Genomic DNA, 113374 nt, shown 5'->3' with positions numbered 1-113374 from the left:
CGCTGGCCACCACCGATGACGAGAGCAAGCACATCATCCTGTCCTTCCTTTATAAGGCCGATCCGGAATACGGCAGCGGCGTGACCAAAGTGGCCAAGGGCGACCTGAGCCGGGTCAAGGCACTGGCGGCAAAACTCACCGACTGATTGTCGCGGCCATGCCATGCGGGGCCTGAATCGGGCCCCGTTCTGTTCAAGGAGACGGCGTATGCGTATTTATCTGTTATTGCTGCTCGGCAGCCTGTCCTGGTCGGCGCTGGCCGGACAGAGTCCCGAGGCGGTCAAGGCGCAGTTGCAGGATTATCTGTTCGATGCCGCCCGGCGCGGCGACGTACCGATGCTCGAGACGTTTATCGAGGCCGGTTATCCCCTCGACACCCGCGACAGCAAGGGCTACACCGCGTTGATCCTCGCGGCCTATCACGGCCAGGCGCCGGCGGTGGAGCGCTTGCTTGCTGCCGGAGCCGATGCCTGCGCCCAGGATCAACGCGGCAACACGGCGCTGATGGGGGCGATCTTCAAAGGCGAGGTGCAGATTGCCCGACGTTTGATGGCCACCGATTGCAGCCCTGACCAGCGCAACGGCGCGGGGCAGACCGCTGCCATGTATGCAGGTTTGTTCAAGCGCCTGGAGCTGCTTGACGCGCTGAAAGCCAAAGGTGCCGACCTCAATGCCGAAGATCCGCTGGGCAACAGCGCCGCACGTCTGGCCAGCGGCGAAATCCGCAGCGCTGCGCCGCGCTGATCGGCGATGGCTGCGTTATCATCGCGGTTTTTGCCGGGGGATCGAGATGGCCAAGGCCAAGCGCATGTACGGTTGCACCGAGTGTGGCGCAACCTTTCCCAAGTGGGCCGGCCAGTGCGGTGAGTGCGGTGCCTGGAACACCCTGACCGAAACCATGATCGAAAGCGGCGGCGCCACGGCACCCACCGGGCGCACTGGTTGGGCCGGGCAGCAGGCGCAGATCAAGACGCTGGCCGAAGTCAGCATCGAAGAAATTCCACGTTTTTCCACCGCTTCCGGTGAACTGGATCGTGTCCTTGGCGGCGGTCTGGTCGATGGTTCGGTGGTGTTGATCGGCGGTGACCCGGGGATCGGCAAGTCGACCATCCTGCTACAGACCTTGTGCAACCTCGCCAAGAGCATGCCGGCGCTGTACGTCACCGGCGAAGAATCCCAGCAGCAAGTGGCGATGCGCGCGCGTCGTCTCGGCCTGCCCCAGGATCAGTTGCGGGTGATGACCGAAACCTGCATCGAAACCATCATTGCCACCGCCCGCCAGGAAAAACCCAAGGTGATGGTGATCGACTCGATCCAGACGATCTTCACCGAGCAGCTGCAATCGGCGCCGGGCGGCGTGTCCCAGGTGCGTGAGAGTGCGGCGCTGCTGGTGCGCTACGCCAAGCAGAGCGGCACGGCGATTTTCCTCGTCGGCCACGTCACCAAGGAGGGCGCGCTGGCCGGTCCCCGCGTGTTGGAGCACATGGTCGACACTGTGCTGTATTTCGAGGGCGAGTCCGATGGCCGGCTGCGCTTGTTGCGTGCGGTGAAAAACCGTTTCGGTGCGGTCAACGAACTGGGCGTGTTCGGCATGACCGACAAAGGCCTGAAAGAAGTCTCCAACCCGTCGGCGATTTTTCTCACCCGCGCCCAGGAAGAAGTCCCGGGCAGCGTGGTCATGGCGACGTGGGAGGGCACCCGACCAATGCTGGTCGAAGTGCAGGCACTGGTCGATGACAGCCATCTGGCCAATCCGCGGCGGGTGACACTGGGGCTGGATCAGAACCGTTTGGCGATGCTGCTCGCGGTATTGCACCGTCATGGCGGCATTCCGACCCATGATCAGGATGTGTTTCTCAACGTGGTCGGTGGCGTCAAGGTGCTGGAAACCGCGTCCGATCTGGCATTGATGGCGGCGGTGATGTCGAGCTTGCGCAACCGGCCGTTGCCGCATGATTTGCTGGTGTTTGGCGAAGTCGGCCTGTCCGGCGAAGTGCGCCCGGTGCCGAGCGGGCAGGAGCGCTTGAAGGAAGCGGCCAAGCATGGTTTCAAGCGCGCCATCGTGCCCAAGGGCAACGCCCCGAAGGAAGCGCCGGCGGGGTTGCAGATCATCGCAGTAACGCGCCTCGAACAAGCCCTCGATGCATTGTTTGAGTGAACACCGAAGCTGTGAGAGCGAGCCTTTGTGGCGAGGGGATTTATCCCCGTTGGGGCGCGTAGCGGCCCTGAAAAAACGGGTCTGCTGCGCAGCCCAACGGGGATGAATCCCCTCGCCACAGGCTTCATTTCAAATCGGGATTGGGGCGCCGCTAGATCTCGATCAGGGCCGCTAACTCCCGCTCCAGCTCGGCCTCATCCGCCAGGTTCAGCTCGATCAACCGTCGCAGCTGCTGGATAGATTCGAGGCTGATATGTTTGCAGACAAAGCCCAGATGGCCTTTCTCTTCGTGAGTCAGGTGCACTTCCATCTCGATATCGACGTCTTTGCTCAACTGGATATCGACAAAAAAATCCTCCTGCTTATCGCCCAGCCAAGGCTCCGGTCTCTCGACCAATAACCCTTTGAGCGACAGGTCGATCAGCTTCACCTGCCAGATGTACTCGCCCTGCCTCAGCTCGGTTTTGGCATCGAACTCGATACGTTTAAAGCGGCGACGATTGTCTGGGTGCTCGCTCATGGCGCAATCCTCCGAAGGTTCGCTGACTATAGACCCGCATTGTTCAAGCGTGCCAGCGCAGGCGGGCCGAATAGACCAATGTCGGGGTATGGCCTTTGGCGCCGTAAGCGCTAAACTCGGGGTGGCTGTCTTTCTTGTCCACCCTGGCTGGAATAAAAAAATGAAAAATAATAATAGCCTGCTACGCCACTTACCCTGGCTAGTGCTGGCAATCGTAGGAGCGTGCGCCCTGGGCGTAGTGGCATTGCGCCGAGGCGAGGCGATCAACGCCTTGTGGATTGTGGTCGCTGCCGTGGCCATTTATCTGGTTGCGTACCGTTACTACAGCCTGTTCATCGCCAACCATGTGATGCAACTGGATCCGCGTCGGGCCACCCCCGCCGTGCTCAACAACGATGGTCTGGACTATGTGCCGACCAACAAACACATTCTTTTCGGTCACCACTTCGCGGCCATCGCTGGCGCGGGGCCACTGGTCGGCCCGGTATTGGCAGCGCAGATGGGCTATCTGCCCGGCACGCTCTGGCTGATTGCCGGTGTGGTGCTGGCGGGCGCGGTGCAGGACTTCATGGTCCTGTTCATGTCGACCCGACGCAACGGCCGTTCCCTGGGCGACATGGTGCGTGAAGAAATGGGCCGGATTCCCGGTACCATCGCGCTGTTCGGCTGCTTCCTGATCATGATCATCATCCTCGCGGTGCTGGCGCTGATCGTCGTCAAGGCGTTGGCCGAGAGTCCGTGGGGCATCTTCACCGTGATGGCGACCATCCCGATCGCGATGTTCATGGGCATTTACATGCGCTACATCCGCCCGGGCCGCATCGGCGAGATCTCCGTGGTCGGCGTGTTACTGCTGCTGGGTTCGATCTGGCTGGGTGGGCAGATTGCCGCCGATCCGGTATGGGCCAAGGCGTTCACCTTCACCGGCGTGCAGATTACCTGGATGCTGGTCGGTTACGGTTTTGTCGCTGCGTCGCTGCCGGTCTGGCTGATTCTGGCGCCGCGTGACTACCTCTCCACGTTCCTGAAGATCGGCACCATTGTTGCGCTGGCGATCGGCATTCTGGTGACCATGCCCGAGCTGAAAATGCCGGCGCTGACGCAGTTCGTTGACGGCACCGGCCCGGTGTGGAAGGGCGGTCTGTTCCCGTTCCTGTTCATCACCATTGCCTGCGGTGCGGTATCGGGCTTCCACGCGCTGATCTCGTCGGGCACCACGCCGAAGCTGCTGGATAACGAAACCAACGCCCGCTACATCGGTTACGGCGGCATGCTGATGGAATCGTTCGTGGCGATCATGGCCATGGTTGCCGCTTCGGTGATCGAGCCAGGCGTGTACTTCGCCATGAACAGCCCGGCAGCCGTGGTCGGCAGTGACGTGGTATCGGTCGCGCAAGTGGTCACCAGTTGGGGCTTCGCGATTACGCCGGATGCGCTGCAAGCGGTGGCCAATGACATCGGTGAAACCACCATTCTGGCTCGCGCCGGTGGTGCGCCGACCCTGGCGGTGGGTATTGCGCAGATCTTGCACAGTGTCCTGCCGGGTGAAAACACCATGGCGTTCTGGTACCACTTCGCGATCCTGTTCGAAGCGCTGTTCATCCTCACCGCAGTCGACGCCGGCACCCGTGCCGGGCGTTTCATGCTCCAGGATCTGCTTGGCTCCTTCGTACCGGCGCTCAAGCGTACCGAATCCTGGACTGCCAACCTGATCGCCACTGCCGGTTGTGTCGCGATGTGGGGCTGGTTGCTGTATCAGGGCGTGATCGATCCACTGGGCGGCATCAACACCCTGTGGCCATTGTTCGGCATCTCCAACCAGATGCTCGCCGGTATTGCGCTGATGCTCGGCACTGTGGTCCTGATCAAGATGAAGCGCCAGCGCTACATTTGGGTCACGCTGCTGCCGGCCACTTGGCTGCTGATCTGCACCACAACGGCAGGCTTCATCAAACTGTTCGACGCCAACCCGGCGATCGGCTTCCTGTCCCTGGCGAAAAAGTACAGCGATGCGCTGGCCAACGGTCAGGTGCTGGCACCGGCAAAAAGTGTTGAGCAGATGCAGCACGTGATCTTCAACGCCTATACCAACGCAACGCTCACGACGCTGTTCCTGTTCGTGGTCTTCAGCATCCTGTTCTATGCGCTCAAGGTTGGCATCGCCGCCTGGGGCAAAAAAGAGCGCACGGATAAAGAATCGCCATTCCAGGCGCTGCCGGATGCGTAACCAGAGGATTGCACCATGTTCAATGACCTGAGTCGCCTCGGTAAATACCTCGGTCAGGCCGCGCGCCTGATGGTCGGCATGCCCGACTACGACACCTACGTCGAGCATATGCAAACCAAACACCCGGACAAACCGGTGATGAGCTACGAGATGTTCTTTCGCGAACGTCAGGAAGCCCGTTACGGTGGCAAGGGTGGGCCCAAGTGCTGTTGAACTGACAACCTTGGGTTGATGCAATCCCCCTGTGGGAGCGGGCTTGCTCGCGAAAGCGGTGTGTCATCGAGCATTGATGTCGACTGACACGACCCCTTCGCGAGCAAGCCCGCTCCCACATTTGTTTTTGTGTTGTCCATTCATTTTGTGAAGGAGAAAGCATTTGTCCTCTCCCATACCGGTCACGGTACTCAGCGGCTTCCTTGGCGCCGGCAAGACCACGTTGCTGCGTCATCTGCTCAAAGCCGAGCACGGCCTGAAAATCGCCGTGATCGAAAACGAATTCAGCGATGCCGGTATCGACACTCAATTGCTGGGTGACGAGCCGGTGCAAGTCATGACACTGGCCAACGGCTGTGTCTGCTGCACCATTCACACTGATCTGACCAAGGCGCTGTATTTACTGCTCGAGCGCCTGGACAGCGGCGAGATCGCTTTCGACCGACTGGTGATCGAGTGCACCGGTCTTGCCGATCCGGCGCCCGTGGCGCAGACGTTTTTCATCGACGAAGAACTGCGCGAGCGTTACCTGCTCGACGGCATCATCACCCTGGTGGATGCCGCCCACGCCGACGTGCACCTGACCCAGACCATCGCCCAGGCGCAGATCGGTTTTGCCGACCGTCTGCTGGTGAGCAAGACCGATCTGGTCGACGCAGCGACGTTCGACGCATTGAGCGAGCGGCTGACGCGGATCAACCGCCGCGCGCCGATTCGTGTGGTCGAGCATGGCAACATTGATCTGGCCGAATTGCTTGATGTGCGCGGCTTTAATCTGAATGCCGATCTTGGCGGTGGATTGAGTCTGCGTCCGGTGGGCAAGGCCCCGTCCATCGACCGCATTTCCAGTGTGGTGCTGCGCACCGATCAGGCGCTGGATATCGATCAGCTCAGCGAGTTCATGAATGAACTGCTGGAAGAACACGGCAAACAATTGCTGCGTTACAAAGGCGTGCTGAACATTGCCGGTGAGGATCGGCGCCTGGTGTTCCAGGGCGTGTTGAAACTCTATGGTTTCGACTGGGACAGCGAATGGGCCGAGGGTGAGGCGCGGGAAAGCGTGATCGTGTTTATTGCCGATGAGCTGCCGGAAGAGAAGATTCGGGCGGGGTTTGCCAGGGTTGCTTCTGCCTGATGGTTTTTCTGAGCCTGTAAATGAAGCTATCGCGAGCAGGCTCACTCCTACAGAGGAACGCATTCCAAATTGTAGGAGTGAGCCTGCTCGCGATAGCCATCTAACCTACAACACATGGCTCAAGGTCTGAACCGAGCAGCGTCTGCTCAAGATGATCCAGATGCCGATTAATCAATGAATCGGCTTTGGCCGCATCGCCACGTTCAATGGCTTCGACAAGCGCCACATGCTCCTGCCACGCGCCGCAGCTATGCGTCTGGCCCGCACTTCGCGCAATCGCCAATGACGTAACAGGTACAAGGCTGCCAAGAAAATTCGCCAACGGCACATTCCCCGCCATTCGCGCCAACCGCAGGTGAAACTCGCCTGATAAACGAATCGCCGCCCCCCGCCGGTCCTGCTCGACGGCGCGCTTCTCGCGTTCGACCGACGTGCGCAAGCATTTCAAATCATCTACCCGCGGACGCTGACACGCCAACCGTATCAACGTGATCTCAGCCAGCCGCCGCGCATGCAGGGTCTGCCTGATCAATTCTCGATCAGGCGCCGCCACGCGCGGTCGATGATTGGCCCGCAGCACCACGATCTGCTCATGGGCCAGTTGCGTCAGCACTCGCCGGACATCGGCACGACTGGAATTAAACATGTCCTTCAGGCTGTCCTCGGTAAAACGGCTGTCGGTATCGATACGCTGCTCGAGAATCGCGTCGAACAGTCGCGGGTAAAGGTCCTCCACCGGCATCCCCAGGCGCGACAAGGGCAGGGCAGTCGAGTGCGGGTGCGGCGCGGAAGCGAAACTGTTCATGGCCGGTCTCCAAAGGGTCAGTGGGTCAAGTTGTCATCCGGGATATTCAGTTCGATGCCCATGCGCCGACCCTCACGCAGAATGTGCCGACGCATTTCGGCGCTGGCCTGGGCGCTGTTCTTGCTGCGAATCGCGCGGACCACGGCTTCGTTTTCCTCCAGCCGCTCGGCCAGATGTTCCGGTGAATTGCGCAGCACTTCGGCGCTCTGCTTGAGGGCGTTGCTGGTCTGCTGCACCACGCTCTGGAAAATCGGATTCGAGGTCAGTGCGAACAGCTCTTCGTGGAAGGCGATGTAGGCGCTGACCCCGGCTTCGCTGTCGCCGGCCTCGAGGGCTTCGCGCATGTCCATCAGGGTCAGGCGCAACTGGCCAACTTCCTTGCTGCTGATCGATTGCGCGACCAGCCCGACAATGAACGGCTCCAGGGTGTAGCGCAGTTGCAGCACGTCTTCGAGGCTCGCGCCGGCGACTGCGCTGTCGTGGCTCTGGCTGTCGATCAGTTGCGCGTCGAGGACGACCACGCCTTTGCCCGGCATCGAGCGCACCAGGCCGAGGGTTTCCAGAACAATCACCGCCTCGCGCAGGCTGGGCCGGCTGATGCCCAATTGTTCGGCCAGTTCGCGCTGGCCCGGCAGCATATCGCCGGAGCGCCATTGCCCGCGGGCCAGGGCGGCGCGCAGTTTTTCCACCACTGAGTTGACGACGGTTGATGAAGTAATCACGTATTTGCTCCATTCGCCGTGCCTGCGGATTGGCAGGCACGGCACTTATTCAAAATTCTTTGGCCGCCGCCTGGGCGACGGTTTTTCTCGGTTGAAAGTTATAGCCTTGCTCGCCATTGAGCACCTTGTTCGCCCGTTGCACATCGATGTCCTTTTCCCAGCGGGCGATGGCCACGGTGGCCACGCAGTTGCCGATCAGGTTGGTCAGCGCGCGGCCGATGCCCATGAACCAGTCCACCGCTAGCACCAACACCAGGCCGACCACGGGAATGGCCGGGATTGCCGTCAGGGTCGCCGCGAGAATCACCAGCGCCGAACCGGGGATGCCGTGGGCGCCTTTGGAGGTAATCAGCGAGACCAGCAAAATCGTCAGCAGATCGGTCATGGCCAGCGGTGTGCCGGTAGCATTGGCGATGAAGACGATGGCGAGGGTCAGGTAAATCGAAAAACCGTCGAGGTTGAACGAGTACCCGGTCGGAATCACCAGCCCTACCGTCGAACTGCCGATGCCCAAGTGTTCGAGCTTGCGCATGATCTGCGGCAGCACTGCATCAGAGGAGGCGGTGCCCATGACGATCAGCAATTCTTCGCGCAGGTACTTGAGCAGCGGCCACATGCGCAGCCCGGAGACGCGCATCACCAGGCCGAGAATCAGCGCGACGAAGGCGATGCAGGTCAGGTAGAACAAGCCGACCAGACTGCCCAGATGCTGCAGCGAATCGAGGCCATATTTGCTGGTGGTGAAAGCGATGGCGCCGAACACGCCGATCGGCGCCAAACGTACGATCATGCCCATGATGCGGAAGATCACATGGCTCAGTTCGTTGATCAGCCGCGAGATCCCGGAAGCCGCTTCGCCAACCAGATTCAACGCACTGCCGAACAGTACCGAGAACAGCAGCACTTGCAGGATGTTGTTGTCAGCGAAGGCGCCGATCACCGAGGTCGGGATCAGGTCCATCAAGAATTGCGTGGTGCTGTGCATGTGCTGGCCGCGCTCGGCGAGGTCGCCCATGTCGGCGGTGGAGAGTTGCTCCAGATGAATATTCGCGCCGCTGCCGATACCGGTGCTGAAGGCGAACACCAGGCCGATAATCAGCGCGAGGGTGGTCAGCACTTCGAAATAAATGACTGATTTGAGGCCAATGCGCCCGACCTTCTTCAGATCGCCTGCGCCGCTGATGCCGCTGACCACCACGCAGAACACGATCAGGCCGATGAGCATCTTGATCAGTTTGATGAAACCGTCGCCGAGCGGCTTGAGCTGGGCCGAGTATTCAGGAAGGGTCAGCCCGCAGACGATGCCGAGCATCAGTCCGAGAACCACTTGGAGGAAGATTGAACGCGAGCACCATCTGAGCATGGGAGGAATCCTGGGTCGGTGTCCTGGCTGCCGCACGCTTGGCGCATCGGATTCAGGACTTAATTATTGTGGTCTTACCGGTATGTCCAGTGCAGGCGCAGTCTAGGCTTGGGTTTTTCCTGATTACAAGAGGGAAAGGTGAAATTGGCATGGCCGGTCTTACCGGTGGTCCAAAAACAATCTTTTGGTCTTTTGATCTTTCATTTAGCCGAAAAAAAACCGGCCAATCACTTGGCCGGTTTTTCATGCTGGGGGTTTAACGTTGCGATTTACGCGCCGTATACCGGCAGTTTCTTGCAGATGGCTTTGACTTTCTCACGAACGGCGTCGATCACCGCTTCGTTGGAGAGGTCTGCCAGAATGTCGCAGATCCAGCCGGCCAGCTCTTTGCACTCAGCCTCTTTGAAGCCGCGAGTGGTCACAGCCGGGGTGCCGAAGCGCAGGCCGGAGGTGACGAACGGCGAGCGTGGATCGTTAGGCACGGAGTTCTTGTTCACGGTGATGAACGCTTTGCCCAAAGCGGCGTCGGCGTCTTTACCGGAGATTTCCTGCTTGATCAGCGACAGCAGGAACAGGTGGTTTTCGGTACCGCCGGAAACCACGTCGAAACCGCGCTCGATGAACACGCCGGCCATGGCCTTGGCATTCTTCACCACTTGTTGCTGGTAAACCTTGAACTCAGGCTGCAGCGCTTCCTTGAAGCAGATCGCTTTGGCGGCGATCACGTGCTCCAGCGGGCCGCCCTGGGCGCCCGGGAATACTGCGGAGTTGAGCTTCTTCTCGATCTCGGCATTGGCGCGAGCCAGGATCAGACCGCCACGCGGACCGCGCAGGGTCTTGTGCGTGGTGGTGGTCACGACGTCAGCGAACGGCACCGGGTTCGGGTAGACGCCAGCGGCGACCAGACCGGCCACGTGGGCCATGTCGACGAACAGGTAGGCGCCGACCTTGTCAGCGATTTCGCGGAAGCGCGGGAAATCGAGAATCTGCGAGTAGGCAGAGAAACCGGCCACGATCATTTTCGGCTTGTGTTCTACCGCCAGGCGCTCGACTTCGTCGTAGTCGATCAGGCCGTTGGCGTCGATACCGTACTGGATGGCGTTGTACAGCTTGCCCGACGAGGAAACGCTGGCACCGTGGGTCAGGTGACCGCCGTGGGCCAGGCTCATGCCCAGAATGGTGTCGCCGGCCGACAGCAGGGCCAGGTACACAGCGGCGTTGGCTTGCGAACCAGCATGCGGTTGAACGTTGGCGTAATCGGCGCCGAACAGCTCCTTGGCACGGTCGATCGCCAGTTGCTCAACCACGTCGACGTACTCGCAACCGCCGTAGTAGCGCTTGCCCGGGTAGCCTTCGGCGTACTTGTTGGTCAGAACCGAACCTTGAGCCTCCATCACCGCTGGGCTGGTGTAGTTTTCCGAAGCGATCAGCTCGATGTGTTCTTCCTGGCGCTGAGCTTCTTGCTCCATGGCGGCAAAAAGATCGGCGTCGTACTTGGCAATAGTCAAATCACGGCTGAACATGGCGGTCCTCAAGGATCGGGGGCAGAAAAGGGGGGCATTCTAACCCAACGGGTTTTGGATGGCATATGAAACGACATCATGTCGCAGACAAGTGGCGTTCATGACAGATGTGCGGTGCTTTTGCCGGCCCCTTCGCGAGCAGGCTCGCTCCCACAGTGGGAGTGGATTTGATCGTTCCCACGCTCTGCGTGGGAATGCAGCCCGTGACGCTCCGCGTCACTTGCCGAAGCGGACGCAGAGCGTCCAGTGAGGCATTCCCACGCGGAGCGTGGGAACGATCAATACCGACCTGAGCCGCCCGAAGCGGCTCTGGTCAGTCGAACATGAAGAGGGCGTCGTTACTGAACTGCGCCTCAAACCGCCCGGCCGGCATCGGCCGCCCGAACAGATACCCCTGAACCTCATCACAACCATGCTCACGCAGGAAGTCCAGTTGCTCATGGGTTTCCACACCCTCGGCGATCACCGCCAGGTTCAGGCTGTGGGCCATGGCGATGATCGCCCGGGCGATTTGCGCGTCTTGCTCGCCGGATGGCAGGCCATCGACGAAAGTCCGGTCAATCTTCAGCACGTCGATCGGGAACTGCTTAAGATAGTTGAGCGACGAGTAACCCGTGCCAAAGTCATCGACCGCAATGCTCAGGCCGAGATTTTTCAGTCCGGCAAGAATCTGCATCGCCTCGCTGACTTCGCGCATCAGGATGCTTTCGGTCAGTTCAAGCTCCAGGCAGGCCGGCGGCAGGCCGGTTTCGCGCAGGATCGTGGCGATCCGTGTGCCCAACTGACCGTCGGAGAACTGCCGTGCGGAAATATTCACCGACACCTTCGGCACGCGCACGCGGTTCTGATGCCAGGTTTTCAGTTGCCGGCAGGCCTCGCTGATCACCCAGTCGCCCACGTCGACCACCAGACCGAGTTCTTCCAGCACCGGAATGAAGTCGCCCGGCGGCACCAGCCCGCGCCGCGGGTGCCGCCAGCGCAACAGCGCCTCGGCGCCGGTCAGGCGTTTGCCGTCGCCGCTGAACTGCGGCTGGTAATACAGGACGAATTCGTTCTGCTCCAGGGCATGGCGCAAATCGCTTTCCAGCTCCAGGCGCTCCAGCGCACTGGCGTTCATGTCGGCCTGATAAAACTGGAAGTTGTTCTTGCCGCGCTCCTTGGCGTGGTACATCGCAGTATCGGCGTTCTTCATCAACTGGCTGAGTTCGTTGCCGTCCTGCGGACTGAGGGCGATGCCGATACTGGCGGTGACAAAAAACTCGCGGCCTTCGAGTACAAACGGCCGCACCAGGCTGCCGAGGATTTGCTCGGCGACGTGAATGGCCCGGTTCAGGGCCAGTTCGCGGCTTGAACGGTGTTGCAGCAGCAGGGTGAACTCATCGCCGCCCATGCGCGCCACAGTGTCGTCTTCGCCGACGCAGGCCAGCAGGCGCGTGGCCATGTCCTTGAGCATGCGATCGCCGGCGGCGTGGCCGAGGGAGTCGTTGATCGGTTTGAACCGGTCGAGATCGAGGAACATCAGCACCACCCACGACTTCTGCCGTTCGGCCGCTTGCAGCGCGGTGTGCAGGCGATCCTGGAACAGCGTGCGATTGGGCAGATGGGTCAGGGCGTCGTAGTAGGCGAGGCGGTGAATGCGCTGTTCGCTGGCCTTGCGTTCGCTGATGTCGCTGAAGAAACACACGTAACTGGCCAGGTCGCCCTCGTCGTCGAGCACCGCAGTAATCCCGACCCACGCCGGGTAGTGCTCGCCGTTACGGCGCTTCATCCAGACTTCGCCTTCCCAGGTGCTGTGCTCGTGCAGTTGCTTGAGCACGTAGCGCAGGTGCGCGTCCTGCTGTTCGTCGACGGTGAGCATGTTCGGCAGTTGATCGAGCACTTCGCTGACGGCATAGCCGCTGACCCGGCTGAAGGCTTCGTTGGCCTGGACGATGTAGCCGGCCGGGTCGGTGATCAGGATCGCCGAGGTTGAATGCTCGAAAACCGTGGCGGCCATGCGCAGGTCTTTTTCCGCGCGGCGCTGCTGGCTGATATCACGGCCGACGCCCAATACGCCTTCGAACGCGCCGTGTTCGTCCCACACCAGCACCAGGCGCAGTTCGATCGGGATCTTGCGGCCGTCGGCACGCAGGCAGTCGAACAGGAACAATTGCGTCTGTACCTGACTGCGCAGCAGGGCCAGTTGCTCGGGCTTGTCCAGCGCTTTGCTGACGCGGTCCATCAGGCTGTAGATGCCGTTCAGTTGCCCCGGGTTGGCGATGGTCGATTGCCAGCCGTTCTGGAAAATCCATTCGGCGTTGTAACCCAGCACCGCCTGCACCGACGGACTGACATAGTTCAGCGAGAGCTTGCTGTCGGTGGAAAAAATCACATCGCTGATGCTTTCGGCGAGCATGCGGTAGCGCTGCTCGCTGTCGCGCAGCGATTCACTGGCTTCAATCTGTTCGGTGATGTCCTTGGCCACGCCGATGATCCGCGTGACCTGATCGTGCTTGTCACGGGCCAGCGCCTGTTCGCGAATGTCGAAGCGCCGCCACTTGCCGTCGCGATGGCGGAAACGCAACTGGCATTGCAGCAACTGGCTGTAACCGGCGTGGCGCTGCATTTGCCGTGAGCGATGGTAGTAGTCGGCGTCTTCCGGATGCAGAAGGATTTCCCAGAAATACTCGCCCATCTGATGCAGTTCGCTGCGGTTGTAGCCGAGGGTCTGGCCGAGGTGGTGGTTGCTGAAAATCATCCGCTGGCTGATCACGTCCTGCACATACAGATGATCGGGCACGGTGCGCACCACGTCCGACCAGAAACCTTCGCGTTCCAGCAGGGACAATTCGATCAGCTTGCGGCTGGTGATGTCGTTGATGCTCAGGATGACCGCTTTATAGTCGTGTTGCTCCTGCGGCAAGCGCAGCACCATCCACAGGTGTTGGTCGCGACCGTTGGGGTGCGGCAGCTTGGTTTCCAGTTCCAGTTGTTTCTGCTGGAGCAGTACGGCATCGAGTATCTGATTGCCGATCGCACAGTGCGCGTGTGGCTGACCGTCGATCAGCAACTGCCAGGCCTGGTCGCAGGAATGGACGTCGAGCAGTTGCAGCGCCACCTGATTGACCTCGGTGACGCGCAACTCCTGCAGCAGTTGTTGGCGCTGGCGGGGCTGGTCGAGCCAGGCCTTGAGCTGATCGCCGGTCTGGATCTGCGCCTTGTCAAAAAACTGCTTGAGTCCGGACAGGTCGAGGACGCACAGGGCGACGCCGGTGCCTTCGAAAATATCCTGATAACGCCGCCGGCCTTCATGCAACTGACGCTGCCGACGGCGCATGTTCAGCAGCGCAATCACCGGCAGCATTGAGAATGCCAGGCCCAGCAGGCATTTGCCGATGAACGCCGGCAGCAATTCTTCGAGCACACGCTGGCGGTCGAACAGCCCACGCAGTTGCCAGTCGCTGCTGCTCAGCGGCACGGTCAGGACGGTGTTGGCCAGATCGTCCGGGGTCAAAACCCCGGGCCTGGCCGAAGGCTGGGCGTCGTCGCGGCTGATGATTTGCTGGTTGATGCGGTTTTCCACCAGCCACAACGGACGCAGGCCGGTTTCGCCCTGTTGGGTCAGTGAGTCGAAGAACGTCGGCGTCAACCGCAACGCCCAGTAGCCGCGCGTGCTGCCGCTGGCTTGGCGCAGTAGCAGATGCACCACCGAGCCGTCGCTGGCGTTGCTGAAGTAGTGCGCCTGGGCGCGGCTGCGGCGCACCAGTTCGGCGAGGTAGTCGGCGTCGGGGCTGTCAGCAGCGCTGTCGCTGATGATTTTTCCTGACGGACTGAGCAAGGCCATGCTGCGCAGGTCCGGCAGCGATTGCTGCAGCTTGCGCAGCAACACCTGCTGTTCGTCGGTTGTCTGCGGTTGCTCGACGATCGGTAGCAGATTGAGTGCGATCTGCGCGTTCAACGCCATGTTCAGACTGACCTGGGCGGCCAGGTCGGCGGTGTAATCGATGGTGTACTGGCGCTGGTTCTTCTGGGTTTCGCGCAGTTGGTCGAGCAGTTGCCAGAACAATAATGCCAGCAACAGCAACACCAAAGTCGCCAGCGCCCCCTTCAATGTCCCGCGCAGGGGCGAGCCGGGCGCCGGTTGGGCGCTGCTCACAGAGGCGGGCGGACTGACATTGGACAAGCTGTGATCCTGCGGATTGGCTGGACTGGCGCGACGTGCACTATAAGCCGGACGCCCAAAGGGCGGCTAGCATGCCTTGAGTCGTGGCGAAGTGCCAGCCCTGCGCGGCTGGACTGCCTTTCATCATTAAGGTAGCTTTGCCGGTTACGCGGGAGCGTTCCAGCTCCTAGACTCAGACTTTTTCCGCGCGCACGCATTGATAACCATCACGTGAACGACGCGCATGGTCTGGCCAGGCATCGCCTGTGCTGCAATCATTCATCTGTCACTGACCCAAGGTTCTCCATGGCTCAATACGTCTTCACCATGCATCGGCTGGGCAAAGTTGTTCCGCCGAAGCGGGAAATCCTGAAAAACATTTCGCTGTCTTTTTTCCCCGGCGCCAAGATCGGCGTACTCGGCCTCAACGGTTCGGGTAAATCCACGCTGCTGAAAATCATGGCCGGCGTCGACACCGAGTTCGAAGGCGAAGCCCGTCCGATGCCGGACCTGAACATCGGTTACCTGCCGCAAGAGCCACAACTGGACCCGGCCAAGACCGTGCGTGAAGTGGTCGAGGAAGCGGTCAGCGTGATCAAGGATGCGCAAGCGCGTCTGGACGAGGTCTACGCGGCCTACGCCGACCCGGATGCCGACTTCGACAAGCTCGCCGCCGAACAGGCCAAGCTTGAAGCGATCCTTCAGGCCAGCGACGGCCACAACCTTGAGCGCCAACTGGAAGTCGCCGCCGATGCGCTGCGTCTGCCGGCGTGGGACGCCAAGGTCGAGTACCTGTCCGGTGGTGAAAAGCGCCGTGTCGCCCTGTGCCGTCTGCTGCTGTCCGCCCCGGACATGCTGCTGCTCGACGAACCGACCAACCACCTGGATGCCGATTCCGTGGCGTGGCTGGAGCATTTCCTCCACGACTTCCCGGGCACTGTGGTTGCGATCACGCACGACCGCTACTTCCTCGACAACGTCGCCGGCTGGATCCTGGAACTTGACCGCGGCGCGGGCATTCCTTACGAGGGCAACTATTCGGGCTGGCTCGAAGCCAAGTCCGATCGTCTGGCCCAGGAATCCAAGCAGCAGTCGGCCCACGAAAAGGCTATGAAAGAAGAACTGGAGTGGGTGCGCAAAGGCGCCAAGGCTCGTCAGTCGAAATCCAAGGCCCGTCTGCAACGCTTCGAAGAAATGCAATCGCAGGAATTCCAGAAGCGCAGCGAGACCAACGAGATCTACATCCCGGCCGGCCCACGTCTGGGCGATAAGGTCATCGAGTTCAAGAACGTCACCAAGGGCTATGGCGATCGCGTGCTGATCGACAACCTGTCGTTCTCCATGCCCAAGGGCGCCATCGTCGGCGTGATCGGCGGTAACGGTGCCGGTAAGTCGACGCTGTTCCGCATGCTGATGGGCAAGGAAACGCCGGATTCGGGCAGCATCGAAATCGGCGAAACCGTGCAACTGGCCTGCGTCGACCAGAGCCGCGAAGACCTCGACGGCAGCAAGACCGTGTTCCAGCAGATCTCCGACGGCTCCGACCAGATCCGCATCGGCAACTACGAAATCCCGTCGCGCACCTACGTCGGTCGCTTCAACTTCAAGGGCGGCGACCAGCAGAAGTTCGTCAAGGACCTCTCCGGTGGTGAGCGCGGGCGTCTGCACCTGGCGCTGACGCTGAAGGAGGGCGGTAACGTCCTGCTGCTCGACGAACCGTCCAACGACCTCGACGTGGAAACCCTGCGTTCGCTGGAAGAAGCCCTGCTGGACTTCCCGGGCGCGGCCATTGTGATCTCCCACGATCGGTGGTTCCTGGACCGTGTCGCCACGCACATCCTGGCGTACGAGGACGACTCGCAAGCGGTGTTCTTCGAAGGCAACTACACCGAGTACGAAGCCGACCGCAAAAAGCGCCTCGGCGAAGCGGCTGCCCAGCCACACCGGGTACGTCACAAGAAACTGGCCTGATATCGGGCTGGTTGCAGAAAGAGCGGAGCCTTCGGGCTCCGTTTTTTTTTGCGTTTTTTCAGCTGAACCGTGGTGGGGCTATCGCGAGCAGGCTCACTCCTACAGGGGGAACGCATTCCCAATTGTAGGAGTGAGCCTGCTCGCGATAGCGGTATCCCTGATAGTGCGAAATCAGAATTGGGTATCCCTGTTCCGGTGCAAAATTCCCCAAAAACGCCGCTGATTTATATCCTGTGCACCATTTAATTTCATAACTGCGACATTTTGCTCTATTCCTGTGCGCAATGCGTTTGTTACAGTCCGGCTCAATCTCCTCCAACGACAACAAATTTGCCGAGACTTTTTGCCCATGATCGAATCCGTCGAATCCTTCCTTGCGCGCCTGAAAAAACGCGACCCGGATCAACCCGAATTTCACCAGGCCGTCGAAGAAGTGCTGCGCAGTCTCTGGCCGTTTCTCGAAGCCCATCCGCATTACTTGACGTCGGGTATTCTGGAGCGCATCTGCGAGCCGGAGCGTGCGGTGGTGTTTCGCGTGTCGTGGGTCGACGATCAGGGCAAGGTCCAGGTCAATCGCGGTTTCCGTATCCAGATGAACAGCGCCATCGGCCCGTACAAGGGCGGCTTGCGCTTTCATCCATCGGTGAACATGGGCGTGCTGAAATTCCTCGCCTTCGAACAGACTTTCAAGAACTCTCTGACTTCGCTGCCCATGGGCGGCGGCAAGGGCGGGTCGGACTTCGATCCGAAGGGCAAGAGTGACGCCGAGGTCATGCGTTTCTGTCAGGCGTTCATGAGCGAGTTGTATCGCCACATCGGCGCTGACGTTGACGTACCGGCCGGCGATATTGGCGTCGGTGCGCGGGAGATCGGTTTCCTGTTCGGCCAGTACAAACGCCTGAGCAATCAGTTCACCAGTGTACTGACGGGCAAAGGCATGACCTATGGCGGCAGCCTGATCCGTCCGGAAGCCACCGGTTTTGGCTGCGTGTATTTCGCTGAGGAAATGCTCAAGCGGCGCGGGCTGAGCGTAGAGGGCAAGCGCGTGGCCATTTCCGGTTCCGGCAACGTCGCGCAATACGCGGCGCGCAAGGTCATGGACCTGGGCGGCAAGGTGATTTCCCTGTCCGACTCTGAAGGTACGTTGTATTGCGAGGCCGGATTGACCGAAGAGCAGTGGCGGGCGCTGCTGGAATTGAAGAACGTCAAACGCGGGCGCATCAGCGAACTGGCGAATGCCCATGGCCTGGAGTTCCGCGCCGCACAGCATCCCTGGTCGCTGCCGTGCGACATCGCGTTGCCATGCGCCACGCAGAACGAACTCGACGCCGACGCCGCCCGCACATTGCTGCGCAACGGCTGCGTCTGTGTGGCCGAAGGCGCGAACATGCCGACTACGCTTGCGGCGGTGGATATCTTTATCGAGGCCGGGATTTTGTTTGCGCCGGGCAAGGCTTCCAATGCGGGCGGCGTCGCGGTGAGCGGTCTGGAGATGTCGCAAAACGCCATGCGTCTGCTGTGGACGGCGGGCGAGGTGGATAGCAAGCTGCACGCGATCATGCAGTCGATCCACCACGCCTGCGTGCATTACGGCGAAGAAAACGGCCACGTCAATTACGTCAAGGGCGCGAACATCGCCGGTTTCGTCAAAGTCGCCGATGCGATGCTGGCCCAGGGCGTGGTTTAAGCCGGTTCAATGCGGATCACTTCAATCAGTTGATCGCCGGCAGGACGCTGCCACAACACTTCATCGTTGCGCCGGGCGCCGAGCAAGGCCCGGCCCAGCGGTGAGGCCCAGTTGATCAGGCCGTGACTGGCGTCGGCCTGATCTTCACCGACCAGTTGCACACGATGTTCAGTGTCGTGTTCGTCGGCATAAGTCACCCGGCTGCCGATCTGCACCTTGTCGGTCGAGGTCGCGGCAAGTGCCACTTGGGCACTGCTCAGGCGCTGAGTGAAGTAGCGCAGATCCCGTTGCAAATCCGCCAGCCGCTGTTTGTCGGCCTGTTCGCCCCTGGCGGTTTGCTCGGCGTGCAAGGTTTGCAGCTCGGCGACTTTCGCCTGCAATTGCGCCAGCCCTTGTGGGGTGACGTAATTGGGCTGCGTGCTGACCTGACGCTCGACGGGCTGATCGGCTTGTGCGGCGGCGTTATCTTCGTTAACAAAAGCGCGGCTCATGGTGTCCTCCTCTATGAGCTTTGGGCCATGCTCGCAGGTATTTGGTTTCACCGGATGTCTGCCAGCGACCTAGGGCGAGCGATAAGCCCGCCCGGCGTCCTGGTCTTTCTGCTGCTGCCAGGCGCGCTCGCGCTCGTCCCAATGCGCGTTGCGATATTGCTCGCGATCGCGGTTTTCGAGCATCGCCTGACACTGGCGAAAACCGTCGCTCCAGCCTTCGGCGTACTGCTTGTCCTTGAGATAGCGCGGCACGTTCTTGCGAAATTCGCCGCTGATTGAACCGGCCGCCTGGCGGCCACTGATGCAGCCGTCATCGAAGCCGTCGGCGAAGGCGGGTGGATAACCCTTAGCGATCAGATCTTCATGAGTGGTCTGGCAACCGCCCAGCGCCAGCAAAACGCTCAACAAACCCACGCACCGCCACATCGCATTCTCCCGCGCCGGTTTTTGGCTGATAAGGGAAGTCTAGAAGGGGATTGGTCGGGCGCTGGTGAAAGGCATGTCAGTAATTTGTTGAACAGCACAAATCCCCTGTAGGAGTGAGCCTGCTCGCGATAGCGGTATTTCAGTCGCTACATCATTGACTGGTGGATTGCTATCGCGAGCAGGCTCACTCCTACAGGGGCATGCTCGGAATCAATAGTGATACCACTTCACTTCCAGCATGACTTCAGTCTCAGGGCTGGCGAGCTGGCTGAATTCGCGCTGTGCACTCAAGCGCAATCCTAGGTTGCGCGACAGTTCCCACTGCTGATTCAGGCTCAGGCTGCGGCGCACTTCACCGTTGAAAAAATAATCGCCCTTGGCTTCCAGGCTCAAGTTGCCCAGCGGGTTTTTCCACAACACGCCCGTGTTGAAACCGCCCGCCGGGGAGACGAATTCGGCGAAGTCATTGTTGTGTTCCACCCGCACCGTGCCGAGGGCAAACCCGAGTACGTCTTCGCCTAACTGCCATGTACCGCCGCCACCACCGTTGACGTGGCTGACCAGCGTTTCGTCATCATGCTTGCCCGGCACCCGCTCAAGACCGCCGGTGACTTGCCACGACCACGGCTGCAGCAGCTCGTTACGCGGTGTCAGCGAACGAATCGTCGCCAGATCCAGTTGTTGCAACTGCCAGTCGTTGCCTTCGTACTGGCGCAGTTTCAACTGCAGGATTTCAATCTGCGCACCGAGGGGGAAACTTTCGGCGTTGTCGTTGAGGTCGTGATAGGCCATGCGCAAGCCGTACTCGCCAAACGCGCGATCGCCGCGAGTACCGAGGCCTGCCTGCCAAGTGCGGGATTCATGGCCGTCTTCGGGCAGACCCGGCTGCGGGATGTCCAGCTCTGGTGCCGGATTTTTGTTGATCGCGCGCAACAGTTCGAAACTGCGCTGCGCTCGTTGCGGGTCGCGTTCCTGGCCGTTGGCGCGGTAACGCTCAAGGCGATAGGCGGCATCGACGATCAACGCCTGACGATCACGGGGCAGCGCTTTGAACGTCGCCTCCTGCAAGACTTGTTGATCGGCGCTGACTTTCAGCACCCATTGTTGTTCGTCGTCGCTCAACGGCTCGGCGCGACTGAGCAATTCACGCTCGCGAGACGGCCGGTATTCGATGTGCTCGACCAGTCCGGCCTCTTTCACCGCTTTGACGGTGTCGGTGGGGATCGCGGTCAGCGGGAACTGTTCGGTCAGGCGCAGGCTCGGCCGCGCCACTTGCAGCAGTTCGAGCAAGCGATACGAGCAGTTTTCATCGAAGAAGAAATAATCGAACTGAATCTGCTTCAACTCCCACACATGCTCGACCATGCGGGCGGTTTCTTCCTGGGTCAGGTTGAGCCGGTATTCCCACAGGTCGCGGTTTTCCAGGCTGCGGTACTCGGAGAGTTTTTCCTGATAGGGCACCAGCGCGAACAGCCCGGGGTAGCCGCCCATCAGGCCTTTCCAGGCATAGAGAATGCTGTTGTCGGAGCCTTCGATATAGGCGCCGAAGTTGATTGCGTAACTGAGCAGCGAAGTCTTGTCGGCTTGCACGTCGGCCTGATCGATGCGCAGCAGGGTATGGCCGAACATCGACGAAGGGCTGTTGAGATACGCCGCCGGGAAAATCATCACTGCGCTGTGCGGCGAGACGTCCTTGAACCATTTCTTGTACTCGACGCAGGCCGGCGTCGGCAGATCGGTCAGGTTGAGCTGCGCCTTCAGCCAGCGCGTACGCGCCGGGTAAACGCATTGTGCGTGTTGCTCGCCGAGGCTGGCCGGGGCGTACAACGCCTGCACGGTGGCGGCGAGTTCGCGCTCGGGATGCTCGTTGCCATCGGGCGCCAGAAAGAACTTTTTATCGCTGACATAGCTGCGCCAGCCGCCGAGCTTGGCGGTTTCGTAATGACCGAGGGAAATCCAGAAGCGGTCGTTGGCCAGTTGCTGCAAACGTTGAGGATCGATGTGAGGCGCGGCGGACAGCGGGGCGCAGACACAGAGCGCCAGCCAGGCAAGGCGTTTGAGCATAAGTGGCAACTTATCGAAAGAAAATAAAACCCGGATCGGGGGTAATCACTGCACCCTGTGGCGAGGGGATTTATCCCCGCTGGGCTGCGAAGCGGCCCCATAAGCTGTGTCCCCAATGCATCAGATACACCGCATGCACAGGTTTTACGACTGCTTCGCAGCCGAACGGGGATAAATCCCCTCGCCACAGACCGCATTCAAAATAAAAACCCGCTTCCCGAAAGAAGCGGGTGGGGTCGAGCTTAAGCCTGAGTTGCGTACTTGGCCAGACGTGGGTCTGCCTTGAGTACCGCCAGGGTGTTGGTATGCACGTCTTCAGCGGTCACGTCAGCTTTGCTGAAGATCTGCTGGAAGTGCTGGTGAGTCACTTGCGCAAAGTGCGCGCGATCTTCCGGTGCTACGCCCAGTACCACGGCATAAGTCGTCAGCGCTTCGCCGTTGCCTTTGGCCATGTCTTCGGACAGCTCGTTCATCATGCCATTCATGGCGAACCAGGATTTGCCGCCATAAGTCAGCGACGCGTTGGTCGAGCAACCGTTGGTGCCGGAAGTCATACCGAACGTGGCGTTACCGGAAGTGCCGTTGGTGGTAGAAGCAAGGAAGTGCGCCGGGGTACCACGCTGACCTTCGAACAGCATGTTGCCCCAACCGCAATCCGGGCCGCCCGGGGCTTGCGCCATTGCGTTGATGGATACAGCGGTGAAGAGAGTACCGAGAAGAATCCGTTTCATAGCTTTGTTCTCTTTATGTGCATACCAATGGACAGGGTTCTGGCCCTTTTGACGCGGTCTGCGACAGCGCCAAAAGTGTCAGGGGGCCGGTATTAGTTCCAGCCGCGCAGTTTGGAGTTTAGGCACGTTCCAGCGGTTCCGTGATTTTTTACAAAATATTTGGAATAAACCCCGGTTTCAAGGGGCGCGTCGCAGGCCCGTCCACTTGTCTATGCTTTGTTGGTGGCGCGCCTTGCCAGTGGGGCACGGGCAGCGCCAGAATGCCGCTACTTGCCCCGCCTGATTGTTAAGGAAGCCCGATGCCTGATCCTGTTGCTGCCAGCCTGCGTCTTGCGCCCGAAGCGCTGACTCGTCCGTTTTCCGCTGAACAGTTCAGCTTCACTACCACCAATGATCTGGAGCCCTTTCGCGGTGTTCTCGGCCAGGAACGTGCGGTCGAAGCCTTGCAGTTCGGTGTGGCCATGCCACGCCCCGGTTACAACGTGTTCGTCATGGGCGAGCCCGGCACCGGGCGCTTCTCGTTCGTCAAACGCTACCTGAAGGCCGAAGGCAAGCGCCTGCAGACCCCGGCAGACTGGGTCTACGTGAACAATTTCGATGAGCCGCGCGAACCGCGCGCACTGGAGTTGCCGTCCGGCAGCGCCGCCTCGTTCATCGGCGACATCAACGGTCTTATCGACAACCTGCTGGCGACTTTTCCGGCGGTCTTCGAGCATCCGTCCTACCAGCAGAAGAAAAGCGCCATCGACCGCGCCTTCAACCAGCGCTACGACAAGGCCCTCGACATCATCGAGCGCCTGGCCCTGGAAAAAGACGTCGCCCTGTACCGCGACAGCAGCAACATCGCCTTCACGCCGATGCTTGAAGGCAAAGCGCTGGACGAAGCCGAGTTCGCCCAGTTGCCGGAAGCCGAGCGCGAGCGTTTTCACACTGATATTTCCGGCCTCGAAGAGCGCCTGAACGAAGAGCTTGCCAGCCTGCCGCAGTGGAAGCGTGAGTCAAACAATCAACTGCGCCAGCTCAACGAAGAAACCATCACGCTGGCCTTGCAGCCATTGCTGGCGCCGCTGTCGGAAAAATACGCTGAAAACGCTGCCGTCTGCGGGTACTTGCAGGCGATGCAGGTTTACTTGTTGAAAACCGTGGTCGAGCAACTGGTCGACGACAGCAAGACTGACGCGGTGGCGCGCAAGCTGCTGGAGGAGCAATACGCGCCAAGCCTGGTGGTCGGTCATCCGGCCAGCGGTGGCGCGCCGGTGGTGTTCGAGCCGCACCCGACTTACGAAAACCTGTTCGGCCGCATCGAGTACACCACCGACCAGGGCGCGCTTTACACCACCTATCGGCAGCTACGCCCGGGCGCACTGCATCGGGCCAACGGCGGCTTCCTGATTCTGGAAGCGGAAAAAATGCTCAGCGAGCCGTTCGTGTGGGATGCGCTCAAGCGCGCCCTGCAATCGCGCAAGCTGAAAATGGAATCGCCGCTGGGCGAGATGGGCCGTTTCGCCACCGTGACCCTCAACCCGCAGCACATTCCGTTGCAGGTCAAAGTCATCATCATCGGTGCGCGTCAGTTGTATTACACGCTGCAGGACCTCGATCCGGACTTCCAGGAAATGTTCCGCGTGCTGGTCGACTTCGACGAAGACATTCCGATGGTCGATGAAAGCCTCGAGCAGTTCGCCCAGTTGCTGAAAACCCGCACCTCGGAAGAAGGCATGGCGCCTTTGACGGCCGATGCGGTGGCGCGCCTGGCGACCTACAGCGCACGGCTGGCCGAGCATCAGGGGCGTTTGTCGGCACGCATTGGCGACCTGTTCCAATTGGTCAGCGAGGCGGATTTCATTCGTCACTTGGCCAGCGATGAAATGACCGATGCCGGCCACATTGAACGCGCGCTCAAAGCCAAGGCCACCCGTACCGGGCGCGTATCGGCGCGGATTCTCGACGACATGCTTGCCGGAATCATCCTCATCGACACCGACGGCGCGGCGGTCGGCAAGTGCAACGGGCTGACGGTGCTGGAGGTCGGCGACTCGGCATTTGGTGTGCCGGCGCGGATTTCCGCCACGGTCTACCCGGGCGGCAGCGGCATTGTCGACATCGAGCGCGAGGTCAACCTCGGCCAGCCGATCCACTCCAAAGGCGTGATGATCCTCACTGGCTACCTGGGCAGCCGTTATGCGCAGGAATTCCCGCTGGCGATTTCCGCAAGCATCGCGCTGGAGCAATCCTACGGTTACGTCGATGGCGACAGTGCGTCGCTGGGCGAGGCGTGCACGCTGATCTCGGCGCTGTCGAAAACCCCGCTCAAGCAGTGCTTCGCGATTACCGGTTCGATCAACCAGTTCGGTGAAGTGCAGGCGGTCGGCGGAGTCAACGAGAAGATCGAAGGCTTCTTCCGCCTCTGCGAAGCTCGCGGGCTGACCGGCGAGCAGGGCGCGATCATCCCGCACGCCAACGTCGCCACGCTGATGCTCGATGAAAAAGTCTTGGCGGCGGTGCGTGCCGGGCAGTTCCATGTCTACGCCGTGCGTCAGGCCGACGAGGCGCTTAGCCTGCTGGCCGGCGAACCGGCGGGCGAGCCAAACGCTGACGGCGAATTCCCGGAAGGCAGCATCAATGCACGGGTGGTCGAGCGCCTGCGCGACATTGCCGAGATGATCAGCGAAGAGGACTTGAAGGAGGCCGAGAAAGAACTGGCGCAGGAGGCGTTGGCCGAAGCCAAACCGGCTTAAACCTAAACGCGATCGAACTGTAGGAGTGAGCCTGCTCGCGATAGCGGTGTGTCAGTCAGCGAAAAAGTTGCCTGACACACCGCTATCGCGAGCAGGCTCACTCCTACATTTGTTTTGTGGTGATCTTCGGGGAAAACGCCACTACTCTGGCGTCAAACTTCACACAATGACCATTCGGCGCCTTCTGGTTCCATTTGGCGTGCGCCGGACACTTTTCTTCTATTCTCAGGTCAAGGATATCGACAGTATCACTGGATCGAGCCAGTCCTCCCGTGGGGGCTGAATACCGGCTTCACCGAGGGTCGCCGCCATGTCGCGCAACCTCTGTCTCACCCGTCAATGCCTGGGTCTGGTGACCCGGATCGAATGCGCCGTCAAGCCGCTGGCCGGCGATAACGGCCTGTGGACGCTGCTCTTCGCCGCCGGCATGGCCGGCGAACAACCTTCCGCGATCAAAGCCCAGGGCCCGTTCCATGGGCCGGTCGCTGCCGAGTCGATTCTCGACACCATCGTCGAAAGCCTGACCCTGCATGGCTACGAACTGGCCGATGATCCGCAGATCTGGAGTCTGCACCTGCAAGCTCAGTTGCGGCAGATCAATGGCGGCCGCGGGCGCAGTCTCAACGGTTAAGGGGCCGCTTCGTCCACCGGCGCCTTGTCGAGCTTGACCTCGAAACCGTATTGCACGGTGGTCAGGTCGGTGCGCTGGTAGGTTTCCACGCGGGTCGGGTGGCCATAGAAATAGTGCACGCCGAGCAACGCCGGGCCTTCTGCGCTGGCGTCGTGGCTGACCGACAGCATCTGCTTGAGATAGTGGCCGCTGTCATCCTTGACGAAGAAACGCCACTCGTTGGCCGGGAACGCTTTCAGGTCGACCACCAGCGTGTTGTCCTTGATCGCCAGGCCTTTGGGCAATGACTTGGCGTCATGGGACTGCTTTGCGATCGTGGCCAGAAACAACGGCATCGAACCCACGGCAATCGCCGGGGTTTCCGGGAACAGGTTCAGATCGTAAGTAATGGTCGCTTGCAGCGGATCGACCTGATACGCCTCGGGCGGCAGTTCGATCGGCTCGTCGAGTTTGCCGCCGCGCTTTTCAGTAAAGAATGTCACCGGGCTGACGCCGGGATTGAGTTCATCGCCAAGCAATTCGTCATTGAAGGTGCGGCGGTGGGAAAACTCGATGCGCGCCGCGCTCGGCTCTTCCACCGATTGATGGATACGCACGCCAGCCTTCAGTTGCTCTTGCGTCAGGTCCGCGCCTTTGAGCCAGTTTGCGGCCAGATCGTCGTAAACCACTACCGGCAGGTCCAACGGCTGCACGGCTTTTGCAGTGGTGTGCGGGTTGAAGGTGCGTATCGGCAGGTCCAGGGTTTTGCGCGTTACCGTCGCCGCGGAGAAATCGAGCACGCTGACTTCCAGCGTTTCGATCGGACCGTGAAAGTAAACCTTGTTGTAGCGACGCGGATGCGCTTTTTCAAAGGCTTGCTGATCGTCGCCGAGCTGTTTCTCCAGCGTATCGCTCCAGCTCTTTTGCTGTTGCAACTGCGCCAGTTGTTTGCGGTAGAACGCGACCTGCTCCGGGCTTTCGTTGATCGCACCGGCGCGTACCAGGTACTGGCCGCTGGCGTCGCGGGCCTGGACAATCAGCGGATTGATGCGCGTCTCGGCGACTTCCGGGGCCAGCGGCAGGCTGTTGCTGACTTCGACCTCGGCGTAGTTCTTTTCAAGTTTGAGCAGTTTGACGCTGAGGTTATCGTGGGTGCGAGTCTGGCCGACGTCTTTGTGCGTCAGATCGAAGCTGTACAGGCGCCGTGGCGCGATGACTTCGACCTCACCTTGCAGGCTGACCGGCTGCGGCAGGCTTTTTTTGTCCACGTTGAGGCCGTCGATGAACGGGTAGGTCACCGTCAGGTCATCGGGGTTGGTTACGTTGGAACTGGAAGGGCTGAGCTGAATGCCGGGATCGGTTTCTGACCATTCCGGCTGATAAGCGATGACGCGTTTGTTGCTCAGCGTCACCGAACGCCACTCGATGCCATGGGGGAACAGAAACCCGCCGGGGATGTTCAGGTTGAAGGGGAACACGGGCTGCAGATCGGTGAGGTAATCGGAGCTGGCGTCTTTGTGCAGCACGAACAGGCCATTGATAAACGTATCGACCAACGCCTGTGGGGTAGGGTAGTGCTTGAGCACGGCAAGGGCGTCTGCGCCGTATTCGGTGTGCGGCGCGATGTCATCGAGCTTGAGTTGGGCTCTTTCCAGCAACAGCAGCGAACCGCCGAGTTCGGTGATCGCGTCCTTGAGCTTCGGATCGCTGATGGCGTCCAGTGACTGTTCGAATGTGGCGGTTTGTTCCTCGAGCTTCGCCACGTGCTTCTCGTCGCCGGGCGAGCAGCCGCCCATCAGCAGGGCAAGGCAGATTCCGGCGGTCGTCATTGGCAATCGCACATCCATTTCCACGCGTCCTGTCCACTGTCACTGGGCTGTCGATGACTTGGACACTAGCAGAAAAACTTTGTCACACACACGCCCGCAGGTGGCGGATTTTTCGGCGGTTTCTGGCTGTCACAGGGGACTGTTATACTCGCCGCCATTTCCAGCCCCCTTGTGTGAGATTCAATGGAACGCTTTATCGAAAATGCAATGTACGCCACGCGCTGGCTGCTGGCGCCGATCTACATCGGCCTGTCCCTCGGTCTGCTGGCGCTGGCATTGAAGTTTTTCCAGGAAATCGTCCATATCCTGCCCAACGTGTTTGCGATGGCCGAATCGGAACTGATTCTGGTGCTGCTGTCGCTGATCGACATGGCGCTGGTGGGCGGTCTGCTGGTGATGGTGATGATTTCCGGCTACGAGAACTTCGTCTCGCAACTGGACATCGACGAGGGCAAAGAGAAGCTCAGCTGGCTGGGCACCATGGACTCCTCGTCGCTGAAGATGAAAGTCGCCGCCTCGATCGTGGCGATCTCCTCGATTCACCTGTTGCGCATCTTCATGGATGCCAAGAACGTCGATCCCGAGCACTTGATGTGGTACGTGATCATTCACATGACGTTTGTGATCTCGGCATTCGCCATGGGTTACCTCGACAAGGTCACCAAGCACTGATCGACAGCCGATCAAGGCTGCAAGGAAACCGCCCGTCAGTTGCGAAACAGACGGGCGGTTTCGTTTGTGGCTTGTGCTTTGAGGCGCGTCGGCCTATCCCTGTATCGGTATGATTCGCCAACGGTGTGAGGTGCGCTCATGAACCTGCAAGAGTTGATTGCGTTTGCCATCGCCGGCAAGGTCGATGAATTGAATCTGATCTCCATGGAAGGCGGGATCTATCTGCTTGAAGCGCGGATGCACGGGGTGGCATATCCGTTGAACGATCCGCTTGGGAAAACCCTCACCCTGCGTTCGGTCGAGCACGCGCGGGACATGTTGCACGCTTTTCCGGTGCTGTCCTTTAATCTGGTCCACACCTCGGTGCACGATGAAATGTGTGGCCTGGGCGGTGGCATCAATGAAAGTCTGAAAGTACCGCTGGCCTGGCGCTCGGCCCTGTAGGCACGGCCCCAAAGCCTGGGTATCTGTGCTAGTCTGCTCGCCCTTTTGGTTCCGGGCGCGCCGGGACGCGCTGTGCACGCACGGCAAGTCTTGTGGCCGTCCGCACAGCGGAGCAGTGTCATGTCCGAAGTAAATCTGTCCACCGACGAAACCCGCGTCAGCTACGGTATCGGCCGTCAGTTGGGTGACCAGCTGCGCGACAACCCGCCACCGGGCGTCAGCCTGGACGCGATTCTGGCCGGTCTGACCGACGCTTTCGCCGGCAAGGAAAGCCGTGTTGGCCAGGAAGAAATGTCCGCCAGCTTCAAGGTCATCCGCGAAATCATGCAGGCCGAAGCAGCAGCCAAGGCTGAAGCCGCGGCTGGCGAAGGTCTGGCATTCCTGGCAGAAAACGCCAAGCGTGACGGCATCACCACCCTGGCCTCCGGCCTGCAATTCGAAGTGCTGACCCAGGGCGACGGCGCCAAGCCGACCCGTGAAGATCAAGTGCGCACTCACTACCACGGCACGCTGATCGACGGCACCGTGTTCGACAGCTCCTACGAGCGCGGCCAGCCTGCAGAATTCCCGGTTGGCGGCGTGATCGCTGGCTGGACCGAAGCCCTGCAACTGATGAATGCCGGCAGCAAATGGCGTCTGTACGTGCCGAGCGAACTGGCTTACGGCGCTCAAGGCGTTGGCAGCATCCCGCCGCACAGCGTTCTGGTATTCGACGTCGAGCTGCTGGACGTTCTGTAATCCCGAGCCTGCCTTGATGGCAGGCCAATGTAGGAGTGAGCCTGCTCGCGAACGCGGTGTGTCAGTTGTTGATTGGCTATCTGACACACCGCTATCGCGAGCAGGCTCACTCCTACAGTTTTGACCGCGTTTCATATTTCGATCTTGTTGTGCAGCTCGGTGGTCGGGCGCAACGCCCGGGCATAGCAGAACAGGAACAGATTGCGCACCAGCTCCTTGAGCACCAGCGGCTCGCTGGAGTTCAGGCTGCTGACGTCCAGATCCCCCTGGTCTTGCAATTCATGCAGGGCTTCTTCTTCAAGCACCGCACAGACCTCTCCGGTTTCCCGATGAAGGATTCTGAGGTAAGGGTGTGGGCGATCCAGCCAGGCGTCGATCAAATAAGTCATGGGTCTCATCTCCTTGAAAGGTTTCAATGAGAATAATTCTTATTCATCAAATAGCAAGTGCCTATTGGCGGATCGCGATTTTTTCTGCGGGAGTCCTGTAGGAGCGTGCCTGCTCGCGAAGGGGTAAAGCAGGGATTCATTGAGGCAAAGCGGGGGAGGGCGAAGCTCCATCCCACGGCTGGCGCGGGATGGATGACGCAAGGCTCAGACTTTTCTGACGAACTCGGATTTGAGTTTCATCGGGCCGATGCCGTCGATCTTGCAGTCGATGTCGTGATCGCCGTCGCACAGGCGGATGTTCTTGACCTTGGTGCCGACCTTGACCACCAGGGACGTGCCCTTGACCTTCAGGTCCTTGATCACGGTGATGGTATCGCCGTCCTGCAGAACGTTACCGACCGAATCTTTTTTCACAGCATCATCGGACGCTACTTCGGCTTCGCCGCTGGCGGACCACTCGTGGGCGCACTCCGGGCAGACCAGTTGGCTACCGTCTTCGTAGGTGTATTCGGAATTGCATTTCGGGCAGGGTGGCAGCGTGCTCACTAAGATTCCTTGGGTATCAGGAGGGTAAAAGGGCGCACATTGTATAGGGTTTTATTGCGAGGCGGGTGATGAGGGGCTTTTGTGGCGAGGGAGCTTGCTCCCGCTGGGCTGCGAAGCAGCCCTGTTGACCGTGCGGTCGCTGCGCAACCGAGCGGGAGCAAGCTCCCTCGCCACAAAGCTCGCAATCAGTGTGTACGGGCGACCGCGAACTCGCTCAGTTCCACCAGCGCATCGCGATACTCGCTGGCTGGCAGTGCTTCGAGGCATTTGATCGCACGGGCTACGTAATCGCGAGCCAGTTGCGCGGTATATTCCAGCGAACCAGAGGCTTCGACGGCGATGCGGATACTCTCCAGATCTTCGATCCCGCCTTTCTGGATCGCCTGGCGCACCAGCGCCGCCTGTTCAGGCGTGCCCTCGCGCATGGTGTAGATCAGCGGCAGGGTCGGCTTGCCTTCGGCCAGATCGTCGCCGACGTTTTTTCCGAGAGTTTCTGCGTCACCCTTGTAGTCGAGCAGGTCGTCGACCAGTTGGAAGGCCACGCCCAGGTGATCGCCGAAGGTACGCAAGGCTTCAGCCTGTTCAGGGCTTGCCTCGCACAAGGCCGCCGCGCTGTGGGTCGAAGCCTCGAAGAGCATCGCGGTCTTGCCGCGGATGACTTCCATGTAGGTTTCTTCGGTGGTGCTGGCGTCGCGCACCTTGGACAGTTGCAACACTTCGCCCTCGGCGATGATGCGCGTGGCCTGGGAGAGAATTTTCATCACGGGCATCGAGCCCAGCTCGACCATCATTTCGAACGAGCGCGAATAAAGGAAGTCGCCGACCAGCACGCTCGGAGCGTTACCCCACATGGCGTTGGCGGTGGAGCGGCCACGGCGCATGCCGGACATGTCGACGACGTCGTCATGCAGCAGGGTCGCGGTGTGCAGGAATTCGATGGTGGCGGCCAGCAGGCGCAGATCGTCACCTTCGCGACCCAGGGCCTTGCCACACAGCAACACTAATAAAGGACGCAGGCGTTTGCCGCCAGCCGAGGTGATGTAATCGCCGATTTTCGATACCAGCGGCACTCGAGACGTCAGCTGCTTCTTGATGATGCCGTCGACGGCGCTAAAATCGTCCGCCACCGCGCGGTAGAAAGCTTGGGGTTGCATCAGCGAGAGTCGCTCCAGAAGGGTTGCGCGGCATGCTAGGACCCCCATCCGGACCTGTCAAGGCGCGATGGACGGCTACTTGCAAGCGTACGGCGGCTTGCGTACAATCGCGCACCCTGAACTTCCTGGGCAGCACCTGCCTTACGCAATTGCTAGCGGGCCATCCAGCCCCATGCAGCCATGCCAGCCAATACCTCTTCCTATAAAGAGCTGGGTGAGCAGGATTATCGGAGAAATACCATGTCTTATGCAGTAATCGTTACTGGCGGCAAGCAATACAAGGTCGCCCCAGGTGAATACCTGAAGATCGAAAAACTGGAAGTCGCTACCGGCGAATCCGTTACCTTTGATCGCGTTCTGTTGGTTGCCAATGGCGACGACGTGAATATCGGCGCTCCAGTTGTTGCTGGCGCTACCGTTGTGGCTGAAGTGATCTCCCAAGGTCGTCACGATAAAGTCCGCATCATCAAGTTCCGTCGCCGTAAGCACCACATGAAGCGTATGGGCCACCGCCAGTGGTACACCGAGATCAAAATCACCGGTATTCAGGCTTAATTACAGCCTAATTCCTCACTAGGAGAATTGAACTCATGGCACACAAAAAAGCTGGTGGTAGTACCCGTAACGGTCGCGACTCAGAAGCCAAACGCCTTGGCGTCAAGATGTATGGCGGCCAGAAAATCATTCCGGGCAACATCATCGTGCGTCAGCGCGGCACCCAATTCCACGCCGGTTACGGTGTAGGCATGGGTAAGGATCACACCCTCTTCGCGAAAATCGAAGGCGTGATCAAGTTTGAAGTAAAAGGCGCGTTCAACCGCCGTTACGTGAGCGTTGTCGCAGCCTAACTGCGAGATCGCTGGAAAAGCCCTGTCTCGCGACGGGGCTTTTTCGTTTGTGGGGTGAGTCTCTTGCAAAGCTGTTTGTATGGGCTGTCGGCGTGCGATGCAGGTCGTGTTTTGGGGTCGCTGCGCTCATTTTTGCAAGAGTCTTATGTCTTGATTGTTTTTCGGCTCGTCCGTACGGCGAGAGGCGTTGGTTATGAAGTTTGTTGATGAAGTATCGATTCGTGTAAAGGCTGGCGACGGTGGCAATGGTGCCATGAGTTTCCGCCGTGAAAAATTCATTGAAAACGGTGGCCCGAACGGCGGTGATGGCGGTGACGGCGGTTCCATCTACATGATGGCCGACGAAAACCTCAACACCTTGGTCGACTACCGTTATACCCGCCACTTCGATGCCGAGCGTGGCTCCAATGGTGGCAGCACCGACTGCACCGGCAAGAAAGGTGAAGATCTGATCTTGCGCGTGCCGGTCGGCACCACGGTGATCGACTCCGCCACTCAGGAAGTCATCGGCGACCTGACCAAGGCTGGTCAGAAACTGATGGTGGTGCAGGGCGGCTGGCACGGTCTGGGCAACACCCGTTTCAAATCCAGTACCAACCGTGCGCCGCGTCAGACCACGCCGGGCAAGCCGGGCGAGCAGCGCGATCTCAAGCTGGAAATGAAAGTGCTGGCTGACGTCGGTCTGCTGGGCTTGCCGAACGCCGGTAAAAGTACCTTTATCCGTTCGGTGTCGGCTGCCAAGCCGAAAGTCGCCGATTACCCGTTCACCACGCTGGTGCCGAACCTGGGTGTGGTCAGTGTCGATCGCTGGAAAAGCTTCGTCATTGCCGACATTCCGGGTCTGATCGAAGGCGCTTCCGACGGTGCCGGCCTGGGTATTCGCTTCCTCAAGCACTTGGCGCGTACGCGTTTGCTGCTGCACCTCGTCGACATGGCGCCGCTGGATGATTCCAGTGCTCCGGACGCGGCAGAAGTGATCGTCAACGAGCTGATCAAGTTCAGCCCGTCGCTGGCTGAGCGTGATCGCTGGCTGGTGCTGAACAAATGCGACCAGATTCTTGAAGAAGAGCACGATGCCCGGGTCAAGGAAATCGTTGATCGTCTGGAGTGGACCGGCCCGGTTTACGTGATCTCGGCCATCGCCAAGATCGGTACCGAGCGTCTGTGCCACGACATCATGCGTTACATGGAGGACCGTGCCGACCGTCTGGCCGCAGACCCTGCGTACAAGGAAGAGTTGGCCGATCTCGATCAGCGCATCGAAGACGAGGCGCGTGCGCAGTTGCAAGCGCTGGATGACAAGCGTGCCCTGCGTCGCAGCGGCGTGAAGTCGGTCCATGACATCGGCGACGATGACTGGGACGAAGAAGATGTGGATGACGAAGACGGTCCGGAAATCATTTACGTGCGTGACTGATCTGTTGCGATAAACTTGAACGCCGCTCAATCGAGCGGCGTTTTAGTATCCGGAAATCGATCGTTGGTCACCAATAACCACGATTAACGTCACGGGCAGCGCTGGGTCGCGCTGTCCTCAAGCTAAGGTTGAAGATGATGCGGAGCAAGGTGACAGGTGCGCAGCGTTGGGTCGTGAAGATCGGCAGCGCGTTGCTGACGGCTGATGGCAAAGGGCTGGATCGTGCGGCAATGGGTGTCTGGGTCGAGCAGATGGTGGCCTTGCACGAGGCGGGCGTCGAGTTGGTGCTGGTGTCCTCCGGGGCAGTGGCGGCGGGCATGAGCCGCTTGGGCTGGACCGCGCGACCCAGTGCGATGCACGAGCTCCAGGCGGCCGCCGCAATTGGTCAGATGGGGCTGGTGCAGGCGTGGGAATCGAGCTTCGCCGAGCATGGCCGGCACACCGCGCAGATTCTCCTGACCCACGACGACCTGTCCGACCGCAAGCGCTACCTGAACGCCCGCAGCACCTTGCGCGCACTGGTCGAGCTGAAAGTCATCCCGGTGATCAACGAAAACGACACCGTGGTCACCGATGAAATCCGTTTCGGCGACAACGATACCCTGGCGGCGCTGGTGGCCAACCTGGTTGAGGCGGACCTGCTGGTGATCCTCACGGATCGCGACGGCATGTTCGATGCCGATCCGCGCAACAACCCTGATGCGAAGATGATCTTTGAGGCGCGCGCCGATGATCCGACGCTGGATGCAGTGGCGGGCGGTACCGGCGGTGCGCTGGGGCGCGGCGGCATGCAGACCAAGTTGCGCGCGGCGCGACTGGCGGCACGTTCCGGGGCGCACACGATTATTGTTGGTGGGCGTCTTGAGCGAGTGCTTGACCGTCTGAAGGCCGGCGAGCGCATCGGCACCTTGCTCTCGCCTGAGCGTGGCATGCTGGCGGCGCGCAAGCAGTGGCTGGCCGGGCATCTGCAAACCCGCGGTACGCTGGTGCTGGACGATGGTGCAGTGTCGGCGCTGTCCCAGGGTAACAAGAGCTTGTTGCCGGTCGGCGTCAAGCTGGTGCAGGGCAGTTTCCGTCGTGGCGAAATGGTGGTTTGCGTGGCGCCGGACGGTCGTGAGATCGCTCGTGGCCTGGCCAACTACAGTGCGCTGGAAGCACAAAAAATCATCGGCCAGTCGTCGGATGCGATTGTCGGTTTGCTTGGTTACATGGCGGAGCCGGAGCTGGTTCACCGTGACAACCTGATTCTGGTCTAAGGAAAACTCGATGCGCGTAGCAAAAGGATTGTTGGCCTTGCTGATGGCAATGCCATTGCTGGCTTCGGCCGAGGAAATCGGCCAGGTGTCGACAGTGTTCAAGTTTGTCGGGCCGAATGACCGGATAGTGGTCGAGGCGTTCGATGATCCGAAAGTTGAAGGTGTGACCTGCTACCTGTCGCGCGCCAAGACCGGCGGTGTGAAGGGTGGGCTGGGTCTGGCTGAAGATCGTGCAGAAGCGTCGATCGCGTGCCGGCAGGTCGGCCCGATCAAATTCAAGGGCGAGCTGAAGGATGGCGATGAGGTGTTCAAGGAGCGCACCTCGCTGGTGTTCAAGACCATGCAAGTGGTGCGTTTCCTCGACAAGAAGCGCAATACGCTGGTGTACCTGGTCTACAGCGATCGCCTGATCGAGGGCAGCCCGCAGAATGCGGTCACGGCCATTCCGATCCTGCCGTGGGTGCCGGTCCAGCAATAACGCCGCAAACCAACTGTAGGAGTGAGCCTGCTCGCGATAGCGGTGTGTCAGATAGAAATCTTCATCTGAGACACCGCTATCGTCGGAACGCCGCCCGGAGCAGGCTCACTCCTACATTTTTTTGCGCGTAGCTTGTTAAATCACAGGCAATAAAAAACCGACCCTGAGGTCGGTTTTTTAATGACTACGTCGATTAAGCAGCTTCTTTCAGCGCTTTGACGTGGCCATTCAGACGGCTCTTATGACGAGCAGCCTTGTTCTTGTGGATGATGCCTTTATCGGCCATGCGGTCGATAACTGGCACAGCCAGAACGTATGCAGCTTGAGCTTTTTCAGCGTCTTTTGCGTCGATGGCCTTAACTACATTCTTGATGTAGGTACGAACCATGGAACGCAGGCTGGCGTTGTGGCTGCGACGCTTCTCAGCCTGTTTTGCACGTTTTTTGGCGGAAGGTGAGTTGGCCACCGTCGAGCTCCTCGAAAGACTTTTTAGGAAATAGCAAACAAAATAGGCCGCGAATCATGCCGATGAAGACTTGTCTTGTCAAGGGCACTTGAATCGTTCCGCTAAGTGGTAGGTATAAAGAGGCGGGATATTTATTTCCGGCGCTTGACCTGTAAACTCGCGAGCTTTGGCTCTGTGCTGCTGCGGCGCGGAGTATCGCACAAGTAGGCGCATTGTTCGCCTGCTGTTTATCGACAGGCACAAACTCTCTCAATGAATCTGCTCAAATCGTTGGCCGCCGTCAGCTCTATCACGATGCTTTCCCGGATTCTGGGCTTTGTTCGTGACACGCTGATCGCACGGACATTCGGCGCCGGGATGGCCACGGACGCCTTCTTTATTGCCTTCAAACTGCCCAATCTGCTGCGGCGGATCTTTGCCGAAGGGGCTTTTTCCCAGGCCTTCGTGCCGATTCTCGCCGAGTACAAAAGCCAGCAGGGCGAAGAGGCGACGCGCACTTTTATTGCCTATGTGTCGGGCTTGCTGACCCTGGTGCTGGCAGTGGTCACCGCGCTGGGCATGATTGCCGCGCCCTGGGTGATCTGGGCCACGGCGCCGGGTTTTACCGATACGCCAGAAAAATTCCAGCTGACTTCCGACCTGTTGCGGGTGACCTTTCCTTATATATTGCTGATTTCCCTGTCCTCGCTGGCCGGTGCGATTCTCAATACCTGGAACCGGTTTTCGGTGCCGGCCTTCGTGCCGACCCTGCTCAATGTCAGCATGATCGTGTTTTCGCTGTTCCTGACGCCGTACTTCGATCCGCCGGTCATGGCCCTCGGCTGGGCGGTATTGGTCGGCGGCCTGGCGCAATTGCTTTATCAACTGCCGCACCTGAAAAAGATCGGCATGCTGGTGTTGCCGCGGCTGAATCTGCGCGACAGCGGCGTGTGGCGGGTGATGAAGCAAATGTTGCCGGCGATTCTCGGTGTGTCGGTCAGCCAGATTTCGTTGATCATCAATACGATTTTCGCCTCGTTTCTGGTCGCCGGTTCAGTGTCGTGGATGTACTACGCCGACCGCTTGATGGAGCTGCCGTCCGGCGTATTGGGCGTGGCACTCGGCACGATTCTGCTGCCGACTCTGGCAAAAACCTACGCCAGCAAGGATCGTCACGAGTATTCGCGGATTCTCGACTGGGGCCTGCGCCTGTGCTTCGTGCTGGTGCTGCCGTGCGCATTGGCATTGGGGATTCTGGCTGAGCCGCTGACCGTTTCGCTGTTTCAGTACGGCCAGTTCAGCGGCTTTGATGCCGAAATGACCCAGCGCGCGCTGATTGCTTATTCTGCCGGCCTGCTGGGGATTATCGTGATCAAGGTGCTGGCGCCGGGCTTTTATGCGCAACAGAACATCCGTACGCCAGTGAAAATCGCAATCTTCACTCTGGTCTGCACGCAACTGTTCAACCTGGCGTTGATCGGGCCGCTGGCTCACGCTGGCCTAGCGCTGGCGATCAGTGCCGGCGCCTGCCTGAATGCCGGGCTGCTGTTCTATCAGTTGCGCAAGCAGAACATGTATCAGCCACAACCGGGCTGGGGCAAGTTCGCTTTCAAGCTGGTAGTGGCGGTGGCGGTGATGTCGGCGGTGTTGCTCGCGGGCATGCATTTCATGCCGGCCTGGGACGAGGGGCACATGCTTGAGCGATTCCTGCGCCTGGGGGCCTTGGTGGTGGCGGGTGTGGTGGCGTACTTCGGCATGTTGCTGCTGCTCGGTTTCCGCCTGCGCGACTTCAATCGCAAGGCTTTGAGCTGAGGTTTTAGCGGTTAAGGCCAGACGCCGGCTGGCAGTTTTGTCGGCTCGATCACTTTGCGTTACGGTGTTGCCTGTCGCCGACCGTCGGGTGTGGTTATAATCGACCACTTTATGAGCAAGAAGCGCGTTATGCAGCTGGTTCGAGGCCTCCACAACTTGCGCCCCCAGCATCGGGGCTGCGTCGCCACTATTGGCAACTTTGACGGTGTTCACCGTGGTCACCAGGCAATCCTGGCCCGACTGCGTGAGCGTGCGCTCGAGTTGGGCGTACCCAGCTGCGTGGTGATTTTCGAGCCGCAGCCACGGGAATTCTTTGCCCCTGACACGGCGCCGGCACGGCTGGCGCGCTTGCGTGACAAACTGCAATTGCTCGCCGCCGAAGGCGTCGACCGGGTCTTGTGCCTGGCGTTCAACCAGCGCCTGAGCAAGCTCAGCGCCAGTGAGTTCGTCGATACCATTCTGGTCGACGGTCTTGGCGTACAGCATCTGGAGGTCGGTGACGATTTCCGCTTCGGTTGCGACCGCCTCGGTGATTTCGATTTCCTGCTGCAAGCCGGGCAAATGCACGGTTTTACTGTGGAAGCTGCGCAGACCGTCGAGCTGGACGGCCTTCGCGTCAGCAGCACGCAAGTGCGCAACGCCTTGGCCGCTGCCGATTTTGCCTTGGCCGAACGCTTGCTCGGCCGTCCGTACCGGATTGCCGGTCGCGTGCTGCACGGCCAGAAGCTGGCCCGGCAACTGGGTACGCCCACTGCCAATGTTCAACTCAAGCGCCGTCGCGTACCGTTCACCGGCGTGTATCTGGTGAATGTCGACATCGACGGCAAAACCTGGCCCGGCGTCGCCAACATCGGCGTGCGGCCCACGGTACAAGGTGACGGCAAGGCCCACCTTGAGGTCCATCTTTTAGATTTTGCCGGCGATCTGTATGACCGGCGTTTGACGGTGGTTTTCCACCAAAAGCTGCGTGAAGAGCAGCGATTCGCCTCCCTGGAGGCGCTGAAAACGGCGATCAACGCGGATGTCGCCGCCGCCCGTGCACTAGCCGCACCTAGCGCCCATCGCTAATGAAGAGCCTTAAATGACCGACTATAAAGCCACGCTAAACCTTCCGGACACCGCCTTCCCAATGAAGGCCGGCCTGCCACAGCGCGAACCGCAGATCCTGCAGCGCTGGGACAGTATTGGCCTGTACGGAAAGTTGCGCGAGATTGGCAAGGATCGTCCGAAGTTCGTCCTGCACGACGGCCCTCCGTACGCCAACGGCACGATCCACATCGGTCACGCACTGAACAAGATTCTCAAGGACATGATCATCCGCTCGAAAACCCTGTCGGGTTTCGACGCGCCGTATGTGCCGGGCTGGGACTGCCACGGTCTGCCGATCGAACACAAGGTTGAAGTGACCCACGGCAAGAATCTGGGCGCGGATAAAACCCGTGAGCTGTGCCGTGCCTACGCCACCGAGCAGATCGAAGGGCAGAAGTCCGAATTTATCCGCCTCGGCGTGCTGGGCGACTTCGCCAACCCGTACAAGACCATGGATTTCAAGAACGAGGCCGGTGAAATTCGCGCCCTCGCCGAAATCGTCAAGGGCGGTTTCGTGTTCAAGGGCCTCAAGCCGGTGAACTGGTGCTTCGATTGCGGTTCGGCCCTGGCTGAAGCGGAAGTCGAATACGAGAACAAAAAGTCCTCGACCATCGACGTGGCGTTCCCGATCGCTGACGAGGCCAAACTGGCTGCCGCCTTCGGTCTGGCGTCGCTGAGCAAACCTGCTGCGATCGTGATCTGGACCACCACCCCGTGGACCATCCCGGCCAACCAGGCGCTGAACGTGCACCCGGAATTCAACTACGCCCTGGTCGATATCGGCGACAAGCTGCTGGTGCTGGCTGAAGAGCTGGTCGAAGCCTGCCTGGCGCGCTACGGCGTGCAAGGTTCGGTCATCGCCACCACCACCGGTAAAGAACTGGAGCTGATCAACTTCCGTCATCCGTTCTACGATCGTCTGTCGCCGGTATACCTGGCAGACTACGTCGAACTGGGCGCTGGCACCGGCGTGGTTCACTCCGCCCCGGCCTACGGCGTCGACGACTTCGTGACCTGCAAAAAATACGGCATGGTCAACGACGACATCCTCAACCCGGTGCAGAGCAACGGCGTGTACGTGCCGTCGCTGGAGTTCTTTGGCGGCCAGTTCATCTGGAAGGCCAACCCGGCGATCGTTGAAAAACTGACCGAAGTCGGTGCGCTGATGCACACCACCGTCATCGAACACAGCTACATGCACTGCTGGCGCCACAAAACCCCGCTGATCTACCGCGCCACCGCGCAGTGGTTCATCGGCATGGACAAAGAGCCAACCAGCGGCGATACCCTGCGCGTGCGCTCGCTCAAAGCCATCGAAGACACCAAGTTCGTTCCGGCCTGGGGCCAGGCGCGCCTGCACTCGATGATCGCCAACCGCCCGGACTGGTGCATCTCGCGTCAGCGCAACTGGGGCGTGCCGATCCCGTTCTTCCTCAACAAGGAAAGCGGTGAGCTGCACCCCCGCACTGTCGAGCTGATGGAAGAAGTCGCCAAGCGCGTTGAAGTCGAAGGCATCGAAGCCTGGTTCAAGCTCGACGCCGCCGAACTGCTGGGCGATGAAGCGCCGCAGTACGACAAGATCAGCGACACCCTCGACGTCTGGTTCGACTCGGGCACCACGCACTGGCACGTCCTGCGTGGTTCGCACCCGATGGGTCACGAGAGCGGCCCGCGCGCCGACCTGTACCTGGAAGGCTCCGACCAGCACCGTGGCTGGTTCCACTCGTCTTTGCTGACCGGTTGCGCCATCGACAACCACGCACCGTACCGCGAACTGCTGACCCACGGCTTCACCGTCGACGAGTCCGGTCGCAAGATGTCCAAGTCGTTGGGCAACGTGATCGCTCCGCAGAAAGTCAACGACACCCTGGGCGCCGACATCATGCGTCTGTGGGTTGCATCGACTGACTACTCCGGCGAAATGGCGGTGTCCGAGCAGATTCTGCAGCGCAGCGCGGATGCCTATCGGCGCATCCGTAACACCGCGCGTTTCCTGCTTTCCAACCTGACCGGTTTCAACCCGGCCACCGACCTGCTGCCGGCCGAAGACATGCTGGCGCTGGATCGCTGGGCAGTGGATCGCACACTGTTGCTGCAACGCGAACTGCAAGAGCACTACGGCGAATACCGTTTCTGGAACGTCTACTCGAAGATCCACAACTTCTGCGTGCAGGAGCTGGGTGGTTTCTATCTCGACATCATCAAGGACCGCCAGTACACCACCGGTGCCGACAGCAAGGCGCGTCGCTCGTGCCAGACCGCGCTGTTCCACATCTCTGAAGCGCTGGTGCGCTGGATCGCGCCGATCCTCGCCTTCACCGCCGACGAACTGTGGCAATACCTGCCGGGCGAGCGCAACGAGTCCGTCATGCTCAACACCTGGTACGAAGGCCTGACCGAGCTGCCGGAAGGCTTCGAGCTGGGTCGCGCCTACTGGGATCGCATCATGGAAGTGAAAGTCGCGGTCAACAAAGAGATGGAAATCCAGCGCGCGGCGAAAGCTGTCGGTGGCAACCTGCAGGCCGAAGTGACGCTATTTGCCGAAGAGGCGCTGAGCGCCGATCTGGCCAAGCTGAGCAACGAACTGCGCTTTGTATTGATCACTTCGACTGCAAGCGTTGCGCCATTTGTGCAGGCTCCGGCCGATGCGGTGGCAACCGAAGTCAGCGGTCTGAAACTGAAGATCGTCAAGTCGGCCTTCCCGAAGTGCGCCCGTTGCTGGCACTGCCGCGAAGATGTCGGCGTGAACCCGGAGCATCCGGAAATCTGCGGTCGCTGCGTCGACAACATCAGCGGCGCTGGCGAGGTTCGTCACTATGCCTGATGCCGTTGGCCGTTTCGGACGGCTGAGCTGGCTGTGGTTGAGCTTGCTGGTACTGGTCATTGACCAGGCCAGCAAGTTCTACTTCGAAGACAAGCTCGAAATGTTCCAGCAGATCGTGATTATTCCCGATTACTTCAGCTGGACCCTGGCCTACAACACCGGCGCTGCGTTCAGCTTCCTGGCTGACAGCTCCGGCTGGCAGCGCTGGCTGTTCGCTCTGATTGCGATTGTGGTCAGTGCGGTGCTGGTGGTCTGGCTCAAGCGCTTGGGGCGCAACGAAACCTGGCTGGCCGTCGCCTTGGCGTTGGTGCTGGGTGGCGCGCTGGGTAATCTGTATGACCGCATTGCCTTGGGCCATGTTGTCGACTTCATCCTGGTGCACTGGCAGAACCGCTGGTATTTCCCGGCGTTCAACTTCGCTGACAGCGCGATCACCGTTGGGGCGATCATGCTGGCACTGGACATGTTCAAACCGAAGAAAACCGAAGAGGCTGCTCATGACTGAACAGGTATCGGCTGAGCAACGCATCGGCCAGAACACGGAAGTCACTTTGCACTTTGCCTTGCGCCTGGAAAACGGCGACACCGTCGACAGCACGTTCGACAAGGCACCGGCTACCTTCAAGGTGGGCGATGGCAACCTGCTGCCGGGTTTCGAAGCGGCGCTGTTCGGTTTCAAGGCGGGCGACAAGCGTACGCTGACCGTCGAACCGGAAAACGCCTTCGGCCAGCCGAACCCGCAGAACGTTCAGATCATCCCGCGCTCGCAGTTTGTCGACATGGAGTTGTCGCCGGGTTTGCTGGTGATCTTCAATGATGCGGCCAATACTGAATTGCCGGGTGTGGTGAAAGAATTCGACGACGCACAAGTGACCATCGACTTCAACCACCCGTTGGCCGGCAAGACGCTGACCTTTGACGTGGAAATCATTTCCGTCAAAGCGATCTGAAAATGTAAGAGTGAGCCTCTGTGGCGAGGGGATTTATCCCCGCTGGGGTGCGAAGCGCCCCCAGACCAGTCAACGCGATTCTGAAATGAGCCCGTTGACGGTCTACGACTGCTACGCAGCCGAACGGGGATGAATCCCCTCGCCACAGAAGCAGACTCCTACAGTTTGTTTTCCATTGTTTTCGCGCGCAAGACACGAGGCACAGCATGCAAATCAAACTCGCCAACCCCCGTGGCTTCTGCGCCGGTGTGGACCGGGCGATCGAAATCGTCAATCGCGCTCTGGAAGTCTTCGGGCCGCCGATCTATGTGCGCCATGAAGTGGTGCACAACAAGTTCGTCGTGGAAGACCTGCGCAGCCGCGGCGCGATTTTCGTCGAAGAACTCGATCAGGTGCCGGATGACGTGATCGTTATCTTCAGCGCCCACGGTGTTTCCCAAGCCGTGCGCAACGAAGCCGCCGGTCGTGGCCTGAAAGTCTTCGATGCAACCTGCCCGCTGGTGACCAAGGTGCACATCGAAGTGGCCAAATACAGCCGCGACGGTCGCGAATGCATCCTGATCGGCCACGCCGGTCATCCGGAAGTCGAAGGCACCATGGGCCAGTACGACGCCAGCAATGGCGGCGCGATCTACCTCGTCGAAGACGAGCAAGACGTGGCCGAGTTGCAGGTGCGTAACCCGGAGAAACTCGCCTTCGTTACGCAGACGACTCTGTCGATGGACGACACCAGTCGGGTTATCGATGCGCTGCGCACGCGCTTTCCGGCCATCGGCGGTCCACGCAAGGACGACATCTGCTACGCCACGCAAAACCGTCAGGACGCGGTCAAGCAACTCGCCGACGAATGCGACGTGGTATTAGTGGTCGGCAGCCCCAACAGCTCCAATTCCAATCGTCTGCGTGAACTGGCTGAGCGCATGGCGACCCCGGCCTACCTGATCGACGGCGCCGAAGACCTGCAAAAGAGCTGGTTCGATGGCGTCGAACGCATCGGCATTACCGCCGGCGCCTCGGCTCCTGAAGTCCTGGTGCGCGGCGTAATCCAGCAATTGCAGGCCTGGGGCGCAACCGGTGCCGATGAGCTGGCCGGTCGAGAAGAGAACATCACATTCTCGATGCCGAAAGAGCTGCGCGTTCGTTCGATCTGACGTTTCTGTTTCTGTCGCAAAGCGCCTGTTCGGTCTCCTGACTGCCCAGGCGCACGCGACCGGTCGCCGCCAGCACAATCTGGCGCTGGCTGACCGGTTCGCGCGGTGAGCAGACGTGCAACGTCCCCGCCTGAAACCGCCGTCCCGGCATTAACGGTTGCCCAAGATGGCTGAACCGCACATAGCGGCTCACCCACCAGTTGCCGACAATCGGCACCTTCCCCTCACTGGCGCGCTCCACCAGCAGTGGATTGCTGCTGTCCTGCGGCCCCTTGCCGCTGATGTCCAGAATGATCCGCCAACCCTGACTCCAGTCGCCGTCGATACCATGGATCACCACGCTCTGATTGTGCGTGATCGCCAGAGTGCGTGCATGGCGGATACCTTCGATCAGCGACTGCGCCGCGTGGTCGCGCTGAGTCGCCTGCTTGAGCGCGGCGAACGCCGGGCTGACCAGCAGCAGAACAATTGCGCCAATCGCCAGTCCCATAAGCAGTTCAATCAGGCTGAAACCGTGTTGCGGCATGAAAAATCCCTCCGTGGAATGGTGTGAACGGCGCATTCCGTGCGCCGCGCAGGGCAAATCAGTCGGCGCGTGCCGAGCGAATGTTCTAGCGTGTAGAAGCAGGTATAGCCGACGGCAACGGAGGGCACCGATGGATCTTCGTACAAAAGGTTTCACGCTGGTCGAGTTGCTGATCGCCATCGCGGTGTTGTTGCTTCTCGTCACCCTGGCAGTGCCGGCCTTTACCCGAACGATTCAGAGCAGCAAGGCCGATACCGAAATGGGCGACCTGCAGCGTGCGATCAATTTTGCTCGCCTTGAAGCGATCAATCGCGGCGTGACCACGCGATTGCGCCCGACTGCGGGCGGCAGCGTCTGGGCCGGTGAGCTGGCGGTCTACGACAGTACTGGCAATCCGGCCAATGTGTTGCGGGTTGTTCCAGCGATGAGCAGCGGCGCGACTCTGACGCTAACCTCAGGAGTGACGGCGCTCGATTTCAATAATCTGGGTGGACTGGCGGCACCGTCGACGGCGGTGGTCATCGCTTACACGCTGGGCACGCAAAGCAGGACGCTGAACGTGTGTTTGAACGGACGCATTCAACTGGGTGGAAATTGCGGATGAGGGCAGGGAGCAAAAAAGCACAGGAGGGCATGACGCTGATCGAAGTGCTGGTCGCGTTGCTGATTCTGACCGTCGGGCTGTTGGGCGCGGCGGCGGTGCAACTCAATGCGCTGAAGTACACCGACAGCTCGCGCATGACCAGTCAGGCCAGTTTCATCGCCTACGACATGATGGACCGCATTCGCGCCAACTCCGGCGCCAACTACACCGTCACGCCGCCCACCTCGGGCAACCTCAGCGTAACGCGAGACCAGGATCTCTACGACTTCACCACCAATATCGCCAACTTCGGCGGTCCGACCGCGACGGGCAGCATCACCCTCAACCAGCGGGTCTACACCATTACGATTACCTGGAGCGATGCCCGTGCGGCCAACACCGCAAGTGCGCAACGCAGTTTCGTGCTGACCAGCCGGGCGACGGTCGATCCGGTGGCGACACCATGAAGCGGTCCAGTCGTGGTTTCGGCCTGATCGAGTTGCTGGTCGCATTGGCGTTGGGGCTGATCGTCGTGCTCGGAGTCGTGCAGATTTTCATCGCGGCGAAGAATACTTACGTCAGTCAGAACAGCGCCGCAGCGATGCAGGAGGACGCGCGCTTCGTTCTCAGCAAGATGATTCAGGAAATTCGCATGGTTGGCATGTTCGGCTGCCTTGGCACCATCGTCGACTCCAGTTCGGCAGGGGATTTCAATGCGGCGCAGCTCACTCCGATCAGTTGGGATAATGCCAGTCTCAAACTGACCCTGGTGACGGCCGATGTCGGCAGCGGCGGGGGGACGCCGACCTGGACGGTGATTTCCGACTGTCGCAACAGTGCGGTCGCCTACAGCGGATTGCGTAGCCCGACCACGGGGCAGATTGCTTTCCCGATCCGGCGTCTGCTTTACAGCTTTAGCAATAACCAGATTCTCATGGGCACCGGCAGCGGCAATCCGGCGCAGCAAGTGCTGGTGAACAACGTCAGCGCCTTCAACGTCACCTTCGGTCTGGCCAGTTCCGCGACGGATGTGGCGGCCTCGACCTACAGCAGCAATCCTGGCGATCCGGCGCGCATCCGCAGCGTCCGCCTGAGCCTGACCCTCACCGACCCAAACAATCGGGTGCGCAATCAAACCTTCAACGTGGTTGCCGCTTTGCGCAACCGCTTGCCGTGAGGGCGCGGCGATGAGGATTTCCTTGCACCAGCGGCGAACCCAGCGGGGCATGGTCTTGTTGGTCAGTCTGGTGTTTTTGCTGTTGCTGACCTTGATCGGACTGTCATCGATGCAAAGCGCCAACCTGCAGGAAAAAATGGCCGGCAGCGTGAGCCTGCGCAATCAATCGTTCCAGTCCGCCGAAGCGGCGTTGCGTGTCGGTGAGAGCGCAGTGCAACTGGACAGCTACGCATTGCCAGTGTGCAGTGGCACTCAGTGTTTGCCGCCGGCCGAGTCATCGGTGATCAGTGCGGCGGGGTTCAATTCGGCGTCCGGCGTAACCTGGATCGCCGCCGGTAATGGCTTTTACGGGGTGCAGAACATCGGCACGACCGTCACCGCGGTGAACGTGCCCAGTAATACCTCGGCCACCCTGTATCGAGTGACCGCGGTCGGGATTGTCGGCACTTCGCGCAGTGTGGTGGAGAGTGTCTATGCGAAGTATTGAGCGCTACAGAGCGCTGCTGTTCGGCATGCTGGCGAGCCTTTATCTGGCGGCGCCGGCCTGGGCGTTCACGCCGTCCGAATCGCCTCTGTTGAGCGCCGCGGCGGTGGCGCCGAACGTGATGCTGCTGATCGATGATTCCGGCAGCATGAACAGCATTATCTACGACACGGATTTCAATCCTGCCATCAATCGCACGCCGGCCCGGGAATGCAATGCCTTCCTCGGACTGTGCTCTGCGCTGAATGCGCCGCAGATTACCGGCGACACCGTATTCTTATCGAGCCTGCCGAACTCCGGCTGCTCGGGGGGCGCCTATGCGTTCTACAACAACAGCCCGGTGCCGTTGTGCCTGAAACTGCCAGACCCGGTAGGCAACGAGAACACCCGTTATTCCGCCGATTACATTGCCTGGATCGTCAGCCAGGCCATCGGCACCGGAACCCGTGACTTCACCACCGGTGCAATTCCCAACGATTACCGCATGAACGTCGCGCGCAACGTTTCCACCGCACTGGTCAGCAGCAACCGTACCTTGCGCATCGGCTTGTCGACGTTCAATCCCGCCAACAGCACTAACCCTGGCAATGGCGGTTTCATTGCCCGCTCAATCAGCGATTTGTCGCCCGTTTCCGGAAGCGTCACCCAGGCGCAGGCTGACACCAACTACAACGCACTGATTTCATCGATCAACGGCTTGAATGCCGTGGCCAATACGCCGCTGGCCGAGACCTATTACGAAGTCAGCCGCTACATGCGCGGCATGGCGCCTTATTACAACGGTACACCGGGCACGTACACCAGCCCGATTCAGTACCGCTGCCAGAAAAACTACGGCGTGGTGGTTACCGACGGCTTGCCGACCTACGATCGCACCTTCCCGGGCAATGACCCGCTGGGTGGCAATCGCTTGCCGAACTGGGACGGCCTCAGTAATGACGGCGATAACCTCAGCGGCGATGGTGAAAACGACACGCTGTATCTGGACGACATTGCCAAATTCGCTTTCGACATTGATATGCGTTCGACCGGTACCGATGCGGCCGGCAAAAGCTGGAACGCGGTGGACTTCCCCAGGCAGAACATGAACACCTACACCGTGGGTTTCGCGGCGGATAACGACATGTTGTCCGACGCTGCCAGCTATGGGCAGGGCAGGTACTACCAGGCCACCGACAGCACCGGGCTCAATGCGGCGTTATCGTCGGCATTGAGCGATATCACTTCCAAGGCCGGTTCCGGTGGCGCCGGCGTCGCCAGCAGCAGCAACCTGACCAGTGGCAGCAGTTTTTATCAGACCACCTACGATCCCAAGGATTGGCGCGGCACGATCAGGTCGTTCGGCTTCACCTCGACCGGCACGGTGAACACTTCAACGGCGCAGTGGACGACCGACACCACCATCGTGCCCTCCGCTACGGCGCCGACTTTCCAGTCATGGAACACCCTGAGCAATGCGCCGGTAACCCTGGCATTCGGCAACTTTTCCCCGGCCCAGCAGACCACACTGAATCAGGGCCTGCCTACCGGAATCAACGGCAATGATCTGGTGGAGTGGAGCAAGGGGACCAACAAGGCCGGGCTCAAAGTACGCAGCGTGCTGCTCGGCGACATCATCAATTCGCCTCTGGTGCTCGCGTCGCCTTCGGACAAGACCGCATCCGATCTGACGGGTGACAGCAGTTACACCAGCTACCTGAGCACCAAGGCTTCGAACATGAACACCAGTCTGGTGGTGAACGCCAACGACGGTTTCGTCAACGTGATCAATTCGGCGAACGGCACGCGCCGTTACGCTTATATGCCCTCCAGTGTGCTGCCTTCCTTGCGCCTGATCGCGGACACCAACTACGTCAACGGGGTCAGCCACAAGTTTCTGGTGGACGGTCAGGTCGGCGTGTTCGATGCGCAGGCCGGCACCACCTGGAAAACCCTGGCCATTGGCGGAACGGGGGCCGGTGGCAAAACCTTCTATGGCCTGCAACTGTTCGATGCTTCGGCGGGCAATGTCATCAGGGCATTGTGGGAAGTGAGTGCTCCGGTCACCACCAACACGGCGAACGCTTTCAATGATCTCGGTTACGCCTACGCCCGTCCGGAAGTGGCACGCTTGGCCAATGGTCGCTGGGCAACTTTCATCGCCAATGGTTACGGCAGCAATTCGGGTGTTGCAGCGTTGTATGTACTGGATGCGCTGGATGGTTCGCTGATCAGGAAAATCGTTATCGACAGCACGGAGACCGGCAATGGTCTGTCGTCCGTGGAGCTCAGGGTCAACTCTTCGAATGTGGTCCAGGCGGCGTACGGTGGAGATCTGAAAGGACGCATGTGGAAATTCGATTTGAGCGCGACGGCTCCGGAAAGCTGGGGCGTGGCGTTTGCCGGCAAACCTCTGTTCACCGCGCCGGGCGGGGCAACGCAGCCGATCACTGCGCAACCGCTGCTGGCGGATAACCCACAGGGCGGCAAACAGGTGTTCTTTGGCACCGGCAAGTTCAACGAGACTGCCGACAAGAGCAACAAGGATCTGCAGGCGTTCTATTCAATCTGGGATGCAGAGGGTGGGGCCGGACAAATCGCCGTCAGCAATTTGCAGGCACAGGCGATTACCGGTTCGTTCTCCGGCAGTTCCGGGCAATTCCTGACCACCAGCCAGAATGAAACGACGTATCCGGCAGAAAAAGGCTGGTATTTGCCGCTGGTGTACAACAACGTGCTGACCGGCGAGCGCGTGATCAACCAGGCCAGCATTGTGTTGGGGCGCATTGTTTTTACCACTGCCAGCGTCGATACCACTGACCCTTGTTCGAGCTTTGGTACCGGCAGACTGGTCGAACTCGATGCGTTCAACGGTAAGATGCTCAACTACGCCGTGATCGACACCACTGGCGACCGTTTGGTCGACAGTAATGACATGATATCCAGTGGCGTGATTTTTACCGGCGGCATTCCGACCCTTAACGTCATTTCCGCTAATGCCCAGACTAAGGAAGTGACCGACACCAGTGGCGTCATCACCACCGTTGTGGAAAAAGGTGGCGGCGGCAGCCGTCGTATCATGTGGCGACAAATCCAGTAAGCGAGAGTTTGAAGCATGCGCAGATCCAGCCGAGGTTTTACCCTGATCGAGATCATGATCGTCGTCGCGATTATCGGGATCATCCTCACCATCAGCATTCCCAGCTACAACGAATACGTGAAAAAGGGCCGTCGCGCCGAAGTGGTCTCGCTGCTTTCGGAGCAGGCGCAAACCCTCGAACGCTTCTACACCCGCAACAATGTTTACACCGGCGTCACCGGGCTGAGCACGGGCAATGATTTCTACACCATCACCCCAACGCTGACCGACCAGACCTTTGTGCTGACCGCGATACGTAAAGCCGGCTCGGCCATGGCCAGCGACAAGTGCGGGGATTTCACCCTGACCAACACCGGCGTGCGAAGCATGAACAACGCGAGCACCGGAGTGACCACCAAGGATTGCTGGGGCCGCTGACGCATTTTTTTCGGGCGCCTTTTGCGCCCGCTGTCTTTTTTACGGTTGGATCAAACATGACCAGGCAACAGCAAGTGGTGATTGTCGGCGGCGGGGTGATCGGCCTGCTGACCGCCTACAATCTCGCCTCCGAAGTGCGCAGCGTGGTGCTGCTGGATCGCTCGAACGTCGGTCGGGAATCGTCGTGGGCCGGCGGCGGCATCGTTTCGCCGTTGTACCCGTGGCGCTACAGCCCGGCAGTTACCGCACTGGCACACTGGTCGCAGGATTTTTATCCACAGTTGGGCGAACGCCTGTTTGCCGATACCGGCGTTGATCCTGAAGTGCACACCACTGGCCTGTACTGGCTGGATCTGGATGACGAAGCCGAAGCGCTTGCCTGGGCCGAACGGGAACAGCGCCCGCTGCGGGCGGTGGACATCTCGGCGGCGCACGATGCGGTGCCGGTGCTGGGTGCTGGATTCTCCCGGGCGATCTACATGGCCGATGTTGCCAACGTGCGTAATCCGCGTCTGGTGAAATCGTTGAAAGCGGCGCTGCTGGCACTGCCCAACGTGACGATTCACGAGCAGTGTGAGGTCAGCGGGTTCGTTCGCGAGCACGAGCGGATTGTCGGCGTGGAAACATCCAGCGGCATCATCACAGGTGATCAGATTGTGCTGACGGCCGGAGCGTGGAGCGGCGATTTGCTCAAGACGCTGGACTTGACGCTGCCGGTCGAGCCGGTCAAGGGCCAGATGATTCTCTATAAGTGCGCAGCGGACTTCTTGCCGAGCATGGTTCTGGCCAAGGGCCGTTATGCGATCCCCCGTCGCGACGGGCATATTCTGATCGGCAGCACGCTGGAACACGAAGGCTACGACAAGACGCCAACCGACGTGGCGCTGGCAAGCCTCAAGGCTTCGGCAATCGAGTTGTTGCCGGCGCTGGCGCAGGCCGAGGTCGTCGGGCATTGGGCCGGCTTGCGACCGGGGTCGCCGGAAGGCATCCCGTATATTGGCCGGGTGCCGGGGTTCGATAGCTTGTGGCTGAACTGCGGGCATTACCGCAACGGCCTGGTGCTGGCGCCGGCGTCGTGCCAGCTGTTTGCCGATGTGATGCTGGGGCGGGCGCCGATTATCGACCCGGCGCCTTATGCGCCTGAGGGCCGCATATAGTCAGGTAATCGGGCAGGCCGCCTTCGCGAGCAGGCTCGCTCCCACAGGGATTGTGCATTCCAATGTGGGAGCGAGCCTGCTCGCGAAGGGGCCCTTCAATCCAGGCCCAATTTCTTCAGCCGATAGCGCATCGACCTGAACGAAAGACTCAAGCGCTGCGCCGCGGCCGTGCGGTTCCAGCGTGTCTCCTCCAATGCCTGCAGGATCAGCTTGCGTTCGACGTTTTCCAGATAATCTTCCAGGTTGTCGATCTGCGTAAGGTCGGCAATCGCACCCTCCGCCGCGCAATTGCCTTCGCTCAGCCGCAAGTCCTGAGATTCGATGATACGGTTCTCGCACAGGGTATGCGCCCGTTCAAGTACGTTCTCCAGTTCCCGCACGTTCCCGGGGAAGCGGTAATTCTTCAGGCTTTCCAGCGCCTGCGGATGCAGGCTCGCGACAGGCTGGCCGGTGTCCCTGGCCAATCGCTTGAGGACATGCGCGGCCAGCACTTCAATGTCATCGCGGCGCTCGCGCAGAGAGGGTACGCGCAGTTCGATCACGTTCAATCGGTAATAAAGGTCCTGGCGAAACCGTTCGGCGCTGACCTGCGCATCAAGGTCCTTGTGCGTCGCGCTGAGGATGCGCACATCGACCACGGTTTCCTGCTGGCCGCCGATGCTGCGCACGGCCTTTTCCTGAATCGCCCGCAGCAGTTTGACCTGCATCGATAACGGCAGATCCGCCACTTCATCGAGAAACAGCGTGCCGCCATGGGCGGCCTGGAACAGCCCCGGTTTGTCCTCCACTGCACCGGTAAAACTGCCTTTGCGGTGGCCGAAAAACTCGCTTTCCATCAACTCCGAGGGAATCGCCCCGCAATTGACCGGGACAAAGGGCTGCTGGGCGCGCGGGCCCTGCTCATGAATCAGGCGTGCGACCAGTTCCTTGCCGCTGCCCGATTCACCGCTGATGTACACCGGCGCCTGGCTGCGGGCGAGTTTGTCGATCTGCTTGCGCAGGTTGCGCATGGGCAACGAGTCGCCGAGCAGGCGTCGGTCGATCGGGCTGCTCGCGCCGCCCGCCACCGGCATGCGCAGGGCCGTGGCGACCAGTTCGCGCAGGCGCGTGAGGTCGACCGGCTTGGTCAGAAAGTCGAAGGCCCCGGCCTTCAGCGCGTTGATCGCAGTCTCCAGACTGCCATAGGCGGTGATCATCGCCACCGGGAGCTGTGGATAACGTTGCTGGATGTGCTGCACCAAGTCCAGCCCCGTGCCGTCGGGCAGGCGCATGTCGGTCAGGCACAGATCGAAACGCTCACGCTGCAGCAGCGCCTGGGCCTCACCCAGGTTGCGCGCACTGAGGGTATCGAGTTTCATCCGTCCCAGTGTGATTTCCAGGAGTTCGCGGATATCCGGTTCGTCGTCGACGATAAGAATTTTTTGCCGTGGGCTCGTAGTCAACTTTGTTTCCGTCCGTGAGCAAAGGTGATGCGAAAGCAGCCGCCGTCTTGGCGTGACTGAAAGTCTAGGCGCGCCTGGTTGCTTTCGCACAGCTCACGGGACAGATAAAGCCCAAGGCCGGTGCCCTGGCTACTGGTAGTAAAGAACGGTTCGAACAGATGCGCCTGTTCGGCGAGCGGCACGCCGGGGCCGTTGTCCCGCACTTGCAGCACCGCCAACTGGCTGTCCGGGTCGATGAACAGGGTCATCCAGACCTCGGCCTGATCATGCAGCAAGGCACTGTGACGCCAGCCGTTGCGTAACAGATTGTCGAGAATCTGAGTGAGCTGGTCGGGGTCCATCAGGGTATTGAAGTCGCCGGAATCGATCCGCAAATGAATCTGCTGAAGTTCGGTCGCGTGTTCGCGGCTTTCGGCGACGAACTGTTCCAGCCATGGCTTGAGGTCCAGCCGTTGCGGTTCACTTTGCTGGCGGCGGGACAGTTGCAGGACGTTTTCGATGACTCGGTTCATGCGCTGGGAGTGGTCTTGAATGATCTGCGTCAGACGCCGATCGGCGCTGTCGAGTTCCTCGGACTCGGCCAAGAGCTGTGCGGCATGGCTGATTGCGCCCAGCGGGTTGCGGATTTCGTGGGATATCCCGGCGGTCAGTCGTCCAAGCGCGGCCAGCTTCAACTGCTGGGCCTGTTGGGCGATCTGTGCCAGGTCTTCGAGAAACACCAGAATCTGCTGGTTCGGGCGCTGATCGAGGGCGATGAAGCTCGGCTGCAGTTCGAGGCCGTTACCGGCCACCTTCAGGCTTTGCGGGCGCAGCGTCGGGTTATTCCTCCACAGCTGCAGGCGATCGACCAGGGCCGGCGCGCAGTCGTCGATCAACTGCCCCTGAAGGTGCGTATGCGCGAGCAAGGTCTGGGCGCTGTGGTTGGCCAGTTGTATGCGGCGTGCCTCGTCGAGCACAAGAATGCCGGTGCGCATGCGTTGCAGGATCAGCGCATTGAGGGCTTCCAGACCAATCACTTCGCTGGCACGTTGCTCGGCCAGTGTTTCGCTGACCTCAACGCGGCGGATCAGACCCTGTACCAATAGTGATGCCGCGAAACATAACGCACCGAGGGTGCCTGCTTGCAGGTACTCGTTGGCGCTCAACGGGTGGCTGAAACTCAGCAGGAAACTCAAACCGACAATGCCCAGGGCAGCAATGGCCGCGATCAGCAAGCCAATGCGCCGGCGCAGCAAGGTATTGCTGATCGCCACCGAGACGATCAACAAATTGCCCAGCGCACTGGCCACACCGCCTGCTGCATAGAACAGACCACCGAGCAGCAGGACGTCGACCAGCGCGAGGCTGAGCAATTGAGCCGGACGCCGGGTGTTCTCCAGAAACACCACCAGCAGGATATTGAGCACCAGGTACAACCAGCTGCCGCCGCGCAACAGTTCGTCGTTGGCAGACGTCAGCAGACGGTTGTCCATGTCGCTGGAGATCAGCAGCACCAGCGTAATGCCGATGCTCAGGCGGTAAAGATGATAAAGACGCAGCAGGCGCTGCGCCTGTTTACTGTCGGCGGGGGCGGCCTCAGCGATCACTGGCGCCTGGGCCTTGCTCGAGATGAGCCTGGCTGCAATACCACTGTGGTTGATTGCCCAGCGCGCGGTCGCGCGGCAGATGCACGCCGCAATGGGCGCAACGCACCATCGGCGCGGCGTCTTGTTCGCGCGAGGCGCGCCCGGATGGCGAAGCGGAGGCGGGCGCCTTGAATTTACGCCACAGCCAGATGGCGGCGAAGATCAGGGCAATCCAGAACAATAAACGAAGCATGATGGGCGGCTTTTCGACTGATAATCCGCCAGTTTAGCCAAGGACCCGATCAGCGCACAGCCTATTAAAGCGCGGCAATAAAAAAGGGAGATCCGCAGATCTCCCTTTTTTCGTACAGCCGGTGTGGTCAGTCGAACACGCCGAAGGTCATGTAGCTGAACCACGAGCGGTCGGTATCGGTGGATTCCGGCTCCGGCTCTTCGATCACGTCGCCGTTCTCGTCTTTAGGCTTGAGCTCGTTCGGGATCGCATCTTTCGCGTCCTGGAACTGCTTCTGCACGTCCTGGTTGGCGCGGGTTTCGCCCGGCGGCAGCGGTGGACGCGATTCGATCAGGCCCAGGGTCGCCTTGCTCAGGAACGAACGGTTGTCGGCTTCGGCAACACGCGGCACGAACTGGCCGTCCTGCAGGCTCGGGTGATCCGGGTAGTTGAGCTTCAGGGTTTCCAGGCTGGTGGCGGCCAGGTCGTCCAGATGCAGGCGCTGGTAGGCTTCGGTCATCACCGCCAGGCCGTCGCCGACCGATGGGGTTTCCTGGAAGTTTTCCACCACGTAGCGGCCGCGGTTGGCGGCGGCGACGTAGGCCTGACGGGTCAGGTAGTAATCGGCCACGTGGATTTCGTAGGCCGCCAGCAGGTTGCGCAGGTAGATCATGCGCTGCTTGGCGTCCGGCGCGTAGCGGCTGTTCGGGTAGCGGCTGGTCAGCTGGGCGAACTCGTTGTACGAGTCGCGGGCGGCGCCCGGGTCACGCTTGGTCATGTCCAGCGGCAGGAAGCGCGCCAGCAGGCCGACGTCCTGGTCGAACGAAGTCAGACCCTTGAGGTAGTACGCGTAATCCACGTTCGGATGCTGCGGATGCAAACGAATGAAACGCTCGGCGGCGGACTTTGCAGCCTCCGGCTCGGCGTTCTTGTAGTTGGCGTAGATCAACTCCAGCTGGGCCTGATCGGCGTAGCGACCGAACGGATAACGCGACTCCAGAGCCTTCAGCTTGGCTGTGGCGCTGGTGTAGCTGTTGTTGTCCAGATCAGTCTGAGCCTGCTGATACAGCTCGGCTTCGCTGAGGTTTTCGTCTACGACTTCCTTCGATGAGCAAGCAGCGGTCAATGCGAGGATGGCGATCAGCAGCAGGTGTTTCACTTGCATGGCGGCTTGCGTCCCTATGACGGCCGCTGTCTTGGGCGGGGCCGTCCTGTTATGATGAGCGCCCCGTTGAAAAGCCTCGGGGCAAAAGACGCCGTATTTAACCACAAGCGCGCAGCCGAAACCAAAGGCTGTGCCGACGCCCAGTCCGAGCATGTCCGATAAAATTGAACTTAGCGCAGAGGTGCCGTCCGAATTGGGCGGCCAACGCCTCGATCAAGTCGCCGCCCAACTCTTCGCTGAGCACTCACGCTCGCGCCTTTCCGCCTGGATCAAAGAAGGTCGCCTGACTGTGGACGGGGCGGTCATCCGCCCGCGCGACATCGTGCATGGCGGTGCCATCCTTGAGCTGACTGCCGAGCAGGAGGCCCAGGGCGAGTGGATCGCCCAGGACATCGAACTCGACATCGTCTATGAAGATGACGACATTCTGGTGATCAACAAGCCTGCGGGCCTGGTGGTGCACCCGGCTGCCGGTCACGCCGATGGCACCTTGCTCAACGCCTTGCTGCACCACGTGCCGGACATCATCAATGTCCCGCGCGCCGGTATCGTGCATCGTCTGGACAAGGACACCACCGGTCTGATGGTGGTGGCCAAGACCATTCAGGCGCAGACCAAACTGGTCGCTCAGTTGCAGAGCCGCAGCGTCAGCCGCATCTATGAGTGCATCGTGATTGGCGTGGTCACTGCCGGTGGCAAGATCAACGCGCCGATCGGTCGTCACGGCCAGCAGCGCCAGCGCATGGCGGTGATGGAGGGTGGCAAGCCTGCCGTCAGCCACTACCGCGTGCTGGAGCGCTTCCGTTCCCACACTCACGTGCGGGTCAAACTGGAAACCGGTCGCACCCACCAGATTCGCGTGCACATGGCGCACATCAACTTTCCGTTGGTCGGCGATCCGGCGTACGGCGGGCGTTTCCGCATTCCGCCGGCGGCGAACCCGACCATGGTCGAATCGCTCAAGCATTTCCCGCGTCAGGCCCTGCACGCGCGCTTCCTGGAACTCGATCACCCGACGAGCGGTGAGCGCATGAGCTGGGAATCACCGCTGCCGGAAGACTTCGTCTGGCTGCTGACCCTGCTCAAGCAGGATCGCGAGGCGTTCGTCGGATGAACTGGCTGACGCCGGACTGGCCTGCGCCGGCCAGCGTCAAAGCCTGTGTCACCACCCGTGAGGGCGGTGTCAGCGAGGCGCCGTTCGACAGCCTCAATCTGGGCGATCACGTCGATGATCGTCCGGAGGCGGTGGCCGAAAACCGTCGGCGCTTGACCGATCACTTCTCTATAAAGCCTGCCTGGTTGCAGCAAGTGCACGGGATTACCGTCGCGCATGCTGATCCGGGCATTGTTGCGACTGCTGATGCCAGTTGGACGGCAACCCCCGGTATTGCCTGCGCGGCGATGACGGCGGACTGCCTGCCGGCGTTGTTCTGTGATCGTGCGGGTACTCGCGTCGCTGCGGCCCATGCCGGTTGGCGTGGCTTGGCGGCGGGGGTGCTTGAAGCCACCCTCGATAGCCTCGATGTTGCGCCTGAAGACATTCTCGTCTGGCTCGGCCCGGCCATCGGCCCGCAGGCCTTTGAAGTTGGCGCGGAAGTGCGCGAAGTCTTCGTCAGTCAGTTGCCTGAAGCAGCCGAAGCCTTTGTACCGAGCAGCAATGCCGGCAAGTTCATGGCCGACATTTATCAGTTGGCGCGCCTGCGTCTGGCTGAGCGTGGTGTCACTGCTGTTTATGGTGGCGGTTTCTGCACCGTGACTGATCCGCGCTTCTTCTCGTATCGCCGTGCTTCGCGCACCGGTCGCTTTGCCTCCCTGATCTGGCTCACCCGCTAGACTGTCTGATCTGCATCAACCCTGCGACGCTTGAATCTTGCAGAATCGACCGCATCTATAGCGGTATCTGGCAGGTTTCTTTATTCAGGATGGTTTCTTAGGTCCGGCCTGCTCAAAAGGAAGGTGACCCATGCGTATTGACCGTTTAACCAGCAAATTACAGTTGGCCTTGTCCGACGCCCAGTCGTTGGCGGTTGGCCACGATCATCCGGCCATCGAGCCGGCGCACTTGATGCAAGCCATGCTTGAACAGCAGGGCGGTTCGATCAAGCCGCTGCTCATGCAAGTCGGCTTCGACGTCAACAGCTTGCGCAAAGAGCTGACCAAAGAGCTCGATCAATTACCGAAAATCCAGAACCCGACTGGCGACGTGAACATGTCGCAGGACCTGGCGCGCCTGCTCAATCAGGCTGACCGTCTGGCCCAGCAGAAAGGTGATCAGTTCATCTCCAGCGAACTGGTGCTGCTCGCCGCGATGGATGAGAACAGCAAGTTGGGCAAGTTGCTGCTCGGCCAGGGCGTGAGCAAGAAAGCCCTGGAAAACGCGATCAACAACCTGCGTGGCGGCGAAGCGGTGAATGACGCCAACCACGAAGAGTCGCGTCAGGCACTGGATAAATACACCGTCGACCTGACCAAGCGCGCCGAAGACGGCAAGCTTGATCCGGTGATCGGCCGTGACGACGAAATTCGTCGGACCATTCAGGTTTTGCAGCGCCGTACAAAAAACAACCCGGTGCTGATCGGTGAGCCGGGCGTGGGTAAAACCGCAATCGCCGAAGGTCTGGCCCAGCGCATCATCAACGGCGAAGTGCCGGACGGCCTCAAGGGCAAGCGCCTGCTCTCGCTGGACATGGGCGCGCTGATTGCCGGCGCCAAGTATCGCGGTGAATTCGAAGAGCGCCTCAAAGGCTTGCTCAACGAGCTGTCGAAGCAGGAAGGGCAGATCATTCTGTTCATCGACGAACTGCACACCATGGTCGGCGCCGGTAAAGGCGAAGGCTCGATGGACGCCGGTAACATGCTCAAGCCAGCCTTGGCTCGCGGTGAGCTGCACTGCGTTGGCGCGACCACGCTCAATGAGTATCGCCAATATATAGAGAAGGACGCGGCGCTCGAACGGCGTTTCCAGAAAGTTTTGGTGGACGAGCCGAGCGAAGAAGACACCATCGCGATTTTGCGCGGCCTCAAAGAACGTTACGAGGTTCACCATAAGGTGGCGATCACTGACGGCGCGATTATCGCCGCGGCCAAGCTCAGCCATCGCTATATCACTGACCGGCAGTTGCCGGACAAGGCGATCGATCTGATCGACGAGGCGGCGAGCCGCATTCGTATGGAGATCGACTCCAAGCCGGAAGTGCTCGACCGTCTGGAGCGGCGCCTGATTCAGTTGAAGGTGGAATCCCAGGCACTGAAGAAAGAAAGCGACGACGCGGCGAAGAAACGCCTGGAAAAACTCCAGGAAGAAATCGAGCGTCACGAGCGTGAATATTCCGATCTGGAGGAAATCTGGAACTCGGAAAAAGCCGAGGTACAGGGTTCTGCGCAGATTCAGCAGAAGATCGAACAGTCGCGCCAGGAACTGGAAGCCGCGCGCCGCAAAGGCGATCTGAACCGCATGGCCGAGTTGCAGTACGGGGTGATCCCGGACCTGGAGCGCAGTCTGCAAATGGTCGACCAGCACGGCAAGAGCGAAAACCAGTTGCTGCGCAGCAAGGTGACCGAAGAAGAGATCGCCGAAGTCGTGTCGAAATGGACCGGTATCCCGGTGTCGAAAATGCTCGAAGGCGAGCGCGACAAGCTGATGAAGATGGAGAGCCTGTTGCACAAACGGGTGATCGGTCAGGAAGAAGCAGTCGTCGCTGTGGCCAACGCCGTGCGGCGTTCCCGCGCCGGGTTGTCCGACCCGAATCGTCCGAGCGGTTCGTTCATGTTCCTCGGCCCGACCGGTGTCGGTAAAACCGAGCTGTGCAAGGCGCTGGCCGAGTTCCTCTTCGATACCGAAGAGGCGATGGTACGGATCGACATGTCCGAGTTCATGGAGAAACATTCCGTGGCTCGCCTGATCGGTGCGCCACCAGGCTACGTCGGCTACGAAGAGGGCGGCTATCTGACCGAAGCGGTGCGTCGCAAGCCGTACTCGGTGATCCTGATGGATGAGGTCGAGAAGGCGCACCCGGATGTGTTCAACATCCTCCTGCAAGTGCTTGAGGATGGCCGTCTGACCGACAGCCATGGTCGTACGGTGGACTTCCGCAATACGGTGATCGTCATGACGTCGAACCTGGGTTCCATGCAGATCCAGGAACTGGTCGGTGATCGTGAGGCGCAGCGTGCCGCAGTGATGGACGCGTTGACGTCGCATTTCCGTCCGGAGTTCATCAACCGGGTCGACGAAGTGGTGATTTTCGAGCCGCTGGCACGGGATCAGATCGCTGGCATCACCGAGATCCAGTTGGGCCGTCTGCGCAGTCGTCTGGCCGAGCGCGAGCTGAAGCTGGAGCTGAGTCCGGAGGCAATGGATAAGCTGATCGCCGTCGGTTACGACCCGGTGTATGGCGCACGGCCGTTGAAACGGGCGATCCAGCGCTGGATCGAAAACCCGCTGGCGCAGTTGATCCTGTCGGGTCATTTCATGCCCGGCGACACGGCCACTGGCAAGGTAGAGAACGACGAAATCGTTTTCGGCTAAGCCTCGGCGGCAATGAAACAGGGAAGGCCTCGCATTGCGAGGCCTTTTTTTCGCCAGGCTGTTGAACTCAAAGGAAAAGGCTTGTAAAGTGCGCCCCGCAGTCAGTCACCAACAGCGTTTCAGCTCACTGGGCTGGAATCTGAAATAAGTTGCAAATCATTAACTTGAAAGCAATTTAGGGGGTTGACAGAGGTGTTCCAGGTTGTAGAATAGCGCGCCTCAGACACACGAACGCAGCGATGCGAACGGGTGGCGAGATGTAACAAAGCTTCACCGTTGTAAATTGAAATATGCAGTTCCGTGATAGCTCAGTCGGTAGAGCAAATGACTGTTAATCATTGGGTCCCAGGTTCGAGTCCTGGTCACGGAGCCAATTTCAAATCGGGGTATAGCGCAGTCCGGTAGCGCGCCTGCTTTGGGAGCAGGATGTCAGGAGTTCGAATCCCCTTACCCCGACCATTTTTGGGTCGTTAGCTCAGTTGGTAGAGCAGTTGGCTTTTAACCAATTGGTCGTAGGTTCGAATCCCACACGACCCACCATTTTTGAAACCAGTTAACGCTGGGATCGAATCTTAAGATCAGAGGCCAAAAGCGCTGATCGAAGAAGGCGATCTTTGAAAGGTCGCCTTTTTTTTACCGGGGTATAGCGCAGTCCGGTAGCGCGCCTGCTTTGGGAGCAGGATGTCAGGAGTTCGAATCCCCTTACCCCGACCATATTAAAAATCCTCGTATCGAAAGATACGGGGATTTTTTTTGCCCGTCGAAAGCCGAATCCCTTCAAGTCGTCATACAACCTGCCGATAGCCCGCTAACACGAGGGGACTGCCAACGCTTCGCCCCTGAATCTGGCCAATACAAGAATAAGGGCGTTCGTCATGTTGCTTCGTCGGTTGAATATTGCTCCCCGGGCTGCCCTGGGCTTTGCCCTGATTGCGGTGTTGGTGGCCATGCTTGGGGTGTTTGCGCTGGGGCAGATGTCGAGCATTCGCGACAGTGAGGTGGCGGTGGAGAACCGCTGGTTGCCGAGCATTCGCGGTGGTGACGAGATCCGCGAGCTGATGCTGCGTATCCGCACCATTTCCCTGCGCATGGCGCTGGATCAGGATCCTGCAAACATCACCACCTATCGTGGCCAGATGGACACCCGGGACAAAGAGCTGAGCGAGAAAATCGCCGCCTACGACAAACTCGTCGATACCCCGGAGGGCCAGCAACTGTACGATCAGTTCAAGACAACCTTCGCCGCTTATCGCACCGGCATCGCCCAGTCGTTCACCCTCGCCGAGCAAGGCAAGCGGGACGAGCTGACCAGATTGCTGCTGGTCGATATGAAAACGGTGGTCGACGGTTCCGGCAAGCAACTCAACGATCTGGCTGACTTGTTTGCCCGGCAAGTGGCTGCCGAGAGCGAGAAGTCCGCCGCGCATTATCAAACCTCGCGCACCATCGTCAGCCTGTTCATTGCTTTGGCAGCGCTGGCCACGGTGGCCCTGGCGATGTTGCTGACGCGCAGTATCGTGCGCCCCCTGAGCAGCGCCGTGGAGGCTGCCGAAAGCGTGGCCAAGGGCGATCTGACCCGCCCCATCGAGGCTCATGGCAACGATGAAGTGAGCCGTTTGCTCAAAGCACTGGCGACCATGCAGCAGAACCTGCGCGAAACCCTGCAGAGCATCAGTGGCTCGGCCACGCAACTGGCCACGGCCGCTGACGAGCTGAGCGCGGTCACGGTCGACAGCACGCAAGGCCTGCAACAGCAGAACAATGAAATCGAACAGGCTGCCACGGCCGTCAACGAGATGACCGCTGCGGTGGAGGAGGTGGCGCGCAACGCCGTATCGACGTCCGATGCCACGCGTCAATCCAGTCAGTCGGCGCAGTTGGGCCAGGAACGCGTCAGCGAAACCGCCAATGCGATCAATGCGCTGGCCAGCGATGTGCAGCACACCGGTGAGTTGGTGCAGTCGCTGGCGAATCAGTCACAGGACATCGGCAAAGTGCTCGATGTGATTCGCGCCATCGCCGAACAGACCAACTTGCTGGCGCTCAACGCCGCCATCGAAGCGGCGCGCGCGGGTGAAAGCGGACGAGGTTTTGCGGTGGTGGCCGACGAGGTGCGCGCGCTGGCCTATCGCACCCAGCAATCGACACAAGAGATCGAACAGATGGTGCAGGGCATGCGCAGCGGGTCGAGCCTGGCGCTGGATTCCATGCAGGCCAGCGCATCCCGTGCGGCGAGCACGCTGGTATTGGCTGAGCGGGCGGGCGAGGCGTTGGTGACGATCACGGCTTCGGTGCACGAGATTCACGAGCGCAACCTGGTCATCGCCAGCGCCGCTGAAGAGCAGGCGCAAGTGGCTCGCGAAGTGGATCGCAATCTTGTGAACATTCGCGATCTGTCGGTGCGCTCCGCTGCCGGGGCCGATCAGACCAGTGCGTCAAGCCATGAGCTGTCGAAACTGGCCAATGCCCTGCAGGGCATGGTGCGACGCTTCCAGCTGTAATCAATGGAAAATAAAAAGCCCCGCGCGATGCGGGGCTTGGAATGAAGATCAGAGGTGGGAGCGAGCCTGCTCCCGAAGGAGTCAGGTCAGTCAACAAGAGTGTTGACTGACACACCGCTTTCGCGAGCAAGCCCGCTCCCACAGGTTTTGGCTTTAGTGCAGCTTCAGACGCGGCTCGGTGCCACGGCCGATCTTGCTGCCCAGCATCAGCATCGCCGTGCGGAACGGCCCGTACAGTGCCATCTGGTGCATACGGTACAGCGACACGTAAAACATCCGCGCCAGCCAGCCTTCGAGCATCACGCTGCCGGTCAGGTTGCCCATCAAGTTACCCACAGCGGAAAAACGCGACAACGAAATCAGCGAGCCGTAATCGGTGTACTTGTACTCCGGCAGGGTCTTGCCTTCGATGCGCAGTTTCAGCGACTTCGCCAGCAATGACGCCTGTTGGTGCGCCGCCTGAGCACGTGGCGGTACGTTACGATCGGTACCCGGTTGCGGGCAGGCCGCGCAGTCACCAAAGGCAAAAATGTTTTCGTCGCGGGTGGTCTGCAGGGTCGGCAGCACTTGCAGCTGATTGATTCGGTTGGTTTCCAGACCGTCGATGTCCTTGAGAAACCCCGGGGCACGAATACCGGCGGCCCAGACTTTCAGGCTGGCCTTGATCTCGTTGCCGTCGGCGGTGATCAGGCTGTCGGCGGTGACTTCGCTGACCGAGGCGTTGGTCATGACATTGACCCCGAGCTTCTCCAGGGTTTTGTGCACCGGTCCGCTGATGCGTTCCGGCAGCGCCGGCAGCACCCGTGGGCCGGCTTCGATCAGCGTAATGTGCATGTTTTCCGGTTTGATCCGGTCCAGACCGTAAGCCGCCAGTTCATGGGCGGCGTTGTGCAGCTCTGCGGCCAGCTCGACGCCCGTGGCGCCAGCGCCGACGATGGCCACGCTGATCTGCTCGACCACATCGGTTTGCCCGGCGTGGGCGCGCAAATAGTGATTGAGCAGTTGCTGGTGAAAGCGCTCGGCCTGTTTACGGGTATCGAGGAACAGGCAATGCTGCGCTGCACCCTGAGTGCCGAAATCGTTGGTGGTGCTGCCGACGCTGATCACCAGCGAGTCATACGGCACTTCGCGCGCGGGCACCAGTTCGACGCCGTTTTCGTCATAAGTGGCAGCGAGTTGAATTTTCTTCTGCGCGCGGTCGAGACCGCTCATGCGCCCCAGCTGGAACTCGAAGTGGTTCCATTTCGCCTGGGCAACATAGTTGAGTTCATCTTCCGAGGAGTTGAGGGAGCCGGCGGCCACTTCGTGCAGCAGCGGTTTCCAGATGTGTGTCAGGTTGGCGTCGACCAGCATCACGCTGGCTGTGCCGCGTTTGCCCAGGGTCTTACCCAGACGGGTAGCCAACTCCAGACCGCCGGCGCCGCCGCCGACAATGACAATACGATGGGACATAGGGATAACTCGCAAGGTTTTTAAAGGAAATCTGTGCAGTTGCCCGAGCGAGTGCGAAGCGACTCATAGCGTCAGGTAACTGATAAATCGGCTCAACAGGCCCAGACCAATGGTCACTGCCAGTACCAGCACCAGGAGCATCCACGGCCGGAATGGCCGGCGCTCGACACGGTGTTGGGACAGTTGCAGGTATTCTTCGACATGCTTTTGGTCTTCGGGGTTCAGGCGGCTGGTCATATTTGCCTCGTCAGGTAGACGTTGCTGAATGGGCAGAAGCTACAGCGGTTTTTAGCCGGGGTTGAACGCAGCATAGCCGCTGTCCGGGACCGGTTCGACGCGCACGTCGTCGTCGAGGCGAATGATGCCGCTCTGTAGCACTCGTGCAGTGATTCCGCCGTGCCCGCGTACGGCTTGGAAAGTGCCGGGGCCGAGGTTGTTCTGCAAGCGTGCGCAGGGCTGACACCAGCCTGTGGTTTCGAGTATCGCCTGACCGATGCGAAAGCGCCGCCCCTTTAGGCTAAACAAATTGATTCCGCTTATAACGAGGTTGCGCCGCAGATCTTCAGGTCTGATCGGTTGATCGTCGGGACGGCCCATCAATGCACGGATCACCGCCAGGTGCTCCCACTGGATCAGCGTCACTTGTCGCGCGTTGCGAATGCCGGGGCGGGCGTGGTCTCCGGTCAGTCCGGCTTCCAGGCGCGCCTCCACTGCATCGAGTTCAAGCATCGGCCCACGTGATTGGGGGCGCACGCCGATCCAGCGCACCCGGCCGGCTTGCGGCACCTCGGCGATCAGTTGCTGCAGCGGCGTCACAGGCTGATGCCTACGTCGAAGACGATGCTGCGACCGAGGTTGCTGCGCAAAAAGTCCGGGGCATCAGGGTGAGCGAACAGCACACGGGCAAACGTCGGGCCGACCAGCGACAGCGAGCGCCAGCCCTGACGCAGGTATTCGGTCGGCGGCGGGAAATGACTGTTGAGGTCCAGCACTTCGCGCTTGAGGCTGGCGAAGGCGATGATGTCCAGTTCGCCCAGGTCCATGCCGCGCTCCTTGTAGTTATGGGCTTTCTTGCGCAACGTCGGCGCCAGGCGCAAAAGAAATTCATTGGCCGGGATGCGCTTGGGCTTGGCTTCGCGGCGCACCAGTTGGCTGAGGGAGAACGCGCTGCGCCGACGCTGCAATTCGTCGCGCCATTCATCATTGAGGCGGCGGCCTTCATCGAGGACGAAAAATACTTCGAAATTGGCATCGCGAAACAGTACGTCCGGCGGCTCACCGGCCGGCGCGAATTCATCGGCGCGGTAGGGGATATTCAAGCCTTGCAGCAGGCGCTGGCAGACCCAACGCTCACGCTCCCATTTGCGGGCATTGGACAGGAACGCGTTGGCTTGCTCGGCCGCGATGGTCAGCAGGCGTAAATAATCTGAGTCATCCATAGGCCCAAGCTTAGCGTCCAAATGCGACAAGCAGAAAGCTTTGCATCGGCCCAGATATAAACGTCTTGCGATTGCGCACTTGTAGGAGCTGCCGAAGGCTGCGATCTTTCGCTTTTATAAAACAAGATTAAAAGATCGTCCGATCGCTGCCCGAGCCTTCGGCAGCTCCTACAAAGGATGTGTCGAATAGCAGGTGAAGGGTCATGATTGGAGCTGAACTGCTGTCCTCGACAAGCCTGACGTTCGGCTGGCTGATTTATCTGCCGGTGCTGCTGTGGGCGATCACGCGCGCGCCATGGGTCGAGCTGTTCAGCGACAGTCGCCGGCAGCACTTGCTGTTCGGCACGGTATTCGCGCTGTTTCTGCTGTGGCTGGTGCGCAGGGATTTCGATACCGGGGTGTCCTATCACTTCATTGGCATGACGGCGGTAACCTTGCTGCTCGATTGGCCGCTGGCGATTGTCGGCGGGCTGGTTGCGCAGATGGGGCTGGTGCTATTGGGGCGTCAGGACCTTGTAGCCCTCGGCGTCAACGGCACATTACTGATTCTGTTGCCCGTGCTGGTCACCGAGTGTGTGGCCATTCTGGTCGAGCGTGCGCAGCCACGAAACCCGTTCGTTTACATCTTTTGTTCCGGGTTCTTCGCAGCCGCTTTGTCTGGCCTGTTGTGCCTGGTCCTGAGCCTGACGCTGCTGTGGTACGACGGCCTGTTCGCCATGCCGGAATGGCTGGAGGATTTCGTCGGTTATCTGTGGCTGCTGTTGTTTCCCGAGGCCTTCATCAACGGCATGATCGTCAGTGCGCTGGTGGTGTTTTCCCCGGAATGGCTGGAGACCTTCAACCGCACGCGTTACCTCTCGGCGCCGTGGAAGGACGACGAGCCGAAGTCTTGATCCACATCAAACCGGCCACGCCGGAGAGATTTCATGCTCGCGCAAATCCCTTCAGGAGTAGTGGCATGGGCGTTTACGAATGGGCGCGGCAGGAAACCCGGCAGAATCTGGACATGGCGCTGGAAGTGGGCTTCGACCCGGGCCTGAGTTTGCGCGCCTTGCTCAGCGCGGTGGTGCAGCAGAGCAAGGCTGTGCGCAACGCCGAAGACCTCGCCGACGAGTTGCGTTTTCTGGCGGAAAACCTCGACGATGGTCAGGACTATAGCTTCATGCGGCCCTGATCGGGGTCAGTGACGCGGGTCGAAATCGCCCGAGAACAGTTCGTCTTCAGCATCCGGTGCAACCGGAATCTTGTGTTCTTCCGACGCCCAGGCGCCGAGGTCGATCAGTTTGCAGCGATGGGAGCAGAACGGACGGAATTCGCTTTTCGGGGTGAATTCGACGGGTGCGCCGCAGGTTGGGCATTCAACGGTTGGAATGTGGCTCATGCTTGGCCTCCGGATAAAGTCAGGTAAAAGTGATGCAGCCGTTCGACCTCGCTGTGCAGCCAGGCGAGGTCGCGGTCGTTGACGATCACATCGTCGGCACGGCTCACGCGGTCTTCGCGGCTCGATTGCGCCTTGAGGATCGCCTGGACCTGCTCGGCGCTGGTCTGGTCACGCTGCAAGGTGCGTTCGATCTGCAGTTGTTGCGCAGCGTCGATGACCAGGATGCGCTGGGTCATCGCGTATTGGCCGGATTCTATCAACAACGGCGACACCAGAATCGCGTAGGGCGATTGTGCCAGCGCCAGATGATGGGCGATTTCCTCGCCGATCAATGGATGCAGCAAGGCTTCGAGCCAGCGACGCTCCTCGGGCACTTCAAAGATCAGTTTGCGCAGGGCGGCGCGGTCCAGCGTACCGTCGGCCTGCAACACGCCGGAACCGAAGTGTTCGGCAATTTTCGCCAGCGCCGGGCGGCCGGGTTCGACCACCCAGCGCGCCGCATGATCGGCATCCACCACATGCACGCCGAGGTCGATGAAGTGTTGGGCTGCCGCGCTTTTGCCGCTGCCGATGCCGCCGGTCAGGCCGAGGATCCAGGGTTTTTCCACAGGGGTATTCATTTCAAACCGACAAACTGCCAATAGAAGTCGGTCATTTGACCACCCCAGAGCAAGGCAATCCAGCCGGCAATTGCCAGGTAGGGGCCGAAAGGGATCGGCGTCGAGGTCTGCGCTTTGCGCAGACGCAGCACAATCACGCCGAGCAACGCGCCCACCAGCGAGGACAGCAGAATCGTCAGCGGCAGTATCTGCCAGCCGCCCCAGGCGCCGAGCAGCGCCAGCAGCTTGAAATCGCCATGGCCGATGCCGTCCTTGCCGGTGATCAGCTTGAACAGCCAGAACACCGACCACAGCGCCATATATCCGGCCACCGCGCCCCACAGCGCATCGTGTAACGGCACAAATAACCCGAAACTGTTAACGATCAGCCCCAGCCATAACAGCGGCAGCACCAGCACATCAGGCAACAGTTGATGTTCGCTGTCGATCAGGCTCATCGCCAGCAACCCCCACGTCAGCACGATCAGCGCGCAGGCCGGCCAACCAAAACCCAGGTGCCACGCAATGAAGGCTGACAGCAGGCCGCAGGCCAGTTCGGTCAGCGGATAGCGTTTACCGATCGGTGCAGCGCAGGCCGAACAGCGCCCGCGCAAGCACAGGTAACTGAGCAGCGGAATGTTTTCCCCGGCGCGGATTCGGTGTGCACAGTGCGGGCATTGGGAGTGAGGAAGCAGCAGGTTGTAGGTCGGCAACGCTTGATCCGCGGGCAAGCCGAGCACCTCATGGGCCTGCTCGCGCCAATCGCGCTCAAGCATTTTCGGCAGGCGCCAGACCAGTACATTGAGGAAGCTGCCGACCACCAGCCCCAGCAGCAACGCGGTGCAGACAAAGGCCAGCGGATACAGGGCGAAGAGTTCGTCGAGAGGCATGTCAGACCGCTGAGCCGAGTTGGAAAATCGGCAGGTACATGGCCACCACCAGCCCGCCGACGATCACTCCCAGCACCACCATGATGAACGGCTCCATCAGGCTGGTGAGGTTGTCGACCATGTTATCCACTTCCTCTTCGTAAAACCCCGCGACTTTGTCGAGCATGTCATCGAGGGCGCCGGACTCTTCGCCGATGGCGGTCATCTGCACCGCCATGTTGGGAAACACGCCCGTGCTGCGCATCGAGAAATTCAACTGCATGCCGGTGGAGACATCCTGGCGCACGCGCAGCACGGCGCGTTTGAACACCACGTTGCCGGTGGCACCGGCCACCGAATCGAGCGCCTCCACCAGCGGTACGCCGGCGGCAAAGGTGGTCGACAGAGTGCGGGCAAAACGGGCGACGGCGGATTTATACATCAGCGTGCCCACCAGCGGCAGTTTCAGCAGTAAGGTGTCGCGGCGATCGCGCAAGGCCTGGGATTTTTTCAAGGCATGGCGCAGGCCGAAAATGGCCGCCACCAACACCAGCAGCATCGCCCACCACCATTGCTGCATGAATTCCGAAAGGCTGATCACCATCAGGGTGAAGCCCGGCAGTTCGGCGCCGAAACCAGAGAACACCGACTCGAATTGCGGCACGACCTTCACCAGTAGAATCCCGGTGACCACCGCCGCCACCAGCAACACGGCTGTCGGATAGGTCATGGCCTTCTTGATCTTCGCTTTGAGCGCTTCGCTCTTCTCCTTATACGTTGCGACGCGTTCCAACAGGGTGTCGAGGGCGCCGGACTGCTCGCCGGCGTCGACCAGGTTGCAATACAGCTCGTCGAAGTACTGCGGCTTTTTGCGCAGCGCGGTGGCAAAGCTGTTGCCCGCCGCGACTTCCTGCTTCACCTCGTCCACCAGTTTGCGCATCGCCGGGTTTTCGAAGCCCTCGCCGATGATGTCGAACGATTGCAGCAGCGGAACACCGGCCTTCATCATTGTCGCCATTTGCCGGGTAAACAGGGCAATGTCGCGAACCTTGATGCGCTGACCGAAGCTGAGCAAGGACGCCGACTTCTTGCGCACCTTGCCGGGGGAGATCCCCTGTTTGCGCAACTGCGCTTTGATCAATGCCGGGGTTTGCCCGCTCAGTTCACCTGAGACTTTGCTGCCTTTGCGATCCGTACCTTCCCAGGCGTAGACGCTGATTTTCGCTGCCTTGGCCGCCATGTTCAGTCCTTGCTGACTCGGTTGATTTCCTCAAGGCTGGTAATGCCTTGCATGGCCTTGTGCAGTCCAGAGGTGCGCAAATCGTCGAAGCCGTCGCGGCGCATCTGGCTGTCGATTTCCAGTGAATTGCCCTCGGCCATGATCAGCCGTTGCAAGTCCGGTGTGTTTTTCACCACTTCATAAATCCCCACGCGTCCCTTGTAACCGCCGTTGCAGTGATCGCAACCGACCGGCTCGTAGATCGTGAAACTGCCGATGCGTTCCTCGGGGAAGCCTTCCTTGATCAGGGTTTCGCGAGGAATGTCGATGGGCTTTTTGCAGTGGCTGCACAATTTGCGCGCCAGCCGCTGGGCGATGATCAGGCTGACCGAGGTGGCGATATTGAAGCCGGGAATACCCATGTTGTGCAGGCGCGTGAGGGTTTCTGCGGCGCTGTTGGTGTGCAGGGTCGACAGCACCAGGTGCCCGGTCTGTGCGGCCTTGATGGCGATTTCGGCGGTTTCCAGGTCGCGGATCTCGCCGACCATGATCACGTCCGGGTCCTGACGCAGGAACGAACGCAGAGCCTGGGCAAAGTCCAGGCCCTGCCGTGGATTGACGTTGACCTGGTTGATGCCTTCCATGTTGATCTCCACCGGATCTTCGGCCGTGGAGATATTGATGTCGACGGTATTGAGAATATTCAGGCCGGTGTACAGCGACACGGTTTTGCCGGAACCGGTCGGGCCGGTGACCAGAATCATCCCTTGCGGCTGCTTCAGCGCGGCCAGGTACAAGGCCTTTTGCTCGGGCTCGTAACCCAGTGCATCGATGCCCATCTGCGCGCTGGACGGGTCGAGAATCCGGATCACCACTTTTTCGCCCCACAGGGTCGGCAAGGTGTTAACGCGAAAATCGATGGATTTGCTTTTCGACAGGCGCATTTTGATCCGCCCGTCCTGGGGTTTGCGCCTTTCCGAGATGTCGAGACTGGCCATGACTTTCAGGCGCGCGGCGATGCGTCCGGCCAACTGGATCGGCGGTTTGGCCACTTCGCGCAGCATGCCGTCGGTGCGCACCCGCACTCGATAATTTTTCTCGTAGGGTTCGAAGTGCAGGTCGGAGGAGCCGCTTTTGATCGCATCCAGCAGCATCTTGTGCACGAAGCGCACGACGGGTGCATCGTCGGCGTCGAGGCCGCCGATGGCGTCCTGCTTATTGTCGTCGACGGACTCGACGTCCAGCCCGTCGAGATCGACATCGGCCATTTCTTCGAGGCCGCTGGTGTGGGTCTCGAAAAACTTGTCGATGGCATCGCTGAGCTTGTCGTCCTCGACCAGAATCGCTTCGGTGCTCAGGCCGGTGCTGAACTGGATGTCGCTGATTGCCTGCTGGTTGCTCGGATCGGAGATACCGACAAACAGTTTATTGCCGCGTCGCCACAAGGGCAGGGCGCAATGCTGGCGCACCAGTTTTTCACTGACCAGTCCTCTGGGCTGGGTTTCCTTGTCGAGGCAACCGAGGTCGAGCAGGGCCATGCCAAAATGTTCCGAAGCGATTTCGGCGATCTGCCGGCTTTTCACCAGCTTGTTGTGCACCAGATAATTGACCAGCGATACGCGATTGCGCTGCGCTTGTTGCCAGGCCTGCTGGGCGCCTGTTTCCGTGAGCAGTTCGGCCTGCACCAATTGCTTGGCCAGACCGCTCAGAGCGATGTCATTCATGGGGATTCCGCACGCTTGCCATTCATGACTTATAGCCTAGTCAAGTGACAGCGCCAAACACGGCCGGTGCAGGTGACAAAAAGTGTCAGATAGTGCGGTTGCAGGTTGTAGGAAACCGCACTGTCAAACCCTCGCGCCCAGTGGGCGGGGCCTGAAGGCGTTGGCATGGGCTGTGCTGAGGCTTGTTCAGATCATGAGATTTCGCCTCATGCCTGGAGTGTGTCTATGAAAAAACAACAAGGCTTCACATTGATCGAGCTGCTGATCGTGGTGGCGATCATCGGGATCTTGGCGACCATCGCCCTGCCGCAGTATACGAAGTACCAGGCGCGGTCGAAGGTGACGGCGGGGCTCGCGGAGATCAGTGCATTGAAAGTGCCGTTTGAGGACACGATCAACCAGGGCACCGATCCGACATTGACGCTGGTTGCAGGCAGTGCCGCGGTGACCACCTCCAATTGCGCCGTGACGGCGTCGGGTACTGCTTCGACGGGCGCTGGCACAATCGTCTGCACGATCAAAAACGCCCCCGGCCCGGTCCTCGACAAGACTATTACGCTGACTCGCTCGTCCGGCACTGGTGCTGGTGTGTGGACATGCGCTACCACCGTCGCCCCCGATTACTCGCCCAAAGGCTGCACTGCCAGCGGTACATAATCGCGGCCTGCCGACCGAATGCCCCGCGCTTGCGGGGCATTTTTTTAATTCTCACCGCTTCACAAAAGCTCTAATAATTTCAGCAGCTTATGAACTTTCCAAAAAACCGCAAGTTGCATGTGAAGAATGCCCCAGTCATGCATTTTGCATGAAAATGAAAATTGCCTGTTTTCGTAAGTTATTGTTTTTAAAGTGTTTTACCTGTTCGAAAAAGTTGGCACAGCGTTCGCAATATCTCCAGTAACCCTGCTGACAAGCGTTACAGCAGACTTCAAGTAAAAACAGGAGTTACTCGTATGAAGAAGTTCGCTATCACTGCCGCTGCTACCGCTCTGACCCTGACCATGGCTGGCGGCGCATTCGCCCAGACCACTCAGGCTACCCAGTCGCCAATGGTTCTGGCTGCCGGTGAAGTTACTCAAGCGAAAGAAGCTACTTCCGATACCTGGATCACCACCAAGGTCAAAGCTGATCTGGTCACCGAAAAAGGCATTCCTGGCACTGACATCAAGGTTGAAACCAACAAAGGCGTTGTTTCCCTGTCGTCGACCACCGCAGTAACCGAATCGCAGAAAGAAACGGCTGTGGCCATCGCCAAGAAAATCAAAGGCGTCAAAGCGGTCTCCGCTGACGGCCTGAAAGCCGAGTAAGGCAAGGCTTCTCGCCTGGACCGGGAGAAGACGCGACAGGCGGGCCGAGCAATACGTCTGTCGCAACTTTAGAGTTCATGCGAACGGTCACAGGGATGTGACCATTACAGGCCCCGGCACTTGTGTCGGGGCCTGTTCTATTTCAGGGGGCACACAAAACAATGTAGGAGTGAGCCTGCTCGCGATAGCGGTCTGTCAGTTGAATCAGTGTTGACTGACAGACCGCTATCGCGAGCAGGCTCACTCCTACAAGGGGGGATGTTCTTCAATTACCGCGTTTGCTGGTTATCTGTCGCAGGCGATTGCCTTCGAAGCGCAGGTATTGGTACATGCCGTTGTTCGGGCCGTAGGTCCATTCTTCGACCTGAAACTCTTCGCGGCGATTGGCGCTGCGCTTGTAGCCCAGAACGTCACGACTGACCGGTTCGCCACATTTTTGCAGGACCTCGCTTGAGCGGTCGCCAAGGCTGATCAACTGGCTGCCGCAGCGCAGGGTATCCGACGCTGACGCATGGCTGGCGGCACACGTCAGCGCGAGCACAGCCAGCCAGTGACGCGTTGTCATTCGGCATCCAGGTGCATTTGCGTTACCACCCGGCCATCGCTCTCGGCCTCGCCAAGATTGGCGTCGATGAAGTACACGCGGTCATCCTCAAGCTTGCCCTTGTCGACCAGGTAATCCTTGATCGTGCTGGCGCGATCCTGACCCAACTGACGCAGCAGCACGTCGCTGCCGCTCCAGAACGCGATCACGCCTTCGCGCATTTTCGCCGTACGTTCTTCCTTGCCCAGATCCTTCCATTCTGCCGGCGGCTGGGTTTTCAGGCGGGTGCGATAAATACCCTCAAGCAACGGGCCTTTCTCGCTGTCAGGCACTTGCAGCAGCGACGCCTGGGCCGGGACCTTGTCGCCACGGCGCTGGAGCATCTTGTAGTAGTTGTATTGGTATTCCCGTTCCAGGCGCTGCTCGGCGAGTAGCGGGCCGTCGCTGCTTTTCGCGGCGGTGCCTTCGATTTCCAGGCGCAGGGCCGGACGTTCCTTGAGCGCTTGCGACAGTTTCACCAGCGCCGCTTCGGCGTCTTTGCTCAAGTCGCTGGACCCCGGCGCGAAGGACACGGTGCCGAGGTCTTCGGAACCACCGCCACTGACCAGCCCGCCAATCATCTTGAATGGCGCGGCGGCGGCTTTGACGATCAGGTTGCGCAGGGTCTGCCAGACAATCGGCATCACGCTGAACTGAGGGTTATTGAGGTCGCCGGTCACCGGCAACTCGATGGAAATCTTGCCGTCGACGTCCTTGAGCAAGGCTATCGCCAGTTTCAGCGGCAGGCTGACAGCGTCCGGGCTGTCGACTTTTTCCCCAAGCTGCAATTGCTCGACCACCACTTTGTTGTCGGCTTTCAACTGGCCGTTGGTGATCAGGTAATGCAAATCGAGATTGAGCCGGCCCTTGCGGATGCGGTAACCGGCGAACTTGCCGGAGTAGGGCGTCAGGGTGGTCAGTTCGACCCGTTTGAAACTGGTGGCGATGTCGAGGCTGGCCATCGGGTCGAACGGGTTGACCGCACCCTTGATGGTCACCGGTGCATAACGATCGACCTTGCCTTTGATGTCGACGCTGGCCGGCTTCGCCTGACGACTGTCGATGGTGCCGATCTGACCGTTGAGCTGCTGCACGGCGGTGGCGAAGTTCGGTGTCAGGCTAAAGTCGGCGAAGTTGGCCGAGCCGTCGTTGATCGCAATCGCGCCGATGTGAATGCCCAGCGGTTTGTCTTTGCCGGCGGGTTTCGCGGCGGTCGTTTTTGTACCGCTGTCAGCCGGTTGCGCGATCAGCAGGTCGTCGATGTTGGTGGTGCGGTCATCGTTGATCATGAAGCGCGCATAGGGCTGGAACAGGTTGACCTTGTCGATCGACAGGCTGTCGCCGTGCTGGTAGTTCAAGCCTTCGACCACCACTTGCTGCCACTTGAGGAAGTCGCGGGTCTTGAGCGTGTCGAGGGTGTGCAACTGATCGATCTGCGCGCGGCCGGTGACGCTGAGCGCCAGCGGTTCGGTGCTTTTCAGGTTGACCTTCAGGTCACTGCCGAGCATGCCGCTGCGCAGCTCCAGACGAATAAAGGGATTGATGTAGGACTGCGCGACACGCAGGTCGATGTCCTGGGTCTTGACGTTGAGCTGCGCGTTGACCGGTGCCAGATTGACCGTGCCGTCAGCGCTGATCTTGCCTTGCTTGCCCAGCCCGCTGTCGAGTCTGAGCTTGAAAGGCGAGCCGTTGAGGCTGTCGAAATCCTGCAGGTCAACGTTCAGCGGGGTGATATCCAGCGCCACCGCAGGCTTGGCGGAACGGTCGGCCAGGTGCACGGTGTAGTTGCGCAGTTGCACGTCTTTGATCAGCACCTGCCACGGTTTGCTTGGCGCAGTCGATTCAGGCTTGGGTGAGTCGGCGGCCGCCGGCGCATCGGCCGGCTCGGCGGCGGCATTGGCAGCGGGTTTCGACGGCTGGCTGGCGAACAGCTTCTGCCAGTCGAGTTGGCCGTCGGCTTCCAGCGCGGCCCAGGTTTCCAGTTTGTTGCTACGAATTTTGCCGACCAGCACTTGCTGCTTGGCCAGATCCACGGAGGTTTCGCTGACATCGAGGCGCTCTAGCTTCGCCAGCGGCCGGCCGTCCGGTGCCTTGATGGCGAACGGTGCAATGCTCACCGCTACGTTGTTGAGCAGCAGTTCGGTCTGTTTCGACAGATTGAGTTTGTACTCGGTGCTGAGGCTGACCACGCCGTTCTCCAGCACCAGCGGCACCGCGTCGCGCACGTAAGGCCAGAACGCTTTCATCTGGCCGTCGGTGACTTTCAGTGTGCCTTCTGAGGTGAAGGGGATCAGGCTGAAGTTGCCGCTCCAGTCGATCCGCCCACCAGCGGGGCCGATCGCTACCAGAGTCATGTCGGCGCTGTCTTCGGGCAGGGTACTGAGGTTTTTCAGCTCGAAGCTGAGGTCGTCATAGAGGAATTCGATGGGCTCGCTGGGCCGCACATCTTCGAAATGCACGACGCCGCCGGCCAGCTTGATGTTGTCGATGCGCAGCGGAAACGGCTTGGCGTCGGGATCGGCGGGTGTCGGCTCACTCGGCGGGATGTTGAACAGGCCGAGCAGGTTGAGCTTGCCGTCCTTGGCGAAAAGGATTTCGCTCTTGGGCTTGTCCAGCTCGATGTCCGACAGATGCAGCGCTTTGGTCCACAGGCTGTCGAGTTGCAGGTTGGCGTAGAGACGGTCGAAGCCGACCTGTTCCTTGCCCGGTTCGCCAATCATCAGGCCCCACAGGGTGACTTCAAGGCTGAACGGGTTCAATTCGATGCGCTGCAGGTGCGCCGGCACCGTCGCGTAGTTCGCCAGTTGCTGGTTGGCCACACGCAGGGCAATGCCCGGCAGGATCAGAAACCCCAGCAGGCTGTAGAGGGCCAGGGCGGTCAACAGGGCGCCAATCGCGCGAATCAATCCTTTGGGCATGTGCGGCTTCATCTGTCTGAATCGGAGTGCCTTGGAGTATGGCACGCGATTCTGGTTCCGAAGTGCTTGATGTGGGAGAGGATTGTTCAGTTTTCTCTGTAGGAACAGATTCCCATTGTAGGAGTGAGCCTGCTCGCGATAGCGGTGTGTCAGTTACCGAAATTGTTAAATGACATACCGCTATCGCGAGCAGGCTCACTCCTACAAGGGCGCGGCGTCTTCAGGAAAGTGGCTAAAGCTGCAAGATGAGGGTTTTCAGCGGTGGCTGCTGATCCAGCGACGGGAAGTCGGCGCCCGGTGTCATTACGCTCCAGTCGCGTACCGGTCGCCCGGCTTTCTCGGCGCAACGCAGCACTTGCTCGCGCCAGTCGTCCATGCTGACTTTCGCCAGGTTGTTGCAGCAGATCAGCACGCCGTTGTCAGCGGTGGTCAGCAGGGCCGGTTTGAGCAGGCTCTGATAGTCGCGCAGCAGATCGACGGTGCCGAACGCACTTTTCGCCCAGGCCGGCGGGTCGAGCAGGACCAGATCGTATTGACGTTGTTCGAGGCGCTGATAGCTCGGCAGTTTCTGCCCGCGGCGCTGACTGATCGGCAGGCCGGCGAGCTGGCGGATCGCCGGGAAGTAATCGGACTGAATGAATTGCATCGGCGGCAGTTGCGGATTGAGTAACCCGTTTTCGCGGCCGACCGCCAGATTGCCCTCGGCGAAATCCAGGTTGCACACCTCGCGCGCACCGCCCGCCGCAGCACTGAGGCCTACGCCGCAGGTGTAGGCGAACAGGTTGAGCACGCTTTTGCCCTGGGCGTGATCCTTGACCCAGCCGCGCGTGTTGCGCAGGTCGAGGAACAGCAGCGGGTCCTGCCCGGCATGCCGCCCGCGCACCCGGTAGTTCAGGCCCCATTCGTGGCCGACCAGATCCGCCAGTGCCGCGTCATCTGCGGTGTAAACGCTGTCTTGGCGATCGATTCGCGAGTTGCCACGGGAACGGTCGTTGTAGACCAGCAAGGTGTCGAAGCCCAGCGTCTGGTTGACCATCGCATGCAGTTGCAGCAGCTCATCTCGCTCCAGCGACTGATGGAAACTCTGCACCAGCAGTTGCGGACCGTAGCGATCAATCGTCAGGCCGCCGGCACCTTCCTGGCTGCCGTGGAACAGGCGATAGCAATCGGTACCCTGGCTGTGCAGGGTCGCGAGCAGGTCCTGGCGTTGATCGAGGGCGGCGCGCAGCGCCTGATTCAAGGAAGACATGCGGGCGCCTTGCTGACGGGAATTGGGGCGCGGGAGTTTAACAGTTTGCCGGGCGATGGCGTGATGGCCTTCGCGAGCAGGCTCGCTCCCACATTGGCACTGCGGTCACTTGTTGGGAGCGAGCCTGCTCGCGAAGCTATTGATTCAAACGTTTATCAACGAGGTCTTGTACGACGCTTGGATCAGCCAGCGTCGAAGTATCGCCAAGAGTGTCGAGCTCATTGCAGGCGATCTTGCGCAGGATGCGTCGCATGATTTTGCCCGAACGGGTTTTCGGCAATGCCGGTGCCCACTGGATCAGGTCCGGTTTGGCAAAGCTGCCGATTTCCTTGCTGACATGGGCCAGCAGGTCTTTTTTCAACGCGTCATCGGCTTCGGTGCCGTTCATCGGCGTGACAAATGCATAGATGCCCTGACCTTTGACGTCATGGGGATAACCGACCACCGCGGCCTCGGCGATGCTGTCGTGCAGCACCAGCGCGCTTTCCACTTCGGCAGTGCCGATGCGGTGGCCGGAGACGTTGATCACGTCGTCAATGCGCCCGGTGATCCAGTAATCGCCATCCTCGTCACGCCGCGCGCCGTCACCGGTGAAGTAGTAGCCGGGATAAGGTTTGAAGTAAGTGTCGATCATCCGTTGCGGGTCGCCATAAACGCTGCGGATCTGCGCCGGCCAGCTCGATTTGATCGCCAGCACGCCGCTGCCGGCGCCTTTGATTTCCTTGCCCACTTCATCCAGCAACACCGGTTGCACGCCGAACATCGGTTGCGTCGCGCAGCCCGGTTTGATCCGTTGTGCGCTGACCAGCGGGCTAAGCATGATGCCGCCGGTTTCGGTCTGCCACCAAGTGTCGACGATTGGGCAGCGCTGCTCGCCGACCACGTTGAAATACCATTCCCACGCTTCCGGGTTGATGGGTTCACCGACGCTGCCGAGCAATCTGAGGCTGGCGCGCGAAGTTTCCTTCAACGGGCCGGCACCTTCACGCATCAACGCGCGCAGGGCGGTGGGCGCTGTGTAGAAGATGTTGACCTTGTGCTTGTCGATCACCTGCCAGAAACGCGCGCTGCTCGGATAGCTCGGCACGCCTTCGAACATCAGCGTGGTCGCACCGTTGGCCAGCGGCCCATAAACGATGTAACTGTGGCCGGTGACCCAGCCGACGTCGGCGGTGCACCAGAACACCTCGCCGTCGCGGTAATCGAGTACGTATTTGAAGGTCATCGCCGCCTGCAGCAAATAGCCGCCAGTGGTATGCAGCACACCTTTGGGCTTGCCGGTGCTGCCGGAGGTGTAGAGGATGAACAGCGGGTCTTCGGCGTCCATCGGCTCGGGCGGGCAATCGTCGCCGACCTCACGCACGGCCTGGTGGTACCAGAGGTCGCGGCCCTCGACCCAGTCGACTTTGCCACGGGTGCGCTCGACCACCACGACGCTGCTGACGTTCGGGCAACTTTGCAGGGCTTTATCGACGTTGCTCTTCAATGACACAACGCGGCCGCCGCGCACGCCTTCATCCGCGGTGATCACGGTGCGGCAATCGGCATCGAGGATACGGTCGCGCAGGGAGTCCGGGGAGAAGCCGCCGAACACCACTGAATGAATCGCACCGATCCGCGCGCAGGCGAGCATCGCGTAAGCGGCTTCGGGGATCATCGGCATGTAGATGCACACCCGGGCGCCTTTTTTCACGCCACGGCTTTTTAGCACGTTGGCCAGTCGGCAGACATGCTGGTGAAGTTTTCGGTAGGTGATTTGCGCCGATTCAGCCGGGTCGTCGCCTTCCCAGAGCAGGGCGGTCTGCTCGCCGCGTTGTTCCAGGTGGCGGTCGATGCAGTTATGACTGACGTTGAGCTTGCCACCGACAAACCAGGCCGCTTCACCGGTTTTCAGGTCATAGCGCTGAACGGTCTGCCATGGCGTACTCCAGTCGAGAAAACGCTTGGCCTGTTCGGCCCAGAAGGTGCTGGGGTGTTCAATCGATTCGCGGTACAGGCGCCGATACTCGTCCTGACTCAACTGCGCAGCCTGGCGCACGGCATCGGCTTTGGGGAACGTGCTGATATCGAACATGACGGTTCCTTATTCTTGTGGTGCGACAGGAATAAAGATGCGCCGATGGGCGGAAGGGTTCAAGCCGGAACAGAAATCCGATTGCGGATGTTGAATTCAGGTGTACACAAAACGACTGTGGGAGCGGGCTTGCTCGCGAATGCTGTGTCTCAGTCAACAAAGAGGCTGAATGATCCACCGCATTCGCGAGCAAGCCCGCTCCCACATTGGCAATGTGTCGCCCACAAGTTCGTGGGCAACCTATTTACATCACCCGCGATGACGCCCACGGAAGTAGTTGATCAGGCCCTGGGTCGAAGCATCGTCAGCCACGGTCTCATCGCTGCCGACCAGACGGTTGTAGACGCCTTTGCCCAGCTCCTTGCCCAGTTCCACGCCCCACTGGTCGAAGGCGTTGATGCCCCAGACCACGCTTTGCACGAACACTTTGTGTTCATACATGGCAACCAGTGCGCCGAGGCGACGCGGGCTGATGCGCTCGACCACCAGGGTGTTGCTCGGACGGTTGCCCGGGATCACCTTGTGCGGTGCAAGTTTGCGCACGTCTTCCTCGTCCATGCCCTTGTCGCGCAGTTCGGCTTCGGCTTCCGGCAGGGTCTTGCCGAGCATCAGCGCCTGGCTCTGCGACAGGCAGTTGGCGTACAACCACTGGTGGTGGTCAGAGACCGGGTTGAAGCTGACGATCGGCACGATGAAGTCGGCCGGGATCAGTTGGGTGCCCTGGTGCAGCAACTGGTGGTAGGCGTGCTGACCGTTGCAGCCGACGCCGCCCCAGATCACCGGACCGGTGTCGGTGGACACCGAGGTGCCGTCCTGACGCACGCTCTTGCCGTTGGATTCCATGTCCAGCTGTTGCAAGTGCTTGGTGATGTTACGCAGGTAGTGGTCGTACGGCAGGATCGCGTGGCTTTGCGCGCCCCAGAAGTTGCCGTACCACACGCCGAGCAGGGCCAGCAGCACCGGCATGTTCTGTTCGAACGGCGCGGTCTGGAAGTGCTGGTCCATGGTGTAGGCACCGGACAGCAGTTCCTTGAAGTTGGACATGCCGATCGCCAGGGCAATCGGCAGACCGATCGCTGACCACAGCGAGTAACGACCGCCGACCCAGTCCCACATCGGGAAAATGTTTTCTTCGCGGATGCCGAAGGCCACGGCCGCCGCGTTGTTGCTCGATACGGCGATGAAGTGACGATACAGCTCGGCTTCCGAACCACCCTGGGCCAGGTACCAGGCGCGTGCCGCCTGAGCATTCTTCAGGGTTTCAAGGGTGTTGAAGGATTTCGACGAAACGATGAACAGCGTGGTTTCGGCGCGCAGTTTCTGCGTCAGCTCGTGGAACTCACTGCCATCGATGTTCGCCAGGTAATGGCACCGCACGCCTTTCTGCGCATAGGACAGCAGCGCTTCGGAGACCAGCTCAGGGCCGAGGAACGAGCCGCCGATGCCGATGTTGACCACGTCAGTGATCGGCTTCTCGGTGTAACCACGCCACAGACCGTCGTGGATGCGGCCGACCAGATCGGTGATCTGGTTCAGCACCTTGTGCACTTCCGGCATCACGTTGACACCGTTGACCGACAACTTGTCGCCTACCGGGCGGCGCAGGGCAGTGTGCAGGGCCGGGCGACCTTCGGAAGCGTTGACGATTTCACCGTCGAACAGCGCTTTGATCGCGCCCTTGAGATCGACTTGATTGGCCAGACCCACGAGCAGGTTGCGGGTCTCGGCGTTGATCAGATTCTTCGAATAGTCGAGAAACAGTCCGCAGCTGCTGAGGGTGAACTGATTGAAACGCTGCGGATCGGCGTTGAAGGCTTCGCGCATGCTGAAATCCTGCATGGCTTGGCGGTGATCTTTCAACGCTTGCCAGGCAGGCAGAGCGGTAACGTCATGAGGAGTGCGGTAGTACGCCATCGCTGCGGTTTTCCTTTTTACTTGAACGGCCTTTTGAACACGGAACAGATCCACCACGCCGCGCTCGGCGTGGGATCAACTGTGTCGACACGATTTCTGGACACAGGGCGAATACAGTAAACCTCGCGCTGCGTTCTGTCTTGACTTTGTCTGACCAGATCCCTGTACTTTTTTAACATTCGAACAGGGATTTGGCCGACAAACGGAGAGGGACGGCTGCTGCGGTGGCTCAGGCGAGCTGAACCGGGATGGCGTTGCTGGTGTGGCTCAGTTCATTGCCCGGCGCCATGTACAGCATGCGCGGTTTGAAGTTGAGCAGTTCGGCTTCGCTGTAGTGAGCGTAGGCACAGATGATCACGCGGTCGCCGACCCTGGCCTTATGAGCGGCGGCGCCATTGACCGAAATCATCCGCGAACCTTCTTCGCCGCGAATCGCATAGGTGGTGAAGCGCTCGCCGTTGTCGACGTTATAAATCTGGATCTGCTCGTACTCACGAATGCCGGACAGGTCCAGCCACTCGCCATCGATGGCGCACGAACCTTCGTAATCGAGCACCGCATGGGTGACTTCGGCGCGGTGCAGTTTGGCCTTGAGCATGATCGCGTGCATGAGGGGTTTTCCCGGGTTGGAATCGAACGGCGGGCAGTGTGCCTGAAGGCTTGGGGGGCGGCAATATGGCTGAAACGAGTTCTCCAGAACGCCGCAAACCTTGTAGGAGTGAGCCTGCTCGCGATAGCGGTGAGTCAGTCGATGGAGCTGTGACTGACGGACCGCTATCGCGAGCAGGCTCACTCCTACAAGGGGGATTTCCGTGTGCTCAGATCGGGCTATCGAGGTTCAGATGCAGGTTGTCGATCAGCCGAGTGGTGCCGAGGAATGCCGCCACCAGAATCACCAGGTCGCGATCCTCCGCGGTCGCCGGACGCAACGTCAGGCCATGGCGAATTTCCAGGTAATCCGGACGCAGGCCTGCCGATTCCAGCAGTTGCAACTGCGCGCTGATCAGCGTCGGGTAATCGCGATCACCTTGTTTGATCGCTTCGGCAATATTGCTCAGCGTGCGATAGACCACCGGTGCGACCGCGCGCTGGTCCTCGCTGAGGAAACCGTTACGCGACGACAGTGCCAGACCGTCGGCCGCCCGCACGGTGGGCTCGCCGATGATCTGGATCGGCATGTTGAGGTCATGCACCAGCGCACGGATTACCGCCAGTTGCTGATAATCCTTCTGGCCGAAGATCGCCAGGTCCGGCTGGACCATGTTGAACAGTTTGCTGACCACCGTCGCGACCCCTTCGAAGTGCCCCGGACGGCTGGCGCCGCACAAGCCTTCGGACAGTTGCGGCACGCTGACCCGGGTTTGTCCGGCCATGCCGTCCGGGTACATCTCTTCAACGGTCGGCGCAAACAGCAGGTCGCAACCGGCTTCGAGGAGTTTTTCCTGGTCAGCCGCCAGGGTGCGCGGGTATTTGTCGAGGTCTTCGCCGGCACCGAATTGCAGCGGGTTGACGAAAATGCTCGCGACCACGAAATCGACCCGTTGCGTGGCCTTGGTGACCAGTGCGACATGGCCGCTGTGCAGGTTGCCCATGGTCGGCACAAAGCCGATGCGTTTGCCTTCGCTGCGGGCGCGGGCTACAGCGGCGCGCAGTTCGCGTACGGTTTTGACGGTGTTCATGCGGAGAATCCGTGTTCGATGCCAGGGAACGTGGTGGCTTTGACTTCGTTGACGTAGGCCTTCAGCGCGGACTGGATACTGTCCTGACCGTGCATGAAGTTCTTGACGAATTTGGGTACGCGGCCGGTGATCGACAGGCCCAGCATGTCGTGCAGCACCAGTACCTGGCCGTCGGTCGCATTACCCGCGCCGATACCGATCACCGGAATCTTCACGGCCTGGCTGATTTCTGCCGCCAGTTCACTGGGCACGCATTCGAGCAACAGCATCGCCGCGCCGGCCTGTTCCAGCGAGATCGCGTCGGCACGCATCTGCCGCGCCTGATTCTCGTTGCGGCCCTGCACCTTATAGCCACCCAGAATGTTCACCGCTTGCGGTGTCAGGCCCATGTGCGCGCAGACCGGCACGCCGCGTTCGGCCAGCAGGCGGATCGACTCGGCCAGCCACAACGCACCTTCGACCTTGACCATGTGCGCGCCGGCCTGCATCAGCATGGCGCTGTTGCTCAAGGTTTGCTCGAGGGTCGCGTTGGCCATGAACGGCAGGTCGGCCAGGATCAGGGCGTCGGTGTTGCCGCGTTTGACGCAGGCGGTGTGGTAGGCCATTTCTGCGGTGGTCACCGGCAGGGTGCTGTCGTGACCTTGCAGGACCATGCCGAGGGAGTCGCCGACCAGCAGCACTTCGACTCCGGCCTCGTTGCAGGCGTGGGCGAAAGTCGCGTCATAGCAGGTCAGCATGGTGATCTTTTCACCTTTCTGCTTGAGGCTCTGGAGCGTGGTCAGGGTGATGGCTGGCATGTAAAAAATCCTCGTTCAGGCGCTCTGGAAACTACAGCGAGTAACGCGCGTGATTCGTCATCTACTCAGGCGCACGGTCTCGTGTCGTGCTTATAAGGCCTGGATTGCGCCCGTATGTGCCGGGTTGGCGGCAGCGGGACGCCTATAGTCGTGATGAGCCAACAGGAAGTCAATTGCGTGTGTTACCGCATTGTTACGTGCCGGGTGTTACCGGCGTTACTGATGCGATTCAGCGTGGCGGCGGGGTTGGTTTGGGGGATTTTTGTCTGACAAGAACTGAAGATTGACAGGTGACCTGTGGCGAGGGGATTTATCCCCGTTGGGTCGCGAAGCGGCCCTATTTTAGTAATACAGGTTTGGTCAGATTTGGGGCTGCTTCGCAGCCCAACGGGGATAAATCCCCTCGCCACACAACCGCATTCCACAGGGGATTTGTGTCAGGGCTGTGAGAGGCGTTCCAGGCCGACGAACGGGCAGGCTGCCAGCAGGTCGGGCAGGGCGCGGCCGTCAGGCAAGCGCAAATTCTGTGGGGCGAGTTCGGCGAGGGGATAGAGCACGAACGCGCGCTCCTGCATCTGGTAATGCGGGACTTTCAACCGTGGCTCGTCGATCAGGCGATCGCCGAACAGCAGAATGTCCAAATCCAGGGTCCGCGGCCCCCAGCGCTCCAGACGCTCGCGGCCCTGATCATTTTCGATCGCCTGCAAGGCATCGAGCAGTTCAATCGGTGCGAGCGAGCTGTCGAGCGCGGCCACTGCGTTGGTATAACGCGGCTGACCGGGCAGCAGGGAATCGCTTTGATAAAAAGCGGAAACGCCGGCAAGGGTGGTTTGCGGCAATTGCCCCAGCGCCGCGACGGCGCTGCGCAATTGTTCGGCGGGGGCAGCGAGGTTGCTGCCCATGCCGATGTAGATACGCTCCATGGCTTACTCGCCCGTCGCGCTCGGCGCACCGGCGCGTTTGCGCTTGGAACCGCTGCTGCGCCGACGTTTGCGTGGCGCGCCACTGGCATCGTCACCCTTGCCGCTGAGGTCGCGGATCATGTCGCGACGCTCGCTGTCGTTGGCGTCCTGATAGTCCGTCCACCATTCGCCGAGGCCATCGGTTTCCTCGCCCGCGCTCTCGCGCAGCAGCAAGAAGTCGTAACCGGCCCGGAAACGCGGATTGTCCAGCAGCAGGTCGGCGCGTTTGCCGCTGCGGCGTGGCAGGCGCTCCTGCATGTCCCAGATCTCGCGGATCGGCATGGTGAAGCGTTTTGGAATCGCGATGCGCTGGCACTGTTCGGCGATCAGTTCGTGGGCGCCTTCCTGCATCGCCGGAATGGGCGGCATGCCACGTTCCTGCAAGCGCAACACGCGGGCCGGCAGCGCAGGCCAGAGCAGGGCGGCAAACAGGAACGCCGGGGTCACCGGTTTGTTCTGCTTGATGCGCAGATCGGTGTTGGTCAGCGCTTCGCTGATCAGCGTGTGGGTGTACTCCGGGTTGTATTCCAGCGCCTCGGCACTGGCCGGGAACAGCGGGGCGAACAGTTGCAGGTCGACCAGCATTTCAAAGGTGATCGCGCCGTGGCCGGAGAGGAACAGCTTCAGCACCTCTTCGAACAGCCGCGCCGACGGAATCTCGCGCAGCATCGGTGCCAGCTCGCGGATCGGCTGCACGGTGTGCTTTTCGATACCGAAATTGAGTTTGGCGGCAAACCGCACGGCCCGCAGCATGCGCACCGGGTCTTCCTGGTAACGCTGTTTGGGGTCGCCGATCAGACGGATCAGGTGATTGCGAATGTCGTGCACGCCGTTGGCGTAGTCAAGAATGCGCTCGCTGACCGGATCGTAATACAGGGCGTTGATGGTGAAGTCGCGGCGTTGCGCGTCTTCTTCCAGGGTGCCGTAAACGTTGTCGCGCAGGATTCGCCCGCTTTCGTTACGCGAAGACTGGTTGCTGTCTTCGTCGTCTTCGTTGACCGGGTGATTGGCGCGGAAGGTCGCGACTTCAATGATCTCGCGACCGAAATGGATATGCACCAGTTTGAAACGGCGGCCAATGATCCGCGCGTTGCGGAATTCGGCACGGACCTGCTCGGGGGTGGCGCTGGTGGCGACGTCGAAATCCTTGGGCGTGATGCCCAGCAGCATGTCACGCACGCAACCGCCGACCAGATAAGCCTGGTAACCGGCACCTTGCAGGCGTTCGACGATGTTCACCGCATAGCGGCTGAACTGCGTTTTCTGCAGCGAATGTTGGCCGCTGTTGAGCACTTCAGGGGTGCTGCGGATGTGTTGCGTACGACGCACTGGAGTTCGGAATGACTGGAACAGCTTCTTCAGCATGGGATGCACTGTTTGAAGGAATGTTCGGCCATACCAAAAGAATGACCGCATGATGGGCGCAGATTCTAGCATTTAGTCGGGGGATGGTGTAGGACACCGCAGATATGAGCTGTAAGCCGCAAGCTGCAAGGGTCGAGCGAGGGAAAGCAGGGGGGATTTCAGCGGAGGGAGAAACTACAAGGGGAGCCGAAGCTCCCCAAGAAGTAGTTGCGTGCTCTTTTTATTATTGATTCGGGCTTCTTGTTTTTGTTGAGTGCCCTCGCCACGAAGTGTTTCCTTCGTGACCCTCCCAATCGGGAGCCAAGAGCAAACGGATTGCTTTGGTCGCTGAATTGCAGTGATCTGTCGATCCAACCAGTACAGGCTCTGTCTTAGGACAGTTTTTGTTGTTCTCGGCCTGGTCGTGGGGCAAGCCCCAAATACAACGCCTCTCCAAAAGAATCAGTTAGCTGCGCCTCTCGCCGTCTTGTTTTTATTGTGCGTGAGTCGATTCGTCTTATTTTTATTGTCTTGTTCATTGCTTGTTATTGTTCTTGTACCAAACATATAGCAGGGTGCGTGCCAACTTTTGCCAAGCCCAGTAAAACAAGGGGTTAGGTCGATATAACCGTTTTGCAGGGGCGAAAAAAAGCCGGGGTTTCGTTACCGATAACCCCGGCTTCTGTTACGTGAATCGACTGCGGTAACAGTTTCTTCACAAGGTCATGCGTTACCCGCCCGCGTGTTGGGTAACGCTCAGCTCTCGCTGGCGACCCCGGTCTTGCGGCGTGGAATGCCCAGACGCTGACGACGCTCCCACAGGCATTTGCGGCTGACGCCGAGTTTGCGCGCCAGTTCGGTCTCGGTCATGTGGTCCTGATGCTCGAGGACGAAGTGCTGGAAATAGTCTTCCAGCGACAAGTCCTCAGTCGGCTCATGGCTGCTGTTGCTGGCGTTACCGCCGGTCTGTGGCGGCAGGCCGATGAACTCGTCGTCTTCCAGATCGCTCAGCTCGATGTCGATGCCCAGCAGGTCGGCGGAAATCTCCGGGCTCTCGCTGAGAATCACCGCGCGCTCGACCGCGTTCTCCAGTTCACGCACGTTACCCGGCCAGGAATAGTGCCGGATGGCCTGTTCGGCATCGGCGGCAAATTTGAGATCGGTGCGGTTGATGCGCGCGCTCTGGCGAGCGAGGAAGGCATTGGCGATCTCGTTGACGTCGGCACCGCGCTCGCGCAGCGGCGGCAGCTTCAAGGCAATCACGTGCAGGCGGTAATAAAGGTCTTCACGGAACTGGCCGATTTTCGCCAGGCTTTTCAGATCGCGGTGGGTCGCGGCGATCAGACGTACATCGACTTTCTGCGATTGCACCGAGCCGACCCGGCGAATTTCGCCTTCCTGCAAGACCCGCAGCAAGCGAGCCTGGGCTTCCAGTGGCAGTTCGCCGATTTCATCGAGGAACAACGTGCCGCCGTCGGCGGCTTCGACCAGACCGGCGCGCCCGGCGCTGGCGCCGGTGAACGCGCCTTTTTCGTGGCCGAACAGTTCGGACTCGATCAGGCTTTCCGGGATGGCCGCGCAGTTGACCGAGATCATCGGCGCCTTGGCGCGTTTCGACAGGTTGTGCAGGGCGCGGGCCACCAGTTCCTTGCCGGTGCCGGATTCGCCCTGGATCAGCACATTGGAATCGGTCGGCGCGACTTTGCGGATCTTGCTGTACAGGTCCTGCATGGGCGGGCAGGAGCCGATGATGCCGATCTCGCCGTTGCTGTTGTCGCTGGCGGCCTTGCTGCTGCCGTTGGTCGGTTTGCTGGCAACGGCTTCGCCGCCAGCCGGGGCCGATTGCCGATCGCGCAGGATCCGCGCGACGGCCTGGAGCATTTCATCGTGGTCGAAAGGCTTGGCGATGTAATCCACCGCGCCCATCTTCATCGAGTCGACCGCCGAGCGCAGGCTGGCGTAGCTGGTCATGATCAGCACCGGTGTGCCCTGGCCAAGCTTGATCAACTCGGTGCCCGGCGCACCCGGCAGGCGCAAGTCGCTGACGATCAGATCGAACGTGGGAATGGTGAAGCGTTCTTGTGCTTCCTGCACTGAACCGGCTTCGCTGACCTGGTACTGGTTACGTTCCAGCAGGCGGCGCAAGGCGGAGCGGATAATTGTTTCGTCTTCGACGATCAAAATGTGCGGCATTGATTCGATACTCTCGACGGTCTCAGTTCACAGCGGACGTCGCTTCGACATGACGCGGCAAGGTCACCCGGATACGGGTGCCGCGTTGGCTTTGTACATCAGCCGGGCTGTCGATGGTGATTTGTCCATAATGCTCTTCAACGATGGAATAGACCAGTGCAAGGCCCAGACCGGTGCCTTCGCCAGGATCCTTGGTGGTGAAGAAGGGTTCGAACAATCGGTCCATGATGTTCTTCGGAATGCCGCTGCCTTCGTCCTCGACGATCAGATCGACCGTGTGTTCGCCGGCTTCGCTCTTGACCCGCACGGCGCTGCCGGGCGGCGAGGCGTCACGGGCGTTGGAGAGCAGATTGATCAGTACCTGGGCGAGCCGTTGCGGATCGCCTTCGACCCAGTGTTCGGGGTCGCACAGGTTGTAGAACTGTACTTCGAAGTTGCGTCGGTTCAGGGCCAGCAGGCCGATGGCGTCCTGCGCGACCTGCGCCAGACAAACGGGCTCGTCACTGTGCTGATGGCTGCCGGCGTGGGCAAAACTCATCAGCGACTGGACGATGCGCGACACGCGTTTGGTCTGCTCGAGAATCTGCCCGCTGATTTCCGTCAGCTCACTGTCGTCTTCACGCTCTTCGCGCAGATTCTGCGCCAGGCAGGCGATCCCGGTAATCGGGTTGCCGATTTCATGGGCCACACCCGCCGCCAGGCGACCGATGCTGGCCAGACGTTCGGAGTGCACCAGTTTATCTTCGAGCATCTGCGTTTCAGTCAAATCCTCGACCAGCAGCACCAGGCCGCTGTTGCCCGGCGCCAGCGGCTCATCGATTGCCGCTTTGTGCAGGTTCAGCCAGCGAGTTTGGCCGTCGAGGGCCAAGTGTTGTTTGTGCAGGTGCTCGTCGGGCAGGTCGATGAAACCCTGCAGCAACTCTTTCCACGGATTGGCAATGGTGCTCAGGCGCGAGCCGACGACCCGTTGCGCGGCAATCCCGGTCAACTCTTCCATGGCCTTGTTCCACATCAGGATCTCCTGATCCTTGGCCAGCGAACACACGCCCATCGGCAGCTCTTGCAACGTCTGCCGGTGGTAACGGCGCAGCGCATCGAGTTCGGCGGCCAGACCGGTGAGACGCGAATGGTAATCCTCGAGACGGCTTTCGATGAAATGAATGTCTTCGGTGACGTAATTTTCGCCGCCAGCCTTGTACGGCAAGAAGGTTTCGACCATGTCCTGCGCCACGCTCGGCCCCATCAGGCCGGAGAGGTTGGCTTCAATGCGATCACGCAGTCGGCGCAGGGCGTAAGGCCGGCGCTCGTCGAACGGCAGGTAAAGGTCACGCAGGGCCTGTTCGACTTCTTTCTGTGCGGCTTTGGCGCCGAGCGGTTTGGCCAGTTGTGTGGCGAATTCCTGTGGCGAGGCCGCGTGCAGCTCACGACGTTGCGGGCGGCGCACGTTATCCACCGCGCAGGCTTCGGCGGCACTCGCCTCTTCCGGGCTGGCGTTGGTGAACAGCGAGATCAGGGTGAACATCAAGACGTTGGCCGCCAGCGAGGCGATGGCCGCCATGTGCCAACTGGTGTCGTCGAGCACATAAATCATGTTCAGCAGGGGAATGTAGAAACCCTGCAGATTGCCGACCAGCGGCAGCAGCATGGTCACCACCCAGACCAGAATCCCCGCCAGCAAGCCTGCGATAAAGCCGCGACGGTTGGCGGTCGGCCAGTACAGCACCGACAGCACCCCCGGCAGAAATTGCAGGGTGGCGACGAACGCGACGATGCCGAGGTTGGCCAGATCCTGTTCGGCGCCGAGCATCAGGTAGAAACCGAAACCGGCCATGATGATCGCGACGATCAGCGCCCGGCGCGTCCACTTCAGCCAGCGGTAGATATTGCCTTCGGCCGGCGGCTGGTAAAGCGGCAGCACCAGATGGTTGAGGGCCATGCCCGACAGCGCCAGGGTGGTGACGATGATCAGACCACTTGCCGCCGACAGCCCGCCAACATAAGCGAGCAGCGCCAGCGGCTTGCTGTTGGCGGCAATGCCGATGCCCAAGGTGAAATATTCCGGATTGGTCGTGGCGCCAAGTTTCAGGCCGGCCCAGAGAATCAGCGGCACCGCCAGGCTCATCAACAACAGGAACAGTGGCAAGCCCCAGCTCGCGCTGACCAGCGAGCGTGGGTTGAGGTTTTCGGTGAAGGTCATGTGATACATGTGCGGCATCACGATTGCCGAGGCGAAGAACACCAGCAGCAACGTGCGCCATGGCCCTTCCTGTAACGGCGTATGCAGCGCGGCGAGGGCGGTCTGGTTCTGCAGCAGCCACAGCTCAAGATGCTGAGGGCCGTCGAATACCCCATAGAGCGCATACAGGCCGACGCCGCCGAGGGCGATCAGCTTGATCACCGACTCAAAGGCGATGGCGAACACCAGCCCTTCGTGTTTCTCGCGGGTGGCGATATGGCGCGAGCCGAAGAAGATCGTGAACAGAATGATCAGTGCACAGAACGCCAGCGCCACGCGGCTCTGAATCGGCTCGCCGGTCAGGATGCCGATGGAGTCGGCCACTGCCTGAATCTGCAAGGCGAGCAGGGGCAGGACGCCGATCAGCATGAAAACCGTGGTCAGCGCGCCGGCCCAGGTGCTGCGAAAACGGAAGGCGAACAGATCCGCCAGCGACGACAACTGATAAGTGCGGGTGATTTTCAGGATCGGATAGAGCAGCACCGGTGCCAGCAGAAATGCACCGGACACGCCGAGATAGCTGGAAAGGAAACCGTAGCCGTACTGATACGCCAGACCCACCGTGCCGTAGAACGCCCACGCGCTGGCGTAAACCCCCAGCGACAAGGTGTAAGTCAGCGGGTGGCGAATGATCGCTCGCGGGATCATGCCCCGTTCGCTGACCCAGGCCACGCCGAACAGCGCCGCCAGGTACGCGGCGCTGATCAGAAGCATCTGGGTCAGGCTAAAGCTCATCGGCATCTTTTTGGCTCTGCAGGATGAAGGTCACGACAATCAGGATCAGCCAGAGCAGATAAGGGCGATACCAGGCGCCCGTCGCGTCGATCCACCAATCCATGATGGCGGGGGAGAACAGATAGATCCCGACGACCAAAAGCAGGACCAAGCGATAGATGTACATCCCGGCCTCTCTTTTTTATGCGCGTGCCCGAAAACGTGCGGCGATGGTAACGGATGGGCGCGCGACTGCAAGTGTCGTCATTGCAGTTGCGCTTCAGGCAGCGTCAGTGTGCGTGGAATCTTGTCCGCATCCCAATGAGTGCTGCCCCAGGCGAGCAGTTCGTGCGGCGAAGCGCAGGCCAGTTCGCTGCCGGGTTTTTGCCCCAGTGCGCGCAGGGCACGCAGCAGCAACGGCGTGGCTTGATCGGCTTCGAGCGGCGGTGAACGGTAGGACTTGCCGAGCTTGTTGCCGTCGGGCTGGGTGATCAGCGGCAGGTGCAGGTAGCGCGGTTGTTTCAGGCCCAGCAGCTCTTGCAGATACAACTGGCGGGGCGTCGAGTCGAGCAGGTCGGCGCCGCGCACGATGTCGGTGATGCCTTGCCAGGCATCGTCGAGCACCACGGCGAGTTGATAAGCGTAGAGGCCGTCGCGGCGGCGGATCACGAAGTCGCCAACGTCACGGCCCAGATGCTGGCGGAATTCGCCCTGCACGCGGTCGATGAAGTGGTATTCCAGTTCCGGCACGCGCAGACGGATCGCCGCATCTTGCTGGTCATGGCCGGCGTTGCGGCAAAAGCCGGGATAAATCCCGTGATACGGCTCAAGTTGTTTGCGCGAACAGGTGCAGGCGTAAGCCAGACCGTGATTGAACAGGCTGTCGAGCACTTCGGCATAGGCCGCGTGCCGCTCGCTCTGGCGCACCATTTCGCCGTCCCATTCGAAGCCGTAACTTTCCAGGGCCTTGAGAATCGCCGCTTGCGCACCGGGCTCTTCGCGCGGCGGATCAAGGTCTTCCATGCGCACCAGCCATTGGCCGCCCACCGATCGGGCATCGAGGTAGGAGGCCAGCGCAGCGACCAGCGAACCGAAGTGCAGGTGGCCACTGGGGGTGGGGGCGAAACGGCCGATGTAGGCGGGGGAGGTTTTGGCGGTCATGAGAGAAAATACAATTTTTTCGGGATTCGGCACATTACCTCTGTGGGAGGGGGCTTGCTCCCGAAGGCGGCTATTCAGACACCTTTGATGTCGAATGACACGCCGCATTCGGGAGCAAGCCCCCTCCCACAAAGGCAGTCAAGAGGCGGGGCGGCAGGCAAACCGCACAAACAAAAACGGAGCGTTCGCACGCTCCGTTTGCTGTTCAGGCCGAAATTACTTGCCGACCTGCTTTTCCTTGATTTCCGCCAGGGTCTTGCAGTCGATGCACAGATCCGCTGTTGGACGGGCTTCGAGGCGCTTGACGCCGATCTCGATGCCGCAGGACTCGCACCAGCCGTACTCTTCGTCTTCGATCAGTTGCAGGGTCTTGTCGATTTTCTTGATCAGCTTGCGCTCGCGGTCGCGGGCGCGCAGTTCGAGGGCGAACTCTTCTTCCTGGCTGGCACGGTCGGCCGGGTCAGGGAAGTTGGCCGCTTCGTCTTTCATGTGATCAACCGTACGGTCGACTTCCTGCATCAAGTCCAGTTTCCACTTGTTCAGGATCTTGGTGAAATGCGCGCGCATCGGAGCGCCCATGTACTCTTCACCCGCCTTCGGAACGTAAGGTTCGAAGCCGCTGATCGTCGCTTGCTGCTGTTGCTTTGCTTGGGTGGACATGAAATAGACCGCCTCTACTCTTGTAATCCATTGCGCAGGAAGCTCCATCACCGACACCTGCCGGCCCTGCGGCTGCAAGCGGGCGAACTTACCAGATCAATTCAGCCGGCGCTACTCCCGGATGTCGAGGCCCCGGCGGGTGGCGCTTGCAGATGTTTGGCAAGTCGTGTCTGGTGGGATGCAGACCTGTTCAATCAGTGATTTTAGTCAATCCTGGAGCGAACGCTCATCTCGTTACAGTCCAGTGTTCTTGAGGCTGTGACCGCTGCGGGTTCTCGCTCGTTCCGGTAGATGGGTAGAATCGACTCTTTTTTCCGTCGAAGGCAATCCAATGGCCCCCTACAGTGCGCGCAGTCGTGCGATCGAACCGTTCCATGTAATGGCGCTGCTGGCGCGGGCCAACGAACTGCAGGCCGACGGTCACGATGTGATTCACCTGGAAATCGGCGAGCCGGACTTCACCACTGCCGAGCCGATCATTCGCGCCGGACAAGCCGCGTTGACCGCGGGCAAGACCCGTTACACCGCGGCGCGCGGCATTCCTGAGCTGCGTGAGGCGATTTCCGGGTTTTACCAGTCGCGCTATGGCTTGAATATCGATCCGCGCCGGATCCTGATCACGCCCGGTGGTTCTGGCGCGCTGCTGCTCGCGAGCGCGTTATTGGTCGATCCCGGCAAGCACTGGCTGCTGGCGGATCCGGGCTATCCGTGTAACCGGCACTTTTTGCGTCTGGTTGAAGGTGCGGCGCAGTTGGTGCCGGTCGGGCCGGACGTGCGCTATCAACTGACCCCGGACCTCGTCGAGCGGCACTGGGACCATGACAGTGTCGGCGCGCTGGTCGCCTCGCCGGCCAACCCGACCGGGACGATTCTGACCCGTGCCGAGCTGGCCGGGTTATCCACAGCCATCCAGGCGCGGCACGGCCATTTGGTGGTGGATGAGATCTACCACGGTCTGACGTACGGCACCGATGCCGCCAGCGTGCTCGAAGTCGATGACAATGCGTTTGTCCTGAACAGTTTTTCCAAGTACTTCGGTATGACCGGCTGGCGTCTCGGCTGGCTGGTGGCGCCGGACGCGGCGGTCGGCGAACTGGAAAAACTTGCACAAAACCTCTACATCAGCGCGCCGAGCATGGCGCAGCACGCGGCTCTGGCCTGTTTTGAGCCCGATACGCTGACGATTCTCGAGGAACGCCGCGCTGAATTCGGCCGCCGACGGGATTTCCTCCTGCCGGCGTTGCGCGAGCTGGGCTTCAACATTGCCGTCGAGCCTGAAGGCGCTTTCTATCTTTATGCCGATATCAGCCAGTTTGGCGGCGATGCCTTCGCGTTCTGCCAACATTTCCTCGAAACAGAACACGTGGCCTTCACCCCAGGCCTGGATTTTGGCCGCTATCAGGCCAGCCACCATGTGCGGTTCGCCTACACGCAAAACCTTGCGCGCTTGCAGGAAGCGGTGGAGCGCATCGCCCGGGGTTTGAAGAGCTGGCAAAACTGATGCGTTTTTATCCACCGCTGGAACAGGCGCGGCTGATCCGCCGTTACAAGCGCTTTCTCGCTGACATCGAAACCGTCAGCGGCGAATTGCTGACCATCCACTGCCAGAACACCGGTTCGATGCTCAATTGCCAGGTCGAGGGCGGGCAAGTCTGGTTCAGTCGCTCCAACGACCCGAAACGCAAATTGCCCGGCACTTGGGAAATCGGCGAAACCCCACAGGGGCGCTTGTTTTGCGTGAACACCGGGCGCGCCAACGGACTGGTCGAGGAAGCGTTGCAGGCCGGCGTCATTACCGAATTGGCCGGGTTTACCGCTTTGAAGCGGGAAGTGGCTTATGGGCAGGAAAAGAGCCGCATCGATTTCCGCCTCGAATACCCCAGTGGCCCGGCTTATATCGAAGTGAAAAGCGTCACGCTGGGCTTCGACGGTACGGCCGTGGCCGCGTTTCCCGATGCGGTGACCCAGCGCGGCGCCAAGCATTTGCGTGAGCTGGCGCATCTGGCACGGGACGGGATCCGCGCGGTGCAGTTGTATTGCGTCAATCTCACCGGGATTGAGGCCGTGCGTCCGGCCAGGGAAATCGACTCGGCCTACGCCGATGCGCTTCTCGAAGCGGTCGCTTGTGGCGTCGAGGTGCTGGCGTATGGCGTGCGCCTGGATCATCAAGAGATGGTCATTGATCGCCGTCTCGACGTATTGCTCAACGGTTAAACGTCGATCCACAGCCCTTGCGCATCTTCGCGGCAGACAATCGCCGTCAACGCTTGCCCGGCGCAGGGGCCGGCGACGCATTCACCGTCCTCGATCAGAAACAGGGCGCCGTGGGTGGCGCACTGGATCAGACTGTTGCTCGGATCGAGAAACTGGTCGGGTTGCCATTCCAGCCCGACGCCTCGGTGCGGGCAGCGGTTGAGGTAGACATAGGCCTGCCCGCCACGTCGCACGGCAAACAGCTTTTTCCCGTCGATATCGAAACCGCGACTACCGGCCTCGACCAGATCGACCCCGGCGCAGAGAAACTTCATGGCTATCCTCAAGTGTCCGCTCGTGTCTGGATATGTCCGAGCTTGACGTTTAAATGCAAACAATTATCAAATGGCGGCCTTCTCCCACGGGGATCGGGCAGAGGCCGAGGATACTTGGCCTGTCGTCCGGATGCCCGGGAAACCTTATTCAAGGAAGCTGTGTATGCGCCTGAGTGCTCGCGTTGCTGTGCTGTGTGTCGGCCTGTTTGTCAGCCACCAGGCCGCAGCGGCGGATTTGCCGCAACGCTGGGTCAGTGCCGGCGGCGCGTTGTCGGAATGGGTCAGCGCGCTGGGCGGCGAATCGAAACTGGTGGGTGTCGACACCACCAGCCAGCATCCGCAATCGCTGAAGGCACTGCCGAGCATCGGTTATCAGCGCAGCCTGTCCGCGGAGGGCATCTTGAGCCTGCGCCCGGACATTCTGATCGGCACGGAGGAAATGGGCCCGCCGCCGGTGCTTGCACAGGTGAAAGCGGCCAAGGTGCAGGTGCAGTTGTTCTCGGCCGAGCCTGACCTGCCAACGCTGGAAAATACGCTGACGCAACTCGGGCAACTGCTCGGTGCGGAACAACAGGCGGCGCGGTTGCTGCAAACGTATCAACAGCAACTCGCTGCGCAAAAGGCGCGAGTCGCTCAAGCGCAAACTCGACAGAAAGCCCCGGGCGTTCTGCTGTTGCTCGGGCATGCCGGCGGCAAGCCATTGATCGCCGGCAAGGACACCGCGGCCGATTGGCTGCTGCAACAGGCGGGCGGGCATAACCTGGCGACGCACACCGGCTACAAGGCGTTTTCGGTAGAGGCACTCGCCGGTCTTGATCCGCAAGTGCTGGTTTTTGCTGACCGGGCACTCACCGGTGAGGCGGCAAAAGCTGCGCTGTTCAAGGAAAACCCGATCCTTGCCGGCAGTCGTGCGGCCAAGGCCGGGCGCGTGCTGGAGCTGGATCCGACGTTGCTGGTCGGCGGGCTTGGACCGCGTCTGCCGGCAGCGTTGAAAACCTTGTCGGACAGTTTCTATCCGGCCAAGAGCGACCAATGACCAGATTGGTCAAACCTCGCGCGCTGTTTATCGGCCTGGCGCTCCTGTGTTTGCTGGCGATCTGGCTGTCACTGGCGCTGGGACCGGTCAGCCTGCCGCTGTTCGATACGCTGCGCGCGGCATTGCGCATGCTCGGCGTGCCGCTGGCGCCGGAAGGTCTGGAGCAGGCTGAGTTGATCGTCGGGCAGATTCGTCTGCCGCGTACGTTGCTCGGGCTGGCGGTTGGCGGGGTGCTGGCGTTGTCCGGCGTGGCGATGCAGGGACTGTTTCGCAATCCGCTGGCGGACCCGGGGCTGGTCGGGGTGTCCAGTGGTGCGGCGCTGGGTGCTGCGGTGGCGATTGTCGGCGGCTCTTTTTTTGGCGGTTTGCCGGAAGCGTTCGGCCCCTATTTATTGTCGGTGTGCGCATTTCTCGGCGGGCTTGGTGTAACGGCGCTGGTTTATCGGCTCGGCCGGCGTAATGGTCAGACCCATGTGGCGACCATGCTCCTGGCGGGCATCGCGCTGACGGCACTGGCCGGTTCGGCGGTCGGGCTGTTCACGTATCTGGCCGACGATGCGACGTTGCGCACGCTGACGTTCTGGAACCTTGGCAGCCTTAATGGCGCCAGTTACGCGCGGCTGTGGCCATTGCTGATCATCAGCGCTGCGGTGGCAGCGTGGCTGCCGCGCCGGGCCAAGGCACTCAATGCCTTGCTGCTGGGTGAATCCGAGGCCGGGCATCTGGGCATCGATGTCGAGCGGCTCAAGCGCGAGTTGGTGTTCTGCACCGCGCTGGGTGTCGGCGCGGCCGTGGCGGCGGCGGGGATGATCGGTTTTGTCGGGCTGGTGGTGCCGCATCTGGTGCGCTTGTTGTCCGGTCCCGATCATCGCGTGTTGCTCCCGGCCTCGGTGCTGGCGGGCGCGAGCCTGCTGTTGCTGGCCGATCTGGTGGCGCGTCTGGCGCTGGCGCCGGCGGAGTTGCCGATCGGTATCGTCACGGCGTTTATCGGTGCGCCGTTCTTTCTTTACCTGCTGCTGCGAGGGCGAGCCTGATGTTGCGCGCCGACCATCTGCACGTTCAGCGTGGCCGCAAGGTTGTGCTCAGTGACGTCACGCTCCAGCTCGAACCGGGCGAAGTGCTTGGCGTACTCGGGCCGAACGGTGCCGGTAAAAGTACCTTGCTCGCAGCCTTGTGCGGTGAGTTGGCGCCCAGCTCAGGCGCGGTCTGCCTCGATGGGCACGGGTTGAATCATTGGAACGGCACACAGCGGGCGCAGCGTCTGGCGGTGCTGCCGCAGGCATCGACGCTGGATTTCGCCTTTCGTGTCGAGGAAGTGGTCGGCATGGGCCGGTTGCCTTATCAGAGCGGTCGGGTGCGCGATGACGAGATTATCGCCGCCGCGCTGGCCGCGGCAGACGCCGGGCACCTGAGCGGCCGCAGTTATCTGGCGTTGTCGGGTGGCGAGCGCCAGCGCGTGCATCTGGCGCGGGTGCTGGCCCAGCTCTGGCCGGGGCAGGCGGGGCAAACGCTACTGCTGGATGAGCCGACGTCGATGCTCGACCCGCTGCATCAGCACACGACCTTGCACGCGGTGCGCGAGTTTGCCGGCCGTGGCGCGGCGGTGCTGGTCATCCTGCATGATTTGAATCTGGCGGCGCGTTATTGTAATCGGGTCTTGCTGCTTGAAGCTGGGCGCCCGGTAGCGCTGGACACGCCTGAGCGAGTGTTGCGCCCGGATTCGCTCAAGGCCGTGTTCGGGCTGGACGTGTTGGTGCAACCGCACCCGGAGCGCGGGCATCCGCTGATCATCGCCCGCTGACTGGAATGTCGAGGAGATTGCATGCGCCGGATGTGGCTGTTGGCGGTGGTGTGGCTTACCGGGTGCCAGCATGTTGTTGCGCCGCCGCCCGTCGACGGCGAGATTCGCGATTTGCGCAGCGGCCAGGTGCTGACGGCGCAAGCGCTGATTCAGCGCCTGGCCAGCTCCGAGCGAGTGATTGTCGGCGAGCAGCATGACAATGCCGAGCACCACGCGGTGCAGTTATGGCTGTTGCAGGCGCTGGGTGAGCAGCGCGCGCAAGGCAGTCTGTTGCTGGAAATGCTTACGCCCGATCAACAGCCCAGGATCGCCAGGTTGCGCCAGTCCGCCGCGCTCCCTGCCGATCTTCCTGCTGCCTTGGCTTGGCAGGAAGGCTGGGACTGGAAGCTTTACGGGCCGATTGTGCGATTCGCGCTCGCACAACCGTATCCGCTGCTGGCGGCAAATCTTGATAACGCCGAGGTCCGTAGCGTCTATCGCAATCCACCCGCTTTGAGCGGCCCGCTCAGCAATGCTGAGGCGGTGAAGGCGACGTTGCTGGAGCAAGTCAGCGATTCCCACTGTGGTCTGCTGCCCGAGTCGCAAATGCCGGCGATGCTTGCTGTTCAGCAACAGCGCGACCGGCGCATGGCCGAACAGCTGATGGCGGCGCCGCATCCTTCGGTTCTGTTGGCCGGTGCATGGCACGCCCGTAAGGATGTCGGCGTGCCGCTGCACATGCTCGACCTGGGCGCCGCGCAGGCCCCGAGCGTGCTGATGCTGGCCGAGCGGGGCGCCGAAGTCACGCAGGCGATGGCCGATTACGTCTGGTACACCGCTGCCATGCCAGCGCAGGATTATTGTGCACAGATGCGTCAACAGTTGGTCCGATGACTTTTCCGCAGGCAAAAAAAGACCCGGTAAAAACCGGGTCAAATAACCGTGATTAGCCTGATGAGGAGATAATCTGAGAGTCCGAACCAAGGGCTTTTCAGAATATCGACTGATCTCGCGACCAGTTGTGATAATCATAGCGATTCTCATTATCGAGTCAACAACTGATTCCGTATTTATTTGTTTCAGGCGTTGAAGTCGCCCGTCATCCCGCGAAAACCTGGGGATCGGTATTACCGATCGAGCGGTGCCGTTTGCGTGAGTTGCCGGTTCAATTGGCCGATGCGCCGCGCCATGCTCTCGATCAGGCTGTGGGCGATCTTCGGGTTGGTGCGGGTCATGCTCAAAAAATGATCGCCGGGAATCAGCATGACGGTACTCGGCTCGCGAGCGACGACCGTGGCATTGCGTGGCTCGCCCGTGAACAGCGCCATGGCGCCGAAGATCTCGTCCTTAAGCACCTCACCGACCTTGTGCCCGTCCACAAACGCCTCGGCGTGCCCATCGATGATCACAAACACATGATCGGCGGCGTCCCCCTGATGGATCAGGGTTTCCCCGGCTTCTACCCGTTTGAAACCGTGGGTACTGCGAAATTCTCGGGGCTTGAGGTCAGCGACGGCATGGGCCAGAAGTCCCATCTGTCCCAGCAGATATTGCAAAAACTGCTCGCAACGGCCGCTGTCGGCAAACAAGTGCAGTAACACCTCGCTGCGTCTGTAGGGCAGCAAGCGCAATGGTCCCTCTGCGCACAAGCGGCAGTCGGCCCACGCCTCACCTTGCTGGAGACCAATCAGATCGCCTTCCTGCCAATAAAACAGCACCCGCGTGCCGATACCGCCGTTGATCACGCCGTCCTCCAGCAGAAACAACTGGTCGGCGGGCAACTGCGCCATCAGGTCTTCTGTTGCCTGCAGTTCGAGCAATGGCCCGCACGGTGTCAGACCCAGCAGCCATTGCGCGGGCATGTTCTGCAAACGATTGATCAAGGCATCGGCGTGCGCCGATTGTTCCCCCAGTACATACATGACGACAATGCCCGCTCAATTCTTGTGGCGTGAAGAGATGGCGTCGAGCTGCTTGTTCAGGGCGTCCTTGCGTTCGGCGGGGATGTCGTTCCAGTGCACATCCATCAGCGCGCCTTCGATCGCATACAACAACACCTTCGATGCACGAAACCCACGGGTACGCACGGCCCGATAGGCGTCCACCGCGCCCAGGCGCCGCAAGTCCGAGGCGCTGTGGATGCCCACGGCATGCAGCCATTGCGCCGACGTCTTGCCAAGATTTTTCAGGTGTTGCAGTTCATCATTCATCAAGCCTCCTTGCGACGGCCGAATGGAGCGTGGGCGAGCTTCTCAGGAGTGTAGCCATCAGTAGGAAAAGCGTGGTTGTTTGGTCGGATTCGACGCAAATGCTTCTAAGAAAGGGAGGAAAGATCTGCGAACGCAGAAGGGCGTGGCGTAACACATATAACAGTAGGAGTGAGCCTGCTCGCGATGACGGACTGACAGACAGCACATTTGCTGAATGTTAAACCGCTATCGCGAGCAGGCTCACTCCTACATGGGGGGGGTAGTGTCAGGTGCTGAACATGAATCTCAGCGCGTGCGATACCGCAACCGCGTGCCGAAATTCATCGACATGAGAATCTCGTCCGCGCTCAGCTCCGGCGGGAAGTACGCACCGGAAATCTGTGCGTGGGCCAGGCTGGCGCCTTCGAGCGAAGCCTTACGGAAATCGATGCCGCGCAGATCGGCGGAGCGAAAGTAGGCGTCCCGGAAATCCACGCCATCGGCGTTCAGTTCACGCAGGTCGAGGCCACGGAAGTCGCCGCCGACCATGTCAATCGGGCCGTCCTGTGGACGCTCCTTGTTGAAACCGGCGATGTCATCTTTGTGCAGCAAGGCATACAGCGGGGTGTCGAGAAGTTTCGGCTGGCTCATGTCAGATCACCTGTTGGTTTTATGGCGCCAGTATAGTGCCACTATTTGGCGGCCGTGAAGCGAGCGAGGGCTTCACGGCCGAAATAGTTTCTTACAGACCTGGCAGGCGCTGACGGATCTGCGCGACCACGGTGTCCAGCGTGCCGGATTCATTGGTCTGCACGCGTTTGCTCCGGAGGATTTCTTCCGGCGTCAGCGCTTCGCGGTTGGCCTGCTGCGCCGCGATCACTGCCAGGGTGGCGTCGGACGGATCCTTTTGATCGGCCTGACGCAGCGCCAGCCAGCTCTCGATGACCGCTTGTGGGGCGTTGCAGTCGAGAATCAGGAACGGCGTGCCGGTGGCCTCGGCGATTTTTGCAGCGCTGTCACGTTGCTCTCGCTTGAGGTAAGTGGCATCAATCACTACCGGGAAACCGGCGTGCAGGATCACTTCGGCGATTTCATGCAGACGCGCGTAGGTCGCGGCGCTGGCCTCGGCGCTGTAAATGCCGGCCTGCACGTCATTGGCAACGGTCTGTTCACCGAACAGGCGCTTGCGCTCGACGTCGGAACGCAGACGAATCGCGCCCAGCGCTTCGACCAGGCGCATCGCCACATGGCTCTTGCCGACCGCGGAGACGCCGTGGGTGATCGCCATGAAGCGCGAAGGAATGGTGCTGTAGCTTTCCGCGAGGTTGGCATAGTTGCGGTACTGGCGCAGGGTAGTGGCGCGCTGCACCGCCGTCGCGTCCGCCGGCATGCTGAACAAGGCCACCTTGGCGCGCACCAACGCGCGGTAGGCTTTATAGAAGTTCAACACTTCCAGGCCCTGGTAGTCGCCGGTCAGTTCCAGATACTGGCTGATGAAACGCCGGGCCAGCGATTTCAGTCCGCGGTCTTCCAGGTCCATCGCCAGGAACGCAGTGTCGGCGTAGACGTCGGTGAAGCGGAAGGGTTCGTTGAATTCGATGCAGTCGAAAATCACCACCTTGTCATCGATCACGGTGGCGTTGCCCAAATGAATGTCGCCGTGGCATTCACGGGTGAAACCGTCAGCCTTGCGCTGGGCGAGCAGTGGCTTGAGGCGCTCGAAGCTGCTTTCGGCCCAGGCTTGCAAGGCTTCAAGTTGCAGCAAGTCGTTCTTGTCGCTGAGGAACGGCAGGATCTGTTCGAAATTCTGTCGGACCGGCGCCATCACGCTGTCCGGGGTGCCGGCGTCGTGTTCGGCCGGGACTTTTGGTGCGTTGAGGTGGAAGTGCGCAATCTGCTCGGCCATCGCATCAATGTGCTGAGTGGTCAGCTCGCCGTTGGCCTGAAGGGTGCTGAGCAAACCGGTCTGTGGGAACTGACGCATCTTCAGCACGTATTCGATGGCCGGGCCGTCGCCGCCCAGTAACGGTGCTTCGACGCTGCCGGTGACTGGCAACACTTCCAGATACAAATCATCGGTCAGGCGCTGATTCAGGCGCAGCTCTTCAGCGCAGAAATGCGCGCGGGCGTCCAGGCCGGTAAAGTCGAGGAAGCCGAAATTCACCGGTTTTTTCACTTTATAGGCAAAGGGCCCGGTGAGAATGACCCACGAAATATGGGTTTCGATGACCTGAAACCCTTCGACGGGATGCGGGTAGAGGGCCGGGTTTTGCAGGGCAGCGATCAGGGACTGGCTCACGGGCGATCCTTCAGAGACGGGGGAGATTCGAGGCGGCCATTATGGCTGCTTGCCCGCCTGACGCAAACCTCGGAGCGTGCCTGTTGAGGATCAATAAAGTGCGTATAATCCGCCGCCATGACTCGATCCCGATCCCCCCGTACCAAGAAAAAACCACCAGCCAAGGGCATGAACCCGTGGTTGAGCTGGGCCATTAAACTCAGTCTGGTCGGCCTTGTAGTGCTGGCCGGCTTCGCCGTCTACCTCGATGCCGTGGTGCAAGAGAAGTTCTCCGGCAAGCGCTGGACCATTCCGGCCAAGGTCTACGCGCGCCCGCTTGAGCTGTTTGTCGGACAGAAGCTCAGCAAGGACGATTTCCTCACCGAACTCGACGCCCTCGGCTATCGCCGCGAAGCCGTGAGCAACGGTCCCGGCGCCGCCGCCGTCAGCGGCAATACGGTCGATCTGAATACCCGTGGCTTCCAGTTCTACGAAGGCCTGGAAAAAGCCCAGCCGGTGCGGGTGCGTTTCTCCGGTGATTACGTGGCGGAGCTGTCGGCGACCAACGGCTCGAAATTGTCGGTGGTGCGTCTGGAGCCGCTGCTGATCGGTGGCATCTACCCCAAGAATCTTGAAGACCGCATCTTGATCAAGCTCGATCAGGTGCCGCCTTACCTGCTCGAAACCCTGGTCGCCGTCGAAGACCGCGACTTCTATAGCCATTGGGGTGTGTCGCCGAAGTCGATTGCCCGTGCGGTGTGGATCAACACCTCCGGCGGCAAGATGACCCAGGGCGGCAGTACGCTGACCCAGCAACTGGTGAAAAACTTCTACCTGACCAGCGAACGCAGCCTGAGCCGCAAGCTCACCGAAGCAATGATGGCGATGTTGCTGGAGCTGCATTACGACAAGAAGGAAATTCTTGAGGCTTACCTCAATGAAGTCTTCGTCGGTCAGGACGGGCAGCGTGCGGTGCACGGTTTCGGTCTGGCCAGCCAGTTCTTCTTCGGCCAGCCCTTGTCCGAATTGAAGCTGCATCAGGTTGCGTTGCTGGTCGGCATGGTCAAAGGTCCGTCCTATTACAACCCGCGACGCAACCCGGAACGTGCCCTTGAACGGCGTAACCTGGTACTCGACGTGCTTGAGCAGCAAGGCGTGGCCACTGCGGAGCAAGTCGAAGCGGCGAAAAAAATGCCGCTGGGCGTGACGACCCGCGGCAAGCTCGCCGACAGCTCTTTCCCCGGCTTTATCGATCTGGTCAAACGTCAGTTGCGTGAAGACTATCGTGACGAAGACTTGACCGAAGAAGGCCTGCGCATCTTCACCAGTTTCGATCCGATTCTGCAGATGAAGGCCGAGGCCTCGGTCAACGACACCTTCAAGCGTCTGGCCGGGCGCAAGGGTTCCGATGACGTGGAAGCGGCAATGGTCGTGACCAACCCGGAAACCGGTGAAGTCCAGGCAATGATCGGCAGCCGTCAGGCCAGCTACGCCGGTTTCAACCGTGCGCTGGATGCCGTCCGGCCGATTGGCTCGTTGATCAAACCCGCGGTGTATCTGACCGCGCTGGAAAAACCGAGCCAGTACACGCTGACCAGTTGGCTGTCGGACGATCCGCTGTCGGTCAAGGGGGCCAACGGTCAGGTGTGGAAGCCGCAGAACTACGATCGTCGCTCCCATGGCACGGTGTTTCTCTACCAGGGCCTGGCGCATTCCTACAACCTGTCGACCTCGCGCCTGGGCCTGGAAGTCGGCGTGCCGAATGTGCTCAAGACCCTCGCTCGCCTGGGCGTGACGCGTGAGTTTCCGGCGTTCCCGTCGATGCTGCTGGGTGCGGGTGGCATGACCCCGATCGAAGTGGCGACGATGTACCAGACCCTAGCCAATGGCGGTTTCAACACGCCGATGCGCGGGATTCGCAGCGTACTGACCGCCGATGGCGAGCCGCTCAAGCGTTATCCGTTCCAGATCGAACAGCGTTTCGATCCGGCCTCCATTTACCTGATCCAGAACGCCATGCAGCGGGTGATGCGTGAAGGTACCGGCAGTTCGGTTTATAACGTGCTGCCCAAGACCCTGACGCTGGCGGGCAAGACCGGTACCAGTAACGACTCGCGCGACAGTTGGTTCGCCGGCTTCAGTCAGGATCTGCTGGCGGTGGTCTGGCTCGGGCGCGATGACAACGGCAAGACGCCGTTCACCGGGGCGACCGGTGCGTTGCAAGTCTGGAGCAGTTTCATGCGCAAGGCCGATCCGCTGCCGCTGGACATGCCGCAGCCGGACAACGTCGTCCAGGCCTGGGTCGATTCACGTACCGGTCAAGGCTCTGACGCCAACTGCCCGGGCGCCGTACAGATGCCGTATATTCGCGGCAGCGAACCGCCACCCGGCGCCGCGTGTGCGAGCGAAACGCCCGCTTCCGGCGAGTCGGTGATGGATTGGGTCAAGGGCTGGATGAATTAAGCAAAGAGGGCTTCAAGTGAACAAGTGGTTGATTCCAGCGGTGACCGCCGTGGCTTTGCTCAGCGGCTGCTCTACCGTACAGCGTGGTTCGATTCCGGTGGTCGACTCCGGTACCGCCGTGTCCAACAGCGAACGCATTTCGGCCAACGGCGGTTTCCGTCAAACGACGGTGAAGCGTCCGGTACAGGGCCAGACTCAGGCGATTCCTCAGGGCGATACCGGTGTCGTGGTCATGGTGCCTGGTGGTGGTGCGACCACTTCGGCGCCGATCAGCACTTCGCCGATCGTCCCAGGCCCGGCATCCGGCGGCATTACGCCTGGTCCGTATAACCCTTTGGCGGTGGACTCTGCGCCGGTCAATTCGGGCAGCTACAGTATGCCGTCGTCGCCTAGTGGCATCCCTTCGGCCAGCAGTGGCGGTGGCCTGTCAGCGGATGAACAGCTGGACGGCCCGGTGCTCGCCCTGTTGACCACCGCGCAACAGCAGCAGGCCGGTGGCGACCTCAACGGTGCGTCGTCCAGTCTGGAACGTGCCCAGCGTGTCGCCCCGCGCGAGCCGCAAGTGCTTTATCGCTTGGCGCAAGTACGTATGGCCCAGGGCGATGCGCCGCAGGCCGAGCAATTCGCCCGTCGTGCACTGACCATGGCCAACGGCCGCCCGGATCTGCAAGCCAGCCTGTGGGACATCATCGCTCAGGCCCGTGAGAAGCAAGGCGATTCCGCCGGCGCCGCACTGGCCCGTCAGAAGGCCAAGGTTTCGCTGTGATGGATGCGCGTTTCCCGAAAATCGCCGATCAGCTGTTGCTGATCGAGCGTGAACTACGTACCCAGGGCTGGTGGGATGAGATCCCGCCGTCGGCTGAAGCACTCAGCAGTGTCGAGCCGTTTTCGGTCGACACGCTGGACTTCGAGCAATGGCTGCAATGGATCCTCCTGCCACGCATGAAGATGATCCTCGAACAGGATCTGCCGTTGCCGAACGCCTCGGGGATTCAGGAAATGGCTGAAATGGTATTTGCCCAGCGCAATCTTGGCGGCAAGGATCGTCAGTTGCAGGTGCTGCTTAAAGAGTTTGACCTGCTGATCACTGCTTCACGCAGAACGCGACTGTAGGACCTGACGAGTGCAACGAGGCTGCGATTTTTTGATCTTGCTCTTCCAACAAGTCAAAAGATCGCAGCCTTCGGCAGCTCCTACACAGCTCCTTCGCAGCGATTACGAGCAATTCTCGGCAATCTGCTTCTTCGCTTCGACAATGCGCTCCTGACGTTGCGCGTCGTCAAGGCGCCGCAAGTCACCCTCGACCTCTTCACGCAACCGCGGATTGTTCTGCAGTTGCGCCAGATTCGTGCGTGCCTGTTCGCAAAATGCCTTGAGCTGCGCCTGCTGTTCGGCGACCTGTTTCTTGACCTTGTCATCGATGGTTTTCTGATCACCGATTACCCCGCCGCCCGACATCGGCGCTGGTTTTGGCGCGGGTGAGGAGGGCGTTTGCACGGTGGTGGACGGTTGCCCCTGAGGCGGCTGCGCATCGAAATGCGTGACACCCTGGGCGTCGACCCATTTGTAGATTTGAGCGGCCGAGCACCAAGGGCTGAGGCCGACTAACAGAGTCAGGAGGAGCGTTCGCATGCTGATTCCTTGCTGAAAATGCGCAATTGACGCTAACAGAGTAGCGCTTTTCAGGTTTTTTCTTGCGTTCTCATGTGCTTACCCACAATTAACCACACAGACGACTTGACTTGCAGAGGGCGAAACAGAAGAATCCAAAGTCCGCTGTAGAGGGACTGCCAGAAGCAGACCCACTCGGTAGATCATGAGGCGCACATCCGCGCCGACCTGTTACACCCGCAACGCGTTACCTCGCGCTGGGTGGGAAAGGCCCGCAACACTTGGGACGATCCCAATACTTGCTCAGTCAGTGCTGACGTAGTCGGCGACCACCGTCGCTCATGCTCTGCCGAGAAGTAAACCTATTAAGACCCGCCCCTTTTTGTGGACGGTATTCTGGCGTTTTAGAGGTGAACAACGTGGAGCTTTTATCTGGCGGTGAGATGCTCGTCCGCTTTTTGCGTGACGAAGGCGTCAAATACATCTACGGGTACCCGGGTGGTGCTCTCCTGCATGTTTACGATGCCCTGTTCAAAGAACCGGAAGTGACTCACATCCTGGTTCGTCACGAACAAGCGGCAACCCATATGGCTGACGGCTACGCCCGTGCCACCGGTAAAGCCGGCGTGGTACTGGTGACATCAGGTCCTGGCGCCACAAACGCCATCACCGGTATCGCCACCGCCTATATGGACTCGATTCCAATGGTGATCATTTCCGGTCAGGTGCCCAGCACCATGGTCGGCACCGACGCGTTCCAGGAAACCGACATGATCGGTATCTCCCGGCCGATCGTGAAGCACAGCTTCATGATCAAGCACGCTTCGGAAATCCCGGAAGTCATGAAGAAGGCATTCTACCTGGCGCAATCCGGTCGCCCGGGCCCGGTCGTGGTCGATATCCCGAAAGACATGACCAACCCGGCCGAGAAGTTCGAATACATCTTCCCGAAAAAAGCCAAGCTGCGTTCCTACAGCCCGGCCGTTCGCGGTCACTCCGGGCAAATCCGCAAGGCGGCCGAAATGCTGCTGGCGGCCAAGCGCCCAGTGCTCTACTCGGGTGGCGGCGTGATCCTCGGCAACGGTTCCGCACCGCTGACCGAACTGGCCAAAATGCTCAATCTGCCGGTGACCAACACCTTGATGGGCCTGGGCGGTTTCCCTGGCACTGACCGTCAGTTCATCGGCATGCTCGGCATGCACGGCAGCTACACCGCCAACCTGGCGATGCACCATGCCGATGTGATCCTGGCCGTCGGCGCGCGCTTCGACGATCGCGTGATCAACGGCCCGGCGAAATTCTGCCCGAACGCCAAGATCATCCACATCGATATCGACCCGGCGTCAATCTCCAAGACCATCAAGGCCGACGTGCCAATCGTCGGTCCGGTCGAGAGCGTCCTGACCGAAATGGTCGCAATCCTCAAGGAAATCGGCGAGACCCCGAACAAGGAGTCCGTGGCCAGCTGGTGGAAGCAGGTTGATGAATGGCGTGGCGATCGTGGCCTGTTCCCTTATGAAAAGGGCGACGGCAGCAAGATCAAGCCGCAGACCGTGATCGAGACCCTCTGCGAAGTGACCAAGGGCGACGCTTTTGTGACCTCTGACGTCGGTCAGCACCAGATGTTCGCGGCGCAGTACTACACGTTCAACAAGCCTAATCGCTGGATCAACTCCGGTGGCCTGGGCACGATGGGCTTTGGTCTGCCAGCCGCAATGGGCATCAAGCTGAGCTTCCCCGACGACGACGTTGCCTGCGTCACCGGTGAAGGCAGTATCCAGATGAACATCCAGGAGCTGTCGACCTGCTTGCAGTATGGCTTGCCGGTGAAAATCGTCATCCTCAACAACGGTGTGCTGGGCATGGTTCGCCAGTGGCAGGACATGAGCTACGGCAGCCGTCACTCGCACTCCTACATGGAATCGCTGCCTGACTTCATCAAGCTGGCTGAAGCTTACGGCCACGTTGGCGTACGCATCACCGAATCGAAAGATTTGAAGGCGAAGATGGCCGAAGCGTTCGCCATGAAGGATCGGCTGGTGATCATCGATGTTTCGGTCGACACCAGCGAGCACGTCTACCCGATGCAGATCAAAGACGGCTCCATGCGCGATATGTGGCTGAGCAAGACGGAGCGTACCTAATCATGCGGCACATTATTTCCTTGCTTCTGGAAAACGAACCCGGCGCTCTGTCTCGCGTAGTCGGCCTGTTCTCGCAGCGCAACTACAACATCGAAAGCCTGACCGTGGCCCCGACCGAAGACCCGACCCTGTCGCGTCTGACGCTGACCACCGTGGGTCACGATGAGGTCATCGAGCAGATCACCAAAAACCTGAACAAGCTGATCGAAGTGGTCAAGCTGGTGGACCTGTCGGAAAGCGCTCACATCGAACGCGAACTGATGCTGGTCAAGGTCAAGGCCACTGGCGCCCAGCGCGCCGAGATCAAACGCACCACCGATATCTACCGTGGACAGATCGTCGATGTCAGCGCCAGCGTGTATACCGTTCAATTGACCGGTACCAGCGACAAGCTCGACAGCTTCATTCAGTCCATCGGCACCGCTTCGATTCTGGAAACCGTCCGTAGCGGCGTGACCGGCATTGCCCGCGGCGACAAAGTACTCAGCATCTAAACCAAATTAGCGCATGGCCTGAACGGCCGGATATAAGGGGAAATTCATGAAAGTTTTCTACGATAAAGACTGCGACCTGTCGATCATCCAGGGCAAGAAAGTTGCCATCATCGGTTACGGCTCCCAGGGTCACGCTCAAGCGTGCAACCTGAAAGACTCCGGTGTCGACGTTACCGTCGGTCTGCGTAAAGGTTCGGCCACCGTTGCCAAAGCCGAAGCTCACGGCCTGAAAGTGACTGACGTTGCTTCTGCTGTGGCGGCTGCCGACCTGGTCATGATTTTGACCCCGGACGAATTCCAGTCCTCGCTGTACAAGAACGAAATCGAGCCGAACATCAAGAAAGGCGCCACCCTGGCCTTCTCCCACGGCTTCGCGATCCACTACAACCAGGTTGTTCCGCGTGCCGACCTCGACGTGATCATGATCGCGCCGAAAGCTCCGGGTCACACCGTGCGTTCCGAATTCGTCAAGGGCGGCGGTATCCCTGACTTGATCGCGATCTATCAGGACGCCTCGGGCAACGCGAAGAACGTTGCACTGTCCTACGCCGCTGGCGTTGGTGGCGGCCGTACCGGCATCATCGAAACCACCTTCAAGGACGAGACTGAAACCGACCTGTTCGGCGAACAAGCCGTTCTGTGCGGCGGCACCGTTGAGCTGGTCAAAGCCGGTTTCGAAACCCTGGTTGAAGCTGGCTACGCGCCGGAAATGGCCTACTTCGAATGCCTGCACGAACTGAAGCTGATCGTTGACCTCATGTACGAAGGCGGTATCGCCAACATGAACTACTCGATCTCCAACAACGCCGAGTACGGCGAGTACGTGACCGGTCCGGAAGTCATCAACGCCGAGTCCCGTCAGGCCATGCGCAACGCCCTGAAACGTATTCAGGACGGCGAATACGCCAAAATGTTCATCAGCGAAGGTGCAACCGGCTACCCTTCGATGACCGCCAAGCGTCGTAACAACGCCGCTCACGGTATCGAAATCATCGGCGAGCAACTGCGCTCCATGATGCCGTGGATCGGTGCCAACAAGATCGTCGACAAAGCCAAAAACTGAGTCAGCGTCCCTTGTATGAAAAAACGCGGCCCTGGCCGCGTTTTTTCGTTTGAGACGGCGGTTCTGGTATAAAGCTGCATCGTTTGTGGCCGAACTGTCGTCCTCAAGCCTCTGTCGAATTTTTTCCACACCGTTGCAAGGTAATGTCCATGAGCGAACGTCCCGAAGAGCCGAACAAGGCTTCCGACGCCGAAAGCCTCCTGCCCATCGATGAACACATCGAAGAAGGGCACGACGCTGAAGGTCGTAAAGTCCGGCATCGTGGTATCTATCTGCTGCCGAACCTGTTCACCACCGCTAACCTGTTCGCAGGGTTCTATTCCATCATCAACTCGATGAGCGCCCAGGCGGCCTTGAGTGCCGGCGACTCGGCGAATGCGAGCAAGTACTTCGCGTTCGCCGCGATCGCGATTTTCGTTGCCATGGTGCTCGACGGCCTCGACGGTCGGGTTGCACGCATGACCAACACGCAAAGCGCGTTCGGCGCCGAATATGACTCCCTGTCAGACATGGTTGCTTTCGGCGTCGCGCCTGCATTGCTGGCTTTCGGCTGGGCATTGGGTGACATGGGCAAGGTCGGCTGGATGGTCGCCTTCATTTATGTAGCTGGCGCGGCGTTGCGTCTGGCGCGTTTCAACACTCAAGTGGGTACGGCAGACAAGCGCTACTTCATCGGTCTGGCCAGTCCGGCAGCTGCGGGTGTGGTGGCGGGTATCGTCTGGGCATTCAGCGACTATGGCATTCAGGGTTCGAAGATGTCGTTCCTGGTTGCGTTGATGGTGGCGGCGGCCGGCATGTTGATGGTCAGCAACATCAAGTACAACAGCTTCAAGGAGCTGGACTTGAAAGGGCGTGTGCCGTTCGTGGCGATCCTCGCCGTGGTGCTGGTCTTCGCGGTTGTGTTCAGCGATCCGCCGCGCATTCTGCTGCTGGTGTTCCTCGCCTACGCTGCTTCCGGCCCGGTGCAATACCTGTTGCGCCTTCGTCGTCACAAAAACGCCGAGTGATGTAATTTCCCGCATACTCCGCAGTCTATGGGTGCACCTGTCCTCCAAAGCTGCGGAGTTGTCATGTTGATCAAGATCCCCAAAGCATCTGACTGCCATGAGTCGGATGTCACGCCCGAATCCATCTATCTTTCCCGTCGCCAACTGCTCGGTGCTACCGCCGCCGGTATTGCTGTCAGCAGCCTGCCGCGTTGGGCCAGTGCCGCGGATCCTTCTCGTTACTCCGCTGTTGAACCGGGCAAAGCGCCGGCCTGGTTCGCCGAAAAGCTTCCTTCTACCCAGTGGGGCGCGGTCAGCGTCAAGGATGAGGCGATCACGCCTTATAAGGACGCTACTCACTACAACAACTTTTATGAGTTCGGTACCGACAAGGGCGACCCGGCGGCGAACGCCGGATCGCTGAAAACCGAACCGTGGAGCGTGGTGATAGACGGAGAGGTGGGTAAGCCGGGACGCTATGCGCTTGAAGATTTCATGAAGCCTTATCAACTTGAGGAACGTATCTATCGCCTGCGCTGTGTCGAGGCGTGGTCGATGGTCATCCCCTGGATCGGTTTTCCCATCTCGGCGTTGCTCAAGCAAGTCGAGCCGACCTCAAAGGCCAAATACATCCGCTTCGAAACCTTGCAGGATCCCAAGAGCATGCCCGGGCAGCGCTCCGGTTTTGCCTTGATTGATTGGCCCTATGTCGAAGGCTTGCGCCTGGACGAGGCAATGAACACGTTGGCCATCCTCGCTGTGGGCATGTATGGCCGGGAACTGCCGAATCAGAACGGCGCACCGCTGCGGTTGGTGGTGCCGTGGAAATATGGCTTTAAAAGCGTGAAGTCTATCGTGCGGATCAGCCTGGTCAGTGAGCAGCCGAAGACAACCTGGCAAAGCATCGCCGCGGATGAGTACGGCTTCTATGCCAATGTGAATCCGACGGTTGATCACCCGCGCTGGACCCAGGCGCGGGAGCGGCGATTGCCGAACAGTCTGTTCAAACCGAATGTGCGTGACACGCAAATGTTCAACGGCTACTCGGAAGAAGTCGCTTCTTTATATACAGGGCTCGATCTGCGGAAGAACTACTGATGCGTTATCCGTTCTGGCGAGTGGGCGTTTTCATTGCGGCGGCGATCTGGCCGTTGCTGTGGTTCTATCAGGCTTTTGCGGATTTGCTCGGGCCTGATCCGGGTAAGGTGCTGGTAGATCGGTTGGGGCTGGGGACGCTGGTATTGCTGTTGATCACGCTGAGCATGACCCCTTTGCAGAAACTGACCGGGTGGGCGGGGTGGATTGCCGTTCGCCGGCAGCTGGGGCTTTGGTGTTTTGCGTATGTGGTTCTGCACTTATGTAGCTATATGGCTTTTATCCTGGGGTTCGATTGGTCGCAGTTGGGGGTTGAGCTGCGCAAGCGTCCGTACATTATTGTCGGAGCGTTGGCTTTTCTGGGATTGTTGGCGCTGGCGGTGACTTCCAATCGCTACAGTCAGCGGCAATTGGGGATTCGCTGGAAAAAACTGCACCGGTTGGCCTATGTGATTCTGGGCTTGGGGTTGCTGCACATGCTGTGGATTGTGCGTGCCGATCTCAAGGAGTGGGCGATCTATGCCTTTATAGGCGGTGTGCTTCTGTTGTTGCGGGTGCCCCCCGTTACACGTCGAATCCCGCGTTTATTGGCTAAAAGGCAAAATCTTCAAGAAAAGCGAAATTAACGGTTGACGGCAGATTCTGGAAGTCTATAATTCGCCCCACTTCCGGCGCAGTCGAAACGGAAAACTCCTTGATATTCAAAGAGTTACGCAGTTTTCGACAGCGGCTTGCTTCAGATCATCGAAGCCTGGAAGGAGTTGGAATCGCAGTGATGTATAGCGCTTTCAACGGTTCGATCTTCTCGGT

The 113374-nt window shown here is 60.2% G+C and carries 104 protein-coding genes and 4 tRNA genes (1 of these 108 cut by a window edge); 58 read left to right on the top strand and 50 right to left on the bottom strand.

Annotated features, from left to right (window positions below):
- From katB to radA, 3 genes are all read left to right on the top strand, one after another.
- On the top strand, window positions 1-146 hold the end of the coding sequence (gene katB, locus HU739_RS25155) for a catalase KatB (RefSeq protein WP_186546847.1). Its footprint begins 1396 nt before the window's first position; only the last 146 of its 1542 coding nucleotides appear in the window; its start codon lies off the left edge, out of view; its stop codon occupies window positions 144-146.
- 61 nt (window positions 147-207) lie between these two features.
- Window positions 208-744 carry an ankyrin repeat domain-containing protein gene (locus HU739_RS25150; RefSeq protein WP_186546848.1) on the top strand — a complete coding sequence of 179 codons (537 nt, stop codon included), beginning with the start codon at window positions 208-210 and terminating at the stop codon, window positions 742-744.
- A gap of 46 nt (window positions 745-790) precedes the next feature.
- On the top strand, window positions 791-2158 hold the full coding sequence (gene radA, locus HU739_RS25145) for a DNA repair protein RadA (protein WP_003228407.1): 1368 nt from the start codon (window positions 791-793) through the stop codon (window positions 2156-2158).
- A 151-nt stretch (window positions 2159-2309) separates the two neighbouring features.
- Here the strand turns inward: radA and HU739_RS25140 are convergent, their stop codons facing one another.
- On the bottom strand, window positions 2310-2678 hold the full coding sequence (locus tag HU739_RS25140) for a PilZ domain-containing protein (RefSeq protein ID WP_186546849.1): 369 nt from the start codon (window positions 2676-2678) through the stop codon (window positions 2310-2312).
- 160 nt (window positions 2679-2838) lie between these two features.
- On the opposite strand from HU739_RS25140, the gene HU739_RS25135 reads away from it, so the two are divergent.
- From HU739_RS25135 to yjiA, 3 genes are all read left to right on the top strand, one after another.
- Entirely contained in the window at window positions 2839-4905 is a 2067-nt protein-coding gene (locus tag HU739_RS25135) for a carbon starvation CstA family protein (RefSeq protein ID WP_186546850.1), read from the top strand.
- Window positions 4906-4920: 15 nt separating this feature from the next.
- Window positions 4921-5118, top strand: coding sequence for a YbdD/YjiX family protein (locus tag HU739_RS25130; RefSeq protein WP_003228401.1), 198 nt, complete (start codon window positions 4921-4923; stop codon window positions 5116-5118).
- Between the two features lie 163 nt (window positions 5119-5281).
- A complete protein-coding gene (gene yjiA, locus HU739_RS25125) occupies window positions 5282-6253 on the top strand; it encodes a GTPase (RefSeq protein WP_186546851.1) in 972 nt (323 codons plus the stop codon).
- Between the two features lie 100 nt (window positions 6254-6353).
- Here the strand turns inward: yjiA and HU739_RS25120 are convergent, their stop codons facing one another.
- The 5 genes from HU739_RS25120 to morA all read right to left on the bottom strand — a co-directional run bounded on the left by HU739_RS25120 (window position 6354) and on the right by morA (window position 14828).
- Window positions 6354-7058: a GntR family transcriptional regulator gene (locus HU739_RS25120; RefSeq protein WP_186546852.1), complete on the bottom strand. Its 705-nt coding sequence runs from the start codon at window positions 7056-7058 to the stop codon at window positions 6354-6356.
- A gap of 17 nt (window positions 7059-7075) precedes the next feature.
- Window positions 7076-7780 (bottom strand): FadR/GntR family transcriptional regulator, encoded by a 705-nt coding sequence (locus HU739_RS25115; RefSeq protein WP_186546853.1) that lies wholly within the window; start codon window positions 7778-7780, stop codon window positions 7076-7078.
- 49 nt (window positions 7781-7829) lie between these two features.
- Window positions 7830-9143, bottom strand: a complete 1314-nt coding sequence (locus HU739_RS25110) for a C4-dicarboxylate transporter DctA (RefSeq protein ID WP_186546854.1) — start codon at window positions 9141-9143, stop codon at window positions 7830-7832.
- 269 nt (window positions 9144-9412) lie between these two features.
- Window positions 9413-10666 (bottom strand): serine hydroxymethyltransferase, encoded by a 1254-nt coding sequence (gene glyA / locus HU739_RS25105; RefSeq protein WP_186546855.1) that lies wholly within the window; start codon window positions 10664-10666, stop codon window positions 9413-9415.
- A 313-nt stretch (window positions 10667-10979) separates the two neighbouring features.
- Window positions 10980-14828, bottom strand: a complete 3849-nt coding sequence (morA, locus tag HU739_RS25100; protein ID WP_186546856.1) for a cyclic di-GMP receptor MorA — start codon at window positions 14826-14828, stop codon at window positions 10980-10982.
- 285 nt (window positions 14829-15113) lie between these two features.
- Here morA and ettA point away from each other — a divergent pair, with 285 nt between their 5' ends.
- Both ettA and gdhA read left to right on the top strand, forming a co-directional pair.
- On the top strand, window positions 15114-16778 hold the full coding sequence (ettA, locus tag HU739_RS25095) for an energy-dependent translational throttle protein EttA (protein ID WP_186546857.1): 1665 nt from the start codon (window positions 15114-15116) through the stop codon (window positions 16776-16778).
- Between the two features lie 349 nt (window positions 16779-17127).
- Window positions 17128-18465, top strand: coding sequence for an NADP-specific glutamate dehydrogenase (gene gdhA / locus HU739_RS25090; RefSeq protein ID WP_186546858.1), 1338 nt, complete (start codon window positions 17128-17130; stop codon window positions 18463-18465).
- Here gdhA and HU739_RS25085 read toward each other — a convergent pair.
- The 4 genes from HU739_RS25085 to HU739_RS25070 all read right to left on the bottom strand — a co-directional run bounded on the left by HU739_RS25085 (window position 18462) and on the right by HU739_RS25070 (window position 22177).
- Window positions 18462-18956, bottom strand: coding sequence for a GreA/GreB family elongation factor (locus tag HU739_RS25085; RefSeq protein ID WP_186546859.1), 495 nt, complete (start codon window positions 18954-18956; stop codon window positions 18462-18464). The two genes, gdhA and HU739_RS25085, sit on opposite strands and share 4 nt — an antisense overlap.
- Before the next feature lie 69 nt (window positions 18957-19025).
- Window positions 19026-19382 carry a hypothetical protein gene (locus HU739_RS25080; protein WP_186546860.1) on the bottom strand — a complete coding sequence of 119 codons (357 nt, stop codon included), beginning with the start codon at window positions 19380-19382 and terminating at the stop codon, window positions 19026-19028.
- A 210-nt stretch (window positions 19383-19592) separates the two neighbouring features.
- Entirely contained in the window at window positions 19593-21446 is a 1854-nt protein-coding gene (locus tag HU739_RS25075) for an Lnb N-terminal periplasmic domain-containing protein (RefSeq protein WP_186546861.1), read from the bottom strand.
- A gap of 242 nt (window positions 21447-21688) precedes the next feature.
- Window positions 21689-22177, bottom strand: a complete 489-nt coding sequence (locus HU739_RS25070) for a DUF3015 domain-containing protein (RefSeq protein WP_186546862.1) — start codon at window positions 22175-22177, stop codon at window positions 21689-21691.
- Window positions 22178-22476: 299 nt separating this feature from the next.
- On the opposite strand from HU739_RS25070, the gene HU739_RS25065 reads away from it, so the two are divergent.
- Window positions 22477-24915 (top strand): Lon protease family protein, encoded by a 2439-nt coding sequence (locus HU739_RS25065; protein ID WP_186546863.1) that lies wholly within the window; start codon window positions 22477-22479, stop codon window positions 24913-24915.
- 310 nt (window positions 24916-25225) lie between these two features.
- The gene (locus tag HU739_RS25060; protein ID WP_186546864.1) at window positions 25226-25546 is read left to right on the top strand and encodes a PA4575 family protein; all 321 of its coding nucleotides are present in this window, start codon (window positions 25226-25228) and stop codon (window positions 25544-25546) included.
- On the opposite strand, the gene HU739_RS25055 is transcribed toward HU739_RS25060, so the two are convergent.
- Window positions 25543-27372, bottom strand: a complete 1830-nt coding sequence (locus HU739_RS25055; RefSeq protein ID WP_186546865.1) for a hypothetical protein — start codon at window positions 27370-27372, stop codon at window positions 25543-25545. The two genes, HU739_RS25060 and HU739_RS25055, sit on opposite strands and share 4 nt — an antisense overlap.
- 165 nt (window positions 27373-27537) lie before the next feature.
- Here HU739_RS25055 and HU739_RS25050 point away from each other — a divergent pair, with 165 nt between their 5' ends.
- From HU739_RS25050 to HU739_RS25040, 3 genes are all read left to right on the top strand, one after another.
- Entirely contained in the window at window positions 27538-28026 is a 489-nt protein-coding gene (locus tag HU739_RS25050) for a TIGR00645 family protein (RefSeq protein ID WP_090286455.1), read from the top strand.
- A gap of 138 nt (window positions 28027-28164) precedes the next feature.
- The gene (locus HU739_RS25045) at window positions 28165-28470 is read left to right on the top strand and encodes a DUF6482 family protein (protein ID WP_186546866.1); all 306 of its coding nucleotides are present in this window, start codon (window positions 28165-28167) and stop codon (window positions 28468-28470) included.
- 120 nt (window positions 28471-28590) lie between these two features.
- Entirely contained in the window at window positions 28591-29208 is a 618-nt protein-coding gene (locus tag HU739_RS25040) for an FKBP-type peptidyl-prolyl cis-trans isomerase (RefSeq protein ID WP_093098187.1), read from the top strand.
- Window positions 29209-29339: 131 nt separating this feature from the next.
- Here HU739_RS25040 and HU739_RS25035 read toward each other — a convergent pair whose 3' ends face one another.
- The 3 genes from HU739_RS25035 to HU739_RS25025 form a co-directional block, all read right to left on the bottom strand.
- Window positions 29340-29597 carry a PA4570 family protein gene (locus tag HU739_RS25035; protein ID WP_186546867.1) on the bottom strand — a complete coding sequence of 86 codons (258 nt, stop codon included), beginning with the start codon at window positions 29595-29597 and terminating at the stop codon, window positions 29340-29342.
- Between the two features lie 204 nt (window positions 29598-29801).
- Window positions 29802-30143: a zinc ribbon domain-containing protein YjdM gene (locus HU739_RS25030; RefSeq protein ID WP_186546868.1), complete on the bottom strand. Its 342-nt coding sequence runs from the start codon at window positions 30141-30143 to the stop codon at window positions 29802-29804.
- A 185-nt stretch (window positions 30144-30328) separates the two neighbouring features.
- Window positions 30329-31297, bottom strand: a complete 969-nt coding sequence (locus HU739_RS25025; protein ID WP_186546869.1) for a polyprenyl synthetase family protein — start codon at window positions 31295-31297, stop codon at window positions 30329-30331.
- A gap of 240 nt (window positions 31298-31537) precedes the next feature.
- Between HU739_RS25025 and rplU the strand changes: the two genes are divergently transcribed.
- From rplU to HU739_RS25000, 5 genes are all read left to right on the top strand, one after another.
- The gene (rplU, locus tag HU739_RS25020) at window positions 31538-31852 is read left to right on the top strand and encodes a 50S ribosomal protein L21 (RefSeq protein ID WP_007950961.1); all 315 of its coding nucleotides are present in this window, start codon (window positions 31538-31540) and stop codon (window positions 31850-31852) included.
- Window positions 31853-31887: 35 nt separating this feature from the next.
- Complete coding sequence (gene rpmA / locus HU739_RS25015; RefSeq protein WP_003176049.1) at window positions 31888-32145, top strand: 50S ribosomal protein L27; 258 nt, start codon at window positions 31888-31890, stop codon at window positions 32143-32145.
- Between the two features lie 193 nt (window positions 32146-32338).
- Complete coding sequence (cgtA, locus tag HU739_RS25010) at window positions 32339-33562, top strand: Obg family GTPase CgtA (RefSeq protein WP_016773122.1); 1224 nt, start codon at window positions 32339-32341, stop codon at window positions 33560-33562.
- 137 nt (window positions 33563-33699) lie between these two features.
- Window positions 33700-34818, top strand: coding sequence for a glutamate 5-kinase (gene proB, locus HU739_RS25005; RefSeq protein WP_186546870.1), 1119 nt, complete (start codon window positions 33700-33702; stop codon window positions 34816-34818).
- A gap of 10 nt (window positions 34819-34828) precedes the next feature.
- A complete protein-coding gene (locus HU739_RS25000; RefSeq protein WP_186546871.1) occupies window positions 34829-35296 on the top strand; it encodes a CreA family protein in 468 nt (155 codons plus the stop codon).
- A gap of 193 nt (window positions 35297-35489) precedes the next feature.
- Here the strand turns inward: HU739_RS25000 and rpsT are convergent, their stop codons facing one another.
- Window positions 35490-35762, bottom strand: coding sequence for a 30S ribosomal protein S20 (gene rpsT, locus HU739_RS24995; protein WP_003228351.1), 273 nt, complete (start codon window positions 35760-35762; stop codon window positions 35490-35492).
- A gap of 252 nt (window positions 35763-36014) precedes the next feature.
- Here rpsT and murJ point away from each other — a divergent pair, with 252 nt between their 5' ends.
- From murJ to ispH, 6 genes are all read left to right on the top strand, one after another.
- The gene (murJ, locus tag HU739_RS24990; RefSeq protein WP_186546872.1) at window positions 36015-37553 is read left to right on the top strand and encodes a murein biosynthesis integral membrane protein MurJ; all 1539 of its coding nucleotides are present in this window, start codon (window positions 36015-36017) and stop codon (window positions 37551-37553) included.
- A gap of 129 nt (window positions 37554-37682) precedes the next feature.
- Window positions 37683-38621, top strand: a complete 939-nt coding sequence (ribF, locus tag HU739_RS24985) for a bifunctional riboflavin kinase/FAD synthetase (RefSeq protein WP_186546873.1) — start codon at window positions 37683-37685, stop codon at window positions 38619-38621.
- A 13-nt stretch (window positions 38622-38634) separates the two neighbouring features.
- Window positions 38635-41466: an isoleucine--tRNA ligase gene (gene ileS / locus HU739_RS24980; RefSeq protein ID WP_133339081.1), complete on the top strand. Its 2832-nt coding sequence runs from the start codon at window positions 38635-38637 to the stop codon at window positions 41464-41466.
- Window positions 41459-41971, top strand: coding sequence for a signal peptidase II (lspA, locus tag HU739_RS24975; RefSeq protein WP_186546874.1), 513 nt, complete (start codon window positions 41459-41461; stop codon window positions 41969-41971). The genes ileS and lspA overlap by 8 nt, the downstream gene beginning before the upstream one ends.
- Entirely contained in the window at window positions 41964-42416 is a 453-nt protein-coding gene (gene fkpB, locus HU739_RS24970) for an FKBP-type peptidyl-prolyl cis-trans isomerase (protein ID WP_186546875.1), read from the top strand. Before lspA ends, fkpB begins: the two co-directional genes overlap by 8 nt.
- A 206-nt stretch (window positions 42417-42622) precedes the next feature.
- Window positions 42623-43567: a 4-hydroxy-3-methylbut-2-enyl diphosphate reductase gene (gene ispH / locus HU739_RS24965; RefSeq protein ID WP_186546876.1), complete on the top strand. Its 945-nt coding sequence runs from the start codon at window positions 42623-42625 to the stop codon at window positions 43565-43567.
- Here ispH and HU739_RS24960 read toward each other — a convergent pair.
- Window positions 43524-44093 (bottom strand): GspH/FimT family pseudopilin, encoded by a 570-nt coding sequence (locus HU739_RS24960; RefSeq protein WP_186546877.1) that lies wholly within the window; start codon window positions 44091-44093, stop codon window positions 43524-43526. The two genes, ispH and HU739_RS24960, sit on opposite strands and share 44 nt — an antisense overlap.
- A 130-nt stretch (window positions 44094-44223) precedes the next feature.
- Here HU739_RS24960 and HU739_RS24955 point away from each other — a divergent pair, with 130 nt between their 5' ends.
- The 7 genes from HU739_RS24955 to thiO are packed head-to-tail and all read left to right on the top strand — an operon-like array spanning window position 44224 to window position 50990.
- Window positions 44224-44697, top strand: a complete 474-nt coding sequence (locus tag HU739_RS24955) for a GspH/FimT family pseudopilin (RefSeq protein ID WP_186546878.1) — start codon at window positions 44224-44226, stop codon at window positions 44695-44697.
- Window positions 44694-45143, top strand: coding sequence for a type IV pilus modification protein PilV (gene pilV, locus HU739_RS24950; protein ID WP_186546879.1), 450 nt, complete (start codon window positions 44694-44696; stop codon window positions 45141-45143). The genes HU739_RS24955 and pilV overlap by 4 nt, the downstream gene beginning before the upstream one ends.
- Window positions 45140-45853: a PilW family protein gene (locus HU739_RS24945; protein WP_186546880.1), complete on the top strand. Its 714-nt coding sequence runs from the start codon at window positions 45140-45142 to the stop codon at window positions 45851-45853. Before pilV ends, HU739_RS24945 begins: the two co-directional genes overlap by 4 nt.
- Before the next feature lie 10 nt (window positions 45854-45863).
- Window positions 45864-46340 (top strand): pilus assembly PilX family protein, encoded by a 477-nt coding sequence (locus HU739_RS24940; RefSeq protein ID WP_186546881.1) that lies wholly within the window; start codon window positions 45864-45866, stop codon window positions 46338-46340.
- The gene (locus HU739_RS24935; RefSeq protein ID WP_186546882.1) at window positions 46327-49416 is read left to right on the top strand and encodes a pilus assembly protein; all 3090 of its coding nucleotides are present in this window, start codon (window positions 46327-46329) and stop codon (window positions 49414-49416) included. Before HU739_RS24940 ends, HU739_RS24935 begins: the two co-directional genes overlap by 14 nt.
- Before the next feature lie 15 nt (window positions 49417-49431).
- The gene (locus HU739_RS24930) at window positions 49432-49833 is read left to right on the top strand and encodes a type IV pilin protein (RefSeq protein WP_186546883.1); all 402 of its coding nucleotides are present in this window, start codon (window positions 49432-49434) and stop codon (window positions 49831-49833) included.
- Between the two features lie 56 nt (window positions 49834-49889).
- Window positions 49890-50990, top strand: a complete 1101-nt coding sequence (thiO, locus tag HU739_RS24925) for a glycine oxidase ThiO (protein ID WP_186546884.1) — start codon at window positions 49890-49892, stop codon at window positions 50988-50990.
- Between the two features lie 95 nt (window positions 50991-51085).
- Here thiO and HU739_RS24920 read toward each other — a convergent pair whose 3' ends face one another.
- From HU739_RS24920 to HU739_RS24905, 4 genes are all read right to left on the bottom strand, one after another.
- Window positions 51086-52432, bottom strand: coding sequence for a sigma-54-dependent transcriptional regulator (locus tag HU739_RS24920; protein WP_186546885.1), 1347 nt, complete (start codon window positions 52430-52432; stop codon window positions 51086-51088).
- Complete coding sequence (locus tag HU739_RS24915) at window positions 52429-54018, bottom strand: sensor histidine kinase (protein WP_186546886.1); 1590 nt, start codon at window positions 54016-54018, stop codon at window positions 52429-52431. Before HU739_RS24915 ends, HU739_RS24920 begins: the two co-directional genes overlap by 4 nt.
- Window positions 54008-54250, bottom strand: a complete 243-nt coding sequence (locus tag HU739_RS24910) for a PP0621 family protein (RefSeq protein WP_186546887.1) — start codon at window positions 54248-54250, stop codon at window positions 54008-54010. The genes HU739_RS24915 and HU739_RS24910 overlap by 11 nt, the downstream gene beginning before the upstream one ends.
- A gap of 127 nt (window positions 54251-54377) precedes the next feature.
- Window positions 54378-55394, bottom strand: a complete 1017-nt coding sequence (locus HU739_RS24905) for an outer membrane protein assembly factor BamD (RefSeq protein ID WP_186532466.1) — start codon at window positions 55392-55394, stop codon at window positions 54378-54380.
- Window positions 55395-55545: 151 nt separating this feature from the next.
- On the opposite strand from HU739_RS24905, the gene rluD reads away from it, so the two are divergent.
- From rluD to HU739_RS24865, 8 genes are all read left to right on the top strand, one after another.
- Window positions 55546-56508, top strand: coding sequence for a 23S rRNA pseudouridine(1911/1915/1917) synthase RluD (gene rluD / locus HU739_RS24900; protein ID WP_186546888.1), 963 nt, complete (start codon window positions 55546-55548; stop codon window positions 56506-56508).
- Entirely contained in the window at window positions 56505-57227 is a 723-nt protein-coding gene (pgeF, locus tag HU739_RS24895) for a peptidoglycan editing factor PgeF (protein WP_186546889.1), read from the top strand. The genes rluD and pgeF overlap by 4 nt, the downstream gene beginning before the upstream one ends.
- Window positions 57228-57357: 130 nt before the next feature.
- On the top strand, window positions 57358-59922 hold the full coding sequence (clpB, locus tag HU739_RS24890; protein ID WP_016773142.1) for an ATP-dependent chaperone ClpB: 2565 nt from the start codon (window positions 57358-57360) through the stop codon (window positions 59920-59922).
- A 297-nt stretch (window positions 59923-60219) separates the two neighbouring features.
- Window positions 60220-60295 (top strand) — tRNA-Asn (locus HU739_RS24885).
- 9 nt (window positions 60296-60304) lie between these two features.
- A tRNA-Pro gene (locus tag HU739_RS24880) sits at window positions 60305-60381 on the top strand.
- Between the two features lie 5 nt (window positions 60382-60386).
- Window positions 60387-60462, top strand: a tRNA-Lys gene (locus tag HU739_RS24875).
- A gap of 97 nt (window positions 60463-60559) precedes the next feature.
- Window positions 60560-60636: transfer RNA gene (locus HU739_RS24870), tRNA-Pro, on the top strand.
- A gap of 161 nt (window positions 60637-60797) precedes the next feature.
- A complete protein-coding gene (locus HU739_RS24865) occupies window positions 60798-62423 on the top strand; it encodes a methyl-accepting chemotaxis protein (RefSeq protein ID WP_186546890.1) in 1626 nt (541 codons plus the stop codon).
- 153 nt (window positions 62424-62576) lie between these two features.
- Here the strand turns inward: HU739_RS24865 and HU739_RS24860 are convergent, their stop codons facing one another.
- From HU739_RS24860 to HU739_RS24845, 4 genes are all read right to left on the bottom strand, one after another.
- Window positions 62577-63875 carry an NAD(P)/FAD-dependent oxidoreductase gene (locus HU739_RS24860; RefSeq protein ID WP_186546891.1) on the bottom strand — a complete coding sequence of 433 codons (1299 nt, stop codon included), beginning with the start codon at window positions 63873-63875 and terminating at the stop codon, window positions 62577-62579.
- 63 nt (window positions 63876-63938) lie between these two features.
- Entirely contained in the window at window positions 63939-64112 is a 174-nt protein-coding gene (locus HU739_RS24855; RefSeq protein ID WP_007909875.1) for a DUF3094 domain-containing protein, read from the bottom strand.
- A 51-nt stretch (window positions 64113-64163) separates the two neighbouring features.
- On the bottom strand, window positions 64164-64691 hold the full coding sequence (locus HU739_RS24850; protein ID WP_186546892.1) for an MOSC domain-containing protein: 528 nt from the start codon (window positions 64689-64691) through the stop codon (window positions 64164-64166).
- Window positions 64688-65314: a DUF1780 domain-containing protein gene (locus tag HU739_RS24845; RefSeq protein WP_007909887.1), complete on the bottom strand. Its 627-nt coding sequence runs from the start codon at window positions 65312-65314 to the stop codon at window positions 64688-64690. The genes HU739_RS24850 and HU739_RS24845 overlap by 4 nt, the downstream gene beginning before the upstream one ends.
- 203 nt (window positions 65315-65517) lie before the next feature.
- Between HU739_RS24845 and HU739_RS24840 the strand changes: the two genes are divergently transcribed.
- Together HU739_RS24840 and HU739_RS24835 are read left to right on the top strand one after the other, a co-directional pair.
- Window positions 65518-66207: an energy-coupling factor ABC transporter permease gene (locus HU739_RS24840; protein ID WP_186546893.1), complete on the top strand. Its 690-nt coding sequence runs from the start codon at window positions 65518-65520 to the stop codon at window positions 66205-66207.
- 65 nt (window positions 66208-66272) lie between these two features.
- Window positions 66273-66488 (top strand): hypothetical protein, encoded by a 216-nt coding sequence (locus HU739_RS24835; protein WP_186546894.1) that lies wholly within the window; start codon window positions 66273-66275, stop codon window positions 66486-66488.
- Between the two features lie 6 nt (window positions 66489-66494).
- Here the strand turns inward: HU739_RS24835 and yacG are convergent, their stop codons facing one another.
- From yacG to pilB, 5 genes are read right to left on the bottom strand one after another with little or no spacing between them, the layout of a single operon-like run.
- Window positions 66495-66695, bottom strand: coding sequence for a DNA gyrase inhibitor YacG (gene yacG / locus HU739_RS24830; protein ID WP_186546895.1), 201 nt, complete (start codon window positions 66693-66695; stop codon window positions 66495-66497).
- The gene (gene coaE / locus HU739_RS24825) at window positions 66692-67315 is read right to left on the bottom strand and encodes a dephospho-CoA kinase (RefSeq protein ID WP_186546896.1); all 624 of its coding nucleotides are present in this window, start codon (window positions 67313-67315) and stop codon (window positions 66692-66694) included. The genes yacG and coaE overlap by 4 nt, the downstream gene beginning before the upstream one ends.
- Complete coding sequence (locus HU739_RS24820) at window positions 67312-68184, bottom strand: prepilin peptidase (RefSeq protein ID WP_186546897.1); 873 nt, start codon at window positions 68182-68184, stop codon at window positions 67312-67314. Before HU739_RS24820 ends, coaE begins: the two co-directional genes overlap by 4 nt.
- Window position 68185: 1 nt before the next feature.
- The gene (locus tag HU739_RS24815) at window positions 68186-69403 is read right to left on the bottom strand and encodes a type II secretion system F family protein (protein ID WP_186546898.1); all 1218 of its coding nucleotides are present in this window, start codon (window positions 69401-69403) and stop codon (window positions 68186-68188) included.
- Window positions 69404-69405: 2 nt separating this feature from the next.
- Window positions 69406-71106, bottom strand: a complete 1701-nt coding sequence (pilB, locus tag HU739_RS24810; protein ID WP_186546899.1) for a type IV-A pilus assembly ATPase PilB — start codon at window positions 71104-71106, stop codon at window positions 69406-69408.
- 225 nt (window positions 71107-71331) lie between these two features.
- On the opposite strand from pilB, the gene HU739_RS24805 reads away from it, so the two are divergent.
- Both HU739_RS24805 and HU739_RS24800 read left to right on the top strand, forming a co-directional pair.
- The gene (locus tag HU739_RS24805) at window positions 71332-71763 is read left to right on the top strand and encodes a pilin (protein ID WP_186546900.1); all 432 of its coding nucleotides are present in this window, start codon (window positions 71332-71334) and stop codon (window positions 71761-71763) included.
- Window positions 71764-72059: 296 nt separating this feature from the next.
- Entirely contained in the window at window positions 72060-72413 is a 354-nt protein-coding gene (locus tag HU739_RS24800; protein ID WP_186546901.1) for a BON domain-containing protein, read from the top strand.
- 265 nt (window positions 72414-72678) lie between these two features.
- Here HU739_RS24800 and HU739_RS24795 read toward each other — a convergent pair whose 3' ends face one another.
- The 15 genes from HU739_RS24795 to dksA form a co-directional block, all read right to left on the bottom strand.
- The gene (locus tag HU739_RS24795; protein ID WP_186546902.1) at window positions 72679-72978 is read right to left on the bottom strand and encodes a DUF2845 domain-containing protein; all 300 of its coding nucleotides are present in this window, start codon (window positions 72976-72978) and stop codon (window positions 72679-72681) included.
- Window positions 72975-75926, bottom strand: a complete 2952-nt coding sequence (locus HU739_RS24790; RefSeq protein ID WP_186546903.1) for a DUF748 domain-containing protein — start codon at window positions 75924-75926, stop codon at window positions 72975-72977. The genes HU739_RS24795 and HU739_RS24790 overlap by 4 nt, the downstream gene beginning before the upstream one ends.
- A 220-nt stretch (window positions 75927-76146) precedes the next feature.
- On the bottom strand, window positions 76147-77163 hold the full coding sequence (locus HU739_RS24785; protein ID WP_186546904.1) for a class I SAM-dependent rRNA methyltransferase: 1017 nt from the start codon (window positions 77161-77163) through the stop codon (window positions 76147-76149).
- Window positions 77164-77299: 136 nt separating this feature from the next.
- Window positions 77300-79237, bottom strand: a complete 1938-nt coding sequence (gene acs / locus HU739_RS24780; protein ID WP_186546905.1) for an acetate--CoA ligase — start codon at window positions 79235-79237, stop codon at window positions 77300-77302.
- A 249-nt stretch (window positions 79238-79486) separates the two neighbouring features.
- Window positions 79487-81151: a glucose-6-phosphate isomerase gene (gene pgi / locus HU739_RS24775; RefSeq protein ID WP_186546906.1), complete on the bottom strand. Its 1665-nt coding sequence runs from the start codon at window positions 81149-81151 to the stop codon at window positions 79487-79489.
- 229 nt (window positions 81152-81380) lie between these two features.
- Window positions 81381-81761: an aspartate 1-decarboxylase gene (gene panD, locus HU739_RS24770; RefSeq protein ID WP_186546907.1), complete on the bottom strand. Its 381-nt coding sequence runs from the start codon at window positions 81759-81761 to the stop codon at window positions 81381-81383.
- Between the two features lie 208 nt (window positions 81762-81969).
- On the bottom strand, window positions 81970-82830 hold the full coding sequence (gene panC, locus HU739_RS24765; RefSeq protein ID WP_186546908.1) for a pantoate--beta-alanine ligase: 861 nt from the start codon (window positions 82828-82830) through the stop codon (window positions 81970-81972).
- Window positions 82827-83627: a 3-methyl-2-oxobutanoate hydroxymethyltransferase gene (gene panB / locus HU739_RS24760; RefSeq protein WP_186546909.1), complete on the bottom strand. Its 801-nt coding sequence runs from the start codon at window positions 83625-83627 to the stop codon at window positions 82827-82829. Before panB ends, panC begins: the two co-directional genes overlap by 4 nt.
- A gap of 437 nt (window positions 83628-84064) precedes the next feature.
- The gene (folK, locus tag HU739_RS24755) at window positions 84065-84550 is read right to left on the bottom strand and encodes a 2-amino-4-hydroxy-6-hydroxymethyldihydropteridine diphosphokinase (protein ID WP_186546910.1); all 486 of its coding nucleotides are present in this window, start codon (window positions 84548-84550) and stop codon (window positions 84065-84067) included.
- A 3-nt stretch (window positions 84551-84553) separates the two neighbouring features.
- The gene (locus HU739_RS24750; RefSeq protein WP_186546911.1) at window positions 84554-85954 is read right to left on the bottom strand and encodes a polynucleotide adenylyltransferase PcnB; all 1401 of its coding nucleotides are present in this window, start codon (window positions 85952-85954) and stop codon (window positions 84554-84556) included.
- Window positions 85955-86689: 735 nt separating this feature from the next.
- A complete protein-coding gene (locus HU739_RS24745) occupies window positions 86690-88126 on the bottom strand; it encodes a sigma-54-dependent transcriptional regulator (RefSeq protein ID WP_186546912.1) in 1437 nt (478 codons plus the stop codon).
- Window positions 88127-88148: 22 nt separating this feature from the next.
- Window positions 88149-91103 carry a sensor histidine kinase gene (locus HU739_RS24740; RefSeq protein WP_186546913.1) on the bottom strand — a complete coding sequence of 985 codons (2955 nt, stop codon included), beginning with the start codon at window positions 91101-91103 and terminating at the stop codon, window positions 88149-88151.
- Window positions 91087-91263, bottom strand: coding sequence for a hypothetical protein (locus HU739_RS24735; protein WP_003176118.1), 177 nt, complete (start codon window positions 91261-91263; stop codon window positions 91087-91089). Before HU739_RS24735 ends, HU739_RS24740 begins: the two co-directional genes overlap by 17 nt.
- A gap of 77 nt (window positions 91264-91340) precedes the next feature.
- Complete coding sequence (gene gluQRS / locus HU739_RS24730) at window positions 91341-92237, bottom strand: tRNA glutamyl-Q(34) synthetase GluQRS (protein WP_186546914.1); 897 nt, start codon at window positions 92235-92237, stop codon at window positions 91341-91343.
- A gap of 216 nt (window positions 92238-92453) precedes the next feature.
- Complete coding sequence (gene dksA / locus HU739_RS24725) at window positions 92454-92897, bottom strand: RNA polymerase-binding protein DksA (protein ID WP_101157646.1); 444 nt, start codon at window positions 92895-92897, stop codon at window positions 92454-92456.
- A gap of 331 nt (window positions 92898-93228) precedes the next feature.
- Here dksA and HU739_RS24720 point away from each other — a divergent pair, with 331 nt between their 5' ends.
- Together HU739_RS24720 and sfsA are read left to right on the top strand one after the other, a co-directional pair.
- A complete protein-coding gene (locus HU739_RS24720) occupies window positions 93229-94398 on the top strand; it encodes a pyridoxal phosphate-dependent aminotransferase (RefSeq protein WP_186546915.1) in 1170 nt (389 codons plus the stop codon).
- A complete protein-coding gene (sfsA, locus tag HU739_RS24715; protein ID WP_186546916.1) occupies window positions 94398-95111 on the top strand; it encodes a DNA/RNA nuclease SfsA in 714 nt (237 codons plus the stop codon). Before HU739_RS24720 ends, sfsA begins: the two co-directional genes overlap by 1 nt.
- Here sfsA and HU739_RS24710 read toward each other — a convergent pair.
- Entirely contained in the window at window positions 95108-95425 is a 318-nt protein-coding gene (locus HU739_RS24710) for a Rieske (2Fe-2S) protein (protein ID WP_186546917.1), read from the bottom strand. The two genes, sfsA and HU739_RS24710, sit on opposite strands and share 4 nt — an antisense overlap.
- 163 nt (window positions 95426-95588) lie before the next feature.
- Here HU739_RS24710 and HU739_RS24705 point away from each other — a divergent pair, with 163 nt between their 5' ends.
- The 4 genes from HU739_RS24705 to HU739_RS24690 are packed head-to-tail and all read left to right on the top strand — an operon-like array spanning window position 95589 to window position 99135.
- Window positions 95589-96461, top strand: coding sequence for a heme/hemin ABC transporter substrate-binding protein (locus HU739_RS24705; protein WP_186546918.1), 873 nt, complete (start codon window positions 95589-95591; stop codon window positions 96459-96461).
- A gap of 50 nt (window positions 96462-96511) precedes the next feature.
- The gene (locus HU739_RS24700) at window positions 96512-97495 is read left to right on the top strand and encodes a FecCD family ABC transporter permease (RefSeq protein WP_186546937.1); all 984 of its coding nucleotides are present in this window, start codon (window positions 96512-96514) and stop codon (window positions 97493-97495) included.
- A 44-nt stretch (window positions 97496-97539) separates the two neighbouring features.
- Window positions 97540-98262: a heme ABC transporter ATP-binding protein gene (locus tag HU739_RS24695; RefSeq protein ID WP_407681968.1), complete on the top strand. Its 723-nt coding sequence runs from the start codon at window positions 97540-97542 to the stop codon at window positions 98260-98262.
- 21 nt (window positions 98263-98283) lie between these two features.
- Window positions 98284-99135 carry a ChaN family lipoprotein gene (locus HU739_RS24690; protein ID WP_186546920.1) on the top strand — a complete coding sequence of 284 codons (852 nt, stop codon included), beginning with the start codon at window positions 98284-98286 and terminating at the stop codon, window positions 99133-99135.
- A gap of 233 nt (window positions 99136-99368) precedes the next feature.
- Here the strand turns inward: HU739_RS24690 and HU739_RS24685 are convergent, their stop codons facing one another.
- The 4 genes from HU739_RS24685 to HU739_RS24670 form a co-directional block, all read right to left on the bottom strand.
- Window positions 99369-100163: a Crp/Fnr family transcriptional regulator gene (locus HU739_RS24685; protein ID WP_186546921.1), complete on the bottom strand. Its 795-nt coding sequence runs from the start codon at window positions 100161-100163 to the stop codon at window positions 99369-99371.
- 15 nt (window positions 100164-100178) lie between these two features.
- Entirely contained in the window at window positions 100179-100451 is a 273-nt protein-coding gene (locus HU739_RS24680; RefSeq protein WP_064392505.1) for a TfoX/Sxy family protein, read from the bottom strand.
- A gap of 285 nt (window positions 100452-100736) precedes the next feature.
- A complete protein-coding gene (locus tag HU739_RS24675) occupies window positions 100737-101081 on the bottom strand; it encodes a pentapeptide repeat-containing protein (RefSeq protein ID WP_186546922.1) in 345 nt (114 codons plus the stop codon).
- A 91-nt stretch (window positions 101082-101172) separates the two neighbouring features.
- The gene (locus HU739_RS24670; RefSeq protein ID WP_186546923.1) at window positions 101173-102729 is read right to left on the bottom strand and encodes a bifunctional aminoglycoside phosphotransferase/ATP-binding protein; all 1557 of its coding nucleotides are present in this window, start codon (window positions 102727-102729) and stop codon (window positions 101173-101175) included.
- Window positions 102730-102846: 117 nt separating this feature from the next.
- Here HU739_RS24670 and mrcB point away from each other — a divergent pair, with 117 nt between their 5' ends.
- From mrcB to HU739_RS24655, 3 genes are read left to right on the top strand one after another with little or no spacing between them, the layout of a single operon-like run.
- Window positions 102847-105171, top strand: coding sequence for a penicillin-binding protein 1B (gene mrcB, locus HU739_RS24665; protein WP_186546924.1), 2325 nt, complete (start codon window positions 102847-102849; stop codon window positions 105169-105171).
- 16 nt (window positions 105172-105187) lie between these two features.
- Window positions 105188-105937, top strand: a complete 750-nt coding sequence (locus tag HU739_RS24660) for a hypothetical protein (protein WP_186546925.1) — start codon at window positions 105188-105190, stop codon at window positions 105935-105937.
- Window positions 105937-106284 carry a YqcC family protein gene (locus HU739_RS24655; RefSeq protein ID WP_186546926.1) on the top strand — a complete coding sequence of 116 codons (348 nt, stop codon included), beginning with the start codon at window positions 105937-105939 and terminating at the stop codon, window positions 106282-106284. The genes HU739_RS24660 and HU739_RS24655 overlap by 1 nt, the downstream gene beginning before the upstream one ends.
- Before the next feature lie 102 nt (window positions 106285-106386).
- Here the strand turns inward: HU739_RS24655 and HU739_RS24650 are convergent, their stop codons facing one another.
- The gene (locus tag HU739_RS24650) at window positions 106387-106803 is read right to left on the bottom strand and encodes a DUF4124 domain-containing protein (RefSeq protein WP_186546927.1); all 417 of its coding nucleotides are present in this window, start codon (window positions 106801-106803) and stop codon (window positions 106387-106389) included.
- A gap of 398 nt (window positions 106804-107201) precedes the next feature.
- On the opposite strand from HU739_RS24650, the gene HU739_RS24645 reads away from it, so the two are divergent.
- The 6 genes from HU739_RS24645 (at window position 107202) to msrQ (ending at window position 113190) form a co-directional block, all read left to right on the top strand.
- Window positions 107202-108926: an acetolactate synthase 3 large subunit gene (locus HU739_RS24645; protein ID WP_186546928.1), complete on the top strand. Its 1725-nt coding sequence runs from the start codon at window positions 107202-107204 to the stop codon at window positions 108924-108926.
- A gap of 2 nt (window positions 108927-108928) precedes the next feature.
- Window positions 108929-109420 carry an acetolactate synthase small subunit gene (ilvN, locus tag HU739_RS24640; protein ID WP_003176102.1) on the top strand — a complete coding sequence of 164 codons (492 nt, stop codon included), beginning with the start codon at window positions 108929-108931 and terminating at the stop codon, window positions 109418-109420.
- Between the two features lie 46 nt (window positions 109421-109466).
- On the top strand, window positions 109467-110483 hold the full coding sequence (gene ilvC, locus HU739_RS24635) for a ketol-acid reductoisomerase (RefSeq protein ID WP_003228216.1): 1017 nt from the start codon (window positions 109467-109469) through the stop codon (window positions 110481-110483).
- A gap of 149 nt (window positions 110484-110632) precedes the next feature.
- Window positions 110633-111490 (top strand): CDP-diacylglycerol--serine O-phosphatidyltransferase, encoded by an 858-nt coding sequence (gene pssA / locus HU739_RS24630; protein WP_186546929.1) that lies wholly within the window; start codon window positions 110633-110635, stop codon window positions 111488-111490.
- A 63-nt stretch (window positions 111491-111553) separates the two neighbouring features.
- Window positions 111554-112567 carry a protein-methionine-sulfoxide reductase catalytic subunit MsrP gene (gene msrP, locus HU739_RS24625; protein WP_186546930.1) on the top strand — a complete coding sequence of 338 codons (1014 nt, stop codon included), beginning with the start codon at window positions 111554-111556 and terminating at the stop codon, window positions 112565-112567.
- A complete protein-coding gene (gene msrQ / locus HU739_RS24620; protein WP_186546931.1) occupies window positions 112567-113190 on the top strand; it encodes a protein-methionine-sulfoxide reductase heme-binding subunit MsrQ in 624 nt (207 codons plus the stop codon). The genes msrP and msrQ overlap by 1 nt, the downstream gene beginning before the upstream one ends.
- Window positions 113191-113374: the final 184 nt, after the last annotated feature.

The organism is Pseudomonas hamedanensis, assembly GCF_014268595.2.
GTDB lineage: Bacteria > Pseudomonadota > Gammaproteobacteria > Pseudomonadales > Pseudomonadaceae > Aquipseudomonas > Aquipseudomonas hamedanensis.
Note: the sequence above shows the minus strand (reverse complement) of the source record. Positions and strands in the feature narration are given on the sequence as shown.

Excerpts from the sequence above, each read along its gene's own strand:
- coaE (WP_186546896.1), bottom strand. The coding sequence starts at position 67,315 with ATGAATACCCCTGTGGAAAAACCCTGGATCCTCGGCCTGACCGGCGGC.
- HU739_RS24795 (WP_186546902.1), bottom strand. The coding sequence starts at position 72,978 with ATGACAACGCGTCACTGGCTGGCTGTGCTCGCGCTGACGTGTGCCGCC.
- dksA (WP_101157646.1), bottom strand. The coding sequence starts at position 92,897 with ATGTCCACCCAAGCAAAGCAACAGCAGCAAGCGACGATCAGCGGCTTC.
- HU739_RS25120 (WP_186546852.1), bottom strand. The coding sequence starts at position 7,058 with ATGAACAGTTTCGCTTCCGCGCCGCACCCGCACTCGACTGCCCTGCCC.
- HU739_RS24650 (WP_186546927.1), bottom strand. The coding sequence starts at position 106,803 with ATGCGAACGCTCCTCCTGACTCTGTTAGTCGGCCTCAGCCCTTGGTGC.
- HU739_RS25110 (WP_186546854.1), bottom strand. The coding sequence starts at position 9,143 with ATGCTCAGATGGTGCTCGCGTTCAATCTTCCTCCAAGTGGTTCTCGGA.
- HU739_RS24740 (WP_186546913.1), bottom strand. The coding sequence starts at position 91,103 with ATGCCGATGAGCTTTAGCCTGACCCAGATGCTTCTGATCAGCGCCGCG.
- HU739_RS24655 (WP_186546926.1), top strand. The coding sequence starts at position 105,937 with ATGGATGCGCGTTTCCCGAAAATCGCCGATCAGCTGTTGCTGATCGAG.
- pilB (WP_186546899.1), bottom strand. The coding sequence starts at position 71,106 with ATGAATGACATCGCTCTGAGCGGTCTGGCCAAGCAATTGGTGCAGGCC.
- HU739_RS24710 (WP_186546917.1), bottom strand. The coding sequence starts at position 95,425 with ATGAAGTTTCTCTGCGCCGGGGTCGATCTGGTCGAGGCCGGTAGTCGC.
- HU739_RS24745 (WP_186546912.1), bottom strand. The coding sequence starts at position 88,126 with ATGCCGCACATTTTGATCGTCGAAGACGAAACAATTATCCGCTCCGCC.
- ileS (WP_133339081.1), top strand. The coding sequence starts at position 38,635 with ATGACCGACTATAAAGCCACGCTAAACCTTCCGGACACCGCCTTCCCA.
- HU739_RS25055 (WP_186546865.1), bottom strand. The coding sequence starts at position 27,372 with ATGGATGTGCGATTGCCAATGACGACCGCCGGAATCTGCCTTGCCCTG.
- HU739_RS24750 (WP_186546911.1), bottom strand. The coding sequence starts at position 85,954 with ATGCTGAAGAAGCTGTTCCAGTCATTCCGAACTCCAGTGCGTCGTACG.
- HU739_RS25060 (WP_186546864.1), top strand. The coding sequence starts at position 25,226 with ATGTCGCGCAACCTCTGTCTCACCCGTCAATGCCTGGGTCTGGTGACC.
- ilvC (WP_003228216.1), top strand. The coding sequence starts at position 109,467 with ATGAAAGTTTTCTACGATAAAGACTGCGACCTGTCGATCATCCAGGGC.
- pgi (WP_186546906.1), bottom strand. The coding sequence starts at position 81,151 with ATGGCGTACTACCGCACTCCTCATGACGTTACCGCTCTGCCTGCCTGG.
- HU739_RS24805 (WP_186546900.1), top strand. The coding sequence starts at position 71,332 with ATGAAAAAACAACAAGGCTTCACATTGATCGAGCTGCTGATCGTGGTG.
- HU739_RS24835 (WP_186546894.1), top strand. The coding sequence starts at position 66,273 with ATGGGCGTTTACGAATGGGCGCGGCAGGAAACCCGGCAGAATCTGGAC.
- pssA (WP_186546929.1), top strand. The coding sequence starts at position 110,633 with ATGAGCGAACGTCCCGAAGAGCCGAACAAGGCTTCCGACGCCGAAAGC.
- HU739_RS25000 (WP_186546871.1), top strand. The coding sequence starts at position 34,829 with ATGCGCGTAGCAAAAGGATTGTTGGCCTTGCTGATGGCAATGCCATTG.
- HU739_RS25040 (WP_093098187.1), top strand. The coding sequence starts at position 28,591 with ATGTCCGAAGTAAATCTGTCCACCGACGAAACCCGCGTCAGCTACGGT.
- pgeF (WP_186546889.1), top strand. The coding sequence starts at position 56,505 with ATGAACTGGCTGACGCCGGACTGGCCTGCGCCGGCCAGCGTCAAAGCC.
- HU739_RS25080 (WP_186546860.1), bottom strand. The coding sequence starts at position 19,382 with ATGTGGCGGTGCGTGGGTTTGTTGAGCGTTTTGCTGGCGCTGGGCGGT.
- lspA (WP_186546874.1), top strand. The coding sequence starts at position 41,459 with ATGCCTGATGCCGTTGGCCGTTTCGGACGGCTGAGCTGGCTGTGGTTG.
- HU739_RS24855 (WP_007909875.1), bottom strand. The coding sequence starts at position 64,112 with ATGACCAGCCGCCTGAACCCCGAAGACCAAAAGCATGTCGAAGAATAC.
- radA (WP_003228407.1), top strand. The coding sequence starts at position 791 with ATGGCCAAGGCCAAGCGCATGTACGGTTGCACCGAGTGTGGCGCAACC.
- fkpB (WP_186546875.1), top strand. The coding sequence starts at position 41,964 with ATGACTGAACAGGTATCGGCTGAGCAACGCATCGGCCAGAACACGGAA.
- folK (WP_186546910.1), bottom strand. The coding sequence starts at position 84,550 with ATGGAGCGTATCTACATCGGCATGGGCAGCAACCTCGCTGCCCCCGCC.
- rpmA (WP_003176049.1), top strand. The coding sequence starts at position 31,888 with ATGGCACACAAAAAAGCTGGTGGTAGTACCCGTAACGGTCGCGACTCA.
- clpB (WP_016773142.1), top strand. The coding sequence starts at position 57,358 with ATGCGTATTGACCGTTTAACCAGCAAATTACAGTTGGCCTTGTCCGAC.
- HU739_RS24860 (WP_186546891.1), bottom strand. The coding sequence starts at position 63,875 with ATGTCCCATCGTATTGTCATTGTCGGCGGCGGCGCCGGCGGTCTGGAG.
- HU739_RS24960 (WP_186546877.1), bottom strand. The coding sequence starts at position 44,093 with ATGCCGCAACACGGTTTCAGCCTGATTGAACTGCTTATGGGACTGGCG.
- HU739_RS25075 (WP_186546861.1), bottom strand. The coding sequence starts at position 21,446 with ATGCTCAAACGCCTTGCCTGGCTGGCGCTCTGTGTCTGCGCCCCGCTG.
- msrP (WP_186546930.1), top strand. The coding sequence starts at position 111,554 with ATGTTGATCAAGATCCCCAAAGCATCTGACTGCCATGAGTCGGATGTC.
- HU739_RS25070 (WP_186546862.1), bottom strand. The coding sequence starts at position 22,177 with ATGAAACGGATTCTTCTCGGTACTCTCTTCACCGCTGTATCCATCAAC.
- HU739_RS24680 (WP_064392505.1), bottom strand. The coding sequence starts at position 100,451 with ATGAATGATGAACTGCAACACCTGAAAAATCTTGGCAAGACGTCGGCG.
- HU739_RS24905 (WP_186532466.1), bottom strand. The coding sequence starts at position 55,394 with ATGCAAGTGAAACACCTGCTGCTGATCGCCATCCTCGCATTGACCGCT.
- sfsA (WP_186546916.1), top strand. The coding sequence starts at position 94,398 with ATGCGTTTTTATCCACCGCTGGAACAGGCGCGGCTGATCCGCCGTTAC.
- panC (WP_186546908.1), bottom strand. The coding sequence starts at position 82,830 with ATGAACACCGTCAAAACCGTACGCGAACTGCGCGCCGCTGTAGCCCGC.
- cgtA (WP_016773122.1), top strand. The coding sequence starts at position 32,339 with ATGAAGTTTGTTGATGAAGTATCGATTCGTGTAAAGGCTGGCGACGGT.
- HU739_RS24690 (WP_186546920.1), top strand. The coding sequence starts at position 98,284 with ATGCGCCGGATGTGGCTGTTGGCGGTGGTGTGGCTTACCGGGTGCCAG.
- rluD (WP_186546888.1), top strand. The coding sequence starts at position 55,546 with ATGTCCGATAAAATTGAACTTAGCGCAGAGGTGCCGTCCGAATTGGGC.
- glyA (WP_186546855.1), bottom strand. The coding sequence starts at position 10,666 with ATGTTCAGCCGTGATTTGACTATTGCCAAGTACGACGCCGATCTTTTT.
- HU739_RS24785 (WP_186546904.1), bottom strand. The coding sequence starts at position 77,163 with ATGTCTTCCTTGAATCAGGCGCTGCGCGCCGCCCTCGATCAACGCCAG.
- acs (WP_186546905.1), bottom strand. The coding sequence starts at position 79,237 with ATGTTCGATATCAGCACGTTCCCCAAAGCCGATGCCGTGCGCCAGGCT.
- HU739_RS25050 (WP_090286455.1), top strand. The coding sequence starts at position 27,538 with ATGGAACGCTTTATCGAAAATGCAATGTACGCCACGCGCTGGCTGCTG.
- HU739_RS24865 (WP_186546890.1), top strand. The coding sequence starts at position 60,798 with ATGTTGCTTCGTCGGTTGAATATTGCTCCCCGGGCTGCCCTGGGCTTT.
- yacG (WP_186546895.1), bottom strand. The coding sequence starts at position 66,695 with ATGAGCCACATTCCAACCGTTGAATGCCCAACCTGCGGCGCACCCGTC.
- gluQRS (WP_186546914.1), bottom strand. The coding sequence starts at position 92,237 with ATGACCGCCAAAACCTCCCCCGCCTACATCGGCCGTTTCGCCCCCACC.
- ilvN (WP_003176102.1), top strand. The coding sequence starts at position 108,929 with ATGCGGCACATTATTTCCTTGCTTCTGGAAAACGAACCCGGCGCTCTG.
- HU739_RS24800 (WP_186546901.1), top strand. The coding sequence starts at position 72,060 with ATGAAGAAGTTCGCTATCACTGCCGCTGCTACCGCTCTGACCCTGACC.
- pilV (WP_186546879.1), top strand. The coding sequence starts at position 44,694 with ATGAGGGCAGGGAGCAAAAAAGCACAGGAGGGCATGACGCTGATCGAA.
- HU739_RS25150 (WP_186546848.1), top strand. The coding sequence starts at position 208 with ATGCGTATTTATCTGTTATTGCTGCTCGGCAGCCTGTCCTGGTCGGCG.
- ribF (WP_186546873.1), top strand. The coding sequence starts at position 37,683 with ATGCAGCTGGTTCGAGGCCTCCACAACTTGCGCCCCCAGCATCGGGGC.
- mrcB (WP_186546924.1), top strand. The coding sequence starts at position 102,847 with ATGACTCGATCCCGATCCCCCCGTACCAAGAAAAAACCACCAGCCAAG.
- HU739_RS25045 (WP_186546866.1), top strand. The coding sequence starts at position 28,165 with ATGAACCTGCAAGAGTTGATTGCGTTTGCCATCGCCGGCAAGGTCGAT.
- HU739_RS25035 (WP_186546867.1), bottom strand. The coding sequence starts at position 29,597 with ATGACTTATTTGATCGACGCCTGGCTGGATCGCCCACACCCTTACCTC.
- HU739_RS25025 (WP_186546869.1), bottom strand. The coding sequence starts at position 31,297 with ATGCAACCCCAAGCTTTCTACCGCGCGGTGGCGGACGATTTTAGCGCC.
- HU739_RS24820 (WP_186546897.1), bottom strand. The coding sequence starts at position 68,184 with ATGCCTCTCGACGAACTCTTCGCCCTGTATCCGCTGGCCTTTGTCTGC.
- HU739_RS24845 (WP_007909887.1), bottom strand. The coding sequence starts at position 65,314 with ATGGATGACTCAGATTATTTACGCCTGCTGACCATCGCGGCCGAGCAA.
- HU739_RS24705 (WP_186546918.1), top strand. The coding sequence starts at position 95,589 with ATGCGCCTGAGTGCTCGCGTTGCTGTGCTGTGTGTCGGCCTGTTTGTC.
- HU739_RS24935 (WP_186546882.1), top strand. The coding sequence starts at position 46,327 with ATGCGAAGTATTGAGCGCTACAGAGCGCTGCTGTTCGGCATGCTGGCG.
- HU739_RS24790 (WP_186546903.1), bottom strand. The coding sequence starts at position 75,926 with ATGAAGCCGCACATGCCCAAAGGATTGATTCGCGCGATTGGCGCCCTG.
- ettA (WP_186546857.1), top strand. The coding sequence starts at position 15,114 with ATGGCTCAATACGTCTTCACCATGCATCGGCTGGGCAAAGTTGTTCCG.
- msrQ (WP_186546931.1), top strand. The coding sequence starts at position 112,567 with ATGCGTTATCCGTTCTGGCGAGTGGGCGTTTTCATTGCGGCGGCGATC.
- ispH (WP_186546876.1), top strand. The coding sequence starts at position 42,623 with ATGCAAATCAAACTCGCCAACCCCCGTGGCTTCTGCGCCGGTGTGGAC.
- HU739_RS25140 (WP_186546849.1), bottom strand. The coding sequence starts at position 2,678 with ATGAGCGAGCACCCAGACAATCGTCGCCGCTTTAAACGTATCGAGTTC.
- panD (WP_186546907.1), bottom strand. The coding sequence starts at position 81,761 with ATGCACGCGATCATGCTCAAGGCCAAACTGCACCGCGCCGAAGTCACC.
- gdhA (WP_186546858.1), top strand. The coding sequence starts at position 17,128 with ATGATCGAATCCGTCGAATCCTTCCTTGCGCGCCTGAAAAAACGCGAC.
- HU739_RS24735 (WP_003176118.1), bottom strand. The coding sequence starts at position 91,263 with ATGTACATCTATCGCTTGGTCCTGCTTTTGGTCGTCGGGATCTATCTG.
- HU739_RS24840 (WP_186546893.1), top strand. The coding sequence starts at position 65,518 with ATGATTGGAGCTGAACTGCTGTCCTCGACAAGCCTGACGTTCGGCTGG.
- rplU (WP_007950961.1), top strand. The coding sequence starts at position 31,538 with ATGTCTTATGCAGTAATCGTTACTGGCGGCAAGCAATACAAGGTCGCC.
- HU739_RS25085 (WP_186546859.1), bottom strand. The coding sequence starts at position 18,956 with ATGAGCCGCGCTTTTGTTAACGAAGATAACGCCGCCGCACAAGCCGAT.
- HU739_RS24720 (WP_186546915.1), top strand. The coding sequence starts at position 93,229 with ATGGCCCCCTACAGTGCGCGCAGTCGTGCGATCGAACCGTTCCATGTA.
- HU739_RS25065 (WP_186546863.1), top strand. The coding sequence starts at position 22,477 with ATGCCTGATCCTGTTGCTGCCAGCCTGCGTCTTGCGCCCGAAGCGCTG.
- HU739_RS24910 (WP_186546887.1), bottom strand. The coding sequence starts at position 54,250 with ATGCTTCGTTTATTGTTCTGGATTGCCCTGATCTTCGCCGCCATCTGG.
- HU739_RS24945 (WP_186546880.1), top strand. The coding sequence starts at position 45,140 with ATGAAGCGGTCCAGTCGTGGTTTCGGCCTGATCGAGTTGCTGGTCGCA.
- HU739_RS24940 (WP_186546881.1), top strand. The coding sequence starts at position 45,864 with ATGAGGATTTCCTTGCACCAGCGGCGAACCCAGCGGGGCATGGTCTTG.
- HU739_RS24815 (WP_186546898.1), bottom strand. The coding sequence starts at position 69,403 with ATGGCGGCCAAGGCAGCGAAAATCAGCGTCTACGCCTGGGAAGGTACG.
- proB (WP_186546870.1), top strand. The coding sequence starts at position 33,700 with ATGCGGAGCAAGGTGACAGGTGCGCAGCGTTGGGTCGTGAAGATCGGC.
- HU739_RS24955 (WP_186546878.1), top strand. The coding sequence starts at position 44,224 with ATGGATCTTCGTACAAAAGGTTTCACGCTGGTCGAGTTGCTGATCGCC.
- HU739_RS24930 (WP_186546883.1), top strand. The coding sequence starts at position 49,432 with ATGCGCAGATCCAGCCGAGGTTTTACCCTGATCGAGATCATGATCGTC.
- HU739_RS24675 (WP_186546922.1), bottom strand. The coding sequence starts at position 101,081 with ATGAGCCAGCCGAAACTTCTCGACACCCCGCTGTATGCCTTGCTGCAC.
- murJ (WP_186546872.1), top strand. The coding sequence starts at position 36,015 with ATGAATCTGCTCAAATCGTTGGCCGCCGTCAGCTCTATCACGATGCTT.
- HU739_RS25135 (WP_186546850.1), top strand. The coding sequence starts at position 2,839 with ATGAAAAATAATAATAGCCTGCTACGCCACTTACCCTGGCTAGTGCTG.
- HU739_RS25130 (WP_003228401.1), top strand. The coding sequence starts at position 4,921 with ATGTTCAATGACCTGAGTCGCCTCGGTAAATACCTCGGTCAGGCCGCG.
- thiO (WP_186546884.1), top strand. The coding sequence starts at position 49,890 with ATGACCAGGCAACAGCAAGTGGTGATTGTCGGCGGCGGGGTGATCGGC.
- panB (WP_186546909.1), bottom strand. The coding sequence starts at position 83,627 with ATGCCAGCCATCACCCTGACCACGCTCCAGAGCCTCAAGCAGAAAGGT.
- HU739_RS24685 (WP_186546921.1), bottom strand. The coding sequence starts at position 100,163 with ATGTATGTACTGGGGGAACAATCGGCGCACGCCGATGCCTTGATCAAT.